Source organism: Variovorax sp. Varisp53, assembly GCF_059491555.1.
Genome location: NZ_CP168512.1, coordinates 2,197,176 through 2,308,806, shown reverse-complemented (window position 1 = coordinate 2,308,806; position 111,631 = coordinate 2,197,176). Strand labels below are relative to the sequence as shown.

Annotated in this window: 103 protein-coding genes and 3 pseudogenes (2 of these 106 only partly in view); 53 read left to right on the top strand and 53 right to left on the bottom strand. The window is 66.1% G+C overall.

Annotated features, from left to right (window positions below; genetic code table 11):
• From ACEOAB_RS10710 to ACEOAB_RS10665, 10 genes are all read right to left on the bottom strand, one after another.
• On the bottom strand, positions 1 to 1,415 hold the 5' portion of the coding sequence (locus tag ACEOAB_RS10710) for a flavin-containing monooxygenase (RefSeq protein ID WP_413751049.1). The gene continues 259 nt to the left of window position 1, outside the view; only the first 1,415 of its 1,674 coding nucleotides appear in the window; the start codon lies at positions 1,413 to 1,415; the stop codon falls past the left edge of the window.
• Positions 1,416 to 1,543: 128 nt separating this feature from the next.
• On the bottom strand, positions 1,544 to 2,299 hold the full coding sequence (locus tag ACEOAB_RS10705) for an IclR family transcriptional regulator (protein ID WP_056599714.1): 756 nt from the start codon (positions 2,297 to 2,299) through the stop codon (positions 1,544 to 1,546).
• Between the two features lie 72 nt (positions 2,300 to 2,371).
• Positions 2,372 to 3,580, bottom strand: a complete 1,209-nt coding sequence (locus tag ACEOAB_RS10700; RefSeq protein WP_413751050.1) for a porin — start codon at positions 3,578 to 3,580, stop codon at positions 2,372 to 2,374.
• A gap of 145 nt (positions 3,581 to 3,725) precedes the next feature.
• On the bottom strand, positions 3,726 to 4,289 hold the full coding sequence (locus tag ACEOAB_RS10695) for a nuclear transport factor 2 family protein (RefSeq protein ID WP_495653710.1): 564 nt from the start codon (positions 4,287 to 4,289) through the stop codon (positions 3,726 to 3,728).
• Positions 4,279 to 6,390, bottom strand: coding sequence for an acetate--CoA ligase family protein (locus tag ACEOAB_RS10690; protein WP_495653709.1), 2,112 nt, complete (start codon positions 6,388 to 6,390; stop codon positions 4,279 to 4,281). The genes ACEOAB_RS10695 and ACEOAB_RS10690 overlap by 11 nt, the downstream gene beginning before the upstream one ends.
• Before the next feature lie 10 nt (positions 6,391 to 6,400).
• Complete coding sequence (locus tag ACEOAB_RS10685) at positions 6,401 to 7,501, bottom strand: acyl-CoA dehydrogenase family protein (RefSeq protein WP_495653708.1); 1,101 nt, start codon at positions 7,499 to 7,501, stop codon at positions 6,401 to 6,403.
• A gap of 4 nt (positions 7,502 to 7,505) precedes the next feature.
• Positions 7,506 to 8,705, bottom strand: coding sequence for an acyl-CoA dehydrogenase family protein (locus ACEOAB_RS10680; RefSeq protein ID WP_056599731.1), 1,200 nt, complete (start codon positions 8,703 to 8,705; stop codon positions 7,506 to 7,508).
• 42 nt (positions 8,706 to 8,747) lie between these two features.
• On the bottom strand, positions 8,748 to 9,719 hold the full coding sequence (locus tag ACEOAB_RS10675; protein ID WP_495653707.1) for a Bug family tripartite tricarboxylate transporter substrate binding protein: 972 nt from the start codon (positions 9,717 to 9,719) through the stop codon (positions 8,748 to 8,750).
• A gap of 103 nt (positions 9,720 to 9,822) precedes the next feature.
• Positions 9,823 to 10,464, bottom strand: a complete 642-nt coding sequence (locus tag ACEOAB_RS10670; protein ID WP_413749045.1) for a TetR/AcrR family transcriptional regulator — start codon at positions 10,462 to 10,464, stop codon at positions 9,823 to 9,825.
• 136 nt (positions 10,465 to 10,600) lie between these two features.
• Positions 10,601 to 11,374 (bottom strand): enoyl-CoA hydratase/isomerase family protein, encoded by a 774-nt coding sequence (locus ACEOAB_RS10665; protein ID WP_056599925.1) that lies wholly within the window; start codon positions 11,372 to 11,374, stop codon positions 10,601 to 10,603.
• A 287-nt stretch (positions 11,375 to 11,661) separates the two neighbouring features.
• On the opposite strand from ACEOAB_RS10665, the gene ACEOAB_RS10660 reads away from it, so the two are divergent.
• Both ACEOAB_RS10660 and ACEOAB_RS10655 read left to right on the top strand, forming a co-directional pair.
• Entirely contained in the window at positions 11,662 to 11,886 is a 225-nt protein-coding gene (locus ACEOAB_RS10660; protein WP_413749046.1) for a hypothetical protein, read from the top strand.
• Positions 11,887 to 12,044: 158 nt separating this feature from the next.
• Entirely contained in the window at positions 12,045 to 12,389 is a 345-nt protein-coding gene (locus ACEOAB_RS10655) for a PRC-barrel domain-containing protein (RefSeq protein ID WP_413749047.1), read from the top strand.
• Here ACEOAB_RS10655 and ACEOAB_RS10650 read toward each other — a convergent pair.
• Positions 12,377 to 12,970 carry a cysteine hydrolase family protein gene (locus ACEOAB_RS10650; RefSeq protein ID WP_413749048.1) on the bottom strand — a complete coding sequence of 198 codons (594 nt, stop codon included), beginning with the start codon at positions 12,968 to 12,970 and terminating at the stop codon, positions 12,377 to 12,379. The two genes, ACEOAB_RS10655 and ACEOAB_RS10650, sit on opposite strands and share 13 nt — an antisense overlap.
• A gap of 258 nt (positions 12,971 to 13,228) precedes the next feature.
• Between ACEOAB_RS10650 and ACEOAB_RS10645 the strand changes: the two genes are divergently transcribed.
• Both ACEOAB_RS10645 and ACEOAB_RS10640 read left to right on the top strand, forming a co-directional pair.
• A complete protein-coding gene (locus ACEOAB_RS10645) occupies positions 13,229 to 13,849 on the top strand; it encodes a UdgX family uracil-DNA binding protein (protein ID WP_413749049.1) in 621 nt (206 codons plus the stop codon).
• Positions 13,850 to 13,934: 85 nt separating this feature from the next.
• Positions 13,935 to 14,231 carry a hypothetical protein gene (locus tag ACEOAB_RS10640; protein ID WP_413749050.1) on the top strand — a complete coding sequence of 99 codons (297 nt, stop codon included), beginning with the start codon at positions 13,935 to 13,937 and terminating at the stop codon, positions 14,229 to 14,231.
• A 37-nt stretch (positions 14,232 to 14,268) separates the two neighbouring features.
• On the opposite strand, the gene ACEOAB_RS10635 is transcribed toward ACEOAB_RS10640, so the two are convergent.
• Positions 14,269 to 14,694 (bottom strand): CBS domain-containing protein, encoded by a 426-nt coding sequence (locus tag ACEOAB_RS10635; RefSeq protein ID WP_413749051.1) that lies wholly within the window; start codon positions 14,692 to 14,694, stop codon positions 14,269 to 14,271.
• A gap of 267 nt (positions 14,695 to 14,961) precedes the next feature.
• Here ACEOAB_RS10635 and ACEOAB_RS10630 point away from each other — a divergent pair, with 267 nt between their 5' ends.
• A complete protein-coding gene (locus ACEOAB_RS10630) occupies positions 14,962 to 15,561 on the top strand; it encodes a DUF4142 domain-containing protein (protein WP_413749052.1) in 600 nt (199 codons plus the stop codon).
• 11 nt (positions 15,562 to 15,572) lie between these two features.
• On the opposite strand, the gene ACEOAB_RS10625 is transcribed toward ACEOAB_RS10630, so the two are convergent.
• The 3 genes from ACEOAB_RS10625 to ACEOAB_RS10615 all read right to left on the bottom strand — a co-directional run bounded on the left by ACEOAB_RS10625 (position 15,573) and on the right by ACEOAB_RS10615 (position 17,337).
• A complete protein-coding gene (locus ACEOAB_RS10625) occupies positions 15,573 to 15,989 on the bottom strand; it encodes a DUF6766 family protein (RefSeq protein WP_413749053.1) in 417 nt (138 codons plus the stop codon).
• A 94-nt stretch (positions 15,990 to 16,083) separates the two neighbouring features.
• Positions 16,084 to 16,968 (bottom strand): DUF72 domain-containing protein, encoded by an 885-nt coding sequence (locus tag ACEOAB_RS10620; protein WP_495653706.1) that lies wholly within the window; start codon positions 16,966 to 16,968, stop codon positions 16,084 to 16,086.
• A 30-nt stretch (positions 16,969 to 16,998) separates the two neighbouring features.
• A complete protein-coding gene (locus ACEOAB_RS10615; protein ID WP_413749055.1) occupies positions 16,999 to 17,337 on the bottom strand; it encodes a four-helix bundle copper-binding protein in 339 nt (112 codons plus the stop codon).
• A gap of 334 nt (positions 17,338 to 17,671) precedes the next feature.
• On the opposite strand from ACEOAB_RS10615, the gene ACEOAB_RS10610 reads away from it, so the two are divergent.
• Complete coding sequence (locus ACEOAB_RS10610) at positions 17,672 to 18,544, top strand: SDR family oxidoreductase (protein ID WP_413749056.1); 873 nt, start codon at positions 17,672 to 17,674, stop codon at positions 18,542 to 18,544.
• Between the two features lie 76 nt (positions 18,545 to 18,620).
• Here ACEOAB_RS10610 and ACEOAB_RS10605 read toward each other — a convergent pair whose 3' ends face one another.
• The 3 genes from ACEOAB_RS10605 to ACEOAB_RS10595 all read right to left on the bottom strand — a co-directional run bounded on the left by ACEOAB_RS10605 (position 18,621) and on the right by ACEOAB_RS10595 (position 20,754).
• Entirely contained in the window at positions 18,621 to 19,121 is a 501-nt protein-coding gene (locus ACEOAB_RS10605; protein ID WP_413749057.1) for a ferritin-like domain-containing protein, read from the bottom strand.
• Positions 19,122 to 19,300: 179 nt separating this feature from the next.
• Positions 19,301 to 20,428, bottom strand: a complete 1,128-nt coding sequence (locus ACEOAB_RS10600) for a CgeB family protein (RefSeq protein WP_495653705.1) — start codon at positions 20,426 to 20,428, stop codon at positions 19,301 to 19,303.
• Positions 20,429 to 20,502: 74 nt separating this feature from the next.
• A complete protein-coding gene (locus ACEOAB_RS10595) occupies positions 20,503 to 20,754 on the bottom strand; it encodes a hypothetical protein (protein ID WP_495653704.1) in 252 nt (83 codons plus the stop codon).
• A gap of 385 nt (positions 20,755 to 21,139) precedes the next feature.
• Between ACEOAB_RS10595 and ACEOAB_RS10590 the strand changes: the two genes are divergently transcribed.
• From ACEOAB_RS10590 to ACEOAB_RS10580, 3 genes are all read left to right on the top strand, one after another.
• The gene (locus ACEOAB_RS10590; protein ID WP_413749060.1) at positions 21,140 to 21,607 is read left to right on the top strand and encodes a low affinity iron permease family protein; all 468 of its coding nucleotides are present in this window, start codon (positions 21,140 to 21,142) and stop codon (positions 21,605 to 21,607) included.
• 111 nt (positions 21,608 to 21,718) lie between these two features.
• Positions 21,719 to 22,801, top strand: a complete 1,083-nt coding sequence (locus tag ACEOAB_RS10585) for a glycosyltransferase family 4 protein (protein WP_413749065.1) — start codon at positions 21,719 to 21,721, stop codon at positions 22,799 to 22,801.
• 3 nt (positions 22,802 to 22,804) lie between these two features.
• Positions 22,805 to 24,955, top strand: coding sequence for an amylo-alpha-1,6-glucosidase (locus ACEOAB_RS10580; protein WP_413749061.1), 2,151 nt, complete (start codon positions 22,805 to 22,807; stop codon positions 24,953 to 24,955).
• A gap of 16 nt (positions 24,956 to 24,971) precedes the next feature.
• Here the strand turns inward: ACEOAB_RS10580 and ACEOAB_RS10575 are convergent, their stop codons facing one another.
• From ACEOAB_RS10575 to ACEOAB_RS10550, 6 genes are all read right to left on the bottom strand, one after another.
• Positions 24,972 to 29,120, bottom strand: a complete 4,149-nt coding sequence (locus ACEOAB_RS10575; RefSeq protein WP_413749062.1) for a CheR family methyltransferase — start codon at positions 29,118 to 29,120, stop codon at positions 24,972 to 24,974.
• Between the two features lie 122 nt (positions 29,121 to 29,242).
• Positions 29,243 to 29,650 (bottom strand): Hsp20/alpha crystallin family protein, encoded by a 408-nt coding sequence (locus ACEOAB_RS10570; protein ID WP_056599792.1) that lies wholly within the window; start codon positions 29,648 to 29,650, stop codon positions 29,243 to 29,245.
• A gap of 45 nt (positions 29,651 to 29,695) precedes the next feature.
• Positions 29,696 to 30,133 (bottom strand): Hsp20/alpha crystallin family protein, encoded by a 438-nt coding sequence (locus tag ACEOAB_RS10565; RefSeq protein ID WP_007832946.1) that lies wholly within the window; start codon positions 30,131 to 30,133, stop codon positions 29,696 to 29,698.
• Between the two features lie 71 nt (positions 30,134 to 30,204).
• Entirely contained in the window at positions 30,205 to 30,540 is a 336-nt protein-coding gene (locus ACEOAB_RS10560; RefSeq protein ID WP_413749063.1) for a hypothetical protein, read from the bottom strand.
• 144 nt (positions 30,541 to 30,684) lie between these two features.
• Entirely contained in the window at positions 30,685 to 31,353 is a 669-nt protein-coding gene (locus tag ACEOAB_RS10555; RefSeq protein WP_495653703.1) for a phosphoribosyltransferase, read from the bottom strand.
• Between the two features lie 14 nt (positions 31,354 to 31,367).
• Positions 31,368 to 31,670, bottom strand: coding sequence for a hypothetical protein (locus tag ACEOAB_RS10550; RefSeq protein ID WP_495653702.1), 303 nt, complete (start codon positions 31,668 to 31,670; stop codon positions 31,368 to 31,370).
• Positions 31,671 to 31,913: 243 nt separating this feature from the next.
• Between ACEOAB_RS10550 and ACEOAB_RS10545 the strand changes: the two genes are divergently transcribed.
• A complete protein-coding gene (locus ACEOAB_RS10545; RefSeq protein WP_157610325.1) occupies positions 31,914 to 32,063 on the top strand; it encodes a hypothetical protein in 150 nt (49 codons plus the stop codon).
• 55 nt (positions 32,064 to 32,118) lie between these two features.
• Here ACEOAB_RS10545 and ACEOAB_RS10540 read toward each other — a convergent pair whose 3' ends face one another.
• Positions 32,119 to 34,032 (bottom strand): PAS domain-containing hybrid sensor histidine kinase/response regulator, encoded by a 1,914-nt coding sequence (locus ACEOAB_RS10540; protein ID WP_413750033.1) that lies wholly within the window; start codon positions 34,030 to 34,032, stop codon positions 32,119 to 32,121.
• A gap of 83 nt (positions 34,033 to 34,115) precedes the next feature.
• Positions 34,116 to 34,895 carry a metallophosphoesterase family protein gene (locus ACEOAB_RS10535; RefSeq protein WP_056599821.1) on the bottom strand — a complete coding sequence of 260 codons (780 nt, stop codon included), beginning with the start codon at positions 34,893 to 34,895 and terminating at the stop codon, positions 34,116 to 34,118.
• A gap of 153 nt (positions 34,896 to 35,048) precedes the next feature.
• Here ACEOAB_RS10535 and ACEOAB_RS10530 point away from each other — a divergent pair.
• Positions 35,049 to 35,561: pseudogene (locus tag ACEOAB_RS10530) on the top strand (nucleotidyltransferase); the annotation flags it as partial.
• Positions 35,562 to 35,920: 359 nt separating this feature from the next.
• Here the strand turns inward: ACEOAB_RS10530 and ACEOAB_RS10525 are convergent.
• The 8 genes and pseudogenes from ACEOAB_RS10525 to ACEOAB_RS10490 form a co-directional block, all read right to left on the bottom strand.
• Complete coding sequence (locus tag ACEOAB_RS10525) at positions 35,921 to 41,068, bottom strand: malto-oligosyltrehalose synthase (protein ID WP_495653701.1); 5,148 nt, start codon at positions 41,066 to 41,068, stop codon at positions 35,921 to 35,923.
• Positions 41,058 to 42,920: pseudogene (gene treZ, locus ACEOAB_RS10520) on the bottom strand (malto-oligosyltrehalose trehalohydrolase). The gene ACEOAB_RS10525 and the pseudogene treZ overlap by 11 nt, the downstream one beginning before the upstream one ends.
• Positions 42,921 to 42,936: 16 nt before the next feature.
• On the bottom strand, positions 42,937 to 45,099 hold the full coding sequence (gene glgX / locus ACEOAB_RS10515; protein ID WP_495653700.1) for a glycogen debranching protein GlgX: 2,163 nt from the start codon (positions 45,097 to 45,099) through the stop codon (positions 42,937 to 42,939).
• Complete coding sequence (locus tag ACEOAB_RS10510) at positions 45,100 to 45,849, bottom strand: mechanosensitive ion channel family protein (protein WP_413749144.1); 750 nt, start codon at positions 45,847 to 45,849, stop codon at positions 45,100 to 45,102.
• A gap of 34 nt (positions 45,850 to 45,883) precedes the next feature.
• Positions 45,884 to 49,186, bottom strand: a complete 3,303-nt coding sequence (treS, locus tag ACEOAB_RS10505; protein ID WP_413749145.1) for a maltose alpha-D-glucosyltransferase — start codon at positions 49,184 to 49,186, stop codon at positions 45,884 to 45,886.
• 15 nt (positions 49,187 to 49,201) lie between these two features.
• Entirely contained in the window at positions 49,202 to 51,244 is a 2,043-nt protein-coding gene (locus ACEOAB_RS10500) for an alpha-1,4-glucan--maltose-1-phosphate maltosyltransferase (protein ID WP_413749146.1), read from the bottom strand.
• On the bottom strand, positions 51,241 to 53,133 hold the full coding sequence (glgB, locus tag ACEOAB_RS10495; protein ID WP_495653699.1) for a 1,4-alpha-glucan branching protein GlgB: 1,893 nt from the start codon (positions 53,131 to 53,133) through the stop codon (positions 51,241 to 51,243). Before glgB ends, ACEOAB_RS10500 begins: the two co-directional genes overlap by 4 nt.
• Before the next feature lie 267 nt (positions 53,134 to 53,400).
• Positions 53,401 to 54,312, bottom strand: coding sequence for a formate dehydrogenase accessory sulfurtransferase FdhD (locus ACEOAB_RS10490; protein ID WP_413749148.1), 912 nt, complete (start codon positions 54,310 to 54,312; stop codon positions 53,401 to 53,403).
• 107 nt (positions 54,313 to 54,419) lie between these two features.
• Between ACEOAB_RS10490 and ACEOAB_RS10485 the strand changes: the two genes are divergently transcribed.
• From ACEOAB_RS10485 to ACEOAB_RS10420, 14 genes are all read left to right on the top strand, one after another.
• Complete coding sequence (locus tag ACEOAB_RS10485) at positions 54,420 to 55,004, top strand: DUF3305 domain-containing protein (protein ID WP_413749149.1); 585 nt, start codon at positions 54,420 to 54,422, stop codon at positions 55,002 to 55,004.
• Positions 54,997 to 55,620 carry a DUF3306 domain-containing protein gene (locus ACEOAB_RS10480; RefSeq protein ID WP_413749150.1) on the top strand — a complete coding sequence of 208 codons (624 nt, stop codon included), beginning with the start codon at positions 54,997 to 54,999 and terminating at the stop codon, positions 55,618 to 55,620. Before ACEOAB_RS10485 ends, ACEOAB_RS10480 begins: the two co-directional genes overlap by 8 nt.
• Positions 55,580 to 57,658 (top strand): 4Fe-4S binding protein, encoded by a 2,079-nt coding sequence (locus tag ACEOAB_RS10475; protein WP_495653835.1) that lies wholly within the window; start codon positions 55,580 to 55,582, stop codon positions 57,656 to 57,658. The genes ACEOAB_RS10480 and ACEOAB_RS10475 overlap by 41 nt, the downstream gene beginning before the upstream one ends.
• Positions 57,655 to 58,272 (top strand): TorD/DmsD family molecular chaperone, encoded by a 618-nt coding sequence (locus ACEOAB_RS10470; RefSeq protein WP_413749151.1) that lies wholly within the window; start codon positions 57,655 to 57,657, stop codon positions 58,270 to 58,272. The genes ACEOAB_RS10475 and ACEOAB_RS10470 overlap by 4 nt, the downstream gene beginning before the upstream one ends.
• Positions 58,273 to 58,385: 113 nt before the next feature.
• On the top strand, positions 58,386 to 58,607 hold the full coding sequence (locus ACEOAB_RS10465; protein WP_056599866.1) for a hypothetical protein: 222 nt from the start codon (positions 58,386 to 58,388) through the stop codon (positions 58,605 to 58,607).
• Between the two features lie 12 nt (positions 58,608 to 58,619).
• On the top strand, positions 58,620 to 61,607 hold the full coding sequence (locus ACEOAB_RS10460; RefSeq protein ID WP_413749152.1) for a formate dehydrogenase subunit alpha: 2,988 nt from the start codon (positions 58,620 to 58,622) through the stop codon (positions 61,605 to 61,607).
• A 9-nt stretch (positions 61,608 to 61,616) separates the two neighbouring features.
• On the top strand, positions 61,617 to 62,237 hold the full coding sequence (fdh3B, locus tag ACEOAB_RS10455; RefSeq protein ID WP_007832884.1) for a formate dehydrogenase FDH3 subunit beta: 621 nt from the start codon (positions 61,617 to 61,619) through the stop codon (positions 62,235 to 62,237).
• Positions 62,234 to 62,485: a hypothetical protein gene (locus ACEOAB_RS10450; RefSeq protein ID WP_413749153.1), complete on the top strand. Its 252-nt coding sequence runs from the start codon at positions 62,234 to 62,236 to the stop codon at positions 62,483 to 62,485. The genes fdh3B and ACEOAB_RS10450 overlap by 4 nt, the downstream gene beginning before the upstream one ends.
• 12 nt (positions 62,486 to 62,497) lie before the next feature.
• Positions 62,498 to 63,757, top strand: a complete 1,260-nt coding sequence (locus ACEOAB_RS10445; RefSeq protein WP_495653698.1) for a formate dehydrogenase subunit gamma — start codon at positions 62,498 to 62,500, stop codon at positions 63,755 to 63,757.
• On the top strand, positions 63,754 to 64,152 hold the full coding sequence (locus ACEOAB_RS10440) for a hypothetical protein (RefSeq protein ID WP_056599876.1): 399 nt from the start codon (positions 63,754 to 63,756) through the stop codon (positions 64,150 to 64,152). Before ACEOAB_RS10445 ends, ACEOAB_RS10440 begins: the two co-directional genes overlap by 4 nt.
• Before the next feature lie 39 nt (positions 64,153 to 64,191).
• Complete coding sequence (locus ACEOAB_RS10435) at positions 64,192 to 65,445, top strand: molybdopterin molybdotransferase MoeA (RefSeq protein WP_495653697.1); 1,254 nt, start codon at positions 64,192 to 64,194, stop codon at positions 65,443 to 65,445.
• Positions 65,442 to 67,361 (top strand): molybdopterin biosynthesis protein, encoded by a 1,920-nt coding sequence (locus tag ACEOAB_RS10430; RefSeq protein WP_413747501.1) that lies wholly within the window; start codon positions 65,442 to 65,444, stop codon positions 67,359 to 67,361. Before ACEOAB_RS10435 ends, ACEOAB_RS10430 begins: the two co-directional genes overlap by 4 nt.
• Positions 67,362 to 67,400: 39 nt before the next feature.
• Positions 67,401 to 68,237 (top strand): ABC transporter substrate-binding protein, encoded by an 837-nt coding sequence (locus ACEOAB_RS10425; RefSeq protein WP_082572477.1) that lies wholly within the window; start codon positions 67,401 to 67,403, stop codon positions 68,235 to 68,237.
• 71 nt (positions 68,238 to 68,308) lie between these two features.
• Positions 68,309 to 69,811, top strand: coding sequence for an ABC transporter permease (locus ACEOAB_RS10420; protein WP_413747500.1), 1,503 nt, complete (start codon positions 68,309 to 68,311; stop codon positions 69,809 to 69,811).
• An 18-nt stretch (positions 69,812 to 69,829) separates the two neighbouring features.
• On the opposite strand, the gene ACEOAB_RS10415 is transcribed toward ACEOAB_RS10420, so the two are convergent.
• Positions 69,830 to 70,093, bottom strand: coding sequence for an AMP-binding enzyme (locus ACEOAB_RS10415; protein WP_413747503.1), 264 nt, complete (start codon positions 70,091 to 70,093; stop codon positions 69,830 to 69,832).
• A 330-nt stretch (positions 70,094 to 70,423) separates the two neighbouring features.
• On the opposite strand from ACEOAB_RS10415, the gene ACEOAB_RS10410 reads away from it, so the two are divergent.
• The 3 genes from ACEOAB_RS10410 to ACEOAB_RS10400 all read left to right on the top strand — a co-directional run bounded on the left by ACEOAB_RS10410 (position 70,424) and on the right by ACEOAB_RS10400 (position 72,561).
• Positions 70,424 to 70,795, top strand: a complete 372-nt coding sequence (locus ACEOAB_RS10410) for a tautomerase family protein (RefSeq protein ID WP_056595949.1) — start codon at positions 70,424 to 70,426, stop codon at positions 70,793 to 70,795.
• 57 nt (positions 70,796 to 70,852) lie between these two features.
• On the top strand, positions 70,853 to 72,202 hold the full coding sequence (locus ACEOAB_RS10405; protein ID WP_413747499.1) for an MFS transporter: 1,350 nt from the start codon (positions 70,853 to 70,855) through the stop codon (positions 72,200 to 72,202).
• Between the two features lie 158 nt (positions 72,203 to 72,360).
• Positions 72,361 to 72,561: a hypothetical protein gene (locus ACEOAB_RS10400; protein WP_413747498.1), complete on the top strand. Its 201-nt coding sequence runs from the start codon at positions 72,361 to 72,363 to the stop codon at positions 72,559 to 72,561.
• A 120-nt stretch (positions 72,562 to 72,681) separates the two neighbouring features.
• Here ACEOAB_RS10400 and ACEOAB_RS10395 read toward each other — a convergent pair whose 3' ends face one another.
• Both ACEOAB_RS10395 and ACEOAB_RS10390 read right to left on the bottom strand, forming a co-directional pair.
• Positions 72,682 to 73,338 (bottom strand): flavin reductase family protein, encoded by a 657-nt coding sequence (locus ACEOAB_RS10395; protein WP_413747497.1) that lies wholly within the window; start codon positions 73,336 to 73,338, stop codon positions 72,682 to 72,684.
• A 25-nt stretch (positions 73,339 to 73,363) separates the two neighbouring features.
• Positions 73,364 to 74,356 carry a tripartite tricarboxylate transporter substrate binding protein gene (locus tag ACEOAB_RS10390; RefSeq protein ID WP_413747496.1) on the bottom strand — a complete coding sequence of 331 codons (993 nt, stop codon included), beginning with the start codon at positions 74,354 to 74,356 and terminating at the stop codon, positions 73,364 to 73,366.
• Positions 74,357 to 74,670: 314 nt separating this feature from the next.
• Here ACEOAB_RS10390 and ACEOAB_RS10385 point away from each other — a divergent pair, with 314 nt between their 5' ends.
• The 4 genes from ACEOAB_RS10385 (at position 74,671) to ACEOAB_RS10370 (ending at position 77,990) form a co-directional block, all read left to right on the top strand.
• Positions 74,671 to 75,042 carry a tautomerase family protein gene (locus ACEOAB_RS10385; protein ID WP_413747495.1) on the top strand — a complete coding sequence of 124 codons (372 nt, stop codon included), beginning with the start codon at positions 74,671 to 74,673 and terminating at the stop codon, positions 75,040 to 75,042.
• A gap of 88 nt (positions 75,043 to 75,130) precedes the next feature.
• Positions 75,131 to 75,883 carry an SDR family oxidoreductase gene (locus tag ACEOAB_RS10380; RefSeq protein WP_413747494.1) on the top strand — a complete coding sequence of 251 codons (753 nt, stop codon included), beginning with the start codon at positions 75,131 to 75,133 and terminating at the stop codon, positions 75,881 to 75,883.
• A 55-nt stretch (positions 75,884 to 75,938) separates the two neighbouring features.
• Positions 75,939 to 76,862, top strand: coding sequence for a 3,5-dioxohexanoate:acetyl-CoA acetone transferase (gene kce, locus ACEOAB_RS10375; RefSeq protein WP_413747493.1), 924 nt, complete (start codon positions 75,939 to 75,941; stop codon positions 76,860 to 76,862).
• Positions 76,863 to 77,120: 258 nt separating this feature from the next.
• On the top strand, positions 77,121 to 77,990 hold the full coding sequence (locus ACEOAB_RS10370) for an AraC family transcriptional regulator (RefSeq protein ID WP_056596546.1): 870 nt from the start codon (positions 77,121 to 77,123) through the stop codon (positions 77,988 to 77,990).
• Between the two features lie 115 nt (positions 77,991 to 78,105).
• Here ACEOAB_RS10370 and ACEOAB_RS10365 read toward each other — a convergent pair whose 3' ends face one another.
• Entirely contained in the window at positions 78,106 to 78,990 is an 885-nt protein-coding gene (locus ACEOAB_RS10365) for an SDR family oxidoreductase (protein WP_413747492.1), read from the bottom strand.
• 84 nt (positions 78,991 to 79,074) lie between these two features.
• Here ACEOAB_RS10365 and ACEOAB_RS10360 point away from each other — a divergent pair, with 84 nt between their 5' ends.
• Entirely contained in the window at positions 79,075 to 79,659 is a 585-nt protein-coding gene (locus ACEOAB_RS10360; RefSeq protein ID WP_413747491.1) for a TetR/AcrR family transcriptional regulator, read from the top strand.
• A gap of 21 nt (positions 79,660 to 79,680) precedes the next feature.
• Here the strand turns inward: ACEOAB_RS10360 and ACEOAB_RS10355 are convergent, their stop codons facing one another.
• The 4 genes from ACEOAB_RS10355 to ACEOAB_RS10340 all read right to left on the bottom strand — a co-directional run bounded on the left by ACEOAB_RS10355 (position 79,681) and on the right by ACEOAB_RS10340 (position 82,401).
• Entirely contained in the window at positions 79,681 to 80,571 is an 891-nt protein-coding gene (locus ACEOAB_RS10355; RefSeq protein ID WP_056595957.1) for a fumarylacetoacetate hydrolase family protein, read from the bottom strand.
• 52 nt (positions 80,572 to 80,623) lie between these two features.
• Positions 80,624 to 81,403: a hydratase gene (locus tag ACEOAB_RS10350; RefSeq protein WP_413747490.1), complete on the bottom strand. Its 780-nt coding sequence runs from the start codon at positions 81,401 to 81,403 to the stop codon at positions 80,624 to 80,626.
• Entirely contained in the window at positions 81,400 to 81,540 is a 141-nt protein-coding gene (locus ACEOAB_RS10345; RefSeq protein ID WP_157610183.1) for a hypothetical protein, read from the bottom strand. The genes ACEOAB_RS10350 and ACEOAB_RS10345 overlap by 4 nt, the downstream gene beginning before the upstream one ends.
• 75 nt (positions 81,541 to 81,615) lie before the next feature.
• Positions 81,616 to 82,401 carry an IclR family transcriptional regulator gene (locus tag ACEOAB_RS10340; RefSeq protein WP_056595963.1) on the bottom strand — a complete coding sequence of 262 codons (786 nt, stop codon included), beginning with the start codon at positions 82,399 to 82,401 and terminating at the stop codon, positions 81,616 to 81,618.
• Positions 82,402 to 82,629: 228 nt separating this feature from the next.
• Between ACEOAB_RS10340 and ACEOAB_RS10335 the strand changes: the two genes are divergently transcribed.
• The gene (locus ACEOAB_RS10335; RefSeq protein WP_495653696.1) at positions 82,630 to 83,802 is read left to right on the top strand and encodes a fumarylacetoacetate hydrolase family protein; all 1,173 of its coding nucleotides are present in this window, start codon (positions 82,630 to 82,632) and stop codon (positions 83,800 to 83,802) included.
• 27 nt (positions 83,803 to 83,829) lie between these two features.
• Positions 83,830 to 85,380 (top strand): UxaA family hydrolase, encoded by a 1,551-nt coding sequence (locus tag ACEOAB_RS10330; protein WP_413747488.1) that lies wholly within the window; start codon positions 83,830 to 83,832, stop codon positions 85,378 to 85,380.
• Between the two features lie 296 nt (positions 85,381 to 85,676).
• On the opposite strand, the gene ACEOAB_RS10325 is transcribed toward ACEOAB_RS10330, so the two are convergent.
• Complete coding sequence (locus ACEOAB_RS10325) at positions 85,677 to 86,252, bottom strand: winged helix-turn-helix transcriptional regulator (RefSeq protein WP_082572181.1); 576 nt, start codon at positions 86,250 to 86,252, stop codon at positions 85,677 to 85,679.
• A gap of 117 nt (positions 86,253 to 86,369) precedes the next feature.
• Here ACEOAB_RS10325 and ACEOAB_RS10320 point away from each other — a divergent pair, with 117 nt between their 5' ends.
• The 11 genes from ACEOAB_RS10320 to ACEOAB_RS10270 all read left to right on the top strand — a co-directional run bounded on the left by ACEOAB_RS10320 (position 86,370) and on the right by ACEOAB_RS10270 (position 95,199).
• On the top strand, positions 86,370 to 87,353 hold the full coding sequence (locus ACEOAB_RS10320) for an MBL fold metallo-hydrolase (protein ID WP_413747487.1): 984 nt from the start codon (positions 86,370 to 86,372) through the stop codon (positions 87,351 to 87,353).
• 8 nt (positions 87,354 to 87,361) lie between these two features.
• Positions 87,362 to 88,255: an alpha/beta hydrolase gene (locus ACEOAB_RS10315; protein ID WP_413747486.1), complete on the top strand. Its 894-nt coding sequence runs from the start codon at positions 87,362 to 87,364 to the stop codon at positions 88,253 to 88,255.
• A 61-nt stretch (positions 88,256 to 88,316) separates the two neighbouring features.
• Positions 88,317 to 88,727, top strand: coding sequence for a hypothetical protein (locus ACEOAB_RS10310; RefSeq protein ID WP_413747485.1), 411 nt, complete (start codon positions 88,317 to 88,319; stop codon positions 88,725 to 88,727).
• A 63-nt stretch (positions 88,728 to 88,790) separates the two neighbouring features.
• Positions 88,791 to 89,204 (top strand): tautomerase family protein, encoded by a 414-nt coding sequence (locus ACEOAB_RS10305; protein ID WP_056595979.1) that lies wholly within the window; start codon positions 88,791 to 88,793, stop codon positions 89,202 to 89,204.
• 231 nt (positions 89,205 to 89,435) lie between these two features.
• Positions 89,436 to 90,056 carry a flavin reductase family protein gene (locus ACEOAB_RS10300; RefSeq protein ID WP_413747484.1) on the top strand — a complete coding sequence of 207 codons (621 nt, stop codon included), beginning with the start codon at positions 89,436 to 89,438 and terminating at the stop codon, positions 90,054 to 90,056.
• On the top strand, positions 90,037 to 90,189 hold the full coding sequence (locus ACEOAB_RS10295) for a hypothetical protein (protein WP_413747483.1): 153 nt from the start codon (positions 90,037 to 90,039) through the stop codon (positions 90,187 to 90,189). Before ACEOAB_RS10300 ends, ACEOAB_RS10295 begins: the two co-directional genes overlap by 20 nt.
• A gap of 24 nt (positions 90,190 to 90,213) precedes the next feature.
• Complete coding sequence (locus tag ACEOAB_RS10290) at positions 90,214 to 91,110, top strand: alpha/beta hydrolase (protein ID WP_056595986.1); 897 nt, start codon at positions 90,214 to 90,216, stop codon at positions 91,108 to 91,110.
• A gap of 30 nt (positions 91,111 to 91,140) precedes the next feature.
• Entirely contained in the window at positions 91,141 to 91,929 is a 789-nt protein-coding gene (locus ACEOAB_RS10285) for an enoyl-CoA hydratase/isomerase family protein (protein WP_056595989.1), read from the top strand.
• A 167-nt stretch (positions 91,930 to 92,096) separates the two neighbouring features.
• Positions 92,097 to 92,861, top strand: a complete 765-nt coding sequence (locus ACEOAB_RS10280) for an SDR family NAD(P)-dependent oxidoreductase (RefSeq protein WP_082572183.1) — start codon at positions 92,097 to 92,099, stop codon at positions 92,859 to 92,861.
• Positions 92,862 to 92,997: 136 nt separating this feature from the next.
• Positions 92,998 to 93,765: an SDR family NAD(P)-dependent oxidoreductase gene (locus tag ACEOAB_RS10275; protein WP_056595992.1), complete on the top strand. Its 768-nt coding sequence runs from the start codon at positions 92,998 to 93,000 to the stop codon at positions 93,763 to 93,765.
• Between the two features lie 57 nt (positions 93,766 to 93,822).
• Complete coding sequence (locus ACEOAB_RS10270; RefSeq protein WP_056595995.1) at positions 93,823 to 95,199, top strand: MFS transporter; 1,377 nt, start codon at positions 93,823 to 93,825, stop codon at positions 95,197 to 95,199.
• Between the two features lie 381 nt (positions 95,200 to 95,580).
• Here the strand turns inward: ACEOAB_RS10270 and ACEOAB_RS10265 are convergent, their stop codons facing one another.
• From ACEOAB_RS10265 to ACEOAB_RS10250, 4 genes are all read right to left on the bottom strand, one after another.
• Positions 95,581 to 96,642 carry an ABC transporter ATP-binding protein gene (locus tag ACEOAB_RS10265; protein WP_413747482.1) on the bottom strand — a complete coding sequence of 354 codons (1,062 nt, stop codon included), beginning with the start codon at positions 96,640 to 96,642 and terminating at the stop codon, positions 95,581 to 95,583.
• 17 nt (positions 96,643 to 96,659) lie between these two features.
• Complete coding sequence (locus ACEOAB_RS10260) at positions 96,660 to 97,580, bottom strand: alpha/beta hydrolase (protein WP_413747481.1); 921 nt, start codon at positions 97,578 to 97,580, stop codon at positions 96,660 to 96,662.
• Positions 97,577 to 98,254, bottom strand: a complete 678-nt coding sequence (locus tag ACEOAB_RS10255) for a hypothetical protein (protein WP_056596006.1) — start codon at positions 98,252 to 98,254, stop codon at positions 97,577 to 97,579. The genes ACEOAB_RS10260 and ACEOAB_RS10255 overlap by 4 nt, the downstream gene beginning before the upstream one ends.
• A gap of 188 nt (positions 98,255 to 98,442) precedes the next feature.
• Positions 98,443 to 99,264, bottom strand: coding sequence for an IclR family transcriptional regulator (locus tag ACEOAB_RS10250; RefSeq protein WP_200955462.1), 822 nt, complete (start codon positions 99,262 to 99,264; stop codon positions 98,443 to 98,445).
• Between the two features lie 132 nt (positions 99,265 to 99,396).
• On the opposite strand from ACEOAB_RS10250, the gene ACEOAB_RS10245 reads away from it, so the two are divergent.
• The 6 genes from ACEOAB_RS10245 to ACEOAB_RS10220 all read left to right on the top strand — a co-directional run bounded on the left by ACEOAB_RS10245 (position 99,397) and on the right by ACEOAB_RS10220 (position 104,963).
• A complete protein-coding gene (locus ACEOAB_RS10245) occupies positions 99,397 to 100,308 on the top strand; it encodes a carbohydrate ABC transporter permease (protein WP_056596008.1) in 912 nt (303 codons plus the stop codon).
• Positions 100,309 to 100,313: 5 nt separating this feature from the next.
• The gene (locus ACEOAB_RS10240; RefSeq protein ID WP_082572186.1) at positions 100,314 to 101,147 is read left to right on the top strand and encodes a carbohydrate ABC transporter permease; all 834 of its coding nucleotides are present in this window, start codon (positions 100,314 to 100,316) and stop codon (positions 101,145 to 101,147) included.
• 57 nt (positions 101,148 to 101,204) lie between these two features.
• The gene (locus ACEOAB_RS10235; RefSeq protein WP_162248897.1) at positions 101,205 to 102,503 is read left to right on the top strand and encodes an extracellular solute-binding protein; all 1,299 of its coding nucleotides are present in this window, start codon (positions 101,205 to 101,207) and stop codon (positions 102,501 to 102,503) included.
• Positions 102,500 to 103,357, top strand: coding sequence for a shikimate dehydrogenase family protein (locus ACEOAB_RS10230; RefSeq protein WP_082572190.1), 858 nt, complete (start codon positions 102,500 to 102,502; stop codon positions 103,355 to 103,357). Before ACEOAB_RS10235 ends, ACEOAB_RS10230 begins: the two co-directional genes overlap by 4 nt.
• A 77-nt stretch (positions 103,358 to 103,434) precedes the next feature.
• On the top strand, positions 103,435 to 104,454 hold the full coding sequence (locus ACEOAB_RS10225; protein WP_056596023.1) for a Gfo/Idh/MocA family protein: 1,020 nt from the start codon (positions 103,435 to 103,437) through the stop codon (positions 104,452 to 104,454).
• Between the two features lie 80 nt (positions 104,455 to 104,534).
• Positions 104,535 to 104,963 (top strand): cupin domain-containing protein, encoded by a 429-nt coding sequence (locus tag ACEOAB_RS10220; protein WP_056596026.1) that lies wholly within the window; start codon positions 104,535 to 104,537, stop codon positions 104,961 to 104,963.
• Between the two features lie 45 nt (positions 104,964 to 105,008).
• Here ACEOAB_RS10220 and ACEOAB_RS10215 read toward each other — a convergent pair whose 3' ends face one another.
• Genes ACEOAB_RS10215 through ACEOAB_RS10195 form a run of 5 tightly spaced genes read right to left on the bottom strand, consistent with a single transcriptional unit; the run spans position 105,009 to position 109,647 of the window.
• Positions 105,009 to 105,920, bottom strand: coding sequence for a LysR family transcriptional regulator (locus tag ACEOAB_RS10215; protein WP_413747480.1), 912 nt, complete (start codon positions 105,918 to 105,920; stop codon positions 105,009 to 105,011).
• 59 nt (positions 105,921 to 105,979) lie between these two features.
• Positions 105,980 to 106,768 carry an enoyl-CoA hydratase/isomerase family protein gene (locus ACEOAB_RS10210; RefSeq protein ID WP_056596032.1) on the bottom strand — a complete coding sequence of 263 codons (789 nt, stop codon included), beginning with the start codon at positions 106,766 to 106,768 and terminating at the stop codon, positions 105,980 to 105,982.
• 37 nt (positions 106,769 to 106,805) lie between these two features.
• A complete protein-coding gene (locus ACEOAB_RS10205; protein ID WP_413747479.1) occupies positions 106,806 to 107,696 on the bottom strand; it encodes an alpha/beta hydrolase in 891 nt (296 codons plus the stop codon).
• 28 nt (positions 107,697 to 107,724) lie between these two features.
• A complete protein-coding gene (locus ACEOAB_RS10200; protein ID WP_413747478.1) occupies positions 107,725 to 108,912 on the bottom strand; it encodes an alpha/beta fold hydrolase in 1,188 nt (395 codons plus the stop codon).
• A 27-nt stretch (positions 108,913 to 108,939) separates the two neighbouring features.
• On the bottom strand, positions 108,940 to 109,647 hold the full coding sequence (locus ACEOAB_RS10195; RefSeq protein WP_056596038.1) for a flavin reductase family protein: 708 nt from the start codon (positions 109,645 to 109,647) through the stop codon (positions 108,940 to 108,942).
• A 210-nt stretch (positions 109,648 to 109,857) separates the two neighbouring features.
• Here ACEOAB_RS10195 and ACEOAB_RS10190 point away from each other — a divergent pair.
• Positions 109,858 to 110,073, top strand: a pseudogene (locus ACEOAB_RS10190) (MarR family transcriptional regulator); the annotation flags it as partial.
• A 47-nt stretch (positions 110,074 to 110,120) separates the two neighbouring features.
• Here ACEOAB_RS10190 and ACEOAB_RS10185 read toward each other — a convergent pair.
• A protein-coding gene (locus ACEOAB_RS10185) for a tannase/feruloyl esterase family alpha/beta hydrolase (protein ID WP_413747477.1) crosses the window boundary here: on the bottom strand, positions 110,121 to 111,631 show its 3' portion. The gene runs 19 nt beyond the window's last position; 1,511 of the gene's 1,530 nt are visible here — the last part of the coding sequence; its start codon lies beyond the right edge, outside the window; the stop codon is at positions 110,121 to 110,123.

Below are 111,631 nucleotides of genomic sequence, written 5' to 3'. Positions count from 1 at the left end.
TCCATGTGCGTCATGGCCGCGGCGATCCAGTCGACGTCGTGCTCGCTGATGCGGATGATGTTGGCGAGCGCGGCCGGGCCGTTCGGTCCGGTGGTCATGAAGAGATTGGGAAAGCCTTCCATCATCAGGCCCAGGTGGGAACGCGCGCCGTCCTTCCACTTCTCGTTCATCGTGCGCCCGTCGCGCCCGACGATGTCGAAGGCCAGCAGCGCGCCCGTGAGGCCGTCGTAGCCGGTGGCGAAGATGAGCATGTCGAGCTCGACCTCGCCGGCCTGCGTCTTCACGCCGCGCTCGGTGATCTCCACGATCGGGTCGGCAATGCAGTCCTTCAGGTGGACGTTGGGCCGGTTGAAGGTCTCGTAGTAGCTGCTGTCCAGGCAGGGGCGGCGCGCGAAGATGGGGTAGCCGCGCGGCTTCAGCTTCTCGGCCGTCACCGGGTCCTTCACGGTCTCGCCGATCTTGCCGCGCACGAATTCGGCCACGTGCTCGTTGGCTTCCGGGTTGGCCAGCAGGTCCGAAAAGGTGCCGAGCATCGCAAGCCCGCCGTTCTTCCAGGCGTCTTCGAGCAGCTGTTGGCGCTGCCTGGGCGTCACGCTGAAGAAGGCCCGCGTGGACTGCGGTCGCACGCCCCCCACAGCGCTGTTGCGGGCCGATTCGCGAATGCTGGCGTAGTTGCGCTTGACCTCGGCCACATAGTCGGACTCGAGCGCTTCGTTGCGCATCGGCATGGTGAAGCTGGGCGTGCGCTGGAACACGAAAAGCTCGCCGGCTTCCTTGCCCACTTCCTGCACGATCTGTATGCCCGTCGATCCGGTGCCGATGACGCCCACGCGCTTGCCGGCGAAACCGACGGGCTGGTGCGGCCACTTGGCGGCGCGCAGCAGCTGGCCCTTGAAGCGGTCGATGCCCGGAATCTCGGGGTCCTTGGGAATCGACAGCGGGCCGGTCGCCATGATGCAGTACGTGGCCTCGTAGGTGTCGCCGCGATCGGTCGTCACGGTCCACAGCTTGCGCGCCTCGTCCCACACCGCGCGGGTCACGCGCGTCTTGAACTGGATGTGCCGGCGCAGGTCGAGCCTGTCGGCCACGAAGTTGATGTACTTCAGCAGCTCGGGCTGGGCCGCGAACTGCTCCGACCACGTCCACTCCTGCTCGATCTCGGGAGAGAACGAAAAGCTGTAGTCGATGCTCGGCAGGTCGACGCGCGCACCGGGGTAGCGGTTCCAGTACCAGACACCGCCGACGTCGCCGCCCGCTTCGAAGCCCTGCACCCTGAAGCCCATCTCGCGGAAGCGGTACGTGGCGTACATGCCGCCGAAGCCGGCGCCGACAACGACCACGTCGACGCGCCTGGCGCCGGTATGCGGGTTCAATGGATGGTGAGATGAATGCAGGTTGATGGGTTCGGCGGTCATGTGTGTCTCCTTGTTGATTCCGGCCACGGCGGGCAGGTTTGCGTGCAAGGGAAATGATGCCCACCGTGGGGAAGCCCATCAAGAAAATCACACTGGCGCTGAACAACATTACATCCGTGATTTCCGCGCTATGCGGTCCCGTCTTCTTCCAGCTGCTGCACGAGCCTTCGCATGAGCGCGGTGTAGCGCGCACGATGCGGGCGCATGCGCTCGATGGTGCCACCCATGCCCAGCACCGCGATGCGCCCCTGCACCAGGCAAGGCAGCACCACGCCGACGGTGGCGCCACCGAGCAGCGGCATGTTCTCCATGTAGATCGACTTGCGCTCGCGCGCGTCGGCCACGTGCGCCGCAACGACTTCCAGTGGCACGCGGTCTTCCTTGCGCGGCGTGGCGATGTTGGCGCGGCGCACGAGCTTCTCGATCTCGGCATCGGAGCGGTCGGTCAGCAGCAGCCACCCCATCGCCGACAGCGTGAGCGGCCGCATGCTCCCCTCGTCGGTGTGAAAGCGCAGCTGGTGCGTCGACTGGATCACGCGGATGTACTGCAGGTAGATGTCGTTGAGCATGCAGATCGACACCGTCTCGCCCGTGGCGCTGTGCAGGTCGCGCATCACCTCGACGACGCGGCCTTGCCCGAACAGCGCCTGCGTGACCCAATCGCCCAGCGAGGCCACGCGCGGCGTGGGGAAGTACACGCGATCGGCGCGGTTGTAGTTGAGGTAGCCCAGCGCGATGAGGTTCTTCAGCAGCACCGTGGTGCTGGACTGCGGATACCCCAGCGCGTCGCTGATCTGCTTGAGGGCCAGGGGCGTGCGCACCTGCGCGAAATGCTCCAGCACCTGAAGCACCCGCGTGGCCGATTTGACTGTGCCGATGGGCATCGATGTCCTTCAGAAATCACGCATGCGATGGTAGTTGTCGCACATGCGTGCCTCCACCGGGTGAACCATAGGCTAGAACGCCACGCGCACCCCGACGTGGGTGGCGTGGCTGTTGCCGCCGCGGTCCAACCCGGCCTGGGAGGTGGCGCCCGTCACCGCATACGCCGCGCCGTTGTGGTTGCGGATGCGGCCGTAGTCGGCGTACAGGCTGGTCCGCTTCGACAGCGCGTAGATGTAGGCGATGCCGAACTGCGTGGCGTCACGATTCAACGGCCCCTTGTCATCGACACGCACCACCTGTGCGAGCACAGTGCTCACGCCAAAGGGCACGGCGATGCCGATCGACGCGCTGCGGTCGTCCTGTCCGCTGTAGTAGCCCACCAACGGGAAGCCCGCGAACATGAGGTTGTTGTCTGCGGCGGCATGCGTGGCCGGCGTGACCGCAGCGCCCGGATTGCGGAAGGTCGCGTACGAGCCGAACAGCTTGGCGGCACCGAAGTCGTAGGCCGCGGCGGAATGGAACCAATGCAGGGTGCTTGCATCTGCCAGTTGCCTGTAGGTGGAATAGCCGATGGCGGCGCTCAGCCCGCCCTTGAGGTAGAACACCGAGGCAGCGGTGCTCGTGCCAGACCTGGAGCTCGTCGCCGTTCCGCTGGTCACGGTGGTCTCTCCCGGCGAGTAGGACAGCTTGGCGATGAAGCCGCCGAAATTCGGCGACTGGTACCAGATGGTGTTGTTGACCCGCCCCGGCGCCGGCTGGATGCCCTGCAGGTTGCCGCCGCCGCCCAGGCCGAAGGCATCGCCCACTGCCTGCACCTCAGAGCCGATGGCCACCACGGTGCGCCCGAGCCGGATCTCGCCTATCGAGCCCGACAGGCCGACGATCGCTCCGCGGCCGAACGACTTGGCGCCCGCGCCCTGGTTCTGGCCCATCGTTCCCGCATCGGAGTTGAGGCCCATCTCCAGCAGGAAGTTGGCGCGCAGTCCGTCGCCCAGGTCTTCGCTGCCCTTGAACCCGAGGCGCGAGCCGTTCATGTGGCCGCTGTCCATCCGTCTCACACGTCCGCCGGCGTTGCTGGCCGATGCCAGGCTGGTGTCGATCAGGCCGTACATCGTGAGGCTGGACGGCGAGGCCGCCATGCCCCCCGCCGGCTGCACGATCTGGCGCAACTCTTCCTTCTGTGCCTGCTGGGCCAGCGCTGGCGATGCGCCGCAAAGGCCGGTGGCAAAAAGCGTCACAGCGAGCGGCATGCGACGCGGGGTGTTCAAGAAACTCGACAAGATTTGTCTCCTCGTATGGGATTTCTGGTTGCAGGCCCGCCTTGCAAAGGGCCTGGCCGCCGTCAACGCGTGGTTGTCGGCCGGCATGCAGAAGGCCGCCCTGCGGCAAGGCCGGGGGCGGTAGTCGAAGAGAACGGAGGTTTCGTCAGGTAGTTGCCGGGGGCAGCGACGCCAGGAGCGCGTACCAGGGGTCGTCGGGCGCGCGCCCGCCGATCGGCTGGCGCACGCCGAAGCGCTCGGCCTCGGTGCCGGCGGGCGCCGCCGACTCGCGGATCCAGTCGTAGGCCACGGTGCGCGCGGCCACCCGCCATTCGCCCGCGCCGCGCCGCTCGAAGCGGTCGATGTAGCGGCCGCAAAGGAAGGTCTCGCGCGGCTTGCCCTGCGCGTCGGTGTCGGTCTGGAAGGCCTGGAAGTAGCTTTCCACCGCGGCCTCGGCTCCGCGCAGTTCGATCGCGATGTTGCCGATCGTGTGGATCAAGCGGCCGCCCTCCTTGAGCTTTGCCAGCGCCCAATCGATGAAGCCGCTGGCGCCGCCGCTGTAGGGGCCGTGGCGATCGGTGGCGTCGGGCCAGTACGACGAGCGCAGCGCCGCCTCGTCGCAGCGGTCGATGCCGCGGCAATAGCGATAGAGGCATGCGCGAATCGCCTCGCGCGCGCTCAGCGCCTCGAGCCGGGCCTCCAGTGCGATCAGGCGTCCTTCAGTCTGCATGCGAATGCTCCTTCGTTTCAGTGCCGCGCAGCACGATCACCGCGTCGAGGCAGGCGGCGCCGTCGGTGCGAACCACTAGCGGATTGATGTCGACGCTTTCGAGCTCGTCGGCATGGGCGATGCCGAAGTCGGACAGGCGGCACAGGGCGTCGGCCAGCGCTGCCTCGTCGTAGCGCGGGCCGCCGCGCCAGCCGCGCAGCAGCTGCGTGGAGCGCACGCGCTCGATCAAGGCGGCGGCACGCACGGGCGTCAACGGCGCGGAGGCGAAGGCCACGTCCTTGAAGAGCTCCACGGCCGTGCCGCCGGAGCCGTACATCACCATCGGCCCGAAGGTCGGGTCGCGGTGGATGCCGAGGATCACCTCGACACCGCCCTGCAGCATCGGCGCGACCAGCACGCCTTCGAGCCGCGCCTCGGGCCGCGCCTTGCGGGCGCGCGCCATCAGCTCGTCGTACGCGGCCTCGACCGCCGCCGCGTCCTGCAGGCGCAGCATGACGCCGCCGACCTCGGTCTTGTGGGGAATGTCGGGCGAGACGATCTTCGCGACCACCGGAAAGCCCAGCGTTCGCGCGGCAGCCGCCGCATCGGCCGCGCTGCGGCACAGGCGCTCGGGCAGCACGGGCAGGCCCGCATGCGCCAGCGCGCGCTTGGCGCCGTCCTCGGTCGACACGTCGCCGCGCAGCGGCACGGCAGCCGCGCACTGCACGGGCTTGTAAAGCGTCTCGCGGCGTGCACAGATATGCGCGAGCGCGGCCAGCGCACGCACCGCGCGCGACGGGTCCTCGAACACCGGGATGCCCTGCTGTTCGAGCGTCTGGTTGACTTCGGGCTTGGATAGCATCACCAGCACCATGAGCCGGTCCGGATGCCGCTGGCGCTGCGCGATCAGTTCCGCCTGCGTCGAGGCAAAGCGCTCCGGCGACAGGCCCACGTGCGCGAGGTAGGCGAACACTGTGCCGTAGTCCGCGTGGTCCAGCATGACGCCCACTGTGCGCGACACGCCGCTGGGCACCGAGGTGACCTGCGCCGTCATGTCCAGCGGATTGCTCGCCACCGCGAACGGCAGCAGGTCGAGCGCGGCGCGGCGTGCGGCCTCGGGCAGCGGCGGCAGCGACATGCCGCGCCCACCGGCATCGTCGGCCATCAGCACGCCGATGCCGCCGGAGCCGGTGACGATGCCCATGCCGGCGTTGTGCGGCAGCGCCCGCGCGACCGAGAACGCATAGGCGATGTCGAGCATCTCCTCGATCGATTCGGGCCGCCACGCGCCGCACTCTGCGAAGACGGTGTCGTAGACCGTGTCGTTGCCGGCCAGCGAACCGGTGTGCGTGGAAGCCGCAGCGGCGCCGGCCTCGGTGCGGCCCACTTTCATGATGAGCACGGGCTTGCCGGCGGCCGCGGCCTTCAGCAGCGCGCGCCGCAGGCGCTCGCCGTCGCGGCACGACTCCAGCGCGGCGCAGATGACGCGCGTGTCGGCATCGTCCACAAGGTAGTCGATGCACTCGGCCACATCGACGTCGCCTTCGTTGCCGGTCGCGATGATCTTGCTGAAACCCAGGCCGCGCAGCGAGGCCATGCCGTAGGCCGCGGAGCCGAAGGCGCCGCTTTGCGTGGCCAGCGCGATGGGCCCGGGCACGGGCTTCAGGCCGTTCAGCGCGGTCGAGAAAGTCGAGAAGAAGCGCGTCGGCACGTTGAGCAGGCCGAGCGAGTTCGGCCCCACCATGCGCACGCCGGCATCGCGGCACATCTGCACCAGGCGGTCTTGCAGCGCACGGCCCGCGGCGTCGATCTCGGCGAAGCCGGCGGTCAGCACCTGGATCGCCTTCACGCCCTTGCCGATGCTGTCGCGCACGGCCGCCTCCACGCCGGCCACCGGCACCGCGATGACGGCCTGGTCGACCGGGTGCGGAATGTCGAGCACGCTGGCGAAGGCGGGCAGGCCCTGGATGGTGTCGCCGCTCTTGTTGACCGGATAGAGCGGCGCCTCGAAGCCGCCTTCGAGCATGAAGCGCAGCGGCCGTCCGCCGATGCGTTCAGGGTCGGACGAAGCGCCGATCAGCGCCACGGAAGAGGGATTGAAGAGCGAATCGAGTGAATGCACCACAAGCTCCTCAATGCAGCACGGCATCGGCGGCGAGCCGGTCGAGCTGGCTGAAACGATCACCCCACTGCTGGCTGCAGGCCAGCGCATGCATGGCGAGCCGCGCCGCCGGCAGCTCGCGCGACATGCCGATGCCGCCGTGCAGCTGGATGGCGGTTTCCGCGACCTGGCGGCCTGTGACGGCGAGGTACAGCTTCACCAGCGCCAGTTCGCGCCGCACCTCGCGCCCCGGCAACGCAGAGCCCATGCCGTCGAGCACCGTCACCTGCTGGCGCACCATGCCGCGCACATTCTCGTAGGCCACGTACATCTCGACCACCTTGTGGCGCAGCGCCTGGAAGGTGGCGAGCGCCACGCCGAACTGCTCGCGTGTGCCGAGGTACTCGATGGTCTGCTCGATCATCGCGCCGATGGCGCCGACCATCTGCGCGCACGACAGCAGCGCGCCGACCGCGTTGGCGTGGTCCACCAGCGGGCGGACCGCGGCGCCGCTCAGCAGCACGGCGGCCTCGGGCAGCGCGAGGCCCTCGACGTCGATGTCGGTGGTGTGGCGCGCATCGATGCCCGTGTAGCTGCGTGCGGCGCCGGCCAGCACGGCGCGCGGCAACAGCACCAGCGCGTCCTTGCCGTCCAGCGCGACGAGCGCCAGCAGGTGCGTCACGGGTTCGGTGAGGTCTGCGCCGCGCAGGCTGCCCTGCAGCACCACGCGTCCGCCTTGCAGGCGGGCGGCCGGCGTCACGTCGTCGACAGCGAGCACCGGGCAGACCGAGGCCTCGCCGCTCGCGATCTCGCCCAGCAGCGTTTCAGCGGCGGGGTTGCCGCCGATGTGCGACAGCAGCGTGGGCACCACGGCGCAGCGTTCGACCAGCGGCGCGGCCAGCGCGTGGCGTCCGGCCGCCTCGGCGATGGCGGCGATGTCGCCCAGCGAGGCGCCGGCACCGCCGCTGGCTTCGGCCACCAGCACGGCCTGCCAGCCCAGGCCCAGGAACTGGCGCCAGGTTGCGCTCGATGCATCGGCATCGGCATCGGCGGTAGTGGTGGCAGCGGCGGCAACGCGCAGCGTCGTGTCGTAGAGGTCGCCGGGGAACATCGGCTCTGCGTGGAATGGCATGGATTCAGGCTCCGAAAAGGTCGCGCGCGATGACGTTCTTCTGAACTTCGCTGGTGCCGCCGGCGATGGTGCGCGAGCGGTAGAAAAGATAGGTGTGCACGAGCTCGCGCTGCAGATCGACATCCTGCTGCGCGTCGACGCCGGTGGCGGCCACCAGCCGCGCCGCGTGCGCCGGGCCCGCGATGTCGAACGCGATGCCGATGATCTGCTGCGAGAGCTCCGAACAGTAGAGCTTGAGCGCTGACGACTTGGAGGCCGCGAGCGTGCCCTGCATTTCTTCCTGGATGGCGCTCAGCAGCATCTCGCGTGCGCCCTTCACGCCGGCCTGCGCGAGGTAGAGGCGCTCCAGCAGCACGTGGAAGCTGGGCGATGCAGCGGCTGCGGCATTGGCGTCGCGCCGTGCCACCAGCAGCTCCTCGACCTGCTCGGCGAGCCGCGCCAGCCGCGGCACGGTCGCGGGCGACAGGCGTTCGCGGTCGAGCAGGAACTTGGCGCACTTCCAGCCCTCGCCTTCGGCGCCGACCAGGTTCTCGCACGGCACGCGCACGTCGTTGAGGAACACCTCGTTGACGTGATGCCAGTGGTCGATGGTGGGAATCGGGCGCACCTCGATGCCGGGCGTGTTCATCGGCACCAGCAGCAGCGAGATGCCCGCCTGCTTGCGCCCCTCATTCGAAGTGCGCACCAGCGTGTACATCATGTCGGCCTCCTGCGCGTGCGAGGTCCAGATCTTCTGGCCGTTGAGCACGTAGTGGTCGCCGTCGCGGCGCGCGGAGGTCTTGAGCGAGGCCAGGTCGGAGCCGGCGCCGGGCTCCGAATAGCCCTGGCACCACCACTCGCTGCCGTCGAGGATGCGCGGCAGGAACCGTGCCTTCTGCGCCTCGGTGCCGAAGTGCAGGATCACCGGGCCGATGTGGCCCAGGCCGTGGTGGTACTGCGGCGGGCAATCGGCCTGCGCGGTGATCTCCTCGAACAGGTAGCGCTGCTGCAGGTCCCAGCCGGTGCCGCCATGGGCCACCGGCCAGTTGGGCGCGGCCCAGCCGCGGGCGAACAGCTTCTCTTGCCAGATGCGGTATTCGTTGCGCGTGATCTTCTGGTTGCTGCGCACGAAGCGCTTGAGTTCTTCCGGGCACTGCTCGGCGGCGAACTGGCGCAGCTCCTCGCGGAACGCGGCGTAGGGATCGGTCTGTGTTGGCGTTGTCATGTATCGGTGTGCTTGTTTTCGAAAGCGGTCATCGGGTCTTGTTCAGTCGAGCTGGATGCGGCGCTCGCGGATCACCGGCGCCCAGCGGTCGTGCTCGGCGCGCAGGTAGGCCGCGAACTCCGGTTGCGTCATGAGGCGCGGCTCCACGCCGGCGCGCTCGAGGGCCGCGCGCACTTCGGGTGTCTCGAGCACCGCGCGCAGGTCGGCGTAGATGCGTTGCTGCAGTTCTGCAGGCGTCTTGCTCGGAAGGAAGAACCCGAACCAGCCGCCCGCGGCGAAGCCCGCAAGCTGCGGCACGCCCGAGCGCGCGATGGGCACGACCTCGGGCATCCGCGCCACGGGCGCGTCGCTGGCAACGCCGAGCGCCTTGAGCCGGCCGGCGCGCACATAGGACATCGAGGCGGCCGAATCGAACATGGCCTGCACCTGGCCGCCCAGCAGGTCGTTCAGCGCAGGACCGTTGCCGCGGTAAGGCACGTGCACGATGTCGATGCCCGTCAGCGAGGCCAGCAGCTCGGCGGCGATGTGCGGGCTCGATCCGTTGCCGGAGGACGCGAACACGACCCCTTTTGGATTCGCCTTGGCATAGGCGATCAGCTCGGGCACTGTGTTCACGGGCAGCCTGGCCGACACGAACAGCACGCTCGGCGCGTCGGCCACGATGGTGACCGGCACCAGCGCGGCGGGGTCGTAGGGGAGGTTCTTCATCAGCAGCGGATTGCCGATGTAGCCGAAGGCGGTGAGCAGCAGCGTGTAGCCATCGCCCGGCGCACGCGCGGCCGCGGCGGTGCCGATGGAAGTCCCTCCCCCGTTGCGGTTGTCGATCACCACGGGCTGGCCCCAGCGCGCCGACAGCGCCGGGGCGACGATGCGCGCGAGGTTGTCGGTCAGCCCGCCGGCCGCGTACGGAACGATGAGTTGCACCGGCTTGTCGGGAAACGCCAGGGCCATGGCCGGCAGCGCGGCAAGCGCGCCGCAGCACATCGCGAGAAGGAATCGTTGAAGGACTTGCATCGCTGGATCTCGAAGGAAGTTTACTTAACGGCCGGTAAGTTACGAATCGGGTTTACCCTTCCAGGCGATGCGGCGCGCGTAGGCGCCGCAGCGTCGCCAAGCTTCAGCGCTTCGGTGTCGCGCGCAGGCCGCCGAAGGCCATGTCGAGGTACTGCTCGATCACTTCGCGGGTGCTCAGGCGGCCCTTGGGCGAATGCCAGCGGCAGATGTGGTTGAGCATCGACAGCAGCATGCGTCCGGCGATGGCGGGGTCGACCTTGCGCACCTCCCCCTTGGCGATGGCTTCGGCGATGCAGTCGCGCAAGAGGTGCTCGTATTCGTCGCGCAGGTAGACGGCCCCCGCGCGCGGATCGCCCTCGCTGCCGGACCAGAACGCGTTGGAGCCCGCGATCCAGGAATTGCGGCTGCGGTCCAGGAAGTCGGCAGACGACTCCATGAACAGGCGCACCTTGTCCAGCGGACTCTTGCCGCGGGACATGGCCTCGCGCACCGAGTCCACCAGCGCCTGCATCGACTCCAGCACGATGCGCTCGTACAGCGCTTCCTTGTTGGGGAAGTGGTAGTAGAGCGCGGCCTTGGTGATCTTGGCCTCGTCGGCGATGTCGCGCAGCGAGGTGCCTTCGTAGCCCTTCTTGGCGAAGAGCCGGCAGGCGATTTCGGTCAGCTGCTCCTGGCGCACGTCGGACTTGCGCCTGGAGCCCCGTTCCGGATCTGCCGCCTCGGCGACGTTGGACAGGGTTGCCATGGGCGAAGGTCCTCTTGAAATTCTTGGCGTGGGAGCTTGCGGGGGCAGCGGCTGAACAGCCATGCACTCGGTCCGCAATCGATCAAAAAATAATAGCACGCACCATGTAGCCGCAAGGCCCTGGTGCCGTGTGCCATCAGCGTCCGGTGTAGACGGGGGCGCGCTTCTCGAGGAAGGCGCGCTGCGCTTCCTTCGCGTCTTCCGTCTTCGACAGCGCCACCGTGTTGCCCTGCTCGTAGCGGTAGGCATCGCGCGACGGCATCACCTGCGTCATGCGGGCCGCTTCCTTGGCCAGGCGCAGCGCGATCGGGCTCTTGGAGGCGATCTCGGCGGCGATCTCCATCGCGTAGGGCATGAGCTCGTCGGCCGGCAGGCAGGCTTCGACGAGGCCGAGGCGGTACAGCTCCTGGCCGGTGACCTTCATGCCCGTGTAGAACATGCGCCGCGCGCGCGAGCGGCCGAATACCTCCTGCAGGAAGGTCACGCCGCCGGCCAGGCCGACGTTGATCTCGGGCATCGAGACGAAGGCGTCCTCCGACGCCACCCAGATGTCGGAGGCCATGACGAGGCCGAAGCCCGCGCCCATGGCCGGGCCGTTGATGGCCGCGATGACGGGCTTGGAGCACTCCACCACCGCGTAGTACGACTCGCGCACCAGGCGGTTGTGGCGGCCGTAGGCGCCGGGCGTGGCGCCGAGGTTGGGCCGCTCGCGGATGTCCGCGCCGGCCGAGAAGGTCTTGCCGCTGCCAGTGAGCACGATGACCGAGACGTCGTCGCGGTCGGAAAGCTCGTCGAACACCTGCGTCAGCTCGCTGCGCAGCTCGGCGTTCTGGGCATTGACCGGGGGGCGATTGAGCGTGAGCACCGCGATCCGGTCCTTGACCTCGAGCAGCAACGTATTGAAAGTCATCATGTCTCCTTGGGCGTCCTTGAACATATTACCTGTCGCACGGTAAGTTATTTTGAGGCACACGGCGCTCTTTTGGCAACTGCCGCGGCCCAGGACAGGTCGCGGTCGGGACAGCTGCACCGAAGCCATCTACGCCAGAGGGGCCGATGCGGGGCCGCATGTGCGTCGCGCAATCCAGGCGCTCATAATGCCGGCGACCCATGCCAGAGGTCACCTCGAACCCCGAGGCTCCGCGCCCTCCAGCCGGGCCGGCCGCTCTCCTCTCCTGGCATTTACGGGACGACATCATGAGCGCACTCCACATGTTTCTACCGGCGTGCGAGCCAGCGCGCAGCGAGATGCTCGCGCAGCTGGTGAAGACGCACCACGTACCCCGCCACCTCGTCAAAGGCATCGTGCCCAGGAGCCATGGCGCGCGCATCGAGACCACTTCGGCCGATGCGCCGCAAGGCCAGCAACAGGCGCAGCAAGCGTCGCCGCAGGACTCCGAGGCACCGGCCGCAGAGGAATAATTGCCGCGCAAACCTCCAGCCGTCGGGATGGGGGAATCTCCTACAGCGCGACAGTGCTGCAACCGATCCATGCGTCTCCCCCGCAGAGCGACACCCCCTCCCTGGGCTCTGCAAGCAAACGCCGGCGCTTTCCCAGAGGTGCCGTCAAGGAGATATTCATGGCAGCCACTTCCATTGCCACCGTGATCTCGTCGGATCGCGTCGAGGGGACAAGCGTCTACAACGCATCGGGCGACAAGCTCGGCTCGATCGACGACCTCATGATCGACAAGCTCACGGGCCAGGTCCGCTATGCGGTGCTGGAGTTCGGCGGCTTCCTCGGCATGGGCACCGACCGCTATCCCATTCCGTGGAGCATGCTCAAGTACGACACCTCTCAGGACGGCTACGTGGTGCCGCTGGACAAGGCCACGCTCGAGAAGGCGCCGCGCTACACCGACGACCAGGTGCCGGACTACGACGACCGGTACAGCGACACCATCAACAAGTACTACGGCTTCTGACGCGGCGATCGCGGGTCCGCCAGGCGGATCCGCGCGCCGGACGTGATCGGCAGCTTCAGGAACTCCTTCAGCTGGCGCAGCACGATGTCGTTGCGACTGGCCGACTGGGAGGCCACGCAGTCGCGCGGCACCACCACGGAGAGGTCGCGCATTCCGGCCTCGCTCGCCGTCACGAGAACGCACTGATCGCTCGCCACGCCCGTAAGGATGAGGCGATCGGCGTCCAGGTGCTGCAGCAGCAGTTCGAGCGGCGTGCCGAAGAACGCGGACTGCTTGGGTTTGAGCAGGAAGTAGTCGTCGGCGTCGGGAATCAACGCATTCGCGATCGCCGCACCGGCGCCGCCCTGTGCCAGCGCCTGGTCCACCAGCACGCGGAAATCGGAGCGCCAGCGGCCCCGGTTGTCGTTCGCGTAGATCACCGGCACGCCGGCCTTGCGGCACCGCGCCTTCAGCGCCGCGATGGGCCGCGCGATCCGCGCAGCGCGCACGAGCAGCTTTTCCGCATCGGGGAAATCCCAGCAACTGATCATGTCGATGATCAGCAGCGCGGTGTGGCCCGCGGCGCTTTCGTCGGCGAGCACTCCTGGGGATGCGGCAGATCGGGAAGGCATGCGGCCATTTTTTCATCTGCGGCATTCGTGTGCGCAGCGGCAGCGCCATTCGCGGCCTCGTCCGACATCGCATGGCGGCGCAGCGCGGCGGGCCCGCGCCTTCGCACGGAAGAACGTCGGTCTTTTCCGCCCTGCCCTCGACCACGAGCCCGGAGTCTTCCGATGAAAAGTACCGTCAGTGATTCGGTTGTCCAGCGTGGCGCCATCACCGCCTGAGGAGAAGCGGCCGTGTCCACGCGCCTTTCGATCGCACGCACGCGCGAGGCGCTGCTCGAGCTGAAGAAGGCGACCGACCGATGCCGCGAATGCCCCCTCGGGGCGCGCGCCACGCAGGCCGTGTGCGGCGAGGGCCGGGTTCGCTCGGCCATCATGGTGGTCGGCGAACAGCCCGGCGACAAGGAGGACGTGCAGGGCAGGCCTTTCGTCGGCCCGGCCGGCAAGCTCTTCGACCGGGCGCTGGACGAACTGGGCTGGACGCGCGAAGAGCTCTACGTGACCAATGCGGTCAAGCATTTCAAGTACGAGCTGCGCGGCAAGCGGCGCATGCACAAGACGCCGGCCCAGCGCGAGGCCGAAGCCTGCCATCACTGGCTGCAGGACGAGATCGATCTCGTGCGGCCCCCTGCCCTCGTCGCCCTGGGCGCCACGGCAGCGCGCGCACTTCTCGGACGGCAGGTGGCGGTGACGAAGGAGCGCGGCCGCTGGCACGACGACCCATCGGGACGGCCCGTGTTGGTCACCCTGCATCCCTCCGCATTGCTGCGCGGCGCCCCCCAGCAGCGCGACGAGGCCTGGCAGGCGTGGCTGAAGGACCTGGGGGTGGCGCTGCCGCGTAAGGCGAAGGACTGACACGAGCGGTGGGCCGTTTCTCACACGCACGGCCCGCGAATCCTGCAGATTGAAGACTGCCCAGTTTCGACCCCGAAGGACTTCCATGACTGCCAGCATTCCCCGCTCCCCGGGCACACCCGACTCGAGCGACGTCGTCGATCGGCTTCTCACCTTCGCATACCGCGGCTGGATCGTTTCCTGCGGCACCCAGCGCATCGATGGCGGCCTCTACAGGCCGGTCGTGTTTTGCCGTCCGGACGAGCCGGGAGAAAAGGACGCCAGGCTTCCTGCCGACACGGACAACGCGGCCTATGCAAGCGAGGCCGAGGCGCTGCGCCATGGAGAGCAGCAGGCCATGCGGTGGGTCCACGACCGCACCGGGGGACAGGGCGAGTTCTGAACGATTCGCCCCTCCGCGAGACCCGATGCGGGCGCGTTCAGGCGTGCACCGGCTCGGAGATCCCGCACAGCGCCTCGGCGGCGGGCTCGACCCTGCGCTCCTTCACCGCCACGTCGGCGAGGGCCACGATTCCCACGAGCCGCTTCTCGCGATTCACGATCGGCAGGCGCCGAATCTGGTGCTGGGCCATGAGCTGCGCCGCGCGTTCGACGGGCTCGTCGTCATAGGCCCATTGCACACCCGTCGACATGACGTCGCGGACCTTGACCTTGCCGTCCAGGCCTTCCGCCACGCCCCTGATGGCGATGTCGCGATCGGAGATCGTTCCGATCATGCGATCGTCCTCGCCCACCGGCATCATCCCGAAGTCGCCGTCGCGCATGGACTGCGCGGCCTCGATGAGCGTCGCGTCGGGGTGAACGACCTTCACGTCCTTGCTCATGACGTCCTTGATCTTGTGCATTTGAAACTCCTGTGAAAAGAAACAGAAACGGCGCGCACGCGCGAGCCGCACATCACGTGGAGTTGCAGCGCATTCCACGCATCCGTTCAACTTAGGCCCATCCCGCATGCGGTCTGTAGGACGGCGGCGAACAACCCGGCGGCCGGACCTTCCCAGCCGCGGCGTCCATTGGCGGCGACTGCCTACACCCGCATGGGGGTGTGGCGTCGTGCGCTCGCGCGAGAGGATCCCTACGATGGCCTCGTCCAAGTGTTGCAGGAGGCTCGCATGCAAATACGGCGACATCGAATCCTCATCCACCACCGCCGCCCGTTCCACCTTCATGTTCTCGGCACGTTGGCGATATTGGCAGTGCTGCTGACCTCGTCGATGGCAACGCATTCGCAACGCCACCAGATCCTGGTCGCCGCCGACGCGCCGGCCATCGAGGCGCAGGCCGCCACCGGGCAGCTCGATCCGGCCGACAGCGCCCTGCTGCGCGACATTGCCGAGGCCAATCTGGCGGAGATCGAATCGGGCCAGCTCGCCCTCGAGAGAGCGCAGAGCGACCAGATCCGGCAGTTCGCGCGGACCATGGTCGACAACCACACGCAGGCCATGAAAGAGACCGAACTCTTCGCAAGGGAAAAGAACATCCGGCTGCCTTCGGTTCCGGGCGCACGATACGCCGTCGCCCTTGCCGAACTCAAGGTGCTCAAGGGCGCCGCTTTCGACCGGCAGTACATGTCGCAGTCCGGCTTCGGCCAGCACAAGGCGACCGTCGAGCTGCTGCAGAAGACCCAGTCGACGGCAAAGGATCCGGAGCTGAAGGCCCTGGCCGTGAAGCTGCTCCCGATCGTCCAGAAGCAGCTGCAGTACGCCACTTGAGACGTGGCGGCCTACTGCGCACGCTCGCGCGCAGCCGCCCAGCGCGGATCGGTGTCGCGCCCTTCGTACTCGCGATCGATTTCGTCGATCAGCTTTTCGGCGTTCTTCGGATCGACCGCCGCGAGGATGGCGTCGATCTTCGCCTCCACCCGGTCATTGCCCTCCTTCGATTGAGGAGAGCCGACGTACAGAAGAAAGGCCAATCCGCCGATCTGCCACAGCAGCTGCAGGAACTCCGACTGCCAGTTCTCCAGCGTGTCGCGGCCCATCTGCATCGCATAGCCTGCGAACTCGACGGGGTGGCCGAACTGCTTCTGTTCGTCCACGTAGGCAAACCAGCCGAACACCCAATGCCCGAGCAGCGAGACCAGGAAGAAGCCCAGAGTGACCCAGCCATATCCGTAGAGTTTCCAGATGGATTTCTTCACGCTTCTTCCTTCCGGTTGTTGTGTGCCGGGATTTATCGGACCGTGGGAAGACGGGCCGTGAAGGCTGCCGCCTGAAGCGCGTGATCGGTCCGTCCTACGCCTCGGGCACGCCGGCTCCCAAGCGCTGCGCGAGCCGGGCGGCGTCGTGCGGGGCATGCACCTTGATGTCGTTGTCGAAATAGCAGGACACGTCGCGCATGCCGCGCCGCGCCGGACGCGGCGAGGCCAGCCTCGCTCCTGCCAGCTGCCGGCCATGGCGCCATGCGTCGATGCGCGCGGCCCACTTCGCGAGCGCTTCGTCGCTGTAGCCGCTCGCATAGAGTTCCTTGTCGCCGTGCAGCCGAAGGTAGACGAAGTCGGCGGTGATGTCCTCGATCAGCGGCCAGCGCCCGGCCGTGTCGGCGACCACGAGCGCGACCTCGTGGTGGCGCAGCATCGCCACGAAGTCGGGCGTGGCGATGCTCGGATGCCGCACTTCGATCGCATGCCTGATGCGAAGCCCGCGCGGCGCTTGCAGGAAGCTGCGCCCGTCGACGCGCTCGTCGTGCAATTGCGCAAGCCCCAGTGCCGAGCGAGCGTCGCGCGGCAGTACCGACAGGAAGGCGTCGATGCGCTCGGCGTCGTAGGCCAGGCGCGGCGGCAACTGCCACAGCACCGGCCCCAGCTTGGCGCCCAGCGCGAGCACGCCCGAAGCGAAGAAGTTCGCCAGGGCGATCTCCGCGTTCTCCAGACGCATCATGTGCGTGATGTAGCGCGAACCCTTGACCGCGAAGAGAAAGTCCTCCGGCGTCTGCTCTCGCCACGCCTCGTACGACTCGGGCCTCTGCAAGGAATAGAAGGAGCCGTTGATCTCGATGGTCGACACCTTCCTCGATGCGAATTCGAGTTCGCGGCGCTGCGCAAGCCCCCGCGGATAGAACTTGCCGCGCCATGGCGCGTACTTCCATCCGGAGATCCCGATGCGTGTTTCGCCCGGCATGGCGCTTCCATACGCCCCGCCGCGACGTCCTCAGGGTGCGCTCGCCGCCATGTTGCGGCATTCCTGCGCGCAGCTCCTGCAGGCCGTCGCGCATGCCTGGCAGTGATCGTGGTCATGGCTGGCGCATTCGTCGCCACAGGCACTGCAGACCTCGGCGCACAGCCCGCAGGCGGCCCTGGCGTGCACGCTGCCGCGGGCCATCAGCGATGCGCAGAGCCTGCACATGGCCTCGCAGTCGGTGTCCAGCGCGATGCACGCGGCCAATGATTTCACGTCCGGTTCGCGCAGGCATGCCGCCGCGCAGCGGCCGCATGCAGCGGCACAGGCATTGCACGCGGCAATGCATCGATCGAAGAGTTCCTGGGTCATCGAAGTCCTTCCTTGCGTTGCGGCAAGAGATCCGTTGCGGCGCGCAACGGGCGGGGCCCGGGCTCCCGGGGTGCATCGGTCGGCGCGCTTCCTGGTGCACTTCCGGAAATCGGCCATCGCGAGCGCCGGTCGTCCGGGCCAAGCCAAGGTTCGGCGCGCGCCGCGCGCGCCATGTCGGACAGATGCGGACGCAGCGGTCGGCTGCCGTCGAAAAACGGGCTCGCGCAGTTGCCGGTTGCCGGCTCCTTCGCCTGCATCGAAAAAGCGCAGCGCTCCTACATTCTTGCGACACGGGCGGATGAAGAACACCCCTTTCACCTCGAAAGGAACGCACATGACCGACCCACGCAAGGCGGCGCCGCGCCCGCCGTTTTCCACCCCCGAACAGCAGCCGCCCGGACTCCAGTCCCGCATGGACCCGCCGCCAGACTCCGGCGAGAACTCGTACGTGGGAAGCGGCAAGCTGCAGGGCAAGGCCGCGCTGATCACGGGCGGCGACAGCGGCATCGGGCGCGCCGTCGCGCTCGCCTTTGCGCGCGAGGGCGCCGACGTGCTCATCTCCTACTTGGCCGAAGAAGAGGAAGATGCGCGCGTCACTGCCCAATGGGTCGAGCGCGCGGGGCGCAGCTGCGTCTGCGTGGCGGGCGACATCCGCGAGGAAGCGCACTGCCGGCGGCTCGTGGACACGGCCATCGAACGCTTCGGCAAGCTCGACGTGCTCGTGAACAACGCGGCATTCCAGATGAGCCACAAGTCGCTGGACGAGATCTCCGAGGAAGAGTTCGACCGGACCTTCCGCACCAACGTCTACGCCACCTTCTTCCTCAGCAAGGCAGCGGCCGCGCACATGAAGCCGGGCAGCTCGATCATCAGCACGGCCTCGGTCAACGCCGACAAGCCCAACGCGACCCTCGTGGCCTACGCGGCCACGAAGGGCGCGATCCAGAACATGTCCGGGGGCATGGCGCAACTGCTCGCCGAAAAAGGCATCCGGGTGAACTGCGTGGCGCCCGGTCCATTCTGGACGCCGCTCATTCCTTCCACGATGCCGCCCGACAAGGTCAGGGAATTCGGCAGCCAGACGCCGCTGAAGCGACCCGGCCAGCCGGCCGAGCTGCAGGCCGTGTACGTGCTTCTCGCCTCGGACCAGGCAAGCTACATCTCAGGCGCCACCATTCCGGTGACGGGCGGGGTGCCCTTCATCTGAGGCGCGGCGCGAAGGCCGCCTGCCGGTCTGCCGCATGCGCGCAGCAGGCCGGGGCGGCTCTTCGCATGACTGCAGCTCAGGCCTTGGCACTGCGCATCTGGTCGCGCAGGGACTTGATCTGGTCGTGGTTGCGCTTGGCGCCGTCGGCCTGGCGCTGCACCACGGCACGCACGTCCGCCGGGAGTTCCTGCTTGAGTGCCTTGCGATAGCGCGCGACCGCCGCGTCCTCGCCGCGTTCGCATTCCTCCAGCATGGACAGCGGGCTGTCCGCGCCGACCTTGCCCTTCACGTGCACCCAGCCGCGGTGCATGGCGCCGGCGACCGTGCCGCCGTCATCGACTTCGCCTCCGTACTGCCGGATGAGCCCCGCCAGTTCCGATGCAGCGCTGGCGCACTGGGCGGCGCGCTCACGGAACACCTGCTTCAGTTGCGCCGAGTCGACCTCTTCCGCGCAGGCGCGGAAGCCGTACTCGCCGTCGCGCGTGTTTTCCAGGAGATCGTCGAGCACGTCCACGACCTGGTCGTTGGGAATGACGCTGGTGGTGGTGCCGTTGGTTGTGTGGGTGTAGCTGGTCATGAAATCGCTCCATGCAAATGCCGGGCAGCCGTACCCCGGCGGGGTTGAAGAAAAGGAAAAGGAAGAACTGCAATGAAGCTTCATCGTGTGCCGCTCGCGTGCGGCTCGTGTCGTCTACACCCGATGGCGGCTGTAAGCCTTCTCCGAGGCGCAGCATCCCGCGCGCGGAAACCGCCGCTTCATGCAACCAGCCTCCCCGCGGAAATGGAGAAGTCGCCCGGATCGAGTTGCGCGAGGATGGCGAACAGCTCGTCCACGCGGTGCGCGCAGGTGTGGCGGGCGAGCACCGTGGCAAGGCCGTGCTGCGCCAGCGAATCGGCGAATTCGCGGTCCCCGAGCACGTCGCGCAGATGGTGGCGCATTGCGGTGCCGTCGTTCGCGACGAGGAAATCGCGGCCCGGCGTGAACAGCGCCTCGGTGTCGTGCCAGGGCGCGCTCACCAGTGGAATGCCGCACGCCAGCGCCTCGAACATGCGGATGGTGGGAACGCCGCGCAGCGCTTCCACGTGGGGCCGGTGCGGCAAGTGCACCGTCATCCGGTGGCGCGCGAACACGAGCGGCACCTTGTAGTTGGCGATCCATCCACCGTACTCGATGCCGGCCCCGCTCAGGCGGTCGATCGCGGGATCGGGGTAGCGCACGCCATACACCAGGGCCTTCAGCCCGAGGTCGCGCACCGGTCCGAGCAGGAATTCGTCGAGCTCGGCCACGCGCGCGTCGTCGCCCCAGTTGCCGACCCACACCAGGTCGCCGGTGCGCGCCACCTCGGGGCGTGGATGAAAACGCCGCACGTCCGCGGCCTCGTGCCACGTCCACGCATCGCGTGCCCAGCCCTTGCTGCGGTACAGGTCGCGAGTCACGTCGCCGCAGGCCAGCGCGCCGTCGTAGTGGGTGAGGTCGTAGGCGGCCATGGATTTTTCGTCCGTCACCGCGCGGTGATGCGTGTCGTGGAACAGCAGGCGATAACGGCCGCCGTCGCGCCGGTGCAGGCCGATGCGGCGCACCAGCGCAGGCTCGTTCCATTCGTGCACGAGCACGACGTCCGCACCGTCGAGCACGGCATCGAGGTCGAGCGTCGCGCGGTCGTACGGCGTGCTTTGCAGTTCCGGGTAGGCGCGCGCGAAGCCTTCCACAGGCCTGCGGCCGTGTGCGGCCTCGAGGTTGGCCCGGCTCCAGCCGCGGCGCGGTTCGTACACGGCCACTTCGTGGCCTCGTGCGACAAGCTCGCTGCAGATGCCGCGCAAGAAGTGAGCATTGCCATGGTTCCAATCGGAAACGAGTGAATGGCAGAACATCACGAAGCGCATGAAATCTCCCTGTTTTGCTGTTTGCTGTTGGACGGCAAGGTGGAAGCAACGGGATCGACGGACCCCGGCCTCCCTCAGTGCCTGCGCCGCGCCGCGAGATAGCCCGCCGCGGCGGCCAGTGCCAGGGCGCCTCCCGCCACGACGATGCCCGCTGCCAGCCCCGGAATCTCCGGGCGGGGCGGCGTGCGTTGCGCGGTGGCGCGCGCCGGTGCGGGCGCCGCGGACACCGGCATCGACTTCGACACGCTCACCGACACCGGATCGCTCGCCGGGAACGACTCTTCGATGCCGTGGTCGATCGCGTCCTCGTGTGGCATCTCGGTCACGGCCCGGGCAGGCGACGTCCCGTCGCTGTGCGCGGGTGGAGCGGAGTGATCCTCCGACGTGGGGAAGCGGAAGGCGCGGTCCTCGTCCGGGGTGCTGCTGGTAGTGGGGGTGCTCATGGAAGGACTCCTGGATATGGTTCGGCTTCGGATCAGACTGCCGGTCTATCCAAGCACCGCAGGGCCGTGTGTGGGAGCCCGGGGGCAGCGCCTGTAGGAGCGGCGGACTAGGGCCGGCCGCACGGGCGCGACGGGAAAAAAAGCCCTGCCGGTATGGGTGCGCTCCGACGCAAAGACGGGATTCCGGGACGCGGTGGCCGTCGCTTCCGGACGACGCCTCCACGGGGCCGGCGCAACCAGCATCAGGGCCCCCAGGAGGAATACGCCCATGGACCGACTTTTCGCTTCGTTCGCCAACCAGGTCGCGCGCATCGCGGGAAGCCCGACGACCTTCCTGCTCTGCGTTGCGGTGGTGGTGGTGTGGGCCGCCACGGGGCCCATGTTCGGCTTCTCGGAGACCTGGCAGCTGATCATCAATACCGGTACGACGATCGTGACGTTCCTGATGGTGTTCCTGATCCAGAACACCCAGAACCGCGACGGCCTGGCGCTGCAGACCAAGCTCGACGAACTCATCCGCTCGTCCGACGCGCAGGACGAATTCATGGGCATCGAGAAGCTCACCGACAAGGAACTCGTCGTGCTGCACCAGAAGTGCGAGGCGGCTGCGAGACAGAGCCAGGCCACGCTGGATCGCGCGCTCGCCGAACGCCGCAGGCGCGGCCACGTGGGCGTGCCCAAAGGCGAGCGCCAGGAGCAGCCCGAAGGCCGGCATCGCGGCATGGGCGGACCTTGAATTCGAGCGGCCGAGACCGAATAATGGGCCGCAGGCCCTGCCCCTGCAGCCCGCATTCGTATCCGCCGCGCTCCTTGTTCATTCATCCCTTTCGAGGAGATCGTCTTGACAATGAAGATCGCGCAGATTGCGCCACTGTACGAAGCCGTTCCGCCCAGGTTTTATGGCGGCACCGAAAGAGTCGTCGCGCACCTTGCCAATGCGCTGGCGGACCTCGGCCACGAGGTCACGCTGTTCGCCTGCGCCGATGCGCGCAGCCGCGCGAAGGTGGTGCCAATGCGCGCCCGGGCACTGCGGCTGGACCCCGCGCCGCTGAAGTCGGACCTGGCCAGCCACCTGACCATGCTCCACGAGGTTCGGCGCCGCGCCGGCGAGTTCGACGTGCTTCATTTCCACGTCGACCTGGTGCACTTCCCCTTCTTCGAGGACATGGCCGAGCGCACGCTGACCACGCTGCACGGGCGGCTCGACATCGCCGACCTGCCCGAGGCCTACATGCGCTGGAACAGGTATCCGCTGGCATCGATCTCGCGCCACCAGCGCCGCCCCCTGCCCTTCGCCAACTGGCTCGCGAACGTGCCGCACGGGATCGATGAATCGGCCTACGCATTCGGACAGGGCACGGGCGGCTACCTGGCGTTCCTCGGCCGCATCTCGCCCGAGAAACGGCCGGACCGCGCCATCTCGATCGCCAGGAAGGCGGGCCTGCCGCTGCGCATCGCCGCCAAGGTGGACCCCGCCGACCGGCACTATTTCGAGCAGGAGATCCGCCACCTGCTCGGAGACCCGCTGGTCGAGTTCATCGGCGAGATCGGCGACGAGGACAAGGCCGCCTTCCTCGGCGGCGCGCGGGCGCTGCTGTTTCCCATCGACTGGCCGGAGCCCTTCGGGCTGGTAATGATCGAAGCCATGGCCTGCGGCACGCCGGTGATCGGCTGGCGCTGCGGATCGGTGCCCGAGATCGTCGAGGACGGCGTGAGCGGCGTGATCGTCGAGAGCGAGGCGCAGGCCGTCGCGGCGGTGCACGAGATCGACCGGCTTGACCGCCGCCTCGTGCGGCAGGCCTTCGACAGCCGCTTCTCCGCGCGCGCCATGGCAACTGCCTACCTGGAACTCTATGCGCGCCTCGCGGGCGGCGGCAGCCCCATGCCGGAGAAGCAGCCGCCGCTGCCGGTTCTCCAGAAAGCAGCCTGAGACATGAGCACCGATGCAGAAGCCACTGCCGCCGACCAGGCCGAGCCGGCCACCGAGCGCGCCGTGCAGCAGGCCTTCGTCCTGAAGGAAGGCGACACCTATTTCGTGATGGACGCGCTAGGCGACGTGGGCGGAGGCGTCGACGGCCTGTTCCACAACGACACGCGCATGCTCTCGACCTTCACGCTGAGCCTCGACGCGCAGCGGCCATCGCTGCTTTCCAGCGGTGTGAGCCAGGACAACGTGTTCTTCGTCGCGAACCTCACGAACCATCCGCTGCCCGTGCTCGGCTCGACGTCGATGCCGCAGGGCGTGATCCACCTGGAGCGCAAGCGCTTCCTGTGGAACGCCCGCCTCTTCGAACGCATCCGGCTCGTGAACTACGGCGAGCAGGCGGCCCAGGTGCCGCTGGGCCTGCGCTTCGGTGCCGACTTCCGCGACATGTTCGAGGTGCGCGGGCAGCGCCGTGCCCGGCGCGGCGACTTCGACGCCCCCGAAGTGCGCCCCGACGGCGCGACGCTTCGCTATCGCGGGCTCGACACCCTCCTGCGCAGCGCCTGCGTCGACTTCTCCATGATCCCGCGCAGCATGGACGCCGGCAGCGCCGAATTCGATGTGCGGCTCGCCGCGCATGGCGAATGGACCTTGCATGTCGAAGTGGGGGAGCAGCCCGCGCGGCCGACGCCGCAGCGCTTTCGCGAAGCCTGCACGCTCGCACGGTGGCGCATGCGCGCGCGGCAGCGCAGGGGCGCCCGCCTGCAGAGTTCGGGGCGCCTGTTCCAGGCATGGCTGGAGCGCTCGCGCGCCGACCTGGCGCTGCTGACCACCGACCTGCCCACCGGGCCCTATCCGTACGCCGGCATCCCCTGGTTCTCCACGCCTTTCGGTCGCGACGCGATCGTGACCTCGTTCCAGACGCTGTGGATCGATCCGCGGCTGGCCGAGGGCGTGCTCACCTTCCTGGCGGCGAGACAGGCGCGCCAGACCTCCACCTTCCGCGACTCCGAGCCGGGGAAGATCATGCACGAGACCCGCAAGGGCGAAATGGCCGCCGTGGACGAGCTGCCCTTCGGCGAGTACTACGGCGGGGTCGACACCACGCCGCTGTTCGTGGCGCTCGCGGGCGCCTATGCGCGCCGCACCGGCGACCACGCCGCCATCGGGCGCATCTGGCCCTCGCTGTGCGCCGCCTGCGACTGGATGGAGCGCAACATGGCGCGCCACCCCGAGGGGCTGCTGGCCTACCAGCGCGGCGAGGCCAGCGGCCTCGTCAACCAGGGCTGGAAGGACAGCCACGATTCAATCTTCCACGCCGACGGGCGCACGCCCATGGGGCCCATCGCGCTGGTCGAGGTGCAGGGCTACGCGTACGACGCGTTCCTTGCGATGTCGACGATGGCCGAATGGCGCGGCGACGCGGCCGCGGTGCGCTGGCGCCGGCGCGCCGAGGCGGTGCTCGAGGCGGTCGAGAGATGCTTCTGGCTCGAGGACCAGCAGTTCTATGCACTGGCCGTCGACGGCCTGGGGATGCCCTGCCGCGTGCGCGCCTCCAACGCCGGCCATCTGCTGTTCTTCGGCCTACCGGACCAGGACCGTGCCGCGGCGGTGGGGCGGCAGCTGATGTCGTCCTCGTTCACCTCCGGATGGGGCGTTCGCACGCTGTCCACGGAGGCCGTGCGCTTCAATCCCATGTCGTACCACAACGGCTCGGTGTGGCCGCACGACACCGCCCTGTGCGCGGCCGGCCTGGCGCGGTACGGCGAACGCGAGGGCGTGATGCGCATCCTCGACGAGCTCTTCGAGTCCGCCGCGCATTTCGGCATGCGCCTGCCGGAACTCTTCTGCGGCTTCGACCGCCAGCCCGGCCAGGCCCCCGTGGCCTACCCGGTCGCATGCCTGCCGCAGGCGTGGGCGGCGGGTTCGGCGTTCATGCTGGTCCAGGCCTGCCTGGGCGTGGAGATCGACGGCATCCGCAACAAGGTGCGCATCGTGCAGCCGCGCCTGCCGGCGAACATCGAGCAGTTGCGCGTGGAGCGGCTGAAGGTCGGCCAGGGCCTTGTGGACCTGAGGTTCCAGCGCATCGGCAACCGCATCGTGGTTTCGGCGGAATCGCCGCCGCGCGGCCCGCACGTGGAGGTGGAGCTTTGCCTCTGACGCCCGCGACGGGTGTCTAGAGCCCGCCGACGATGGTTTTCAGCTCGTCGATCGACGCCGGTTTCGGCAGGTGCGCATTGAAGCCCGCCTCGAGCGCGCGGCGCACATCCGCGCGCCGGCCCAGGCCCGACATCGCGATCGAGCGCAGCTCGCGCGTTGCGGGCCGGCGGCGCACCTCCGCGATGAGCTGGAAGCCATCCATCTGCGGCATCCCGAGGTCGGACACCAGCAGGTCGTAGGTGTTCTTCTCGAGCAGGTCCAGCGCTTCCCTGGCGCTCTCCGCGACGTCGACGGTTGCGCCTTCCAGCCGCAACACCTCCGCGAACGGAATCAGCGCGTCGGCGTAGTCGTCCACCGCCAGCACGCGCCAACCTTTGAAATCGACCCCGGCCTGCGCCTGTGCCTGCGTTGCCGCTTGCTCGGCGCCCTTGCCTTCGAGCGGAAGCCATACACTGAACTCGCACCCTTTCCCGATGCCGGCCGAGAACGCCTTGACCCGCCCCTGGTGGGCATGCGCGAGTTCCTGCACCAGGGCCAGGCCGATGCCCATCCCGGCGTTGGACGGCGCCGCCTCGTCGACGGCCTGGTTGAACATGCCGAACACATGCGGCAGGAACTCGCCGGAGATGCCGCAGCCGCTGTCCGTCACGGTGAGCCTCGCGAATTCGCCCTCGGCCTCCACGCGGGCACAGATGCGCCCGCCCGCGGGCGTGAACTTGACGGCGTTGCTCAGCAGGTTCCAGGCGATCTGCTCCACGCGCACCCGGTCGCCATGGCACTCGATGCCCGGCTCGCAGTGCGTCTCCAGCACCAGCTTCTTCTCGGGCGCGGCTGCAACGGCGGCATTCGCGGCAGCCTGCACGATCTCGCCCAGGTCGACGCGCACCCGGTTCAGCCGCAACTTGCCGGTGCGGATGCGCGAGAGGTCCAGCAGGTCGTTGATGATGCGGGTCTGGCTGCCGACGGCGCGCTTGATGGTCTCGCTCACCCGCCGGACCTTGGCGCTTTCCGTGGCCACCGGCAGGTGCAGCAGCAGTTCCGCGTTCATCTGGATCAGGTTGAGCGGCTGCTTCAGCTCGTGCGACATCACCGCGAGGAACCTGTCCTTCAGCTCGTTGGCCATCTGTGCGTTCAGGCTCGCCTTTTTTTCCTTGACCAGCAGATGGTCCAGCGCAAGCTCATGCCGCTTGGTGCCGGTCATGTCCCGCGCGATCTTGGCGAAGCCGCCTCCCGCCCTGTCGTCCAGCAGCGTCATCACGCCGCTGCAGAAGAAGCGCGTGCCGTCCTTGCGCTGGTGCCAGCGCTCGTCTTCGGCGCGGCCGGACTGCGCCGCGTTGCGCATTTCCGCTTCGGGTACGCCGTGCGCGCGGTCCTCGGGTGTGAAGATGGTCGCGATCGGGCTGCCGATCATCTCTGCCTCGCCGTAGCCGAAGATGCGCTCGGCGCCGAGATTCCAGCTGGTGACGATGCCCTGCGGGTCGGCGGTGATGATGGCGAAGTCGCTCGTCGTCGCGGCCGCCCGTCGCAGCCGCTCCTCGCCCGCACGCACGCGCTCTTCCGCGGTCCGCAATTCGGTGATGTCGAAGAAGTTGAGGATGGCCCCCTCGATCCGGTCCTCGGCCGTCCGGTATGGAAGGATGCGCGCGAGGAAATGCCGCCCGTCGGCGCTCTTCACGTGGCGCTCGCTCGCGCGCAATTCCCTGAAGGCCAACGCCGTGTCCTCCGCCAGCTCGGGGTAGTCGAGCCGGGTCGTGATGTCGAACAGCGAGCGCCCCAGGTCCGAGGGAATCAGGTTGAAGAGGTTGCTCGCATGCGGCGTGTAGCGCTTGATGTGCATGCTCCGGTCGACGAACACGGTGGCGATCTCGGCCGAGGCGATCAGGTTCTGCAGGTCGTCGTTGATGTGCTCCCATTCCTCGACCTTGACCTTGAGTTCGAAGTTGACGGTCACCAGCTCCTCGTTCATCGACTGGAGCTCTTCCTTGCTCGTCTCCAGTTCTTCGCTGGCCGAACGCAGTTCCTCGTTGATGGCCTGCAGCTCCTCGTTCGAGGCCTTCAGTTCCTCGGTCGAGGTCTCGGAGCTCTCGATGGTGTCCTGCAGGTGGAGTTTGAGCTGCCTGATTTCCTCCTCGAGCTGGGCGATCAACTGTTCGCGCGCGGCATCGGGCGGTGCGCCATCGTCCGGCCGCGTGCTCTCCTCGGTCTCGTCGAAGACCACGAGGATCAGCTGCCTGCTCCCCGGCTCCTGCTGCACCGGTCGCACGGTGATGTTCAGGAACACCTGCCGGCCGTCTTCCTGGCGCAAAACGAGCCGCGCCTCGACGCTGCGCGACGACTGCGCCGACTTGAACAGCGCAGTGCGCAGTTCGAGCCGGATGTCCGGGCGCACGTTGTTCAGCAGGTTGTCCGAGGGCTCGCCGCTCGCGCGCTCGAGGAAGCGCCCGGCGCCGTTGGACAGATGAAGCACGTTGTGGTCGCCGTCGATCAGCACGCTGGGCGGCGAGAACTGCTCCAGCGCGCGCTGGTGCAGCTCGGCGAGGCTGGGCCGTTCGCCGCCGTTGCGCCTGGATGCGCGCAGTGCCTGCATGACGGGGCCGGTCGGCAGCGCGGGCGGTGCCTCGCTGATCACCGGCACGTGCCGTGCGGGCAGAAGCTCGGGGTTGACCTGGAAGATGCGGTGGCGCTTGTCGACGGCGGTGAACAGGTTCGCGGCCGCGTCGGTCGACTCGGAGGTGCCGAGGAACAGGAAGCCGCCCGGCTTGAGCGCGATGCGGAACATCCCGAGCACGCGGGCCTGGGCGTCGCGATCGAGATAGATCAGCAGGTTGCGGCAGCAGATCATGTCGAGCCGGGAGAACGGCGGATCGCTCAGCAGGTTGTGCTGCGCGAAGAGCACCGGCTCGCGCACCGAGGCCGACACGCGGAACTGGTCGCGGTCCTTCAGGAAGTACTGCCGCAGCCGGCCAGGCACGATGTCTGCCGCGATGCCTTGCGCATACACGCCCTTGCGGGCCGTGGCGATGGCGCGCTCGTCGACGTCGGTTGCGAAGACCTGGATGTCCAGCGGCTTCGACAACCGGTCGGCGTGCTCGCGCAGCAGCATGCTGATGGAGTACGCCTCCTCCCCGGTCGCGCATCCCGCCACCCAGACCCGCAGCTGCTCGCCCGGTTGCTTGCGCTCCACCAGCGGCCCGATGACCTCCCCGGACAATGCCTCGAAGGCGTCGCGGTCCCGGAAGAAGTTGGTCACGCTGATCAGCATGTCCTGCAACAGCGGCGCGGCCTCCTCCGGATGCTCCCGGAGGAAGTCGCGGTAGGCCGGCAGGTCGGCCAGCCGGTTCACCTGCAGCCGGCGCTCGATGCGGCGCAGCACCGTGGCGCGCTTGTAGTGGAGGAAGTCGTGCCGCGTGTAGGTCTTCAGCAGCGCCATGACCTCCTGCAGCGCCTTCTCGGCGAACAGCGACGAGGCAGGGCCTTCCGGCTCCTCCACCAAAGCGCCCACCTCGGACGCGTGCGGAAGTTGGATGTGGCGCGCGTTGCGCCATACATCGACCAGCCGCTCGCCCATCTGGTCGGCCGGAAGCACGAAGTCGACCATGCCGGTGGCGATGGCGGCCAGCGGCATTCCACCGTAGGTCGCGTCCTCCGGCGACTGGGCCATGGTCAGGCCCGCGTGCTCCTTGATTCGGGTGAGCCCGACCGCGCCGTCGCTGCCGGTGCCCGACAGGACGATGCTGACCGCGCGCTCGCGGTGCACCTGCGCCAGCGTGCGGAAGAAGACGTCCGCCGCGGTTGCGCGTCCATAGGGCCGCTCGCTCTGCGTGACCTGCAGGTTGCCGCCGTTCATCGTCAGTTCGACGCCGGGCGGAATCACGTAGATGTGATCGACCTCGATCGGCATCGTGCCGGCCGCCTGGGCCACAGGCAGGGCCGTCGTGCGCTGCAGGATCGCGGGGGCGCTGCTTTCATGGTCCGGCGACAGGTGCAGGATCACCACGAAGGCCATGCCCGGCCGCTCCGGCATGTGCTCGAAGAAGCGCATCAGCGCCTCCATTCCGCCGGCCGACCCGGCAAGGCCGACGACAGGGAAGCTCAGCGAACTTGGCGCCAGCGTCGCGGGCTCGGAGGAAGGCGCAGGGGCACCGGAGGTCTGGGAATCGGGCATTCGGGCTCGCAGAGAAAGTGCGGCATTCGGGAGCAACGATTTTGCGCCCAAGTCCGGCAACCCCGGTACGAACATTCCCTGCGCGGCGCCCGCCGTGGGGAGCGGGGGCGCCGTGCAAGCTCTCAGGCGGCCTGGATCTCGATGCGCCGCGCCTTCGCGTGCGCAGCCTTCGGAATCCGCAGCCGCAGCACGCCCTGCGCCAGTTCGGCGGTGACGTTCTGGGTGTCAAGCTCCTTGCTCAGCGTGAACACCCGCCTGAACCTCGCGAGGCCCACCTCCGTGTGGCTGGAGTTGAGCCCCTCGGGCGTTGTCAGGCTGGACTCGGCTTCGATGGTCAGCGTCGCGGCTTCCACGTGGAGGTTCAGCTTGTCGCGGGTCACGCCGGGCAGGTCGGCATAGAGCGTGATGCCGCCGCTGTCCTCGATCACGTCGACGGCTGGCGTCAGCGCGGCCTCGGCATGGCGAGACGAATCCCTCCGTGCGAGTTCGCCCTGTTCGGCGGCCGACGAGGTCTGGAGATCGCGTTTCATGATGTAGCTCCTTTCGTTCGGTTCGTTCGGGGTTCCTCCGGCTCGCTACTGGATGGCGATCCGGCGCGGCTGCGCGGACGCGCGCCGCTGGACGGTGATGTGCAGCACGCCATCGCTCATGCGGGCATTCACGGCGTCGGGGTCGGCGTCTTCCGGCAGCGTCATGACGCGGCGGAATGCGCCCTCGAAGCGCTCGTTGATGTGCACCGCGGCCTTGTCGCCTTCCTCGGGGAGCGCGCTCTTGCGCTCCCCGGAGATGGTCAGCAGGCCGCGCTCGAGGTTGACCTCGAGCGTAGAGGGGTCCACGCCCGGCGCGAACGCATAGATCTCCAGCGTCTGCGGGGTGCTGCCCACGTTCAGCGCGGGGAAGCCGTTCCAGGCAATGCCGCGGATGGAGGGAGACAGGTCGAAAGCCTGCTGCACGTCGCGCTGCAGGCGGTCCATCTCCGCAAAGATGTCGCGAGGAAACAAGGATCGATACATGGCGAAACCTCCGTAAGAAGTTGAATGCAGAACAACGAAAAACCGGCGGCGTGCGCCCCACGCTCCAGGCGCTACTGGAGCCTGCTCGATTCGCGGTGGGGCGGGGGCGGCGCCGTCGGACCGGCGCGCGCGAGCGTCTTGATTCGCGGCATCCGCAAGCGCCAGCGCGGCGGGCGGGACACCGGATAGTCGAACTTCGCCAGTTCTTCCCGCCCCTTGCTGGTGATGGCGAGCACCTGCGCCGCGGACGGTGTGCCCGCAAGCGCGATGGGGTCGAAAGGCGACGGCACCAGGGCCACCACGAGGCCCGCGGCCCGAAGCAGCCGGACGCTGTCGATGTCCTCCGTCCGGTAGAAGGACACGGGCAGACGGGAGGTGGCGATTTGCCTCAGCAGGTTCATGGTCATTTGAGTGCCTCCTTTTCGGTTTGACCAGGTTCCAACGGAAGTCAACATAGTTTCGCTCGCCAGGATTTCAAGAGGGGAAATCGACAGCCGATCTTCAGTGTCAGTGCGCCGCGTTTTCGCTGTCTCCTTCCTCATGAAGGTCGCTCATGGACGGCCCCACGAAGCCAGGGTGTCGCGCACCTCGTCGTCACTGGGCGGATCGAAGACGCCGTACCACGCGCCCACGGCATGGAAGGGGTCGGGCATGCGCATGCAGACCACCTCGTCCGCACGCGAGCCCATGCGCTCGAGGTCGCTGCGGCCGGCGAACTCGTTCGCCTTCGCGGGCTGCGCCAGCGCCTGGCACGCCATGGCTTCGCCGACCGGCACCGCGGCAACGACTTTCGCCGCGCCGAGCGACCGCGCCGCGATGATCGCGGCGCGCATCGACAGGCCGGTGGCGAGGCCGTCGTCGATCAGGATGACGGTCTTGCCGCCCAGGTCGCAAGGCGCCCGGCCGGCGCGGTAGACGTGTTCGCGGCGCGCCAGTTCCTGCTGCTCGCGTTCGAAGACGAGCGCCAGGTCGGCCCAGGGCTCGCCGGTCACGCGCACGCCGCCCCCGGCGATCGCCCCGGCCGCATATTCCTCGTGGCCGGGAAACCCCAGCTTGCGCACCACCATGATGTCGAGCGGGAGATTCAGTGCCCGCGCGACTTCCGCACCGACAGGCACGCCGCCGCGCGGCAGCGCCAGCACGAGCGCATCCGGCGCATCGCGGTACTGGCCGAGCAGCGCCGCGAGCTGGCGGCCTGCATCGACGCGGTCCCGGAACATGGTCGGCCTCCCGCCTATGAGCGGCCTCGCCGCAAGGCCGGGTCGCTGGGCGAATTGGTCGGTGAAAGCTGTTCGGCCGGCGGCCCGAGCAGGCCGCTGTCGCCGCCCTTGGCGTGCGTGGTGCCGCCGCTGCGCACCTTGTCGCGGCCCGAATAGATCTCGTCGTCGTCGAAGTTCAGCGGTGCGGTGTCGGGGGTGCCGCCGCTTTGCACCGCGCCGCGCGCCGGCGGGTTGTCGTCGTGGGGGCCGATGGCGTCCTGCACAGGGGCGCCGGCCTCGCGGCTTTTCGTGGCTTGGGGCTTGTGCCTCGTTTTCATGATTCGCTCCTTTGCGCAATGGAGACCGGAAACTGGCCTCGAGAGTTCGGGTTTCGACCTTGCGGCGCAGGTCCGCTGTGGGAGCGGCCAGGCAGCGAATGTAGGAGCGTAGGAGCGGCAACCCTGGTCGCGTGCCGCCGCAACTCGCGCTCCCTCAGGGCGAAGTGAACCCGTCCGACAGACGGCCGGCGCCGGCGGCGCAGATTGAATGAGGTCCAGCCAGGTGAAGAAAAGGAGTGCGCAATGATCCGGAAACTCGCTTCGGGCGAATACCGCCTGTATTCCCGCAAGATCGATCCCAAGACCGGCAAGCGCCGCAACCTGGGCACCTTCGCTTCGCAGGAGCAGGCCCGGCAGCACGAGCGCGAAGTCCAGTACTTCAAACGCCACTGAAGAACCTGCGTGTCGCGCAGGGAAACGGCCGGCCAGCCGACGGACTTCGGCCGGTTCAGGTCTTGGCGGCGTAGATCTGGTCGAGCATCGAACCCAGCCGATCGATGTCCACCGGCTTCGTCAGGTGGGCGAAGAAGCCGGCTTCGAAGCTGGTGTCGCGGTCGCTGGGCTGGCCGTAGCCGGTGATGGCGATCAGCGCGGGCGGATCGATCAGGTCGGCGCGCAGGCGCTTGGCAACCTCGTGGCCGGTCATGCCGGGCAGCCCGATGTCCAGCAGCACCACGTCGGGCCGTTTCGCCTTGACGGCCTCGATCGCGGCAAAGCCGTCGTGCGCCACCGAGCACGAGTAGCCCAGCGCTTCCAGCAGCAGTGCCAGGGTTTCCGCCGCATCGCGGTTGTCGTCCACGACCAGCACCAGCTTTTCGCCCTCGCCGCGTTCGGGCGGCCCCGGCATGTCGGGCGTGGGCGCCGTCGGCAGGCGCACCACGAATTCGCTGCCCTCTCCCGTGCGCCCGGTGCTGAACACGCTGACGTAGCCGCCATGAAGCTGCGTCAGCTGCTGCACCAGGCTCAAGCCCAGCCCGAGCCCGCCGCGCGTGCGCGCCAGTTCGTTTTCGCCCTGCACGAAGAGCTCGAAGATCCTCTCGAGATCCTTGCGCGGAATCCCCGGGCCGTTGTCCTTGACGCTGATCTCCGCTTCCGCGGCGTCGGCGGCGTTGGCGCCGAGGCGGATCGCGATGCGCCCGCCGTCGGGAGTGAACTTGGACGCGTTGTGAACCAGATTGCCGATGACCTGGATCAGCCGCGCCCTGTCGCCCGTGACCCAGGGATCGGCCCCGTCGACCTGCAGCTCCAGGAGCTGCGACTTCTGCGCCATGCCAGGGCGCATGGCCTCCACCCCTTCGACGACCACTTCGCGAAGCCGCACCGGCTTGGCTTCCAGGTGGATGCGCCCGCTCGTGATCCGGCCCACGTCCAGCAGGTCGTCGATGAGCCGCGTCATCTGCCTGAGCTGGCGATCGATGATGCCGCGCGTCCTGTTCAGCACCAGCGAGCCCGTCTCCTCGCGCTTGAGAAGCTCCAGCGCGTTGGAGATGGGCGCGAGCGGATTGCGCAGCTCATGGCCCAGCATTGCAAGGAAGGTGGTCATGCGCCTTCCCTCGTCCTCGAGCGTGATGATCCGGCGGCGCTCGGTGAGGTCGCGGGTGACCTTGGCGAATCCCTTGTGCTGCCCTGCGGCGTCGTAGATGGCCGTGATCACCACGCTGGCCCAGAAGCGGGTTCCATCCTTGCGCACGCGCCAGCCTTCGTCCTCGAAGCGGCCCTCGCGCAGCGCGTTGGCCAGTTCCTCGGCGGGCCATCCGCGCGCGGCGACATCGGGCGGATAGAACTTCGAGAAGTGCTGGCCGATGATCTCGTGTGCCTTGTAGCCCTTGTTCTTCTCCGCGCCGAGATTCCAGCTGACCACGTGGCCGCCGGGGTCGAGCATGAAGATCGCGTAGTCCTTCACGCCCTCGACGAGCAGGCGGAACCGTTCCTCGCTGGCGCGCAGCGCATCTTCGTGCTTTCGCCGGTCGCTGTGATCGCGAATGATCTTGGAATACCCGCGCGTGGCGCCGTTGGCGCCTGGCAGGCGGGTGATGACGATGTTGGCCCAGAAGCGCGTGCCGTCCTTGCGCAGGCGCCAGCCCTCGTCCACGAAGCGCCCCCGCTTGCCGGCCTGCGCCAGCTCCTCGTCGGGCAAGCCGCGGGAGAGCATCTCCTGCGGATACAGGACGGAGAAATGGCGCCCCAGGATGTCGGCGTCGTCGTAGCCGCTGAGCTGGCGTGCCCCGGCGTTCCAGCTCACGATGTTGCCGTCCGGGTCCAGCAGGATGATGGCGTGGTCGATGAGGCCGCCGACCATCTGGCGATAGTCGGCATCGGTCAGGGAGGCGACGGACAACCTGGGCTGTTCGCTGTCTTTCATCGGTTCAGCAGGCATGTCTGGCCCCGGCTCGTGGAGTCTTGCAAGTGTGGTCCATTGCACTTGAACAACCCGTGGGAAGATTCCTACTCCGGAGCGGAAGCCGGGGCTTCTTCAGCCGCTTCGCGCGGCAATTCGTACAGGAAGAATGGCGGCACGCCGGGCCGGCTGCGCTGCAGCAGGGGCTTGGCAACGTTGTAGACCGGCACGCCGTTGATGGTGCGCGCCTCGAGCGTGCCCCGGTGCGCGTGGCCGTGGAACACCGCATCCATCGGGTAGCGCAGCAGCGGCTCCTCCAGCCGGCTGCTGCCCAGGAAGGGAAAGATTTCCACCGGCTCGCCCTGCACCGTGCCGGCGATGGGCGCGTAGTGCAGCAGCGCGATGCGGCGCCGCGTGCGCAACTTGGCCAGCGCCGACTCCAGCTTCATCGCCTCGTTCAGCGCCTCCTGCACGAACAGCTTGATCGCCGGCTCGCCCCAGGCGCCCAGCGAGCCGCGCCCGAAGCCGCCGGCAAAGCCCTTCACGCCGGCGATGCCCACGCCCTCGATCTCGCAGGCCGAGCCATCGAGCACGCGGACGCCGGCATGCATCAGCGCGCCGGTCACCGCCTCGGGCGTGCCAGACTCGTAGTCGTGGTTGCCGAGCACGGCGACGATGGGGATGTGGATCGCACCCAGCTCCTCGACGAGAACCCGGGCCTCCTCGGCCGTGCCGTAGTCGGTGAGGTCGCCGCACAGCAGCAGCGCATCGGCTTCGTCGGCGGCCTGGGCGAAGAGGCTGCGCAGCGTGCCGGCGGAGTCCTTCTGGACATGGATGTCGCCGACGGCGGCGAACCGGATGTGGGAGGACGATTTTGGATTGGGCATGACGACGCGGCTCGATGAGGGCGAGCGCCAGAATGGGCCCCGCCGCGGTTCGCCGTCATCGGCCCCATCCCGTAGCGGCTGTAGGCGCTTGCCGACGTTCGATGGGGCCCTTTGCTCCGGGCAGCCGCCTGTGGCCAGTCCTACCTTGCAAGGATGTCGCCCTTCACCGCGCTCGCGCCTTCGCTGGAAGAAGAAGTCGACCCCCGCGTGGCCGATTTCTATCGGCAGACCTTGCGCGCCTTGAACGGTGCGGGCATTCCCTTCCTGGTGGGCGGAACCTTCTCGCACGCGTGCTACACGGGCATCCGCCGCTCGACCAAGGACCTCGACCTGTTCATCCACCGCGAGGATTACGAGCGCATCGCGCAGCTTATGCAGCGGCACGGCTGGCGCACCGAGCTGACCCATCCGCACTGGCTGGCCAAGGTGTACGACGGCCCCGAGTTCATCGACCTGATCTTCAATTCGGGCAACGGCGTGACGCCGGTGGACAAGCGCTGGTTCCGCGGCAACTGCCGCGCCGAGATCCTGGGCGTGCCGGTGCTCATCGCCAACGCGGAGGACAGCCTGCTGTCCAAGGCCTTCATCATGGAGCGCGAGCGCTACGACGGCGGCGACATCGCCCACCTGCTGGAGGCCAATGCGCAGCGGCTTGACTGGGTCAGCCTGCTCGAGCGCTTCGGCCCGCACTGGCGGGTGCTGCTGGCCCACCTCACGCTGTTCGGCTACATCTACCCTGGTCAGCGCCATCACGTTCCGGACTGGGTCATGTCCCGGCTGATGGAGCGCCTGGCCAATGAAATGCACGAGGCGCCGGCCACGCACGAGAACGTATGCGCCGGCACCCTGCTGTCGCGCGAGCAATACCTCCACGACGTGGAGCGGCTGGGCTACGTGGACGGACGCCTCACCGGCGCGAGCAGCATGACGGCCGAGGACGTGGCGTTGTGGACCGCGGACATCCACGCCAGGAAGCCGCATTGCACCGCGGGCGGGCCGTTGCGCCTGCGCACTTGTATCGAGGTTCAGGCGGTACGGGCAGCCACCAGCGCCGCCCACGGCATGCGGCGGAAAACCACGTCGAGGCTCACGGTGCCGCCAGCGGCCGCCACGGGCTCGCCGGTCAGCACGTTCTTCAGCACGCCCCCGTCGTGGCCTGCGGGAAGCCGCACCGCCGTGCCGCGCCACCTCGCCGCATCGGGCAGGGCCGGGGCATGGCCCATCGCTTCCCGATGCGGAAGCCCCACGAACAGCCGACTCGCCACGATCACGAGCATGCGGTCGCCATGCAGCCGCCCGAAGGCCACGACGTGCCTCGACAACGGCCCCTCGACCTCCAGCGGTTCATAGCTGCCCTGCTGGAACAGCAGCGGCTGCTGCCGCCGCAGCGACAGCAGCCGCCAGATGAACCAGAGCTTCGCGCGGCCGTCGTGCGGGGCCGCCGCCAGCGCGCCGACCCGCTCGGCAAGGCCATCGCCCTCGGCCACGGCATGCAGCTCGTCGAGGCGCTGCTGGCGCAGCGCGTAGTCGACCGGGCGCCGGTTGTCCGGATCGACGAGGCTCAGCTCGATGAGTTCGCTGCCCTGGTAGAGATCGGGCACGCCGGGGGAGCCGTACTTGAGCAAGGTCAGGGTCAGGCTGTTCCACGCGCCGAACCACGCCAGCCTGTCCGCCATGCGCTGGATGTCGGACAGGCAGGCGCCTTCGCTCGGGTCGCCCAGGATCTCGCGCACGAAGGTCTCGAGCACCGCCTCGTAGTCGGCATCGGGCTGGGACCATCGCGTGCGCAGCTTCGATTCGCGCGCGGCCTTCTGCATGTAGTGCCAGATGCGGTTGCTGTAGCCCGCAACCGCATCTGCGGCCAGCCCGCCCACCGGCAGGGTGCCGAGCAGCGTCTGGTAGAGCAGGTATTCGTCCGCGCGCGAGGGAGCCTCGCCGCCGGGCAGCTTCCTGTGCGCGCCGCGGCACTGGGCGTGCCATCGCGCCAGCGCGTGCATCCATTCATCGGGCATCTCGGACAGCACGTCGATCCGGTTGCGCACGTCCTCCGAGCGCTTGTTGTCGTGCGTCGAGGTGGCCAGCATCGTGTGCGGCCAGCGCAGCGCGCGGTCGGCGCTGAGCGCGTGGAATTCCTCGACCTCGATGCCGAAGCGGTCGGGCTCGCCGCCCACTTCGTTGAGCGAGCAGAGCGGAAAGTAGCGGTAGAACGCGGTGTCTTCCACGCCCTTGGCCGCCACCGGCGCGCTGAACTGCTGGAAGCGCCGCGCGAAGTGGCGCGCCCGTTCGCCCAGTGCCGGCGCGGCATGAACGGCCTCTCCCCGCAGTGCGCTGCGCACGAAGAGGAAGATCGAGCGGTCGGCATCGCCGCTGCTGCGGGCGGCCGCGTCGACGGCCTCGTCGATGACCCGCTCGTCCTGTGCCGAGAGGCCATCGACGATGTAGGTGCGATACACCGGCATGCACGAAGCCACGCCCGCGAGGGCCCGGCGCAGCGCGTTGAGCGTGTAGTCGCGCGTGCTGCGGTCGGCGCGGGCGATGCGCAGCAGCTCGGTGGCCAGCACGTTGAGCTCCGACGCCAACGCGTTGCGCATCACCTCCCGCCGACCCGACCGCGCCACCGCGGCGAAGTCCTGAGTGTCGCCGGTGAAGCGCTGCCAGGCGTGGAGAACATCCGACTCGGCTGCCGTGTCGACCAGCACGCCGTTGGCAACGTTGGCGAAGCGATAGCCCGTGGTCCCGTGCACGTGCCAGGTCTCGGGCACTTCCTCGTTCGCGCCCGCGATCTTCTCGGCCACCACGTACAGCGGCCGCGCGGGCCGTCCTTGCGCATCGGCGGCCGGCAGCACGAGGCCGGCACGGCGCGCATAGCCCTCCTGCAGCTTGTGGAAGTAGCCGGCGGGGTCGTAGAGCCCGTCGGGGTGGTCGATGCGCAGGCCGTCCACCGCCCCGGCCGCAGCCAGCTCGAGCACGAACGACTGCGTGGCCTCGAACACCTCGTCGCGCTCGATGCGGATGGCGGCCAGGTCGTTGATGTCGAAGAAGCGCCGGTAGTTGATCTCGTCGGCTGCCATCCGCCAGTGCGCGAGCCGGTAGGCCTGCGCGTCGATCAGCCGGTGCAGTGCATCGCGCGCTTCCGGCAGGGCGAGGTTCAGCTCCGCCACCGACGCCTGGATCGCCTGCGCCACCGCGGGGCGCCGCCGCACGAGCAGCGCAAGCCGCGCCTTGAGCAGCTCCTTGTCGCGCACACGCTCCGCGCGTTCTTCCGGCGACGCCGCATTGCGCCCGGGCAGGTGGCCGAACGCGGTGACAAGGCTTGCGAGATGCCCGGATGCGGTCGCGTCGCCGAGCCGCGCGAGCGCCCGGTGCAGCACCGCCGGATAGCTCTCCGGCGCGAGCGGAAAGCGGTGATCGAAGTAGCGGATCGCCAGGCTGCCGGCCGCATCCTCGAAGCGAAGAACCAGTTCGCCGTTTTCCAGCACCTCGCCATAGTGCCCACCGAGCACGGGCAGCAGCACCCTGCCGGCAAGCTCCACGTTGAGCGGCTGCCAGTCGATGTCGAAGTGCTGCGCGAACAGAGAGGCGGGGCCGTTTTCCAGCACGTCCATCCACCATGCGTTGTCGGCGCCGAACACGCCCATGTGGTTGGGCACCATGTCCAGCAGCTGGCCGAGGCCGTTGGCCTTCAGCGCGGCGACGAAGCGCGCGAAGCCTTCGGCGCCACCCAGCTCGGGGTTGATCTCCGCGTGCGCCACCACGTCGTAGCCATGCATGCTGCCGGCGCGCGCCCGCTGGATCGGCGAGCAGTACACGTGGCTCACGCCGAGCCTTGCGAGATACGGCAGCACGCGGATCGCCTCGTCGAAGCCGAAGTCCTTGTGGAGCTGAAGCCGGTAGGTGGCGCGCGGCACGCGGGTCTGCAGGCCCGGCGATGCCGCGGGTTCGACAAGGCGCGGCCTCTGGGCACGCAGCAACCGGCCGAGGCCGCGCATGCGTTCGCCGCCGGCCAGCGCCGTGCTCGAGACGGGCAGCTTGCGCCGCCAGTTCGGATGCGTATCGACCGTGCCCGGCATGTTGGCCTGGGCGACCACCTCCGCCACGTCTTCGAGCTGGACCAGCATCAGCGCCGACGGCGAGGCCGCCAGGAACGCATGCGCCGCTTCCACGATGCGGCCGGTCGGCATCGCAAGGCCGGCGGCCTGCGCCATGTCTTCGCGCGACAGCAGGCCGGCCCGCAGCATCGCGTGCATCAGCTGCATGCGCTCGTGCGCCCGGTCGGTCAGCTGCTTGTCGAAGATCGCCGGATCGGGGAACAGGCCGAGCGCGAGGCGTTCACTAAGGTCTTGCGCCGTCCACCAGCCCGCGAAGGTCGCGAGGTCGTGCGTGCTGACCGCGGCCAGCGCGGCGGGCGGATAGGCGGCGGGCGGCTTGAATCCGCCGCCCTGCGGCTCCTTCTCGAAATAGAGCAGGCGATAGGACAACACGTCGGCACGCAAGAGCGCGTCGCGCAACGCGTCCTCGACCGTGCCCAGGTCTTCGCCCACCACCATGCAGCGATGCCGGTGACTCTCTATCGCCACCACGGCCAGCATCTCGTCCAGCGCGTAGTGGACGTAGGCGCCCTCTTTCGCATCGCGCCCGGGCGGAATCCAGAACAGGCGCATCAGGCCCATCACGTGGTCGATGCGCAATGCACCCGCGCCGCGCATGCCGGCACGCAGCGTGTCGATGAAGTAGCGATAGCCCTCCGCACGCAAACGGTCGGGGCGCAATGGCGGCAGGCCCCAGCCCTGTCCGGCAGGATTGAACTCGTCAGGCGGTGCACCGATGCTGGCACCTCCGGCAAGGCCCTGCTGCAGGGCCCAGGCGTCGGAACCGGCGCGGTCGACCGACACCGCCAGGTCCACGTACAGGCCAACGCCCATGCCGAGCGCGCTGCAGCGAGCGGCGGCCGCGGCCAGCTGGCTGGCGGCCAGCCACTGGAGGTACTGGTGGAACTGCACGCGCTGCGCATACACCACCGCGAATGCACTCACCTCGGCGGAATCCGGGTCCTGGTAGGCAGTCGGCCACGCGTGCCAGTCCCACGCGCCTCCTTCGTGCGTGAGGAAGTGGGCCTGCAACGCTTCGAAAAGCGCGTGCCGGCGCAGCGCCTCGCCACGCTCCGCGACGAAGGCCATGAACGCCTGGCCCGTTTCGTCGGGCGGCCCTTCGGACGGCAGATGGCGCTCGCAGAAATGGCTGAACAGCAAGGCGAGCACTTCGAACTTCGCGGCGGCCACGCCCGGGTAGTCCACCAGGGGCGCCGCGCGCAAGGCGGCAAGGTGCGACTGGAAATCGGGCGAATGCACCCGCTCGCGGGCCGGCGCGCAATCTGCGAAGTCCGGCACTGCCTCCACGTCGATGTAGAGCGCGTTGAGCTGCAGGCGGGACGAAGGGCTGTAGGGGCTCACGTGTTGCGGGGTGCTGGCGAACAAGGCGTGCAGCGGGTTGAGGCCGATGATGTCGGCGCCCTGCGCCGCCATCTGCACGGCCAGTTCTTCAAGATCGCTGAAGTCGCCGATGCCCCAGTTGCGCGGCGAGCGCAGGCTGTAGAGCTGCACCGACACGCCCCACACGCGGCCGCCGTCGCGCACCGCGGGAGGCCGGTAGCAACGGCCCGGCGAGACCAGCACCAGCGTCTCGCCACGCAGGCCTTCGCCTTCGATGCGCAGCCGGCAGTAGCCCGCTTCGAGGCTCGACGGGAGGTGCAGGACACGCTCGCACACATGCCCGCCGCTTTCGATGCGGCCGGTTTCGGGCAGCGCCCCGGCATCCGCTTCGCCCTGCCGCGTACGGCCTTGTTCGTCGATGAGTTCCCATCGAAGCCGGCCCGTCGAAACCGGCAGCCGCAGCGGCACCTGCCACTCGCGGCTCGACGCCTGCACGGCCACGGCCGGCGGCAGCATCTCGGAGCTGCGCGCGCGGTGTGCCGCCTCGAGGGCGTGGGCCGTATCGGCCGTATCGTCCGCATCGCCGATGTGCACGCCGAACTCTGCGAGCAGAGCAATCAGGCTCTGCGCGGAAACCTCGCGACGCACGCCGAATGCGTCGAAATAGCCGGTGTCGATGCCGAAGTGCTCGCACAGCCGCCCGAGTTCGCCAGTGATGCCGTGGTGGTGCGGCTCATGCGCCATGCAGATCCTCCAGCGTCACATGCACCGCGCCGCGCGCGCAGCGCAGGCTGCCCTGGCGATCGGCCACGCCGTCGCTATGGACCACGGCGCCCGGCGACGGCTCGACGCCATCGGCCGGCTGCGAACCGAAATGCGCGAGCAGGTACAACCGTGCCCCCGGCCGGCCTTGTTGCAAGGGCCCCAGGCTCCACTGCACCTGGAGCAGGCCGTTCTCGCAGCGGTAGCTGCCCGCGCCCGAGGTACCGGCGAGCCGCGGCACCACGAAGCGCTGGCGCAGGCGCAGCAGCTGCGTCACCTCGCTGAGCCTCGCGAAATGCGCGCGCGCGCCGCGCTCGCGCCAGTGCAGCTTCGACGCGAGAAAGGTCGATTCGGCGTTGGGGTCCGGAATGCGCGCGCGGGCTGCCTCGTCGGCAAACGCCGCGAAACCGCCGAACTCCGAACGCCGCCCATCGGACACCGCCGCCGCCAGCTCGGGGCCGAAGTCGCAGAAATATTGGAACGGCGTGGAGGCGGCGAACTCGTCGCCCATGAAGAGCATCGGCACATGCGGGCACAGCAGCAGGCAGGCCATCGCCGCGCGCGGCAGTACCGGATCGCCGAGCGCGTGGATGCGTTCGCCGAATGCGCGGTTGCCGACCTGGTCGTGAGTCTGGAGAAACGACACGAACGCCTGCGGCGGCAGTTGCGTGCTCGGCTCGCCACGCCGCTCGCCCTGGCGGAAGGACGAGGGCTGCCCCTGGTAGATGAAGCCCTCGGCCAGCGCCTGCGCGAAACGGCATGCCGGGTCGTCGGCATAGTCCGCGTAGTAGCCGTCGCGCTCGCCGGTGGCCAGCACGTGCACCGCGTGGTGCAGGTCGTCGTTCCACTACGCCGTTGCCGCAACCGGCAGGCCGTGGTCGTCGCGTACGAGCATCGAGGCCTGGTTGGCATCGTTCTCCAACACCAGGTGGACGTGGCGCTCGCGGGCGGGGCCGGCGTCCAGCGCCTCGCGGATCTCGCGCACGATGTGCGGCCGCGTCTCGTCGTGGATCGCGTGGACGGCGTCCATGCGCAGGCCGTCGAAGCGGAACTCCTCGATCCAGTAGAGCGCGTTGTGCAGGAAGAAGTCGCGCACGGTGCGCGAGCCCGGTCCGTCGAAATTGATCGCGGCGCCCCACGGCGTCCGGTGCCCGGGGTTGAAGAACTCGGGACAGTAGGCATGCAGGTGGTTGCCCTCCGGGCCGAAGTGGTTGTAGACCACGTCCAGCAGCACCATCAGCCCGAGCGAATGCGCAGCGTCGACCAGCGCCTTGAGATCGTCCGGCGTGCCGTAGGCGGCGTCCGGCGCGAACGGCAGCACGCCGTCGTACCCCCAGTTGCGCCGGCCCGGAAAGTCGGCCAGCGGCATGAGCTCGATGGCGGTAATGCCGAGCTCGGCGAGCTCGCCGAGCCGCTCCCGCGCCGCATCGAAGGTGCCCTCCTGCGTGAAGGCGCCGACGTGCAGTTCGTAGACCACCGCCTCCTCCCACGGGCGGCCGCGCCAGGCGTCGTCGGTCCACCCGAAGCGGTGCGGGTCCATCACGGCGCTCGGGCCGTGCACGTCGTCGGGATTGAATCGCGAGGCCGGATCGGGCACGCGCGAGCCGTTGGCCAGCAGGTAGCTGTAGCGGTCGCCGTGCCCTGCCTGCGGCACCAGCAGCCGATGCCAGCCGCGGTGGTCGCGCTCCATCGGCCTGGAGACCGCCTCGCCCCCGGCGGCGCGGTGTTCGAGCACGACGGACGGCTCCGAAGGCGCCCAGAGGGCGAACTCCACCCCGCCACCCCCCGCCTGCACGGTGGCGCCGAACGGCATGTGGTGCGAACGGGTGCTCATGGGGTGCCTCCGGGGTTCATGGCCTCATGCCGGGCCGGTTCAACACAGCGAGCGAGCGGCATTGCAGGGGATAGGCCGGCTGTGTCCACGCCGGGGCCGGCGTGGCGGCGTCCACGGTGGCGAGCGGCGGCGCGCTGCCGGCGGTGTCGACCAGCAGCCGCCAGGCCCCATGCGGGGTCGCCGGCAGCGTGAAGGGAATCTCGTCGTGGTGGGCGTTGAACAGCACCAGGAAATCGTCGTCGTGCTGCGCCTCGCCGCGCGGCCCGCGGTCGACGATGCCGCCGCCGGGGATGTACATCGCGATGCAGCGCGCGTTCGCGTCGTTCCAGTTCTCGGGCTGCATCTCCGTGCCGTCGGGCTTGAGCCAGTGCACGTCGGTCACGCTCTCGCCTTCCGCCGGCTGGCCTGCGAAGAACGAACGGCGCCGGAATGATGGATGCGCGCGCCGCAGCGAGATCATGCGTTCGACGAAGCTCGTGAGCGCCGAACTCTCCGGCGAGGGCGTCCAGTCGAGCCAGCCGACCTCGTTGTCCTGGCAGTAGACATTGTTGTTGCCCTGCTGCGTGTGGCCGCGCTCGTCGCCCGCCAGCAGCATCGGCACACCCTGCGAGAGCAGCAACGTGGCCAGCAGGTTGCGCTTCTGCCGCTCGCGCAGCGTGAGCACTTCGGGGTCGTCGGTGGGGCCCTCGACACCGCAGTTCCACGAGACGTTGTGGCTGTTGCCGTCGCGGTTGTCCTCGCCGTTGGGCTCGTTGTGCTTGTCGTTGTACGAGACGAGGTCATGCAGCGTGAAGCCGTCGTGCGCGGTCACGAAGTTGATGCTGGCAGTGGGCTTCTTGCCGGACCAGCCGTACAGGTCCTCGGAGCCGGTGACGCGCCTGGCCATCTCGCCGAGCAGCCCGCCGTCGCCCTTCCAGAAGCCGCGCATGCCGTCGCGGTACTGGTCGTTCCATTCGGCCCAGCCGAGCGGGAAGTTGCCCACCTGGTAGCCGCCGTGGCCCAGGTCCCAGGGCTCGGCGATGAGCTTCACGCGGTTGAGCGTCGGGTCCTGGCGGATGGCGTCGAAGAAGCCGCCGAGGTTCTCGACCTTGCCCGACTCGCGCGCCAGCGCCGAGGCCAGGTCGAAGCGGAAGCCGTCGACGTGCATCTCCTCGGCCCAGTAGCGCAGCGAGTCCATCACCAGCTGCAGCGCGTGCGGATGCTCCAGGTTCACGGTGTTGCCGCAGCCGGTGAAGTCGTCGTAGTAGCGTCGGTTGTCGGCGTTGGCGATGTAGTAGGAGGCGTTGTCCACGCCGCGCATCGACAGTGTGGGCCCGAGCTGGTTGCCCTCGCAGGTGTGGTTGTAGACCACGTCGAGGATCACCTCGATGCCTGCCGAATGCAGCGTCTTCACCATGGTCTTGAACTCCTTCACCTTGCCCGAGGCGCTGTAGCGCGTCTCGGGCGCGAAGAAGGCCAGCGTGTTGTAGCCCCAGTAGTTCTGCAGGCCGCGCTCGGCAAGGTGCCGGTCGTTGAGGAAGCTGTGCACCGGCAGCAGCTCCACCGTGGTCACGCCCAGGCGCTTGAGGTAGTCGACCACCGGCGCGCAGCCCAGGCCGGCGTAGGTGCCGCGCGGCGCGGGCGGCACGTCGGGGTGCGTCATGGTGAAGCCGCGCACGTGCATCTCGTAGATCACCATGTCCTGCCACGGCACGAGGGGGCGGCGGTCGTCTCCCCAGGTGAAGGCGGTCTCGAGCACTCGGCCCTTGGGCATCAGCGGCGCGCTGTCGCGGCGGTCGAAGGAAAGGTCCTCGCGCTTGCTGCCCACGGTGTAGCCGTAGAGCGCGTCGCCCCATCGCAGCTCGCCAGCCAGGTCCTTCGCATACGGGTCGACCAGCAGCTTGTTGGCGTTGAAGCGATGTCCCTCCTCCGGCTTGTAGGGGCCGTGCACGCGGTAGCCGTAGGCCTGGCCGGGGCGCGCCTCGGGCAGGTAGCAATGCCATACGCCGTCGGTGCGTTCGCGCATCGGGATGCGCTGCAGCTCATGGCGCCCGCGCTCGTCGAACAGGCACAGCTCGACGCCGCTCGAATGCTGCGAGAACAGGGCGAAATTGACGCCCGCTCCGTCCCAGGTGGCGCCGCGCGGATACGGTCGGCCGGGCCAGACGGCCGTGATCGACGGATTGGGTTTTCGTGTCATTCAGTGCGGCAGGCGATCGTTGCCGGGACGCGGAGTGGAACTGTCGACGGTGGTCACGTTCGGCGGCGGCGGCTTGCCGCCCCTGATCTGCCGCGGCCACCAGTGTTCGATCTGCGCCTTCGCCCAGTCCTTGCCCGCCAGCCCGAAGGCCAGGGCAAGCGCAAAGACCACGCCGGCGAGGATCACGAGGAAGCTCTCGCGCACGATGTCGCCGCCGACCTTGATCTGGTCGAGCGCGATCAGGATCACGAACGCCATCACCGCGTACTGCGCCACCTTGCCGAAGAGGGCCGCGTCCTGCATCTGGATGCCGCGGAAGTAACTCGACACCGCATCGCCCACGAAGCGCGCGAAATAGGAGCCGAAAGCCAGCACCAGCAGCGCCACGAACACGTTCGGCACGAACCAGACGATGCGCCCGAGCAGGTCGGCGATGTAGCTCAGCCCCATGCCGTTGAAGGCGATGAGCAGCGAGGCGAAGATCACCAGCCAGTAGGCGAGGATGCCGAACAGGGTGCTGGTGTCCCCCGCGAGCCCGCCCTGGCGCAGGAAGTTGTCGAGCCCCGCGCGCTCGGTCAGCACGTTGAAGTTGACGGCGCGCAGCGCCTTGGTCACCGCGAAGCGCACCGCCTTGGCGACCAGCCAGCCGGCGATGACCACGACCACCGCGATCAGCAGGCGCGGCACGAAGGCGCCGACCTGGTAGAGGATGGCGCGCAGCGGCTCCAGGTGAATGCCGAAGTTTTCCATGGTGTGAGCTCCCTTGGGGGTTGCGTCGACAACGTCAGGCGCGGGACGGTTGGAGGAGCGCGAGCACGCCATTCAGCGGCACCTGCGCCCAATCGACACGGTTGTCGAGTTCGTAGCGCAACTCGTAGAGGGCTTTCTCGAGTTCGAACAGCGCGAGCAGTTCGCCGTCGAGCGCCCCGCCGTAGCCCGCCAGGAAAGCTTCGCGGGTCGCCTGCTCCCACGCAACGGCCGGGGCGGCCAGCCGCTCGGCTTCGTCGGGGTTCTGCGCCACCCGGCGCAGCGCCGACCAGCGCGCGTAGTTGAACGAGCGCAGCATGCCGGCCACGTCGCGCAGCGGCGAGCTCTTGGTGCGGCGTTCCTCGAAGCTGCGCGCGGGCTCGCCCTCGAAATCGATGATGACGAAGTCGTTGTCCTTCACCAGCACCTGGCCGAGGTGGTAGTCGCCGTGGTAGCGGCTCTTGATGCCGGAGCCTTCCACCGGCCGTCTCGCCTCGATGCCGGCCTGCAGCGTGCTCGCTGCCGCGAGCAGCGTGCGTGCGTCGGCCTGCACCGTGGGCGGCAGCAGGTCGAGCCGTTCGCGCAGCAGCGCGAGCGTTGCCTCCGCGTCGCTCGCGGCATGGGCCTTGAACCCTGTGAAGTCGGCAGACGCCAGCGGCTCGGGGTCGAATGCGGCGGCGCCCGTGCGCACGGCGAGCGCCTGGTGCAGCTCGGCCGTGCGGCGGCCCAGCGTGGCCATCAGCGCGAGGAAGCCGCCGTGCACCTCGGACACGGTGGGCGCGCTGCCGTCGGTGGTGGCCACGTCGCGCAGGAAGCGCTCGAGGTAGCCGAGCGTGTAGTCCCAGCCGTCGCCCTGGTTGGACACGTAGCTCTGCACCATGGCAAGCGTGATCGTGCGCCCGTCGTTCGCCATGTATTCGAGCGCGCCGAGCACCGGCACGCAGTGCGGGTAGCGCGCCACCTCGGTCAGGAAGCGGCCCATCTCCAGCTCGGGGTTGATGCCTTCGCGCACGTGCCGATAGCCCTTGAGGAACAGGGTCTCGTCCAGCGTGACCACGGTGTTGCTGCTCACGCCGCTCGGGCGGCCCACAGGCAGCGCGTCGATGTCGGCGCCGACCTGCGCGAAGGCCGCGGTCGGCTTGAAGACCAGCCTGCCGTTCGCCGTCGCGAGCTCGGTCCCCTTGCCGATGGCACGCACCAGCTCGCGGCAGAAGGCCTCGTCGTAGAAGGCGTCGCCCATCAGCCCGACCTGCGCCTGCTGCCGCACCTTCGCGATCGCGGCCTGCGCCACGCCGGCCATGCGCTCCTCGTCGCGCTCTTCCCACGCCAGCGCGAGCGGCATGAAGTAGGTGGCGCCGCCGGACGGTCCGTCGAGATCCAGCAGCGGCAGCATCCAGCTCAGGCCGCCGACCTCCCACACGGCATGGTCCACCAGCCGTGCGCGCCCGATGACCGTGCCCTTGGAGGCATACCAGCGCTGGATCTCGATGTGGCGCGGCAGGATCTCCAGCTCGAACTGGTTGCGCATGCGCTCGGCCATGTTGATGCGCCAGGGCATCACGCGGTCGCGGAAGAAGCTGGTCCAGCCGTCGAACAGCACCAGCGTGGGCCACTCCTGCAGCGCCACGCCTTCCTGGTGCCAGCTCGGCGCATCGGCCTCGGCGGTGAGCTTGAACCAGTAGAAGCCGTACGAAGCCAGCGTCAGCAGGTACGGCAGCTCGCCGATAGGTGGGAACGGTGCGCGCCCCAGCATCTCGATGGGCACGAAGCCCTTGAATTCCGACAGGTCGAGCTCCACCGGCTGGGCCGCGCGCGACAGGTTGAACACCGTCAGCACCACGTCGCTGTCGTACTCGCTCAGGTAGGCCAGGATCTTGCGGTTGCCGGGCTTCAGGAAGCGGCGCCTGCCGCGCCCGAAGGCGTGGCTGGTCTTGCGCACGGCGAGCATGCGCCGGGTCCAGTTGAGCAGCGAGCTGCTGTCGCGCGCCTGCGCCTCGACGTTGAGCGCCTCGTAGCCGAACATCGCGTCCATGATCGGCTGCAGGTAAAGGCGCTGCGGGTCGGCACGCGAGAAGCCGGCGTTGCGGTCGGGGCTCCACTGCATCGGGGTGCGCACGCCGTTGCGGTCGCCCACGAACACGTTGTCGCCCATGCCGATCTCGTCGCCGTAGTAGATGATGGGCGAGCCCGGCATCGACAGCAGCATGCCGTTCATGAGCTTCACGCGATCGGGGTCGTTCTCCATCAGCGGCGCGAGCCGGCGGCGGATGCCCAGGTTGATGCGTGCGCGCATGTCGGCGGCGTACATGGTGTACATGTAGTCGCGCTCCTTGCTGGTCACCATCTCGAGCGTCAGCTCGTCGTGATTGCGCAGGAAGATGGCCCACTGGCAGCCCTCGGGGATGTCGGGCGTCTGCGCCATGATCTCGACGATGGGGTGCCGGTCTTCCTGCGCGATGGCCATGTACATGCGCGGCATCAGCGGGAAGTGGTAGGCCATGTGGCACTCGTCCCCGTCGCCGAAGTACTCGCGTACGTCCTCGGGCCACATGTTGGCCTCGGCCAGCAGGAAGCGGTTGCGGTACTGCGCATCGATGGCCGCGCGAAGCCGCTTGATCACCGCGTGCGTCTCGGGCAGGTTCTCGTTGCTGGTGCCGTCGCGCTCCACGAGGTAGGGAATGGCGTCGAGCCGGAAGCCGTCCACGCCCATGTCGAGCCAGAAGCGCATCGTCTTGAAGATGGCCTCCATCACCGCCGGGTTGTCGAAGTTCAGGTCGGGCTGGTGGCTGAAGAAGCGGTGCCAGAAGTACTGCTTGGCCACCGGGTCCCAGGTCCAGTTCGACGTCTCGGTGTCGGTGAAGATGATGCGCGTGCCCTGGTAGATCTGGTCGGTGTCGCTCCACACGTAGAAGTTGCGCTCGGGCGAACCGGGCGGTGCGAGCCGCGCGGCCTTGAACCACGGGTGTTCGCTGGAGGTGTGGTTGATGACCAGCTCGGTGATCACGCGCAAGCCCCGCTTGTGCGCCTCGGCCAGCATCTCGCGGAAGTCGTCGAGCGTGCCGTACTGCGGGTGCACGTCTTCGTACTCGGAGATGTCGTAGCCGTCGTCGCGCAGCGGCGAGGGGTAGAAGGGCATCAGCCAGATGGTGTTGACGCCCAGCTCCTTCACGTAGTCGAGCTTGGCGGTCACGCCCTTGAAGTCGCCCATGCCGTCGTTGTTGGAGTCGAAGAAGGCCTTGACGTTGAGCTGGTAGATCACGGCGTCGCGGTACCACAGCGGATCGTCGCTGTTGTCGATCTCGACGGTTTCGAGCGCGATGTGCGAGACGGGTGCATTCATGGGCCGGCGACCTCCTCACAGGAAATAATCGAAGTCGCGCTCGTCGCCATGGCGCCGGCGGACCACGAAGATGTGTGCGGGCACGCTGCGCGGATCGAGCCTCACGTAGTGCCAGTCGCCCTGCCAGGTGAAGCGCTGTCCGCTCAGCAGGTCGTGCATCTGGAAGGCCCGCGAGGAAGGAACGCCGACGCTGCCGGGTTCCAGCCCGAGCCAGCCCGACTGCGGCTCGTGCGGATCGAGGTTGACGACGGTGACGATCACATTGAGGCCGTCCGGCGATTCCTTGGCATAGGCCAGCAGCCGGTCGTTGTCGATGTGCAGGAAGCGCAGGCTCCGGTCCCACTGCAGCGCCGGGTTCTCGCGGCGGATGCGGTTCACCCGCGCGATGAAGGGGGCGAGGCTCGCGGGATCGTCGTGGTTCCAGTGGCGCAGCTGGTACTTCTCGGAGTCGAGGTATTCCTCGCTGCCGGGTCCGCGCGGCAGGTGCTCGCGCAACTCGTAGGCCGGTCCGTAGATGCCGTAGTTGGCCGCCAGGGTGGCCGCCAGCACGAGCCTGGCCATGAACACCGCGGGCTCGCCGGTCTGCAGCTGCTCGTGCAGGATGTCGGGCGTGTTGGGCCAGGCATTCGGGCGGAAGTAGTCGATGCCGGGGGCGCTCGAAAGCTCGGTGAAGTACTCCTGCAGTTCCTGCTTGGTGTTGCGCCAGGTGAAGTAGGTGTACGACTGCGAGAAGCCCAGCTTCGCGAGCCGGTGCATCACCTTGGGCCGCGTGAAGGCCTCGGCAAGGAAGATGACATCGGGGTGTTCGCGCTTCACCTCGCCGATCGCCCACTCCCAGAACGGGAAGGCCTTGGTGTGCGGATTGTCCACCCGGAAGATGCGCACACCCTCCCCGATCCAGTGGTCGATCACGCTCTTGAGCTCGGCCCACAGTTCGCGCCATTCCTTGCACTCGAAGTTGAACGGATAGATGTCCTGGTACTTCTTGGGCGGGTTCTCGGCGTACTGCACGCTGCCGTCGGGGCGCCAGCGGAACCAGTCGGGATGCTCCTTCACGTAGGGATGGTCGGGCGCGCACTGGAAGGCGATGTCGAGCGCGATCTCGAGGCCGTGTTCCGCGGCGCGTGCAAGCAGCCGCCGGAAGTCTTCGGGCGTGCCGAGCGCCGGAAGGATCGACTTGTGCCCGCCTTCTACCGCCCCGATGGCCCATGGGCTTCCCACGTCTTCGGGACCGCTGGCGAGCGCGTTGTTGGGACCCTTGCGCTGCACGCGGCCGATCGGATGGATCGGCGGGAAGTACAGCACGTCGAACCCCATCGCGGCGATGGCCGGCAGGCGTGCTTCCACATCCTTGAAGGTGCCGTGCATGCCCGGTTGGGGACTTGTCGAGCGCGGGAACAACTCATACCAGGTGCTGAAGCGCGCGCGCTCCCTGTCGACGGCCAGCGGCAGCTCGATGGGGTAGCGCACCTCATGCCGCCTGTCGGGGTGGCGGCGCACGAGCGCGGCATATTCCTCGTCGAGCGCCAAGGCCTTGAGCGAACCGATGTCGCAGCCGAGGTCGGCCGCCATGGCATCGAGCTCGGTCGCCCAGCGCTGGAGCTCGATGCGGTCGGCACCCTCCGCCCGCGCGGCGGCGGCGGCGATTTCGAGCGCACCGATCTGGGCCGCGATGCGTACGTCGGCGGGATCGACGCGCCGCGTGAGTTCGTGGTGCCACGAGTCGAAGGAATCCACCCACGCGACGCAGGTGTAGACGTAGCGACCGAGGGACGGCGGCGAGAACGCGGCTTCCCACACGTCGTTGCCGAGCGGCTTCATCGGTACTTCGCGAAAGTCGGCCTGCTCGTGCGCGCGCCAGCACAGCTGCACCCGCAGCACGTCGTGCCCATCGGTGAAGCAATGCGCGCGAACCCGGACCCGCTCGCCGACCACGCACTTGATGGGAAACCGCCCGTTGTCCACGCATGGCAGGACGGCATCGATCACGGCGCGGACGGCGCCCTTCTCGATGTCTGCCGCCGCGGGTACGGGACGCGTCGCAAAGATGTTCTTCATGAGGCGCTGTGCTCCAGGATCAGCGTGGACAACGGCGGCAGCGTCAGGCACACCGATTGCCTTCGGCGGTGCGAACGCACGGGGGCCGCTTCGACGCCCCCGAAATTGCCCCAGCCGGAGCCGCCGAATTCGGTGGCGTCGGTGTTGATGACCTCGCGCCAATGGCCGCCGAGCGGCACGCCCAGCAGGTAGTTGGTGCGCGGCACCGGGGTCATGTTGCTCACGACGAGCAGCGGCGGACTGCCGTCGCTCGCCTTGCGCAGGAACGCGAACACGCTGGCGTCGGCATCGTCGGCAGCAATCCACTCGAATCCCGGCGACGAAAAATCCAGCTGATGGAGCGCGGGCGCGCCACGGTAGACGTGGTTGAGCCGGGCCACCAGGCGCTGCAGCCCGCCGTGCCCCTCGAGCTCGCACACCCACCACTCGAGCTCGCCGTCGTGCGTCCATTCACGGCGCTGGCCGAATTCACCGCCCATGAAGAGCAGCTTCTTGCCCGGATGCGCCCACATGAAACCGAACAGCGCGCGCAGGTTGGCGAACTGCTGCCATTCGTCGCCCGGCATCTTGTTGAGCAGCGACCCCTTGCCATGCACCACCTCGTCATGCGAGAGCGGCAGCACGAAGTTCTCGTGAAAGGCATACACCAGCGAGAAGGTCAGCTTGTGGTGGTGGTACTTTCGATGGACCGGCTCTTCCTTCATGTACGCCAGCGCGTCGTGCATCCAGCCCATGTTCCATTTCTCGCCGAAGCCGAGGCCGTCCATGTCGGTGGGCCGCGACACGCGCGGCCACGCGGTCGATTCCTCCGCCACCGTGATGGCGTCGGGATGCTCGCGGTAGACCGCCCGGTTCAGCGTCTGGATGAAATCGATCGCCTCCAGGTTCTCCCGGCCGCCGTGGCGGTTGGGAATCCATTCGCCATGCCCGCGCGCGTAGTCGAGATAGAGCATCGAGGCGACGGCATCCACGCGCAGGCCATCGACGTGGTACAGGTCGAGCCAGAACAGGCCGGACGACACCAGGAAGCTGCGCACCTCCGGCCGGCCGTAGTTGAAGATGCTCGAATTCCATTCCGGATGGAAACCCTGGCGCGGATCGGCATGTTCGTAGAGGTGCGTACCGTCGAAATACGCAAGGCCGTGCTCGTCCGTCGGGAAGTGCGAAGGCACCCAGTCGAGCAGCACGCCGATGCCCTGCTGGTGCAGGTGGTCGACCAGGTACATGAAGTCCTGCGGCGAGCCGAAGCGCGACGTGGGCGCGAAGTAGCCGGTGGTCTGGTAGCCCCACGAGCCGTAGAACGGATGCTCGGTCACGGGCATGAGCTCCACGTGCGTGAAGCCCATCTCGTTCACATAGGCGGCGAGCTGGCGGGCGAGCTCCCGGTAGTCCAGGAATCGCCCGTCGCGGCGGCGCCATGAGCCAAGATGCACCTCGTAGACCGACATCGGGGCGTCGAGCGCATTGCGCGAGCCGCGCGTGGACATCCACTGCGCGTCTGCCCATTCGTACGAAAGCTCGCAGATGCGCGACGCGGTCGCGGGTGGCGGCTCGGCACTGAAGGCAACCGGGTCGGCCTTGTCCACCGAGTAGCCGCCGTAGCGGGATCGAATGCGGTATTTGTAGGCCTGGCCGATGGCGGCATTGGGTGCATGGCCTTGCCATATGCCGGTGCCATCGGCGCTGGGCCTCAGCGGATCGGCATCGCCGGACCAGTAGTTCCAGTCTCCCACCACCGACACCGACTCTGCATTCGGCGCCCACACGGCGAAATGGGCGCCGCCCTCTTTGGAGGGATGACAACCCAGCACGTCATACAGGCGGGAGTGGGTCCCCTCGCGGAAAAGATGGACGTCTTGCTCGTTCTGGAGTGAATGATTCAACGGCACCGGCAACCCTCGGATTGAAGCCGGCGGAACGATGGTCAAGGAACGACGTCGGTTCCCGCAGGGCTTGGCGCCAATCTGCAGCGAGCCGAGGCAGCGCAGGTACGGCCTGCGCCGCCTCGTCTTGTCGGAGAGTTGCCTGTTCGCCGGGGTTCCGGCTTCGCGCGGCGTGGAGGACATTTGGCATAACGCCTGCTGCCCGGGGCGACGCCGCGCACTGGAAAGGGGCGCTCAGCGTGCAATCGGAATGAGGGGCGGAGGCCTAATGACTTACTGCGCAGTCTTGTCCTGCGGCTGTTCGTGCGGCAGCGGCTCGGCATCGAAGCGCTCGAACCCGCAGTAGCAGAGAAAGTGGCGATTGGCGGCTCGACCGAACAGCGTCATGCCGAGCTTGCCTGCCAGCTCGTGCCCCATCGCGGTGACGCCATTGCGCGAGACGATGATCGGCACACCCATGTGGGCCGACTTCATGACCATCTCGCTCGTCAGACGCCCCGTCGTATAGAAGACCTTGTCGCCACCGTCGATGCCATGGACCGCCATCCACCCTGCGATGGTGTCAATGGCGTTGTGCCTCCCGACGTCTTCCACGAACACCAGCATGTCGGTCCCTTGGAACAGCGCACAGCCGTGCACCGACCCTGCGTGTCGATGCACGCTGTTGCGCGATCTCATCAGTTCGAGAATCCGCAGCAGCGTGCCTTGGGCGATGCGTGCCGATTGCGCCGCCGGCAGGCGGACGGAGCCGATCTGGGCCATCGCATCGCCGAAAACGGTGCCTTGTCCGCAACCTGTCGTCACGACCCGGCGCGCGGTCTTCTCACTGAGTCTGGCGACGCCGCGATGCGACTTCACGGCGGCCGCGTCCACGCTCCAGTCGACATCGATGCTCTCGATATCGCTTGCGCGCTGGATCAGGTCCTGATTCAGCAGATAGCCCAACACCAGCAACTCCGGCGAGGCGCCCAGGGTCATCAGCGTGACGAGCTCGCGCTTGTCCACGAAAACGGTCAACGGCCGCTCCGCCGGAATATCGATGTCGCGCCGTTCTCCGTGCTGGTCGACGATCTCGATGCGGCGCAACAGCGGGCTGCGCGCCTGATTCAGGCGAGGCGTCCCGGCACGCGTGGATAGCTGTACCGCATCAAAGGCCTGCGGCGCTTCGTCTTCAGGTGGGGCCATGCAGGAATCCTACGCCACCGCACTGCCGCGACATGCCGGATCCGCGGGCCTCCCGTCGAAGGGGATACTTCTCGCAGGCTTTCGTGCCATCGGCTATCGTTCGTTCGATGCCTTCCTCGGACACTCCTGCCGCCAACGGCCGCCCGGCGCTCGACGTCGCGGTGGTCATGCGTCGCGAGCGCCTGCATGGCCCCTCGAGCCACTGGCAGCCCTGGCGCTGGACGCTCGACAGCGTGCTGCCCGACGAGCCCAGCTTTGGCACCGAGCCGCGCCTGCTGCGCAATGACGGCGGCGAGCAGCACTGGCTGCACCCCGGCTTCAAGGTCGAGCTGTTCCGCGACGAGGCCGAGGGCTACCACCTCAACGCGATCACGCCAACGCCGTGCTGGTTCGTGCTGTGGCGCATGGACGAGGAGGCAACGCTCGCGTCCGAGCCCATCCCGCGACCGGTCGTGGTGACGCTGAGCTACTACGAGGCCGGACGCTGGCTCGATGCGCAGGAAACCGTGGAACAGGTTCCGGCACCTGCAGAGGTGGTCGAATGGGTGCGCACCTTCGTGGACGAGCACTACGTGATCGAACCCAAACGCCGCCGGCGGCCCGAGAGCTTCCGGTCGCTGGTCGACCGTTTCGGCAACGCCGCGAGCGTGACGACCGAGAAGAAGCGCGGGCGGGGCGCTGGCGATGTCTGAGGGTTTTCTCGGACGGTGGTCGCGCCGCAAGCAGGAGGTGCGGGCGGCCGAGACCGCCGTGGAAGAAAAGGCCCCGCCGGCAGCGCAACCTGTTCCGGCGCCAGCGGCTGCGCCCGCCCCCGTCGCGGAGGCTGCCGCCCTGCCCCCGGAGGGTGAACAGGAAGCTCCGCCGCCACTGACGCTCGCCGACGTGGACGCGCTGGGCATCGAGTCGGACTACAAGCCCTTCCTGGCCAGGGAGGTCGCGCCCGAGGTCAAGAACGCGGCCTTGCGCAAGCTCTTTTCCGATCCGCATTTCAACGTGATGGACGGCCTCGACACCTACGTCGACGACTATTCCCGATCCACCCCCGTGCCCGAGAGCGTGCTGCGCCAGATGGCGAGCGCCAAGTTCCTCAAGCTCTTCGACGAGGCACCCGAAGACACTCCCCCGGAAACCCCCGACACCGCCGAGACGGCGAAAGTGGCACAGTCCAAGGAATGTGAAACGCTTCCCAGCCCGCCGGTTGCCCAGATGCAGCCCGCCAGCCAAGAAACCGATGACCACCACGCTGATTTGCGACTGCAACCAGACGATGCCGCTGGAGCCGAAGACCCTCGGCGCGGCACTGGCTGAAACGCTTCCGCTGCATTCGTCGCTGTGCCGCCGCGAGGCGACTTCCTTCCAGCGCGCCATCCAGTCCGGCGACGAGATCGTCGTCGCCTGCACCCAGGAAAAACGGCTCTTCGGCGAACTCGCCACGCAGACGCCCGACGCGACCTCGCCGATCCGCTTCATCAACATCCGCGAGACGGGCGGCTGGAGTCGCGACGCCAAGAGCGCGATGCCGAAAATCGCCGCGCTGCTGGCCGCCGCCAGCCTGCCTGAGCCCGAGCCCGTCTCGACCGTGAGCTACACCAGCCAGGGCCGGCTGCTGATCATCGGCCCGCTCGACGAAGCCGAGCGCGCCGCGGCGCTGGTCGGCGACACGCTCGACGTGACCTTGCTCGAGCAGGGTCCCGGTGCAAGCGGCGGCGCAAAGGCGCGCCGCTGGCCGGTGATTGCCGGGCACATCGACTCGCTCACCGGCTGGCTCGGCGCCTTCACGCTGCACTGGACGCACGACAACGCGATCGACCTCGACCTGTGCACCCGCTGCAACGCCTGCGTCGTCGCCTGCCCCGAGCAGGCCATCGGGCTGGACTACCAGATCGACAACGCGCGCTGCACCTCGCACCGCGATTGCGAGCGCGCCTGCAGCGTGGCGGGCGCCATCGATTTCAGCCGCGAGCCCCAGGCGCTCGATGCGGCGTTCGACCTCGTGCTCGACCTTGGCACCGCGCCGCTGATCGACTGGCACGCGCCGCCGCAGGGCTATTTCCACCTGTCCGGCGGCGTCGCGCATGCCGAGGGCCTGCAGACGCTGCTGCGCGTGCGCGAACTGGTCGGGGAATTCGAAAAGCCCAAGTTCTTCGACTACAAGCAGAAGCTCTGCGCGCACAGCCGCAACGAGGTGGTCGGCTGCAATGCCTGCATCGACGTGTGCTCGGCCCATGCCGTGAGCAGCGACAAGGATCGCCAGCGCATCGTGGTCAACCCGAACCTGTGCGTGGGCTGCGGCGCCTGCACCACGGTATGCCCGACGGGCGCCCTGGGCTATACCTACCCCCGCGCGCCCGACCAGGGGCTCAAGCTGCGCAAGCTGCTCGCCACCTATGCATCGGCGGGCGGCCGCGACGCCGCGCTGCTGCTGCACAGCCAGGAAGGCGGCCAGGCGCTGCTCGAGCAGCTCGGCCGACAGGCGCAGCTCGGCAAGGCGCACGGCGTGCCGGCGCAGGTGATCCCCGTGGACCTCTTTCATGCGGCCAGCACCGGCATCGACCTGTGGCTGAGCGCGATCGCCTTTGGCGCCTCGCAGGTGGCGGTGCTTTGCACCGGAGAGGAAGCGCCGCAGTACCTCGCGGCACTCAGGAAGCAGATGGACATCGCGCAGGCGCTGTTGCGGGGCCTGGGCTACACCGGTACGCACTTCCGCGTGATCGAAGCCGACTCGCCCGCCGTTCTGGATGCCGCGCTGGCCAGCCTGCGCACGACCACGCAGCGCGTGCCGGCCACCCCCGCCCGCTTCGCCGTTGGTGCCGACAAGCGCGACCGGCTCGAGATGGCGCTCGACCACCTGATGGGCACGGCGCCCGCCCTGCAGACGCCGGCCGATGCACCGCTGGCTTTCGGGTTGCCGGCAGGATCGCCCCTGGGTGCCATCGCGGTCGACAAGGACAAGTGCACGCTGTGCCTGGCCTGCGTCGGCGCCTGCCCGTCCGGCGCGCTGCTGGACAGCCAGAGCGCACCGCAGCTGCGCTTCATCGAGAAGAACTGCGTTCAATGCGGCTTGTGCGAGACCACCTGCCCCGAAGACGCCGTATCGCTCTTGCCGCGCCTGCTGGCTGCGCCCGAGCGCAAGCAGCAGGTGCTGCTGAACGAGGCCAAACCCTGGGTCTGCATCCGCTGCAGCAAGCCCTTCGGCACGCAAAAGGCGATCGAGGCCATGCTCGGCAAGCTGGCCGGACATGCGATGTTCCAGGGCGAAGCGCTGGAGCGCCTCAAGATGTGCAGCGACTGCCGCGTCATCGACCTCTACAGTGCCACCAACGAAGTGAAGATCGCCCCGCTATGAGCCAGACCTTTCCCGCCTCTTCCGCACTCGACGAGGAGGTGGCCCGGGCGGAGCTCTACGGCCTGCTGGCGCGGCTTTGGTACGCCGCACCCGATGCCGGGCTGCTGGAGGCCTTCCAGGTGGCGCCCACCGAGGCGCCGGCCGCTGGCGCCTTTCTCGAGGAACCGTGGCGCCAGCTGGTCGGCATCGCGCGCGACACGAGCGCGGCCACCGCGCACGACGAATACGACGCGCTCTTCGGTGGCATCGGCAAGCCCGAGGTCTTCCTCTTCGGCTCGCACTACCTGAGCGGCTTCCTCAACGACAAGCCGCTCGTGCAGTTGCGCAACGACCTCGACCGGCTGGGCCTGGCGCGCACCGAGGCCACCTACGAGACCGAGGACCACATCGCCTGCCTGTTCGAGGTCATGCGCTACCTGATCGCCGGCGAAGACGCAGCGGTCGCCAACCTCACGCAGCAGCAGGCCATCTTCTCGAAGCACATCCAGCCCTGGCTGCCAGCCCTGTGCGAGGCCGTTTCGCAGCATCCGAAGGCCCGGTTCTACGCGGCGCTCGCCGTCTTCACGCGCGCGTTCGGCGACGTCGAGACGCAGGCGTTCGACATGCTGGCCTGAGGCCACGGAACGCAAGGGCTATCCAGGTTGCTCACCGGTTGCTGCTGGTCTAGTATTTGTAAGGGCGGACGGGTTTTCTTCTCTCGTCGGGCCTAGCCACTCCGGGAGTCAGCATGCAGGACAGCCAAAATACCGGCCTCAAGCCGGCATCCCGTCGGGGATTCTTCCTCGGTGCCGCAACGGCCGGCGTCGCCGCAGTGGCCGTCACGGCGCTTCCGAAGGTGGTCGAGACGCCCGTCGCCGCCCCCTCCCCCCTGCCACCCGCGCCTGAAAACGGCGGCGGCTATTCCCTGAGCGAGCACGTCAAGCGCTACTACGCGACCGCTTCAGCCTGAGGAGTACCTGTTGTGCTTCTGACCAGAAAATCCCCAGGCACCGCGAGTCAACCTGCCTCCGGCGCGTCCACTCACGCGTCGCCCTTCGTCCACAGCCTTCGGCGCGGCCTCGCGAACGCGCTGCCGACGATGGACCGGCGCGCCTTCCTGCGGCGCTCCGGCCTCGGCGTCGGTGTGGGCCTGGCCGCCAGCCAGCTCACGCTGATCCAGAAGGCCAAGGCCGCTGACGGCAAGCCCGCGGCCATCGGCGCCGGCAAGATCGAGGTGAAGCGCACCGTGTGCTCGCACTGCTCGGTCGGCTGCGCGTCCGACGCCGTGGTCGAGAACGGCGTGTGGGTCCGGCAGGAACCCGTGTTCGACTCGCCCATCAACCTCGGCGCCCACTGCGCCAAGGGCGCCGCGCTGCGCGAACACGGCCATGGCGAATACCGCCTGCGCTACCCAATGAAGCTCGTCAACGGCAAGTACGAGCGCATCAGCTGGGACACCGCGCTCGACGAAATCACGGCCAAGCTCAAGGAACTCACCAAGGCCAGCGGACCCGACGCGATCTACTGGATCGGTTCGAGCAAGCACAGCAACGAGCAGTCGTACCTGCTGCGCAAGTTCGTGAGCTTCTTCGGCAGCAACAACTGCGACCACCAGGCGCGCATCTGCCACTCGACCACGGTCGCGGGCGTGGCGAATACATGGGGCTACGGCGCCATGACCAATTCGTACAACGACATGCGCAACGCGAAGGTCGCGATGTACATCGGCTCCAATGCGGCCGAGGCGCACCCCGTGAGCATGCTGCACATGCTGCACGCCAAGGAACACGGCTGCAAGATGATCGTGGTCGATCCACGCTTCACCCGCACCGCGGCCAAGGCCCACGAATACGTGCGCATCCGCTCGGGCTCGGACATCGCGTTCCTGTTTGGCATCCTGCACCACATCTTCAAGAACGGCTGGGAAGACAAGCGCTACATCAACGATCGCGTCTACGGCATGGACGAGGTGCGCGCGGACGTCATGAGCAAGTGGACGCCCGACAAGGTCGAAGAGGCCTGCGGCGTCGGCGAAGCCCAGGTATTGAAGATCGCGACCATGCTGCACGAGAACCGCCCCGGCACCGTGGTGTGGTGCATGGGCCAGACGCAGCACACCATCGGCAACGCCATCGTGCGGGCTTCGTGCATCCTGCAGCTGGCGCTCGGCAACGTCGGCACGTCGGGCGGCGGCACCAACATCTTCCGCGGGCATGACAACGTGCAGGGCGCGACCGACGTCGGCCCGAACCCCGATTCGCTGCCGGGCTACTACGGCCTGGTCGAAGGGTCGTGGAAGCACTTCGCCGCCACCTGGGGCGTGGACTTCGAATGGATCAAAGGCCGCTTCGCATCGCCCGCGATGATGAGCAAGCCCGGCATCACGGTGTCGCGCTGGATCGACGGCGTGCTCGAGAAGAACGAGCTGATCGACCAGGACTCAAACCTGCGCGGTGTCTTCTACTGGGGCCATGCGCCCAACTCGCAGACCCGCGGCCTCGAGATGAAGCGGGCGATGGACAAACTGGACCTGCTGGTGGTGGTCGACCCCTATCCGTCGGCCACGGCCGCGATGGCCGCCATGCCGGGCAGGCCCGAAGACGCCAATGCGAACCGCGCGGTCTACCTGCTGCCCGCGTGCACGCAGTTCGAAACCAGCGGATCGGTGACGGCGTCGAACCGGTCGGTCCAATGGCGCGAGAAGGTGATCGAGCCGCTGTGGGAAAGCCGCAGCGACCACATGATCATGCAGCAGTTCGCCGACCGGCTGGGCTTCGGCAAGGAGCTCAGCAAGAACTACAAGATGCAGAAGGTCAAGGGCATGGACGAGCCCGTGCCGGACGACATCCTGCGCGAGATCAACAAGTCCTGCTGGGCCGTCGGCTATTCGGGCCAGAGCCCGGAGCGGCTGCAGGCGCACATGCGCAACATGGCCGCCTTCGACGTGCGCACGCTCAAGGCCAAGGGCTCCGTCAAGGACAAGGTCAACGGCTACGACATCTCGGGGGACTACTTCGGACTGCCCTGGCCCTGCTACGGCACGCCCGAGCTGAAGCATCCCGGCTCGCCCAACCTCTACGACACGTCCAAGCACGTGATGGATGGGGGCGGCAACTTCCGCGCGAACTTCGGTGTCGAGCGCAATGGCAAGAACCTTCTGGCCGAAGACGGCTCGTACTCGCTCGGCGCCGACATCACCACCGGCTACCCCGAACTCGACCACCTGCTGCTCAAGAAACTCGGCTGGTGGGACGAACTCACCGAGGCCGAGAAGCCCAAGGCCGAAGGCAAGAACTGGAAGACCGACAGCTCGGGCGGCATGATCCGCGTGTTCATGAAGAACCACGGCTGCCACCCCTTCGGCAATGCCAAGGCGCGGGCCGTCGTGTGGAATTTTCCGGATGGCATTCCGCAACACCGCGAGCCGCTCTACGGCACGCGCCCCGACCTGGCCGCGAAGTACCCGACCCACGACGACAAGATGGCCTTCTGGCGCCTGCCCACGCTCTACAAGACCGTGCAGCAGAAGAACATCGCCGACAAGATCGCCGAGAAATTCCCGTACATCATGACCTCGGGCCGGCTCGTGGAGTACGAGGGCGGCGGCGAGGAAACGCGCTCCAACCCCTGGCTGGCCGAGCTGCAGCAGGAGATGTTCATCGAGATCAATCCGAAGGTGGCGGCCGAGAAGAACATCCGCAACGGCGAGCGCGCCTGGGTGCACACGCCCACCGGCGCCAAGCTCAACGTGCAGGCGCTGGTGACCGAGCGCGTCGGGCCCGACACGGTGTTCATGCCCTTCCACTTCTCGGGCCGCTGGCAGGGCCAGGACCTGCTCGCCTACTACCCGAAGGGCGCGGCGCCCATCGTGCGCGGCGAGGCCATCAACACCGGCACGACCTACGGCTACGACAGCGTCACCATGATGCAAGAGACCAAGACCACGGTCTGCAACATCGAGAAAGCATGAGGAATCACCATGGCAAGAATGAAATTCGTCTGCGATTCCGAGCGCTGCATCGAGTGCAACGGCTGTGTCACGGCCTGCAAGAACGAGAACGAGGTGCCCTGGGGCGTGAATCGCCGCCGCGTGGTCACGCTCAATGACGGCCTGCCGGGCGAGAAATCGATCTCGGTGGCCTGCATGCATTGCTCCGACGCACCCTGCATGGCGGTGTGCCCCGTGCAATGCTTCTACCGCACCGAGGAAGGCGTGGTGCTGCACGACAAGGACGTGTGCATCGGCTGCGGCTACTGCTCGTACGCCTGCCCGTTCGGCGCGCCGCAGTTCCCGTCGCAAGGCACCTTCGGCGCACGCGGCAAGATGGACAAGTGCACCTTCTGCGCCGGCGGCCCCGAAGCCAACGGCTCCGAAGCCGAGTTCGAGAAGTACGGCCGCAACCGCCTGGCCGAAGGCAAGCTGCCGGCCTGTGCCGAGATGTGCTCGACCAAGGCGCTGCTGGCCGGCGACGGCGACGTGGTGGCCGACATCTTCCGCACCCGCGTCGTGCAACGCGGCACGGGCGCCGAAGTCTGGGGCTGGGGCACGGCCTATGGCTCGCAGCAGGCCGGCACGCCGACCACCGGAGGCACCAAGTGAGGCGCGCGGTCGCGACCCTCGTCGTGCTCGCTTCGGGCGCGATGCTGCTTGCGGCCTGCACCGAGAAGCCGCAGACGAATGCGGAGGGCGTCAAGCACGATGCAGTGCCCTGGAGCGGCACCGGCACGCAGGCCAACACCGGCACGGCCTTCACCGCGCCCGGCTGGAAGGTGGGCGACAAGACGGCGTGGGAGCAGCAGATCAAGGCTCGCTCCAACGGGCAGAACGAGTACATCCGAGAAAACTGAACCGGAGGCCGCATGAGCGTCACCATTCGCACCAGGCGGGCGTTCCACGCGCTGTTGGCGACCGCGCTCCTGGGCTGTGCGGCGGTGGCGCTGGCCCAGGACGCCAACCCGGCCGCGAGCGGCGCCGTCGCGGCTTCGCCCGCCCCTGCTTCGCCTGCTTCCGCTTCCACCGCCGCTGCCGCACCGAAGGCCGAGGGCGGCATCCGCAGCCAGAACATCTTCGAGGTCAAGCCCGAGGCCAGCGCCGACCCGAACTACCTCAACCAGACCAACGGCGAGCGCAACAAGGTGCAGCCCGGCAACAACGCGCCGATGTGGCGCCAGGTGAGCGGCGGCGTCACCGGCTACAGCAGCCTGCCCGTGAGCGAAGCGCCCGAGGCCGGCAACCTGATCCAGCGCTTCGTGCAGTACCCGGGCTCGCGCTTCACCAACGCGGGCGAGGCCTGGCGGCAGGTGCGCAACAACTGGATCATTCCGTACGGCGCGGCGCTGCTCTTCGTCGTGCTGCTGGCGCTGGCCATCTTCCATTTCACGCGCGGGCCGATCCGGCTGCACGGCGCCGAGACCGGACGCAAGATCGAGCGCTTCACGCCGTTCGAGCGCGCCACGCACTGGTCGAACGCGCTGGCCTTCGTCACGCTCGCGCTGTCGGGCATCGTGATGGCCTTCGGCAAGTTCTTCCTGTTGCCGGTGCTCGGCAGCGCGCTGTTCGGCTGGCTCACCTACATGCTCAAGACCGTGCACAACTTCGTCGGGCCGCTGTTCGTCGTGACCACGCTGTTCATGATCTTCACTTTCATCCGCAGCAACTGGCCGCGGGCGGAAGACCTCGCCTGGCTGCGGCACGGCGGTGGCCTGTTCGGCGGCAAGGAGCCCGCGTCGCACCGCTTCAACGCCGGCGAGAAGGCCGTGTTCTGGGGCGGCGTGCTCTTTCTGGGCAGCATCGTCATCGGCTCGGGGTTGTTCCTCGACAAGCTGTTGCCCGGCTTCGTCTACACGCGCGGCGAGATGCAGATCGCGCACATGGTGCATGCGGTGGCCACGCTGCTCATGATGGCGATGATCCTGGGCCACATCTACATCGGCACGCTGGGCATGACCGGCGCCTACAAGGCGATGCGCGAAGGCTATGTCGACGAGACCTGGGCGCGCGAGCACCATCGCCTCTGGTATGACGACATCGAGGCCGGCAAGATCCCGGCGCAGCGCTCGGCGCCCCCCGACGCATCGGACCCGGCACGGCCGGCGACCGCGCAAGGAACCTCTGCATGAAGCACACGCTGACTCTTCTCTGCGCGCTGGCGCTACCGCTGGCTGCATCGTCCGTTTTCGCCAAGCTTCCAGCGCCCACGCCAGAAGCGCAGGCGAAGGCCGCCGAGACTGCGGCCCGCACCGCATGGAGCGCCAAGACCGACGCCTACCTGCTGTGCAAGGCACAGGACCAGGTCGCAGCCAAGTACCGCGCCAGCGCCCAGTCCGCAGGCAAGCCGGTACCGGCCGCGGCGACCACGCCGCCCTGCGTGGATCCGGGCCCTTACGCCGCGGCGCCCGCGGGCGAAACCAAGCCCATCGAAGCCTCGGGTGCACATTCCCCGGCCACCACGGCTGCATCGCCGCCCAGTACGAACCAGCCCTCGGCGCAGACGCATCCCGCACCCAAGAATTAAGTCAGCCGCCCCGCGCACGCGCGGGCGATACTGAAACTGATGCCCCCACCCGAACGAACTGCCTCGACCGATGTACGCATGCGCGGCTTCACCCAGCGCGCAGAGGTTCCCGACGCGCTCGTCTGGATCGACGCCCACACGCCGCTGCTGCCGGGCGAATCCGTGGCGGTTGAAGAGGCCGCGGGACGGGTGCTGCTGCAGGAGGTGATCGCACCCATCGCAGTGCCCGAATTCGACCGCTCGGCCATGGACGGCTATGCGCTGCGCGGCGGCGAGACCACGGGGGCCGGCGAATACAACCCGTTGGAGTTTCCGATCGCGGGCCATGCCTGGCCCGGCCGGCCTTTCGATGGCGCCGTGCCCGCGGGCGCGGCCATCCGCATCATGACCGGCGCTCCGGTCCCGCTGGAACTCGATGCCGTGGTGCCCGCCGAGTACGCGAGCGAGCAGGACGGGCGCCTGGCCATCACGCGGGCTATTGCACCAGGCCAGCATGTGGGCCACGTCGGCGAGGACATCGCGCGCGGCAGCACGGCACTGGCCGCGGGACGCCGGCTGCGACCGCAGGACGCCGGGCTGGCGGCTTCGCTGGGCCTGGCGCAGTTGCAGGTGGTGCGCCGGCCCCGCGTGCGGCTGCTCGTGACCGGCAATGAAGTGCGGGCGCCCGGCACGCCCAAGGGGCCCTTCGACATCTACGACGCCAACTCCGTGACCTTGCGCGGCCTCGTGGTGCGCGACGGCGGCCTGCTCGAATCGCACCAGCGCCTGGGCGACGACCCGCAGGTCATCGCTCAGGCACTGGCGGCGCCCGGTGCCGATGTGGTGCTCGTCTCCGGCGGCTCCAGCGTGGGCGCCGAGGACCATGCGCCGCGCCTGCTGGCCGAACTCGGCGAGCTGGCCATCCACGGCATCGCGATGCGGCCTTCCAGTCCGGCCGGCATGGGCCGCATCGGCGATACGCTGGTCTTCCTGCTGCCGGGCAACCCGGTCTCCTGCCTGTGCGCCTATGACTTCTTCGCCGGGCGTGCCATCCGCCGGCTCGGCGGCCGGTCCGCCGACTGGCCCTACCCCCGCACACGTGCGACCGTGGCGCGCAAGATCGTCTCCCAAGTCGGACGTGTCGACTACGTGCGCGTGAAGATCGGCGAAGAAGGCGTGGAGCCGATCGCGCTGTCGAGCGCGTCCATGCTGAGCTCGACCACGCGGGCCGACGGCTTCGTGGTCGCGCCCGCGGAAAGCGAAGGCTTCGGGGCCGGCACCGAAGTCACTGTTCATCTTTACGAGTGCCTGTGAAACCCCAATCGCAATTTCTCGATGTCGTCACGCGCGACGAGGCCGAGCGCCGGTTCCGTGAACACCTCAAGCTCGCGCCGCTGGGGCGCGAGACCGTTCCCCTGCACGAAGCGCTGGGCCGTGTGCTGGCCGAAGACGTGATCGCCGCGATCGACGTGCCTGGCTTCGACCGCTCCAACGTCGATGGCTTTGCCGTGCAGGCCGCCGACACCTGGGGCGCAATGGAGGAACAGGCCCGCCTGCTGACGCTCGCCGACGAGACGCTGGCGCCCGGCATCGTGCCGCAGCGCGAAGTGACAAGTGGGCATGCGACGGCGATCGCCACCGGCGGCATGCTGCCGCGCGGCGCCGATGCGGTGGTGATGGTGGAGCACACCGATGCCGAGGACGGCCGGGTGCAGATCCGCCGCGCGGCCACCGAAGGCGAGAACGTCAGCTACGCCGGCACCGACATCGCACGCGGAGAAACCGTGCTGCGCGCCGGCCAGCCCCTGAGCTCGCGGGAGATCGGCGTGATCGCGGCACTCGGCCTGGCCGAGGTGAGCGTGTACCGCAAGCCGCGCGTGGCCATCTTTTCCACCGGCAACGAGATCGTCGCGCCCGGCGCGCCACTGCCCACGGGTGCGGTGTACGACTCCAACGCCGCCATCATCGGCGCCGCCGTCGAGGAGCTGGGCGGCCAGCCCGTGCGGCTGGGCGTGATTCCCGATAACGAGGCCGCGCTGTCGGCCGCGCTCGCGCAGGGGCTGGCCTGCGATGTTGTGGTCTTCTCGGGCGGCACGTCCAAGGGCGAAGGCGACCTCTCCTACCGCGTGGTCGCCGCGCTCGGCGATCCGGGCGTGGTGGCGCACGGCGTGGCGCTCAAGCCCGGCAAGCCGGTGTGCCTGGCGGTCACGGGTGGCAAGCCGGTCGTGATCCTGCCGGGCTTTCCGACCTCGGCGGTCTTCACCTTCCACGAGTTCCTGGCACCCGTGATCCGCGCCTTCGCCGGCCGGCCGCCGGAGCAGCGCGAGCATGTGGACGCCAAACTGCCGATGCGCGTGAACTCCGAGCGCGGCCGCACCGAGTACCTGCTGGTGGGCCTGGTGCCCACCGACCAAGGCCTGGCGGCCTACCCGATGGGCAAGGGCTCGGGCTCGGTCACCACGTTCAGCAGCGCGGACGGGTTCATCACCATCGGCCAGCACACCGAGATCGTCGATGCCGGCGCGCCCGTGCAGGTACAGCTGCTGGGCCAGGGGCTGGACGCCGCGGACCTGATCTTCATCGGCAGCCATTGCGTGGGCCTGGACTGGCTGGTCGGGGAGCTGGTGCGCCAGGGCATCCGTGTCAAGGCCATGAACGTGGGCAGCACGGGCGGGCTGATGGCCGCCCGGCGCGGCGAATGCGACGTGGCGGGCATCCACCTGATGGACCCGGCCACCGGCGTCTACAACCGGCCACTGCTCACGCAGGAGCTGGACCTGATTCCGGGCTATGGCCGCATGCAGGGCATCGTCTATCGCCCGTCGGACGTGCGCTTCGAAGGGCGCGATGCCGCCGCGGCCATCGCCGCCGCGATCGCCGGGCCCGGCTGCACCATGGTCAACCGCAATGCCGGCAGCGGCACGCGCATCCTCATCGACCGCCTGCTCGGCAGCGCCAAGCCGCCTGGCTACGGCGTGCAGACCAAGTCGCACAACGCGGTGGCCGTGGCCGTGGCGCAGCAGCGCGCCGACTGGGGCTTGGCCATCGACACGGTTGCACGGCAGTACGGCCTGGGCTTCATCCCGGTGCAGGAAGAGCGCTACGACTTCGCGGTGCCCAAGGCACGCCGCGAGCGCGCGCCCGTGCAGGCGTTCATTGCCTTGCTTCAATCGGCCGCCGCACGCGAGGCGCTGAGCCGACTGGGCTTTCGCGTCGATCCCGCTGCCTGACCCGCAGGACGGCATCCTCAGCTTCCAAGGACCCACACTATGACGATGGCCTCGCGCAGACGCCTCAACTTCCTCGCCCTCGCCGCTGCCCTCGTCGGCACGCTGCTCGCGCCGATCGCCCAGGCGCAAGAAAAGTTCATCGTGCTGGCTTCCACCACCTCGACCGAGCAGTCCGGCCTGTTCAAGCACCTGCTGCCGCAGTTCACGAAAGCCACGGGCACCGAGGTGCGCGTGGTGGCCGTGGGCACGGGCCAGGCGCTGGACATGGCGCGCCGCGGCGATGCCGATGCGCTGTTCGTGCATGACCAGCCCGCCGAGGAGAAGTTTGTCGCGGAGGGCTTCGGGCTCCCGCGCCGCGCGGTCATGTACAACGACTTCGTGCTGATCGGCCCGAAAACCGACCCGGCCGGCGTGCGCGGCAAAGACATCGCGGCCGCGCTCAAGCGGCTGGGCGCCACGGGCGGTGCGTTCGTTTCGCGCGGCGACAAGAGCGGCACCCACGCGGCCGAGCTGCGCCAGTGGAAACTGGCGGGCATCGACCTCGCGGCCGCCAAGCCCGCCGGCTACAAGGAGTGCGGCTGCGGCATGGGCCAGGCGCTCAACATCGCCGCTTCCACCAATGCCTATGTGCTGTCCGACCGTGGCACCTGGCTCAACTTCAAGAACCGCGGCGACCTGGGCATCGTGGTCGAGGGCGACCGGCAGCTGTTCAACCAGTACGGCGTGATCGTCGTGAACCCGGCCAGGCATCCGCACGTCAAGAAAGACCTGGCGCAGGCGTTTTCCGACTGGGTGGTGTCGAGCGACGGGCAAGCCGCGATCGCCTCGTACAAGATCGGCGGCGAGCAGCTCTTCTTCCCGAACGCGAGCCAGTGAACGGTGGCCCAGTCGATGGATGGGCCGCGTGATGAGCATGGCCTCGCGCTTGCATTGAGAGCCGTCCTTCGATGAACACCATGACCGAAGGCTGGGCGCTGGCCTGGCAACTCATCACAGACGCCGACCCCGAACTCGTACGCATCACGGCGCTCTCGCTGCAGGTCAGCGCCACGGCCTGCGCAATTGGCGCGCTGTTCGGCCTGCTGCTGGGCGCCTGGCTGGCGGTGGCGCGGTTCCCGGGGCACGCGCTGGCCGTGTGGTTGGTGAACACGTTGCTCGCCCTGCCCGCCGTGGTGGTGGGCCTGCTGGTGTACCTGCTGCTCTCGCGCTCGGGACCGCTGGGCGAACTGGGAATCCTGTTCACGCCTTCAGCGATGGTGGTGGCGCAGAGCGTGCTGGTCACACCGCTGATCGCCGCCCTGTCACGCCGGCTCGTGATGGCGGCCCTGGCCGATGGCGGCGACCAGTTGCGCTCCCTGGGCGCCGGGCCGCTCACCACCTCGCTGCTGATGCTGGTGCACGACCGGATGGGCGTGGCCACCGTCCTGCTCACGGCCTTCGCGCGGGCCATTGCCGAGGTCGGGGCCGTGATGATCGTCGGCGGCAACATCGCCGGCGTCACGCGCGTGATGACCACCACCATCGCACTTGAGACCAGCAAGGGGAATCTTGCGCTGGCCTTGGCGCTGGGCATCGTGCTGCTGGCGGTGGTCGGCGCGGTCAACGGCGCCATCGGCCTGTTGCATTGGCTTGCCACGCGCCCGCTGAGCGCCGCCTCTCAGGTGACGCCGCATGCGGCGCCCCGGACGCCCACTCCTCGCGCCCCTCGCACGCCGGTTGCCACCGAGGCGGCGCCGTTGATCCGGGCCGACCGGGTCACGGTGCGCTTCCGCTCGTTGATGGCGCTGAACGACGCATCGCTGACCGTGCGCCGAGGCGACCGGCTCATCCTCATCGGAGCCAACGGCTCGGGCAAGACCACGCTGCTGCGGCTGCTGCATGGCCTTTTGCCCTGCGAAGGTCGCTGCGAATCCTTGCCGCTGCAACCCGAAGGCCGCCTTCCGCGAGCTGCCATGCTGTTCCAGCGCCCTTTCCTGTTGAGCCTTTCGGTATGGCGCAATGTCTGGGTGGGCCTCTGGCTTTCCGGGGTGCCGGCCTCCGAGCGCAGCGAGCGCTGCCGCCAAAGCCTGGCAAACGTGGGCCTGCTTGAACACGCCACGCGATCTGCCCGTTCGCTTTCGGGCGGACAGCAGCAGCGCCTTGGCCTCGCACGCGCCTGGGCGCTGCAGCCGGACATCCTGTTCCTGGACGAGCCGACCGCCAGCCTGGACCCCGGCGCCAAGAATGAAATCGAGGCCCTCATCGAGGAGGTCGCCAACAGCGGCGTGACGATCGTGATGAGCACCCACAACCTCGGGCAGGCCAAGCGCCTCGCCACGCGCGTGGCCTATCTGCATGCTGGACGGATCGTCGTCGAGCGCCCCGTGGCGTGCTTCTTCGACGCAGAGGATCTGCCCCCCGAGGCCGCCCAGTTCCTCCAGGGCGAACTCGGCTGGCGCCTGCGGCCGTAGCGTTACTCCACGCGCAGGTCAATCGCCGGCGTTCCTCAGGGCACGACGGTCGAGCTTGCCAGTGAGCCCAGTGGGCAAAGCGTCGAGGATATGAATGGCTTTGGGAACCTTGTAGCCGCTCATCTGGCAGTGCTCCTTCAGATGCACCTTGAGATCGTCCGGAGTCACTCCGGCGGCCTTCAAGACGACATACGCGACGATCCGCTGCCCGAAATGCTCATCGGGGTGCCCGACGACCGCGCAGGCGGAAACTCCCGGATGAGTCAAGACTTGAGCTTCAATCTCTTCGGCGTGACCGAACGGCTACTTCAGAAGTTTGACGAGGCGTTTCTCGCCGATCGACCCCGGGTGTTTTCGCGGTTGCCTGAGTGTGGCTGGGCAGCGAGGTCGAGCCGCGCGCGCCAGGGATCGGCCGGTGCCCGCAACCGCTCTTCCAAGCACTACCTACGTCTTCCTGTGAGGCGCCGGCCGAATGGCGGGTTTGGTCTGGGCCGGTGACACAGCGGACGTTGTGGCACTTCCAAGCAAGTGATGGCGCCGCGCTGCAATCGGCAACGGCTTTGTTCCGAGAGACTGGGGGCCTCAATAGCCCACCTTCCACGGAGACACAAAATGCCCGTCATTGTTTGCGAATGCAAGGCCGGAATCACAGCTGGCGTCAAGGCCAAGATGGCCGCCGAGTTCACGAGCGCGATCAGGGAAATCATCCTCTCGCCGCTCGACCTGATCAGCGTCGTCTTCCATGAAGCCACTCCCGAGAACACCTACCGTTCGGGAGAGGCCACTTCCGAAACGCTGATCTTCTGCCACATACGTGATGGGCGCAGCGATGGCGCCGTGCTGTCGCTGGCCAAAAGGGTGAGCTCGATCTGGAGCACCTGCACCGGGGCTTCAGAGGACGAAGTCGAGGTCCTCGTCGCACTTTATCCCGCCAAATACGTCGTGCGTGGCGGTGAACGACTGCCCGAAGCCCCTCGCGTTTGAGGGTGGGGCAGCCTGCGCTGCATCCTGAACCTCGTACTAAAAAAAGGAGACAAGTCAATGAACCCAACCCGCCCCATAGATGTTCACAAGCTGGCCGACGAGGCCAAGTTCAACAGCTTTCACTGGCCCGTGCTGCTCTGGTGTTTCGTGGTCCTGGTGCTCGACGGCTACGACCTGGCGGTCGCTGGCATCGCGCTTCCGTCGATCATGAAGGCGATGAATATCGAAGCCGCGACCGCGGGGTTCATGGCCAGTTCGGCGCTATTCGGCATGATGTTCGGTGCGATCGTTCTCGGCGCGCTGGCCGACAGGATCGGCCGCCGCCGGGCGATCTCGATCTGCGTATTCATGTTCAGCGTCTTCACCGCGGCGGCCGGGTTCACCAACGATCCGATGACCTTCAGCGCGATGCGCTTTCTCGCCGGGCTCGGCATTGGCGGCGCGATCCCGACCGCGGCCGCACAGATGACCGAATACTCACCCAAAAAGGTGCGCAGCTTGATGGTCACGCTGATGTGCTGCGGCTACGCGGCCGGCAGTATCCTCGCCGCGCTGCTCGGCAAGCAGTTCATCGAGACCTACGGCTGGCAATCGGTGTTCATTGCCGCGGGCACCCCAGTGGTGCTAATCCCGTTCATCCTGAAGTACATGCCCGAGTCGCTGCCGTTCCTGGTCAAGCAGCACGACGACACGCGTCTGCGCGAAGTGATCCGGAAGATGCGACCCGACATGCGGCTTGAGCCGCACGAGGAGTTTCTCGTCCCGGCTGAGGACAAGGCCGAAGGTCCGACCGTAGGAAGGCTGTTTCTCGACGGCCGCGGCTTCAGCTCGGTGATGTTCTGGGTCGCCTTCATGACCTGCCTGTTCATGCTCTATGCGCTCAGTTCGTGGCTGGTCAAGCTGATGGGCATGGCCGGATACAGCCTCGGTTCCGCGCTGAACTTCCTGCTCGCCTACAACGCCGGTGCAGTCGTGGGCGCCGTCGGTGGTGGATGGCTCGCCGACAAACTCAACATCAAGTGGGTGACAAGCGGTTTTTTCGCGGTCGCTGCCATCTCGCTGACGCTGCTCGGCTACGGCACTCAGCCGCTGTTCCTGATCATTGCCATCGTCGGCGCGTCGACGCTGGGCACCCAGATCCTGCTGTACGCGTATGCCGGGCAGTTTTACCCGACGTCGATCCGCTCGACGGGACTCGGCTTTGCTTCGGGGGTCGGGCGCATCGGCGCAATCGCGGCGCCGATCATGATTGGACTGCTGGTCTCGATGAAGCTGCCGCTGGTGCAGAACTTCCTCGCCATTGCAATTGCCGCGGTCATCGGCGGTGTCGCGGTAGCTCTGATCAAGCAAAGGCCGTCGATCTCTTCACACAGCCACGACACGAGCGCCATAGGCCAGCGGCCCTGATGCTCGACCTGTTGAGGGCGGGCAATTTGATGGGCGAACTCTACTCAATGGCCTCCCCTCTGAGAAGCAGCGCGGCGACGGACTGGCGCCGATGACTTACGTCCGCTGTCGCACTTCGGCAGCGACTACGAAATGGACAGTCACTCTGAGGCCGCCGCGTGCGCGCCAAGCCGGGCAAGTGCCGGCAGCCCGGCGCGTCGGTCTCGGCCGTGGCCTTCACGCACGGCCTCAACACCAACGTCGTGCGCAAGTGGCTCGCGGGTCGCAGCCTCAAGCGCATGGGCGATGCGGTGCCTGCGACCAAGGGCACCACACCTGCCCTGCAGTTCCGGCCCTGTCGGCGCTTGGAGCGGACATAGCGTGTCGTACTGCCGGGCCTTGATACGAGGCCAATGAGCCGCGGGAATGGGGCCGCGCGGCCCAAAGCAGGCGCAACACACGCTGCGCTTGCTTCTAACCCTGATATCTGGCGGATGTTGCTATCCCTTGCCATGCGACGACGGACTGCTGGCGCCCGCGAGCCGCGCGATCTGGAAAACATTCTCCGGCGAAACCTGAACATAGTCATTCAGCCCCCCGGAACGCATGATCGGATACGCCTCTGCCGTCTGATAAACGCCGTCTTTCAGAAGTGCCATGTCTATGTACACGCCCACCACTTCGCCCAGCACCAGCCAGCCACCTACCTTTTCGCCTGCGGTGTTTCGGAATTGCACGATATCGATCACCTTGCATTCCATGGCTGCGCGGCTTTCGCCCACCCGCGGGACGTTGACCATGCGGCCCGCCACCGCTGTGAGGCCGGCGAATGGGAATTCGTCCTCTCCATGCGGAAGCGGTGCCGAGGTCTGGTTCATCTGATCGCCGAGTTCCCGCGTGACCAGGTTCCAGGTGAACTCGCCCGTTTCCGATGCGTTCTGAACGCTGTCTTTCCAGGCGATCGAAGAAAATCCGATGATCGGTGGATCGTAGTTGAACGCGTTGAAGAAACTGTAGGGTGCGAGATTGACCCGCCCCTGGGCGTCGCGTGACGAGATCCAGCCGATGGGCCGCGGCGCCACCAGCGCATTGAGCGGGTTGTGACTCAGCCCGTGACCCTTGGCGGGCTCGTAGTAGTGAAATTCTCGAACGGTCATCTAAGGTGCCTTTTCTGTGACGGCGTTATTGCGCCACCAGATGAAGAGTCTTGGCGATGTTGATGAACTTTTCGTTCTCTGCACGCAAGAAGGTCGCTGCCTGCAGGGGTGTCATTGAGTCCAGTTTGCGCAAACCCTGCGCGGTGGCGAGCGCCAGGAATTCCGGACTGTCATTCCATTCTCGAAAAGCCGTGCTCAGGCGTGCGGCGATGGAGTCGGGTGTGCGTGCGGGCGCGAACAGGCCGGTCCAGATGCCGAACTCGAAGTTCTTGAACCGAGCGTCCTCGCTCAGCGTCGCCAGGTTCGGCAGGAGCGGATGCCGCTTGGGGCTCGCGATGGCGATGGCCTTGATTCGCCCGGTCTGAATCATTCCCAGAATTGGCCCCGCGAGAGGGACAAAGGCAAGGTCCACCTCGCCGCCACCGACGGCCGTGGCGATTGGAGCGATGCCTTTGTACGGCACCTCCAGCAACTTGGCGCCGACACGTCCCTGAAATTCAGCGGCCGCGAGATGAGCGAGCGTGCCTTGACCCCAATGCGCAACGGAAAGCTCCTTCGCGCCTGCCTTTTGCAACTGGTCGACGAGTGCGTTGAGGGTGTTGAAAGGTCGGTCGGGATGGCTGACAAGGACCATGTCCGCAATCCCGAACGAACCAATGAGCTTGAAGCTTTCGAACGTGTACTTGGCCGAAGCGATCGTGAGCGGCGCCACCACGAAGTCCGGACCGGCGGTTGCGAGCAAGGTGTATCCGTCGGGCGACGCGTTCAGCACATTCATCGCCGCGATGGAGCCGTTTGCGCCAGGCATGTTGTCAACCAGAAGAGACTGTCCAAGGGCACGCTGCAGCACGGGTACGGATGGCCGCACCGAGGCGTCAACGCCGAACCCGGCAGGATAGGCAACCTTGATCAGGATGGGCTTGTTTGGATAGGACTGCGCGTTGGCGGTGCCTGCGGCACCACAAAGCGCGACCGCAACAAGGGCGGAATCAAAGAGTCTGCGAATCAGTGTTTTCATGTTTGTCTCCGTGCGTCAGTCGAAAAGGCCGGCAAGTGTTGTGATCAGTCATGTCATGGATGCCGAAACATAACGATCGTTTACTGAACGAAGGCTATGTCATCACCCGGTTTGCGTCAACAAGGATTTCCTCCATGGGATCGATGGAGCGCTGGGCGCATGCGCGGGGTACTGCATCGGCGCGCACACCCGTGTCGGTCAGGAACCTGATTCGTGGCATTTCCAAGCAAGTGATGGCGCCGCGCTGCAATCGGCAACGGCTTTGTTCCGAGAGACTGGGGGCCTCAATAGCCCACCTTCCACGGAGACACAAAATGCCCGTCATTGTTTGCGAATGCAAGGCCGGAATCACAGCTGGCGTCAAGGCCAAGATGGCCGCCGAGTTCACGAGCGCGATCAGGGAAATCATCCTCTCGCCGCTCGACCTGATCAGCGTCGTCTTCCATGAAGCCACTCCCGAGAACACCTACCGTTCGGGAGACGCCACTTCCGAAACGCTGATCTTCTGCCACATACGTGATGGGCGCAGCGATGGCGCCGTGCTGTCGCTGGCCAAAAGGGTGAGCTCGATCTGGAGCACCTGCACCGGGGCTTCAGAGGACGAAGTCGAGGTCCTCGTCGCACTTTATCCCGCCAAATACGTCGTGCGTGGCGGTGAACGACTGCCCGAAGCCCCTCGCGTTTGAGGGTGGGGCAGCCTGCGCGCTTCAGCACGCAGCCGATCTTCACAGCCTCCAAGCCAACTCCGACTCACAAGCAATCAAGGAAACTTTCATGTCACGCAAACTCGACGGCAAGATCGCAGTCGTTACCGGTGGATCCACGGGAATCGGGCTTGCCACCGCCAAGCGGTTCGCCAGCGAAGGAGCGCATGTCATCGTCACCGGCCGTCGGCAGGCCGAGCTCGACGCCGCGACGTCCGAGATCGGTAACGCTACCGGCATCCGGATCGACTCATCGAACATGGCCGAGTTAGACGCGCTCTTTGATCGGGTGAAATCGGAAAAGGGCCGGATCGACGTATTGTTCGTCAACGCGGGCGGCGGCTCGCTGCTGCCGCTCGGGAATATCACCGAGGAACAGTATGACGACACCTTTGGCCGTAACGTCAAAGGCGTACTGTTTACAGTACAGAAGGCGCTGCCGTTGCTGGCGGATGGCGCATCAGTCATCTTGACTGGCTCTACCGCTGCCAGCGGTGGCGCCAAGGCATTCAGTGTCTATGCCGCCTCAAAGGCCGCCGTCCGCTCATTCGCCCGAAATTGGATTCTGGATCTCGAGGGCCGCGGCATCCGGATCAACACGCTCAGCCCCGGCCCCACCAAGACGCCAGGCTTGTTTAATCTAGCCGGCCCCGATGCGGAACGGCAGCAAGGAGTACTGGACGCCCTCGCCTCGCGGATCCCAATGGGCCGCGTCGGCGATCCGGACGAAGTCGCCAAGGCGGCGGTCTTCCTTGCTTCCGATGATTCAAGCTTCGTCAACGGTATCGAACTGTTCGTCGACGGTGGCAAGGCCCAGATCTGAAGATGGCGACGGTAGGACGAACCCGGCCATCCAACGCGGGTTTCCCTTTCGCAATATGAGCAAAGTCATCATCACATGTGCTGTCACCGGCGCGATCCACACACCCTCAATGTCACGGTATCTACCGGTTACGCCGGAAGAGATCATCGAAGCCTCGGTCGGCGCGGCCCAAGCTGGCGCCGCAATCATTCACTTGCATGCGCGTGATCCTGTCACGGGCAAGCCGGATCAAAGCCCCGATGCATTCGCCCAATTCTTGCCGCAGATCAAGGCACGCACCGATGCAGTGTTGAATGTCACCAGCGGTGGCTCGCCCTACATGACGATCGAGGAGCGCATCCAGCCGTCAATGCGCTTCGCGCCCGAGGTGGCCTCACTCAACATGGGTTCCATGAACTTCGCACTGTTCCCGATGCTGGCGCGTTTCAAGGAGTTCAAACATGCCTGGGAGCGCGAGGCGCTCGAGGCCAGTCGTGACCTGATCTTCCGCAACACCTTCAGGGATATCGAATACGCCCTGGCGCAATGTGCTTCCAACGACACGCGCTTCGAATTCGAGTGCTACGACGTGAGCCATCTTTACAACCTGGCGCACTTCGTCGAGCGTGGTCTGGTCAAGGCGCCATTCTTTGTTCAGACTGTATTCGGGATCTTGGGCGGTATCGGATCGCATCCTGAAGACGTGTTGCACATGAAGCGGACGGCCGATCGCCTGTTCGGCAATGACTATCGCTGGTCGGTGCTGGGGACAGGCAAGGATCAGCTTCGCCTTGCAGCAATGTCTGCCAGCATGGGCGGCAATGTGCGCGTCGGATTGGAAGACAGCCTATGGCTTGGACGCGGCACGCTGGCCCAGAGCAATGCGGCGCAGGTGCTGCAGGCTCGCCAGATTATCGAAGGGCTTGGTCTCGAAATCGCCAGCCCAGACGAAGCTCGGGAAATCCTCCAATTGAAGGGAATCGGGAAAGTCAAGTTCTGAGAGGGAACAGGGCTGACATGTTTGCCAAAGCAAACGGCGGGGCATTGCCCTCGGCTCATCGCATCGCCGTTGCTATAGAGCCGCACAAGGAGCCAAGGTGTAGGATAGAGACGCAAGCGATACGGTTGATTTGACGTCTGTCTATCTGTCGGCGGCTCTCCCTTCAAGGGGAACTCACCAGCAACTGATTCGCTTGCGAGGTCAAGGGAGAGGACGCGCCGCACAATGACGGACGCAAGGCCGAAGCGGAGGCAAGCAATGCATGGCCACCTAGACGCACAAACTGAATATCGCGAGGTTGGGGGCGAATTCGTATCCGGCACCATTGTTGATTCGCGCAGCACGCACCTTGAAGTCCTCGCACGTCGAGCGACCGGCCCGATTTCCTGGCGCTTTCGCCAACCGCGGCTCGCGCTTTTCTGGTTTCGCAACGGCCTCAAAGAGTTGAATCTGGAGCTCGACGGCCGCCGCATCCACTCCGGAATAAAACAAGGGACAAGCCTTGCGCTGTTCCCGGCCTCGACTTCGGTCGAAGGCGAGTTCGACGTCGCCCCGCACTTCGACTACACGGTGGTCTTCCTCGACCCGACCGTTGCGTCCGGCGCCGGCTGCCACTTCGATAGACCGCTGATTGCCTTCGGCAACGAAGATCTGCAACGTGGCCTTTCGGTTCTATGCCGTGAGGCGCGCAATGCAGACAGCCTTTACGGGCTGTTCGCCGAGGGTTGGGCAATGCAGGCACTAGCCCTGCTCGGGCGCGTCAACGGCCGCCCGGCAGCCACCGTTCGCCCGTCCGGGGGCCTCGCACCAGGCAGTTTGCGGCGCGTCATCGACTACATCGAGGCCGACTTGTCGAGACCGTTCACGATCGATGGCCTGGCGGAGATCGCCGGCGTCAGTCCCCGGCATTTCATGCGGTCATTTCGGGAAAGTTCCGGGCAAACGCCATTGCGCTTTGTGTACGGCCTGCGTCTCCAGCGGGCCAAGGAATTCCTTTTGGATCCCCGCCGCACCGCAACTGAAGTCGCGCTGGAATGCGGCTTCAGCCATGCTCAGCACTTCAGCACTGCTTTCAAGAAGGCGACTGGCGTGACGCCGTCCGATTTCCGCAGGGCCGCAATCCGCTGATGCGTCGCACGGACCGACCCAGGGCCGTTTCGGGAAACCACGCCAGTTGGCCAGCTCGGGAGCCGGCGCGCCCGCGAACGATGCTTCGATTCTTGGCGGCGGAGGAGCGGTGAGCTCAGGCTCGAAATTCGCTGAGGTTGTCGGTCAACCACTCGGTCAACGAGCGAGGAGCCTTTCCGGTCAGCTCCTCGACGGTCGACGTTGTTTCGGCGATCGTTGACTCGCGGAACATCTGGTCGAGGCCGACCAGAAGATCGGCTACCAATGGAGAAAGTCCGGCGCCGAGCAGCGCCTCTCGCTGCTTCGCAGGCGAGCGGTCGACATAGGTAACCGAATGCCCGAGCAAGCGGGCCAACTCCTCTGCCACCTGCTTCATGGTCCATGCGCGTGGACCAGATAGGTGGTACGCACGTTGCGACGTTGGCTCGATCTCCTCAAGCAATGCGATACGGGCCACCTCGGCAACATCGCGGGTATCGATGAAATTCACCCGGCCGTTCCCCGCTGCGCCAGCCCAGGAACCGGTGGCGATGTGTGGCCCCGCGCGCTTGAGCACATCGGTGAACGTCGTCGGCCGCAAGACCGTAGATGCGATCGGCTGCTGTGCCAGATGCGCCTCGATCTGCATATGCCAAGCGAGGGGAAGAAGTCGGGTCGCAGGACCGAGGGCAGACAGCTTGACGATGTGCCGAACGCCTGCTGCGACTGCTGCATCGATCAAAGCGATTTCGTTGGCGACCTGTTCGAGGGAGGTGCCATGCGCGATGAAGAGCCGGTCGACGCCGCGCAGGGCCCTATCGAGCGTCTCCGCGCGTTTGAAGTCAACCTTGAACGTGGCCACCCCTTCAGGCAGTTGCGTCGGGCTGGATTGGCGCGTTAGTACGACGAGATCGATCGGGTCGTCGGCGAGCAACGCCGTCAATCTGACGCCAACGCGTCCTGTTGCACCCGCAATGGCAATCCGGGGTCTTTTGGGGTTGGAGTTCGAGTGGTCGAGCATGTCTGCGCCTGCTAGAAGTATCATGGAACGAACGATCCACATATCCTGGAACGATTATTCCAACTTGTCAAAGATTTTTTTCACATGAGCGGAAAGCCACAGTACGACGAAGGTGCAGTCATCGATGCCGCCGTGGATGCCTTCTGGCGTCACGGATACGCGGCTACGACGATCAATGTGCTGACGGAGGCGACCGGACTGTCGCGTTCAAGCCTTTACCAGCGTTTTCAGGACAAGGATGGCCTGTTCCAGATCGCACTTGCAACCTATACGGATCGGGTGCTGCGCAGGATGAAGTCATACGAGAGCGGCAGTGCGCGTGCACGGCTCGAGGCACTGCTGCACGGGCTACTGCCCATGGGGTCCCGCCGACCGCCGGGTTGCCTGCTCGCAAGAAGTTGTGCCGAGCTGGTCGATCTGCCACCGGAAGGACGGAAAGCAGCAATCTCGGGGATGAGCCAGCAGCGCAATCTGCTCGAAGGTCTGCTTCGGGAAGCAATTGCAGTTGGGGAACTGCCCCGTGGGGCAGATGTCGCCGCGCTGGCTTGGTATTTTCTCGGGGTGATGCAAGCGATCTTGGATTTACCGCAGGCGGGTGCTACCAGGAGCGAATTGGACCGGATGATCGCTGTTGCAATGTTGGCGTGGCCGGCGGCTACGCACTCGTAGAACTCGCCTTTTGCCGTCGCCTTAAAGCTCAGGCAACTGACCAGCGCGCCAGGCGGCGCCCATGGCATCGCTGTAGGCAACGGTTTGCTGGCGCTGCGTGCCGAGCAGGTCACTGCCCAAGGTCATTACATCACCGTCCTTCAGGAACACAGGCGGTTTCTGGCCGAGACCGACACCCGGCGGCGTACCGGTTGGAATCACGTCGCCGGGCTGAAGCGCCATAAAGCGGCTGAGATAAGACACGATGGTTGCAACGCCGAAAATCTGCGTGCGGGTGTTGCCGGTCTGCCGGCGAGTTCCGTTCACGTCGAGCCAGAGGTCGATATTCTGCGGGTCCGGCACTTCGTCGGCCGTCAGCAGCCAGGGGCCTATCGGCGCATAGCCGAGGTAGCTTTTGCCTTTGGTCCACTGGCCTTCCATTTCGATCTGCCAGGCACGCTCTGACACGTCGTTGCAAAGGCAGTAGCCGGCCACATATTGCAGCGCTTCTGCTTCGCTGACATGCCAGGCCGGACGACCGATCACGATGGCGAGTTCGACCTCCCAATCAAGCTTGCCTGAGCCGGGTGCGACGACGACTGGATCGTTGGGCCCAGCCAGCGCGCTTGTGTGCTTGTTGAAGACAATCGGCTGTGTGGGAATCGGCGTGTTGGTTTCCGCCGCATGGTCGGAATAGTTGAGGCCGATGCAAACCACATTCGGAACCTGGCCCACGCAGGGGCCGAGCCGTGTATCGGCGGGCATCGCGGGCAAGCTCGACGTATCGAGGGCGCGCAGCCTCGCAAGGCTCTCGGGCGAAAGTGTTGGCCCGTGAATGTCGCTCACGACGGAAGACAAATCGCGCAAGGTGCCTTGTGCATCAATGAGGCCGGGTTTTTCAGAGCCACGGGGGCCGAATCGAACGAGACGCATGGGGAATCCTTTTGGGTTTCAAGAATATGTATTCAGGTTTGAGGCCGCGTTGTCAAAGCTGCTCGAGCGTCAGCGCAAGCTCACCGAAGTTGCCATAGCGAAGCACGGCGGGACGCTTGAACGGTAGGTCAATCGCCCCCGCAAATGAGCCGGTGATAACTGCCTGCCCGACCTCTAGACCCGTGCCCTGGCTGCGCAGAAACTCGGCAAGCCAGTAAAGAGGCAAGCGCGGGTCGCCGTTGGGATGGCTCGCGGCAAATGTGGTGTCGTCATGGCCTTGTACCGAGAGCGCAATCTCGAAGGGACCAGGAAATGGCTCCTGCGCAGAGTCCACAGCGATGGTCGGCCCCAGCACCACGCTTTGGTGCCACAGGCTGTCGGCCATCAGTTCAGGGCCACTGGCGTCTGCAGCATCGTCATAGCGACAACCGAGCACCTCGACCGCCAACCGCACGCTGCCGATGGCGGCGTTGACATCGGCGCGGGTGTAGGGGCTGGCCCTTGGCGGCAGGCTTTGCTTGAGATCGAATGCCAGTTCGGGTTCGATGCGCGCTGTGCCTGTCGGTCCGGCAGGTGCGGCAGCCATGCCGCCCGATGGCTTTGCATCGTGCAGCGCGGCGGCGACCCAGCGATCGCCCGGGGGCAACCCGCATTTCCAGCCGATGACGGGGCTGCCGCGCAGTTCGCTGATCCGCCGCTGGATGCGCCAACCGTCTTCCGGCGTGGCAGGGCGCAAGCCGGCTCCCAGCCTCGCACCGAAGCGACCCGACGACTGAAGTGCGTGCAGGTAGCGCGCGGCGGCCTCGATGGCGCTCGGCTCCATGTTGGTCATGCGGCCAGCCTCACGGGCGCTGCCCCTTTGTCAGAGCGGCGCAGCACACCTTGGCTGAAAAAAATTTCGTTGATCTTGTCGCAAGTCGAATAAGAGCCGGTCGCGCTTTTGACGCTCTCGATCTGGATACCGTTCATCTGTCTGTTTCCTTGTGTCGACTGAAATTGCCTGTCGGGTCTGCAAGCCTCATTCGGCGTTTTTCCGCCGCGCTGTCATCCCTGGGGCCAGACCAAGCCCAGCGTTCCGCTGGCCTGCTGCAGCAGGGCGTGAAACTCCGCGTCGCGCTCGGTGCCCATGCGCAGCAGCGGGCCGGCGATGCTGATCGTGCCCAGCACGCGCTGACTTTCGGGCTCGCGCACTGCTGCCGCAATCGCTTTCACGCCGGGCTCCGCCTCTTCAACTGCCAGTCCGTAACCGCGGGCGCGGGTCGCGTCCAGTTCGCGCAGCAGCTCATCAATGGTTTGCATCGCACGGGGACCGGCGAGTTTGCCGGGAGCGGCCGGCTGGCCCAAGCCGTTTTGCAATGCCAGCCGAGTCGCCGCTTCGTTGCTCATCGTGGCCAGCCACGCCTTGCCATTGGCGGTGGTGTGCAGCACTGGCCGGCCATTGAGTGCCGGCTGGTACATCAGGCCGGGCGGCGCGCCTTGGGCCGATGCGAACCAGTGCAGCGCGTCGCCCTGCACAACGGTCAGCCGCACCAGCTCGCCGCAGCGCCTGGCCGCCTCATCGAGCACGGGCTGCACGATGCCAGGCAAGCCAGTGCCGCGCAGATATTGCTGGCCCAGCAAGGCGAGCTTCAGCGTCAGGCGATAGCGGTCGGTTTCGGCATCCTGCTCAATCCATCCGAGCGTGGCCATTTCCGCCAGCAGCCGATGCGCCGGGCCTTTTTGCAGGTCCAGTGCAGTCGCAATGTCAGACAGGCGGCGCCATTGACCTTCTACCGCCAGCAGTTCGATGACTTCGAGACACCTCTCCAATAAACCCTTGACAAGCCGCATTTGAAGAAACAGAATTCTTGTTGGAACAAAGTTACTTTAACGACACGCAAGACAAGTGTCAATCCTTTCGCAAAAGACATCGGCCTGAAAACCGAAGTCCATTCATCGAAGGAAACAACACGCGTGCCGATCACCCGTGCATTGCTTTTCGCGGCGCATTGAAGGTGCGATGTACCTGGTGCATGTCGGGCAGCCGCAACTCACGAAACAATAAGGCAGAGAGTTTCCATGTCCCTCGATCTTTCCTGCACCCTGCCGGACGACGCCACCGATGCGCTGCTGATTGGCAGGCTCTGGCAGCCCGGCATCGGCCCGACGGTGATCGCTTGCCATGACGGCATGCTGCTCGATTTGTCGGGGCTGGGAGCCACCGTCAGTCAATTGCTGGAATTGCCCGATGTGGTGAGTGCCGTGCGCGCCGCCCTGCCGACGGCAACCCCGCTGGCGCCGCTCGCCGGGGTGCTGGCCAACTCCGACGAGGCCCTGCGGGACGAGTCGCATCCGTGGCTGCGGGCCCCGTGCGATCTGCAAGTCGTCAAGGCCAGCGGCGTGACCTTTGTCGCCAGCCTGCTGGAGCGCGTGATCGAAGAGCAGGCGCGCGGCGATGCTTCGCGTGCTCAGGCGATCCGCACGGCGCTGTCGGGCATCCTGGGCGACAACCTGGCCGGCATCGTGCCCGGCTCGCATGAGGCTGCGCGTGTCAAACAGATCTTGATTGAGCAGGGGGTCTGGTCGCAATACCTCGAAGTCGGCATTGGCCCGGATGCCGAAATCTTCACCAAGGCGCCGGTGCTGTCGGCGGTGGGCACCGGCGCGCAGGTCGGCATTCATGCGGAGTCGAAGTGGAACAACCCCGAGCCCGAGGTGGTGCTTGCAATCAACAGCAGCGGCGCGGCCGTCGGCGCAGCACTTGGCAACGATGTGAACCTGCGCGATTTTGAAGGGCGCAGCGCGCTGCTGCTCGGCAAGGCCAAGGACAACAACGCCTCGTGCGCGATCGGCCCCTTCATTCGGTTGTTCGATGCGGGGTTCACGATCGACGATGTACGCCGCGCCGATCTCGCGATGCGGATCGACGGCCCGGAAGGCTTCACCATGCACGGCGCCAGTTCGCTGGCCCAGATCAGTCGCGATCCGCTCGACATCGTGGCGCAGGTGATCGGCCCGAACCACCAGTACCCCGACGGCTTCATGCTGTTTCTGGGCACGATGTTTGCGCCGACGCAAGACCGCCACGGGCCCGGCCTTGGCTTTACCCATGAAGTGGGCGATGTGGTGCGCGTGGCCACGCCCCGGCTCGGCACGCTGGTCAACCGCGTCAACCACTGCAGCAGCATCGCGCCCTGGAGCTTCGGCATCACTGCGCTGATGGGCAATCTGGCGCAGCGCGGGCTGCTCTGATCAACACCAAGGCGATACCAAGGTTCCATGAATCAATCAACTGTTGTATCCAAAGCTGCGAATGATGTGGCACCGCTGATCAGGCTGGCCGCGCAAGACGACGTCGGTATTGCCCGGCGCGACCTGGCCGCTGGTGAATCGCTCGACCCGCTTGGGCCAGCATGTGCCGGCCCCGTTCCCGCCGGCCACAAGGTTGCCCTGCATGACATCGCGAAAGGTGCGGCTGTGCGCCGTTATGGCCAGGTCATCGGCATGGCGACGCAGCCCATCAGCGCCGGCGAGCATGTGCATGTGCACAACCTCGGCATGGGTGAGTTCACGCGCAGCTCCAGTGTGGGCGAGGCCTATCGGCCAACCAGTTTCATCAATCCCGCCGCAACCTTCATGGGCATAGTCCGTGCCGACGGCCGCATCGCAACGCGCAACTACATCGGAATTCTGTCAACTGTCAATTGCTCCGCCAATGTGTCGCACGCGATTGCCGAGCGCTTCAAGGGTGCGGCCCTCTCCGCCTATCCGAATGTCGATGGCGTAGTACCGCTCACACACGGCAGCGGCTGTGCGATGGACCCCGATGGCGAAGGACTGGCCTTGCTGCGCCGCACGCTGGCAGGCTATGCGCGGCACGCCAACTTTGCTGGAGTGCTGATCGTTGGATTGGGCTGCGAGTCCAACCAGCTTGATGCTTTGAAAGTGGCCGGTGAACTTTCTGAAGGCCCGATGCTGCGCACCCTGGGCATTCAGTCCAGCGGTGGCACGCGCGCGGCGATCGATGCCGGAGTGGCGGCCATCGAGTCGATGTTGCCTGAGGCGAACAAAGTACTGCGACAGCCGGTGGCTGCCAAACACCTGGTTGTCGGCCTGCAATGCGGCGGCTCTGACGGCTATTCGGGCATCTCGGCCAATCCGGTGCTGGGCGCCGCGGTGGACTTGCTCGTGTGTCATGGCGGAACCGCGATCCTGTCGGAAACACCAGAGATCTATGGCGCAGAGCATTTGCTGACGGCCCGCGCCGTCCTGCCGGCAGTGGCCGAAAAGCTTGAAGAGCGCCTGCGCTGGTGGGAGGACTACACCTCGCGCAACCACGGCGAGATGAACAACAACCCATCGCCGGGCAACAAGGCGGGCGGCTTGACGACCATTCTTGAAAAGTCTCTCGGTGCGGTGGCCAAGGGCGGCAGCAGCGGCTTGATGGCGGTTGTCGAATATGCCAGGCCTGTTCAAGCCCATGGGCTGGTGTTCATGGACACGCCCGGCTATGACCCGGTCTCTGCAACCGGCCAGGTTGCCGGCGGCGCCACCCTGCTCTGCTTTACCACCGGACGAGGCTCGGTCTATGGCTGCAAGCCTTCGCCTTCGCTGAAGATCGCCACCAATTCAGGCCTCTACCGGCGCATGAATGAAGACATGGATTTCAACGCTGGCGAAGTGCTCGACGGTACGGCCAGCGTTGAGGATGCCGGTGCGCGGCTGTTCGCGCTGATGCTGGAGACGGCCTCCGGCGGCAAGACCAAAAGCGAAGCACTCGGCATAGGCACCGATGAATTCGTGCCGTGGCAACTTGGTGCGGTGATGTAGTCTTTGCCTTGGCCGCGCATTGCCTCAAGTGCGCCGCCGCTGCGATGCCGTTGATAGCTGCATCGCGTTTTTCGCGGGCACCGCGCCAGGCAGCGTGGCTGCATTGAATGAGGGGGCCTCGTCGTGCATCATGCGATAGAAAGCACCGTCAGCATCGGCGTCGCATCGCCTTGGTGTGACGATGTCGCATGCAGGCTGACATGGCTTCGCGCAATTGCTCAAGGTTCTGGCAACGCTCTTGGCTTTCCGGTGCACGAGTTGCAACCCGCTTTTTCAGCACCCGACCCAGTAGCTGGTCAGGCTGGCTTAGTCCTTCGGCTAGGTAGCGATGCGGCCGGCATCGATTCCGCATCGACCAACGCCTGTGCGTTGGGCTTGGTGCGCGGGCCCGCGCATTGCGGCCCTCGCCCTTGTTCAACTCTCGTGTCGGCCCGGAACTCGGCCAATACTGAGCGCGCCGGACGCGGTGCACCGAGGTGCAAATAACGTAGTTCATCCATCAAGGCATTCCAAAGTGAAGGGCCGCCCTTTTCCAGCAGTTCCGAGCGCAAAGACGCCTCCGGATGCGTATGCCGAAGGCCCCAGGCAGCCATATATGCGAGCAGAGGTACAAGCTGTATGGCCGCTTCCGTGAGGCTGTAGATGCCTTTCTGCTGATGATTCGGATCCGGAGATCGTGTCAGCAGGCCAGACGCGGTCAAGTGCTTCAGCCGGCTTGCAAGGATGTTCGAGGCGATGCCTTCCTTGTTTTGCTCCAGCAGAGCGCCATAGCTGCGCCTGTTCTCGAACATGACATCGCGGATAACGATCAGGCTCCAGCGGTCGCCGATCTGCTCAAGCGTTAGGTTGATCGGGCAGCCCGATCGTCTCATTTGCGACAAAGTCCTCTCCTAAATTTCTACTTGCATTATGCAAGTTGCAGGCATATCATTCAACCACTTGCACAATGCAAGTGCCGTAGAGATCTTGGCAGATCGTTAGGAAACACTATGAAATTCTCCACCATCACTTCGCGTGCCGTGCTCGCGGTATCGCTGGCATTCGCTGGCACCTTCGTTGCGGTAGCACCGGCCCAAGCTGCAGCGCCGATGCAGCACAAGCAGGTTCCGGGCTTCTATCGCGCGCTGATTGGCGACTATGAAGTCACCGCGCTCCATGACGGCAGCGCCGGCATCGACTCCAGCCTCCTGCATGGCGATCCGGCGCTTATCCAGTCTCTCCTGGCGCGCTCCTTCCAAAACGATCCCAAAAATGTCTCGGCCACCGTCCAAGGCTTCCTCGTCAACACCGGCTCCAAGCTCGTTCTCATCGATACGGGTGCAGGCGGCCACTGGGGCCCACCCGAGCTGGGCAAGCTCGTGCAGAACTTGAAAGCCTCCGGCTACAAGCCGGAGCAGGTTGACCTGGTGCTGCTGACCCATCTTCACGCCGACCATGCTGGCGGAATCTACAAAAACGGGAAACGCGTCTTCCCGAATGCGACCGTAATGATGAAGAAGGCCGACGCCGACTTCTGGCTGTCGAAGGAAATCATGGCCAAGGCCCCGGAAGACGCAAAGATCTTCTTCAAGGTGGCACAGGATGCCGCCGCGCCTTACATCGCTGCCGGCAAGTGGAAGCCGTACGAAGGCATGGACGAAGTCGTCCCCGGCATCGCACCGTATGCCATTCCCGGCCATACGCCCGGTCACACCGGCTACATGATTTCCTCAAAGGGTCAGTCGCTGCTGGTCTGGGGTGACACCGCTCACGTCCTCGCCGTCCAGATGCCGCACCCGGAAATCGGCATCGCCTTCGACTCAGACGGCCCGACGGCCATCAAAACGCGTGAAGACCTTCTGGTGAAACTCGCCGCGGACAAGACGATGATTGCCGCCGCCCACATGCCGTTCCCTGGCCTGGGCCGTGTTCGCAAGGCCGACACCGGCGCTGGCTACGACTGGGTCCCGGCGACCTTCCTCGGCCTGAAGTGAGCTGAACCATGACCTACGATTCATCTTCCATTCGGAAGCTCCGGGATGCGATGTTCGCCTTCGCCGTTGCGACTCCCGTAGGCACCATCGAAGCGCTCCGCGCTGGCATGGAGGCAATTTCACAAGCAAACCCGCCGGCGGCTGACCTAGCCGTCGAGCCGATCGAACTCGATGGCGTAGCCGCGGTGGCGATTACGGCCCCCGGAGCATCCAAAGACCGAGTCATCTACCATTTCCACGGTGGTGGCTGGGTGGCTGGCTCTCCTGCCTCGCATCTGGGCATGCTCGGAGAGTTGTCTCGAGCGGCAAGGTCCCAGGTCATCGTCCTGGACCACTCCAAGGCACCTGAGCACCCATTTCCGGCGTCCTACGACGAGTCCATCCGCGGCTACGAAGCAGTGCGTGCGCTTGGCAAGCCGTTCGCCGTGGCAGGAGACTCCAGTGGCGGCGGCATGGTTCTCAACGTTCTTGCCTATGCATCCTCGAAGGGCCACAAGGACGCGCGAGCAGCGCTACTGATCAGCCCATGGGCAGACTTAACGCTGACGCTGCCCTCGTTGACGCAGTTGGCCGACCGCGACCCAATGGTCAACGCGAGTGCGATGCGGGAGATGGTCCAGGCTTACGCTGGCAACCACGATTTGAAGGATCCACGCATCTCACCCGTGTTCGCCGACATGCACGGTTTTCCCCCACTGCTCATCCATGTCGGAAGCGACGAAGTACTTCTAGACGACGCCATTGAAATTGACCGAAAGGTGCGCGCGGCCGGCTGCGAGTCACACCTTGAGGTCTGGCCGGAGATGCTGCACGTTTGGCACATTCAGACAGGCTCTTTGCCTCAGGCCCACGACGCGCTGCAGAGAGCCGGCGAGTTTCTCGTTGGGCACCTCGACAAATAGAAGTCGTAGACATGCGATGGGAATATCGCAACGACTACCGAGATCAACCTAGGAGATTGCAATGACTACTGACACCAACGCGCCGGGAACGGCATGGATGCAAATCGTCAAGAAGAAAGGAACGAGCGACTTCGCGGCGTCGTTCACCGCTGACGCCAGCCTTCAGACCTCAGCCCTCAGCAAGGCCGTGGTCGGCCCGGCACTCATCGGGGCGTTCTTTACCGCGACGAGCACGATGTACGAAGACTTCGTGTTCACTGCGGAGACGGTCGACGGTGCGAAGACTTACCTTGAGTGGGATGCCACCCACGGTGGTAAGCCGGTCGCCGGCACCACCATCATCACCCGGAATGAGTCTGGCCTCATCAACAACATCAAGCTCTTTCAGAGCCCGTTTCCCGTCGTTCGTGAATTCTCATCTGGCCTCCAGGAGCGGCTCGCAGGAACACTCGGTCAGGACTTCTTTAGCTAAGCCGGGAAAACATCCAACTTCATCGCCTCATTTAACCTGAACAACACAACCGAGAAAACACTCGTGCCAACATTTCACGCCCACATTCCGGCTCAAAAGTTCTCCAGCGAAGAGAAGCGGGCCCTGGCGGATGCCTTGAATCTCGCTCTTCATGAAGCCATGGATACGCCTATGGATGACCGTTTCGTCATCATCAGTGAGCACAAGGACGACGAATTCTTCATCCATCCGACCTTTCCTGCCATGGAGAGATCCGACAAGCGCATGGTCGTAACGGTGACGTTCGGTACGAGCAGGACGGTGGAGCAGAAACGCAAGCTCGCGGAGTTGGTTACCCGATACGCAGTAGAAAAGGTTGGCGTCAGCAAAGACGATATCAGCCTGACGATGTATGCCATTCCGTTGGAGAACATGAGCTTCGGCGGTGGAAAGCTGGTCTCTGACATCGACCTCTCTATGCCTTGGGTAAACAAGTAAGAAGGACGAAGCTGCCCTGTTCCTTGGAAACGGGACAGCGAAATTGACTTGAAACGGATGTCTCGTTCGTTTCTCAGGCGTGGGCCTTATCTGGCTTTGATCCGACACCATTCTCTGGACGGGTATCGAAATGAATACAGCCACCACCCCGGCCCTGGTGCCGCGGACGCGCACCGAGCCGGAAGCGTTGGAGGCTGCATTCCTTGCTCCCGCCCCAAAAGAAGTGAAGCTATGACCGACTGGCATTTCTACGAACCGGCACAAGGGCATTCCCTGCGTCACGATCCGCTCAACGCCATCGTCGCTCCGCGACCGATTGGCTGGATCAGCACAGTCTCTAACGACGGCGTGCGCAACCTTGCGCCCTACAGCTTCTTCAACCTGTTCAGCTACAAGCCGCCGATCGTCGGCTTTTGCTCGCTTGGTGCGAAGGACTCGCTCGCCAACGCGCGTGACACCGGCGAGTTCGTATGGAATCTGGCGACGCGAGAGCTCGCCGAGGCGATGAACGCCTCCGCGGCAATGGCGCCCGCGCACGTCGATGAGTTCGAGTTGGCCAAGCTGGAGACGCTGCCCTCCGCCAAGGTGCGGCCAGCGCGCGTTGCGGCTAGCCCGGTGCAGTTCGAGTGCGTGGTCACCCAGATCGTGCAGCTTGAGGCGCAGGGCGGCGCGGCGCTCCCGGCGTGGCTGGTGTTAGGCGAAGCAGTAGCGATCCACATTGACCGGCAGCTGATCACGAACGGCGTTTACCAGACTGCGCAGGCGCGCCCGATCCTGCGCGGCGGTGGGCCGGCCGACTACTTCGAAATCGGCGCGGGACAGATCTTCACGCTTGAGCGACCGGGTGATTGACTTGGCGTCGAGCGAGATCGTGCACGCAGCGATTCATCGCCGGCCGCTTGATGGCGACCGGAAATTTTCCGCGGAACTCGGTCGCCGCCTGCAAGGCAAGGTCGATGCGAGTCACTTTTACGGCGTCGCCTGACATCTTTCTACAAGGAGAACTCCCATGTTTCAACGTACCGATATCGCATTCGAAGCCGAGGGCGGCGTCACGCTGCGCGGCTGGCTCTATGTGCCCACCGGCGGCACCGGGCCCCATCCCGCCATCACCATGGCGCATGGCTACGCAGGCGTGAAGGAGCACGGCTTGGAGCGATTCGCCGAGAAATTCGCCTCCAACGGCTTTGTCGTCCTCCTGCACGATCACCGCAACTTCGGCGCCAGCGACGGCACGCCGCGCCAGGATATCGACCCATGGCGTCAGATCGCCGATTGGCGGCGCGCGATCAGCTTCCTCGAACACCAGGACGTCGTCGATGCGAAGCGCATCGGCTTGTGGGGCACGAGCTATTCCGGCGGCCACGCACTCGTGCTTGGCGCAACCGAACGCCGCTTGCGCGCGGTCGTCACGCAGGTGCCGACGATCAGCGGCTTCGAGCAAGGACTGCGCCGCATTCCGCCCGATGCCGTCGCCGCCATCGAGGAGGCCTTCTCGGCGGACGAACGCGCGCAGGCGCGCGGCGAGCCGCCGCGCCGGCAGACGATCGTCAGCGCCGATCCGGCCGTCCCTGCTTCGTACCGCGCCAAGGACGCCATCGAGTTCTATCTGCAGCCCGTGCCCGACGGCGCCTGGGAGAACAGCGTCACGGTGCGCTCGACGCGTGCCGCGCGCATGTACGAACCGGGCGCGTGGATTGCACGCGTGTCTCCCACGCCGTTGCTGATGGTCGTCGCGCTGCAGGACACGATCACGCTGACCGATCTCGAGCTGGCCGCCTACGAGCGCGCCCTTGAGCCGAAGCGCCTCGTGACGATCCCCGGCGGCCACTTCGATCCGTACATCACCAGATTTGATCAATCCAGTGCTGCCGCGCTGGACTGGTTCAAGGAACACCTCGCGTAACCCCAACTTGCGACAACGCAGGAGCCCGACATGTCTCATCTCACCCATACCATCGAGCACGGCATTGCCACGATCATTCTCGATCGCTCACCGCAAAATCGCATCGGCGACCAGATGGTTGACGAACTGGCCGCGGCGATCAACGCGATTGAACGCAGTGACGCGCGCGTCGTGCTGGTGCGCGCCGAAGGCGAGAACTTCAGCTTTGGCGGCGACATCTTGCCGTGGCCCGACGCCCCTCCCCGCCAGTTGCGTGCGCGCTTCGAGGGTTACATGGACGTCTTCAATCGCTTCGAACGCCTGCCCTTGCCTGTCATCGCGGTGGTGCACGGCTTGTGCGCCGGAGGTGGTTTCGAGCTGGCGTTGCGCGCCGATGTCATCTTTGCCGCCGAAAGCGCAACGTTCTGCCATCCGGAACAGTCGCTTGCTTTGGTGACCCTGCTGGGCGGCATCTACCGCGTCGCCGAACGCGCAGGACGCGCACGTGCCATGGAATGGGCACTGACTTCCGAGCGCGTCCCCGCCGCAACGATGGAGCGCTTCGGCGTGATCAACCGCGCCGTCGCCGATGCCGGGCTGCTTGCAGAGGCGCACGCGTTCGCCGCGAAGTTCGTGCACGGCCCTACACGCGCCCACGCCGTCCACAAGGCCTTGCTGCGCGCCTGGGCCAACGGCGGTGTCCAGGCGGCCGACGATGTGATGTTCAACGTTGCCATGCCCTTGTTCGAGACAGAAGACGTGAAGGACGGGCTTGCTTCGGCCATCAAGGCCCTGAAGGCCGGCACACCGCGCCCGCCGCTCGAATTCAAGGGCAGTTGATACGCCACGCAAGCCCTGCAAGGAGCGGCACATGCACGAGTTGCTGGAGCGGGTGGTCGAGGCGCACGGGGGATTGGCGCGCTAGAAGCGGGATGAAGCGCTCAGCGCCACGATCGTGACGGGTTGACCTGCCCCAGTACCTCACTTGATTAACAGAAGGAATTCACATGCCTCATCCATTCCCCGATTTTCGCCTTACTGGCCAAGTCACCGTCGTTACCGGTGGCGGTAGCGGTATTGGCAGGGCCCTGGCACACACGTTTGCTGGCGCGGGTGCCCGGGTCGTTGTACTAGATACAAACGGCGCGGCGGCAGAACAGGTGGCCAACGAGATAGGCTCGATGGCACAACATGCGGTTGCGGACGTGTCCAATGAAGACGCGATCGAAAGCGTCATGGAGGACGTCGCGCGCCAACACGGTCGAATCGACGTGCTATTCAACAACGCAGGTATCAATCGGCGCAACACCTCGTTTGATTTGACGATCGCGGATTGGAATGCGGTTGTAGCAGTAAACATGACCGGCATGTTTCTTTGCGCCAGGGCCGCCGCGCGGCACATGCGCGATGGCGGCGGCGGGCGAATCGTAAACACCGCATCGATACTTGGTATTTCCGGCGGTTGGTATCCGAATATTGTCTACCAGGCTACTAAAGGCGCGGTGGTCAATATGACCCGTTCGTGGGCTGTCGAATGGGCGCCTTATAACGTCCGCGTCAACGCTGTAGCGCCGAGCATTATTCGCACTCCAATGACCGAAGCGCTCACAAGTCAACCGGATGTGGTTGCGAAATTCGAAGCGCTGACACCGCTAGGACGACTGTGCGAACCTGCGGACATGACCGGGCCAGTATTGTTTCTTGCTACTGCCGCATCGAGCATGGTTACCGGCCATATCCTTCCCGTCGATGGCGGCGTGTTGGCGCAATAACAGTTGAACCCAACCGGTCCCAACAGATCGTCGATCCAGATTTGAGCCACGGGTTTCCTGTTCAGTACGCCACAAAAATTTGCCGGCTCCGCCCTGCAATTTCTTAATTAATTAACTGAGACACGGAGAAAACACTATGAATTACAAGGGGTTTGACCTTGCCGGAAGAGTCGCAATAGTAACCGGCTCAACTTCCGGAATTGGGCTGGCCGTTGCTCGTGGCTTCGCCCAATGCGGTGCGCAAGTCATCGTATCAAGCCACCTCCAGTCGGACACCGATGCGGCAGCGTCGTTATTGGCAAGCGAGGGTTTCGACGTCAAAGGTATCCGCTGCGACATCACCGATCTTGACGATGTCAAAAGCTTTGCCGAAGAATCCAAACGCGCTTTCGGCCGCGTCGATATTGTCGTTTGCCACGCGGCCGGCCCGGTCCCGGTCGGGCCGATTGCCGACACCGACGTTGATTTGCTGGACGCTTTGCTCCTCACAACAGTGCGAAATAACCTGGTGTTGGTCCGTCAATTCTTGGCGGAGATGGCCGAACGCCGCTACGGGAGCATTCTTATGACGTCCAGTATCGCATCGGAACGCGCCAGTCCGGCTCTCGGCGCCTATGGTGCCGCCAAGGCTGCGCTGAACGGCGTGGTACGCAGCATCGCGGCCGAATGGGGGCAATGGAACATTCGCGCCAACGCCTTAGCCCCGTCGATGGTGCGCACGGCGTTCTCGCAAATCATGTTGAGCACCCCAGACGCTGTAAAAGCGATGGCCGCAAGATCGCCCTCTAATCGCATCGCCGAACCAGACGATATCGTCGGCGCCGCGATTTTGCTGGCGTCGCCAGCCGGATCGTACATTTCCGGCCAAACCCTGCTCATCGACGGCGGTCGTTCAATCATTTAACCCGTACTACGGCGCGATTCGCGCTGCACTCACACAAACAAAATACCGAGACAAACCATGTCGGAGAATCAAAAAATTAATGTCCGTTCGTTCATCGATGAGCGGCCGGTCGGACGCTATCAAATCTTTATTATTATCTTGGTTTTTCTGGTCGTTGCATTTGATGGCATGGATGTCGCGATCATGGGTTTCGCTGCGCCGGAAATCATTCGGACCTGGGGCATTACAAAGTCGCAAATGGGCTCGATCTTGGGGGCAGTTTTCTTCGGCGTAGCAGCCGGCGCCCTCATTGCAGGCCCCATCGGCGACCGCTACGGTCGCAAGCTCATTCTGACCGCGAGCGTGTTCTGGTTCGGCGTGCTGACCTTGGTTTCCTCTCAGGCGGCAGATGTCAATACCTTGATCACGCTGCGGATCTTGACAGGCCTCGGCCTCGGCGCGGCATTGCCAAACGCTGTTACTCTGATTTCCGAGTATGCGCCAATGAGAAAACGATCTCTGATCGTCACGATCGTCTACAGCGGCTTTACTGGCGGGGCTGCCGTTGCCGGCCTGATTGCGGCATGGCTACTTCCGGCATTTGGATGGCGAGTCATGGTCGCAAGCGGGGGGCTGCTCCCGATCGCATTGGCCCTCGTCCTAGCCATGTGGCTGCCTGAATCGGTCGCGTTTCTCACGCTGAAAGGAAAACGCCTTGCGGTCATCCCTAAAATTCTCCGCAAAATCGACAAAGGCTTCAGCATTCTCTCGGATGCCACGTTTTGGATTCCGACGCCCGTTGATCAATCAAAGGGATCTGTCGCCATCTTGTTCACAAAAGCCTATGCCATGGGGACTTTTTTGTTGTGCCTAGCGTATTTCATGGGCGTGTGCGCCACGTACGTCATGGTCAACTGGCTGCCAGTCATTGCCAAGGACGCCGGTTTCACCCTCGGGCAGGGCGTGGTCATTACGTCCCTGATCACGCTCGGCGGTCCGATCGGATCGATCTGTATCGGTGCGATCATGGATCGCGTACGTCCGCACTGGGTACTGGTACCGACGTTTCTGATCGCTGGCGCATTCCTCGCCTCCCTCAGCGTCGCACCAAGAAATTTTGCTGCCTTGTGCGTATTGATGTTTGCCTTGGGGTGCTTCTTCCACGGATCAATGACTGGCTTGCAGGCGCTCTCGGCCATGTCATTCCCAACTGCGGCTCGCTCGACAGGAATCAGCTGGATGCATGGCTTCGGCCGCTTGGGCGCTATTGCCAGCGGCTTTATCGGCGCAACCATGATGGGCTGGGGATGGGGACTCGGACAGATTTTCCTGGCGCTGGCGGTGCCGATGGTCGTCGCAGCCTGCGCCGTCGCCCTTTTGGGCATGCGCAATGAGCGTACGCGTATTGAGCATAGTGAAATAGGTAGCTCACAGGCACTCAGTTTGCGAACCTGACCCTCGAATGGTCCTTCTGGTCGTTCGGTATGGTTGGGGAGTCTTATTACGACCAGCGGCCCGTGCAGCATGGCGATGCGGCCGTACGGGCCGTACGACATCAGCATCGGATGACGGCCTGCGCCGGCTGGTCGAAAAACATCGGCTTTGACGCGTTGAGGTCGACAGGGGAAGCGTTGCCAGTCGACGTAGCACGGCCGCGCGGGCCGAGGGGCGGTGTCGCCTTCGCGACCATTCCGTCGTCCGTGGGGTTCCTCGACATCCCAATCGTGGCTGCATTGATCTCGCGCACGCTCCCTTGAACGCCGGTCATCCGAAGTTTCTCGCTGCCGCGAGCACTGAATCGGACGAGCGACATTCCTCTTGCGATCCTTGCAGGGATCAGTGCAACGACTCGAGCCGTTCGCCGGAGTCCGAGCGGAAAAGATGAACATGCGCGCTGTCCGCACCCAGGCGCACCTGGTCGCCGGGGCGCACACTGACCCGTTCGCGCAGCACGCAGGTGAGCTTGGTGCCGCCCGCATCGACGATGAGGTGCGTCTCCGAGCCGGTGGACTCCACCACCAGCACCCGCGCCTCCACGCCCTCGGCGTCCAGCCGCAGGTGCTCGGGCCGCACGCCCAGCGTGAGGGCCTGCCCGCTTGTGGCCGGCACGCCAGGCACGGTCCAGTGGTTGCCCGCGTTGTCCACAACGCCCTTGCCGTTCACCTTGACGGGCAGCAGGTTCATCGACGGCGAGCCGATGAAGGCCGCGACGAAGACGTTTCGCGGCCGGTCGAACAGGTCGAGCGGCGTGCCTACCTGTTCCACGACGCCATCGTGCATGGCCACGATCTTGTCTGCCATCGTCATGGCCTCGATCTGGTCGTGCGTGACATAGACGGTGGTGGCCTTCAGGCGCTGGTGCAGCTCGCGAATCTCGGCGCGCATTGCCACACGCAGCTTGGCGTCCAGGTTGGACAGCGGCTCGTCGAACAGGAAGACCTGCGGGTCGCGCACGATGGCTCGGCCCATTGCGACGCGCTGGCGCTGGCCGCCGGAGAGCTGCTTGGGCAGCCGCGTGAGCAGTGGCTCCAGCCCCAGGATCTTGGCGGCCCGGGCCACGCGCTCTTCGGTCTCCTGCTGCGGCGCATGGCGCAGCTTCAGCGAGAACGCGAGGTTGTCCGCCACCGTGAGATGTGGGTACAGCGCATAGTTCTGAAACACCATGGCGATGTCGCGATCCTTGGGCAGCAGGCCGTTCACGCGGCGCCCGCCGATGCGGATCTCGCCGCCGTCGATGCCTTCCAGGCCTGCGACCATGCGCAATAGCGTGGACTTGCCGCAGCCCGACGGGCCGACCAGCACGACGAATTCACCGTCGCGGATGTCGATGCTCACGCCGCGGATGATCTGCGTGCTGCCGAAGGACTTGGCTACGTCCTGAATCTCAACTGTTGCCATGATAAGAAACTCCTCGTTCAAAAGGGATGGTGTCGTCGCGCGAAGTCGGCCGCCCGCTGCAATGCCGTCGCAGCTGCACGCACACGGCTTTGCATCTTCATGAAGCCATGCGGCACGCCCGGCACCTCTAGGTATTCGCTGGGCACGCGCGCATCGGCCAGACGCTCCGCCAGAGCGCGGCTGTCGTCGCGCAGGCAGTCGAGTGCCGCGCCCAGAACGAAGGTGGGCGGCAGCCCCCGCAGGTCCGCCCGCAATGGGCAGACCTGCGGATCGTTGCGCGATGCTCCAGGCGCGTAAGCGTCCCAGTAACCGCGCATCTCCTCAGTGGTGAGGCCCCAGCTGCCGTCGCCGTTCTCCCGGTGCGAAGCGGTAGCCAAGCTTGCATCGAATGCGCCGTAGAACAGCAACAGGAGTTCTGGCTGGGCCACCGCCTGGCCGCGGAGGCTCAACGCCGCTGCCAGCGCCAGGGTGGCGCCGGCCGAGTCGCCCGCAAGCCACAGCGGCCCGGGGAAAGCGAGGCTCTTGCAGGCGGCAACGATCTCGTTCAGTGCGCGCGGAAAGGGATGCTCCGGCGCAAGAGCGTAGTCGATGGTCAGCACTTCTCGCTTGCAGGCCAACGCCAGCGCCCCTGCAAGGCCTTCATTGGTCTCGTGATCGCCGATGCACCATCCGCCGCCGTGGCAATACAGCACGGTGCCGGGCTGCGCGGCGGCGGGCACAAAACGCCGCATGCTCACCATGCGCCCGAGCAGCTGCTTCGATTGCAGTTCGCTCGGGACGCCGTGCGTGCCGGGCTGGCTCCAGAAACGGTTTTCGGCCGCGAAGTGCTCGCGCAGCTGCGCAAGGTTCAGGCGGCTGCGCTCTGGCAGGCCCAGTCGAGCGAGCTCGGACCAAGCCGCACGCACCTCTGGGTCCAAAGGGGAGTTGAGCTCGCTCATCCCGCTTGCCAAGCGGTCTTCAGCCGCGTGTGTTCATGCAGGTAGCGGCCCACTGACGCGTCTCCCAGTTCGGTCGACTGTTGCAACAGCGCAAGGGCCGCGTCAAAGGCGCCGGGATCACAGGCTTCCAGCAACAGCACCCAGCGAGCCGGGGCCTGCAAATCCTTGCGGTCCTTGCTTTCGGCGGTGCGCTGGCCCGACATGCCGACGTCCGAGCCCAGCAGGTGCGCACCGCTGATGCGCGGCAGCCGCGCAATGGCTTCCAGCGCCGAGCTCAGACGCGGCACAACGTCGCGCACCGTGTCGTCCGCGATGTCGAAGCGCATGGTCAGCATCGCGCCACCCGAGCCCACGCCGTGGCTGGCCACCACGCGCGTGAGTGATCGCGTGGTCGTCTGGAAATGTGCGGTGGTCGCACGCGTCCACTCCGTAGGCTCGTTCAAGCGCGACAGATAGTCGCTGCCCTGGATGACCTGGAAGCTCGCGGTTTCATACAGGGTGAAGAACTCCGGCTGCGTCGCTGCATCGGCAGCGCGATAGCGGCGCCCCCGCACAAAGCCGGGAATGCCCACGCGCTCGGGCATGTGCTCATGCAGATGCCAAGCGTAAAACTCTGCGCGCCCGGCCTCGGCGATGTCGTTCCAGATAGCCACTGCGCCTTCACCTGCCAGCATGGTTTTGCTCCTTGAATGTGGTGGGCAAGGCCTCGCGCAGATTGAGTGCGACTTGGCCGACCCTTCGAAAACACAGCGCAGCCGCTCGCCGGGCCGCGCACGATGGACGCATATAAATGAGAACGACACCTTGAACGGCGCGCGCGCAGGACACCTCTGCTCCGGCGAGCTTCCGATGGAGAAGGCCTTTATCCATTGGAGACTTTCAGCGGCGTAATCCCCATCATGGCTTCCATCACCTTGCGGCTGGGCCACAGGTCGGCGATCTCCGCCGCGGTGGCCTGCACGTCGGGCGCGATGGCTGCGATGCGCTCCGGTGGGAGTCGCGCCACGGGACCGGCCACACTGACTGTGCCGATGGCGCGGCGGCTTTGCGGATCCACGATGGCGCAGCCCACCGCGCACGTGCCTGGCTCCCCCTCCTCGATGGACGTGCCATAGCCGCGCTCGCGCGTCAGCGCAAGTTCGGCAAGCAGGCTGGCCTCGTCGCGCACGACTGGCCGGCCAAACCGGGAAGGCACGACGAAGCCGCGCGCCTTCACCAGGGCCACGGCCTGCGCGTCGTCCAGGGTTGCGAGCCACGCCTTGCCGGTCGACGTGGCGTGCAGCACCACGGGTTGGCCCATATCGGGGTCGTAACGCAGGCCGGAGAGCGAGCCCTGGGCCTTGGCGATCCAGATCAGCGCATCGTCTTCCACCAACGCGAGGCGCACCAGTTCGCCGGTGCGCGCGGCCAGTCGGTCCAGGGAAGGCTGGCAAATGTCCGTGATTCCGGAGGCCGCGAGAAAGCGAAAGCCGATGGCTGCCAGTTTCACCGTCATGCGATAGCGCTGGCTGTACTCATCCTGCACCGCCAGCCCCCGCCTCACCAAGATGGAAAGCAACCGGTGCACGGCGCTCTTTGGCAGTTCCAGTCGCCGTGCGACCTCGCTGATCGGCAGCCCTTGGGGGTAGTCGGCCAGCAGCGTGAGGATGTCCAGCACGCGCTCGATCATGTCGCCAGTGGCCACGAAAATCTCCATGTATTTAGAACAGGGTTCCAATTTAGCACCGGCATCCGACCCATTATCGAGGGATATCCCGCATGACGAGGCATATTCAAGCAACTACATTGGAACAATGTTCTATGAGAGGTAGTTTTTATGAATGCCGTTCCCTACGCGGAGGCCGCGACTGTGGCGCAGGCGGATCCCCGACCGCCGGGCTTCTGGGCGCGTTTCACCTGGTTTGCGCCAGCTGTCGCCGTGCTGCTCGCCGTCACGCTCTATCCCACGGCCGTGGTGCTGTGGCTGAGCGTCCACCGCACGCGCCTCTATGAAGTGGTGGAAGGCGTGGGCTTGGCGAACTATGTCTCGGTGATCACTTCTCCGGCCTTCCTCGAACTCAGCCTCAACTCCCTGCTGTACGTGTTCGGCGCGCTGGCAGTGGTGCTGCCTCTGGGGCTGGCCAGCGCCCTTGCACTGCAGAACATTGCGCGCGGCGCTGCGTATGTGCGCACCCTGCTATTGCTGCCCTGGACGCTGTCCATGGGCGTGGTGGGCTGCTTCTGGCTGTGGCTGCTCAATCCCTCGTACGGGCCCATGAGCTATCTGATGCGGTCCCTGGGCATGGAGCCCGGCCTGATGCTGGGCGATCCTTCGCTGGCGCTCGTTCTCGTCATCCTGGTCACCGCGTGGTGGTCTTTCCCCTACGTGATGGTGATGATGAGCGCCTCGCTGCAAAGCATCCCGGCAGAGTTGTATGAGGCGATCGACATCGACGGAGGTGGCTTGCGCGCGCGCCTGCGCCACGCGGTGTGGCCGCACATCGCGCCCACGCTGGGCAGCACCGCGCTGGCGCTGGGCATCCTCTACCTCACGCTCATCACGCTGATCCTGGTGCTCACCGGCGGCGGGCCGCTGGGCTCGACCGCCACCTGGAGCTTCGAGGTGTTCTCCAGCGCTTTCCGCTCCGTGGACCTGTCGCCCTCGTCGGTCATCTCCGTCGTGGTGCTCGTGGTCAATCTCTTCCTTGGGTACCTTTACACACGGCTCACCGGCCGCGTCTCGGGCTGAACATCATGCACATCCGTCGTTCCGAAAAAATGCTGTCCTGGGCCGTGCTGACGGCCTTGGTACTGGTCGTTCTGATCCCGCTGTCCTGGGCGGTGCTCACCTCGCTCAAGAGCGAGGCCAACGTCATGGCCTACCCGCCTACCTTCTTCCCTACCGAGCCGAGCCTCTCGGCGTACAAGGCGGTGTTCCGCAACGAGACCTTCGGCACCGACCTATTCAACTCGGTGCTGTATGCGGTCGGTGCGGTCGCGCTCGCAGTACTGCTGTCCGCGCCCGCCGGCTACGCGGCTTCACGCTTCGAGTTCCGCGGCAAGCGCACCGTGATGCTGCTGATCCTGTCCACGTCCATGATCCCCGGCGTTGCGTTGCTGGTGCCAACCTACTTTCTGCTGGACGCGCTGGGGCTCTTGAACAATGCCGCAGTCATCATCGTGGTGCAGGCCGCGCGCCTGGTGCCACAGACGGTCTGGTTCATGCAGAACTTCGTGGACGCCGTACCGCGCGAGCTGGACGAGGCCACCCAGGTGGACGGCGCCAATCACTGGCAAACCTTCACCAAGGTCATCCTGCCGCTGGTGCGGCCCGGCATCGCCGCAAGCGCCGTCATCGGCATGGTCACGACCTGGAACGACTACATCACCGTGGCCGCGTTCGCGCCCGAGGTCGCGCACCGCACGCTGCAAGTGGCCCTGGTCAACCAGGTGTTCGACAGCATCGGCATCACCTGGTCGTACGTCATGGCCTACGCCGTGGTGTCCTCGCTTCCCATCGTCGCCATCTTCGTGCTCGCGCAGCGATGGTTCATCAGCGGCCTGACCGCCGGCGCCGTCAAAGGCTAGTCCACAACATGCGCACTTAACCAGGAGACAAACATGAACGAGCAAAAACCAGCAAGCATGAATGAACAGAAATCGGCGCCGCGTACGAGCCGGCGCATCTTCCTGGGTGGCATGGCTGCCATGCTGGGCGCACCCGCGGGCCGGGCCTTGGCGCAGACCACCGAGACCATCGCCTACAACACTTTTCTCGACCCGGCCAACACCAAAGACCCGCGCGCGGTGGCGCAGACGCAGATGATTGCGGCTTTCGAGGCCAGCCAGGCGCGGGTGAAGGTACGTGTGGTGGTGGACCCCGCCGGGCAAAACGGCGTACGCGCGGCACGCGCCAAGTCGGACAGCCCTGACGTCATCCGCGTGTCCACTCTCCAGATGCCCGAGTTCGTGTCCACCGGCTCGGTGCTGGCCATCGACGAACTGATCGCGCGAGACAAGGTGGACACCACGGACTGGCTGATCGGCCTGGACCAGACCCGCGTCGCCGGCAAGATCTGGGGGTTGCAGCAGGACTATCGCATCCCGATTTACGTCTACCGCAAGAGCAAGTTCGACGAGGGGAAAATTGCCACGCCGCCGCGCACGTACGCAGAAGTGAGCGCGCTCGGCCCGCTGCTGACCAGGCAGAACCAGATGGCCTACGGCGTGCCCATCGGCCTGAGCGGCGGGATCGGCGGCGCGCAGGCCTTCGTGGAGTTCATCGTGAGCTCCATCGTTGCGGGCAACAGCGACCCTTTCTTCGCGCCCAACGGCCGAGAGATCGGCTTCAGCGACAAGCGGCTGCTGCTGGCAGCCAGCATCGTCAAGGACCTGTTCCAGAAGAAGGCTGCGACTCCCGTCAGCCTGCAGTTCGCCTATAACGAATTGCAGGATGGAATGCGTGCCGGCACCGTCGCATCCGCCACCTTCGGGCTGTACCGCTACCGTGGCTTGAAGGCCGCCGTGGCCGACGACCTGGCCTGGGCGCCGGCCCCTTCGGTGGAGCCCGGCGACAAGCACGCGGTGTACGGCTTCCAGATGTGCATCAACCGCAATTCGCCACGCCAGGGCGGCGCGTGGGAGTTCGTCAAGTTCATGGCCAGCCCGGCCGCTCAGGCGATCGCTGCGCGAGGCGGCGAAGTGGTGGCGCGGGCCAGCGCCTACAAGGACGCCTACTTCAAGACGCCGGAAGCCGAGGACCAGCTGGGCTGGAAGGCGCTGGTGGAAAAACGCGGCCGCATGGTGAACTACTCGATCATCCAGTCGACCTTCAACCAGATCTGCGGCGAAGCCTTCCAGCGCATGATCCTCAAGGACCTGGCGCCTGCCGCCGTGGCGCTCGAGGTGCGCACCCGCTACACCGAAGCGCTGGCCAAAGCATGATGCCGCGTGTCACAGGAACAACCCGGCTCTACGGGTTGGTGGGCAACCCGCTGACGACAGCCAAGTCGCCCGAACTATTGAACCGGCTCTTTTTCGAACAGCGCGCAGACGCGGTATGCATCCCGTTTGTGGTCAAAGACGATGACCTCCCTGCCTTCGTCACCGGCGCACGAGCGCTGGGGAATCTCTCCGGCGTGCTGGTCACGATGCCTCATAAGCAACGGATGCTGGCCTTTGTCGACGAACTGGATCCGACGGCCCGGCAGGTCGGCGCACTCAACGTCATCCGTTGCGATAAGGATGGGCGCTGGGTCGGTGCCATATTCGACGGGCTCGGTTGTGTGCTTGGCATGCAGTGGGAGGGTAACCATCCGGCGAACAAGTCCGTTCTTCTGGTCGGCGCCGGAGGTGCGGGAAGAGCCATTGCATTTGCAGTCGCTTCCGCGGGCGCCCGGACGTTGACCATCTTCGATGTCGACGAGCGCCGCGCCGACGACCTCGCCGCCTCCGTCGCCGCCGCAACCGGTTGCACCACAAACTCCGGCTCAGCCGATCCACGCGGATTCGAGATCGTCATCAATGCCACGCCGCTGGGTATGCATGCGAACGATCCCATGCCGGTGGATCCCGAGCGGCTGGATCCCGGCAGTATCGTTGTAGACATCATCAATGCATCCGAGCCCACGCCGCTTTGCCGCGCCGCCGATGCACGCGGTTGTCGCACCCAAGGCGGACGCCCGATGCATGAAGGGCAGGCACTGCATGCCCTTCGTTTTCTTGGATTCGATTACCGGCCTGACGGCAAGTCACTACCGGACGGACCCGAAACCACGCAGTTGTCGCCATCTGAATGAAAGGAAGATGTCATGAATGGGATTTCCAGGGTTGCCGCAGCATTCCGTGCGGCTGACTGCGCGAGGGGAGAACACGCATGAAAGTTGCATTGCTGGAGGCCAGCCATTGGCATGTCCCGCTCTATCTTGATGCACTCGAGGTGCCCGGGATTCAGGTGGTCGCCGTCTCGGATGCGGAGCATGTCAAAGGAGAGGCTATTGCCGCGCGATTCGGCAGTACGCTGTATTCGTCGGCCTATGAACTGCTCGAGCGCGAGGAAGTCGATTTCGCATTTGTGTTCGGTAGGCATTCCGAAATGCCGAAGCTCGCAGAAGCGGTGGTCGCGCGGCGAATTCCATTTGCGCTGGAGAAGCCCTGCGGTGTCAACATGTCGCAGGTTACCCGGCTGCGGAGACTGACCGAGGAAGCCGATCTTTATTGCGCGGTACCGCTCATTTTTCGCATGAGCGACCTGCTCAGCGCAGTCCACAGTGCCGAGGGCCGTGTCCCGTCGGACTTCAACTTCATGTCCTTTCGTTTCATCGTAGGTCCGCCCGGCCGTTATGAAGCCGCGGGCGCAGGCTGGGCGCTCGATCCCGCGTTTTCAGGTGGCGGGTCCACGATCAACGTCGCAACGCACTTCATTGACCTCTTCAGATTGCTGACCGGCAAGGAAGTCGCGCGCGTCTCAGCGACCATGAACTCCCGGACGCACCGGGGCGCGGTTGAGGACTACTCGTTGCTGACGATGCAAACCGAGGATGGCGTGATCGGACTCGTGGAGACCGGATACAGCTTCCCCAGCACTTCAGACGAACAGCGCGAATTCTCGTTCACCCTTTCGTCCGATGGCATGTACGCGAGGTCGGGCCCCGATCGGATCGAGTTCCGCGACCGAACCAATCTTGCCGCCGGCACTCGGAGCTTACGTCTCGAGCTGGAAACCGACGCCTACTATCCGCTGTTCGTCAAGCGGGTGCTTTCTGAATGCCGCACGGGTGCAAAACCGATCGCGTCATTGCGCGATGCCGAGGCAATGATGCAAATCATGGACGCGGCCTACGCTTCGGCTCGGCAAGGGGGTGCGCTCCAGACTCTTGCGCCGATTGCCGGGTGATCCGGCCAACCACCCATCGCCACCGTCAGCGCCGCGCATCTCGACAGCACTCGCTGACCAATCAACTGAAAGGGAATCCGATGAGCAAGACTGCGCGATACCAAGGTCCATTGCCGCTTGACCAGGCGAAATCCAAATTTGTTCTCACCCCTCTCGAGGACAACCGCTTCCATCGGGATGGTCCCCGCGCCAATGTTGAGTACCGGGATCTCGGAATGGCGGATGCTTCGGGGGGGCGCATCAGCGCCAAGCACATCCGCGCTGTCCAGCCGTTCGGCAAGGAGACCGGTTGGCATTGGCACGACATGACGGCGCACTTCGTGTACGTGCTGAAAGGCTGGGTCGAATTCAGGTTTGACGGCATGCCGGAACCGGTGACTGTCGTTGCCGGCTCCTGCCTCAGTCAGCCCGCCGGAGTGGCGCACAACGTCATTCGCCAGTCCGACGACCTCGAGCTGATAGAGATCAACACGCCCGCGGACTATGTGACGGTCGAATGTTCTCCCTGAGCAGCCGCGGCGCACCCTCGCCTCCACTCTCGGAGTTCGGAAAGATCAGCCGCGTCGCAAGTCTTCGTGGCGCTCGAAGAGCGTCACTGCCCAGTCGATGAAGACACGCACCTTCGCACTGAGGTAGCGGTTTGGCGCATAGATCACTTGGACGGGGATCGTGGGCGTGCGCCAATCTTTCAGCAGCGCGACGAGTCTCCCCGCCGAAATAGCCTCATGCGCCGCGTACGAGGGCGCCTGGATGACTCCCAGACCCGCTAAGCCTGCTGCCAGGTACGAGGTGGTGTCGCTCACGACCAGCCGATGGCTCAGCGCGAGTTCGGTCTCCGTAGAACCGTCGGAGAACTGGAATGGCAGCGCACGGGCGGAGCGCCCGTAGATCATGCCGATGCTGGGTCTTGTGCTCAGATCGGCAGGGGTCCTCGGCGTTCCGTGGCGCTGGAGAAAGTCAGGCGTTGCACAGGTGACGAAGTGGAACTCGCCGATCCGCCGCGTGACCATCATCCGCTCGCTCACTTCACCGGGGCGAATGGCGCAGTCAATGCCGTCGCTCACCAGGTCGGTGTACTTGCTGGCGACGCCGAGTTCGACCTCGACGTCGGGATAGCTCTGATAGAACTCCGGGAGCGCGGGGACGATGACCCCTGCAGCGATCGCCGCCGCCGTCTCCACCCGCACCTTTCCCGAGGGCTTGGCCAGGGATTGCGTGGCCGACGATTCGATGTCCGCAAGATCGGCGAGCAGCCGCACCACACGCTCGTAGTAGATCGCCCCTTCTGGCGTGACGGTGACCGACCGGGTGGTGCGATGCAGCAGGCGCACTCTCAGTTCCTGCTCCAACTGCTGAATGAGCCGGGTTATCGTCGCGTTGGGCACATCGAGTGTGTCCGCCGCTTTCGTGAATGTTCCGGCTTCGACCACCCGGACAAAGGCGTTCATTGCAGTGATGCGGTCCATGATGCCTGCTCCAATTGACGTGCAGGCGATCATTACACTGCCTCCGGCCGCGCTTGCTTTTATCGGCCCTTGAAGTCGAGGGTCGGGCGGGGCCGGCCGGCCGTCAATGCGTCCACAGCCGACTTCAGGCCGCGCTGAACGTCCTCGGTCTCGAACAGCGGCATCGCGATGTCGAACATGACATCGTCGGCGGACGACACACCGCCTACGGCCCAGGCCCGCAGCAGCGCCTTGTGAGCGGCGTAGGCCCGGGTCGGGCCCTGGGCGACTTTCTGCGCGAAGGCACGAGCTTCGTTCAGCAGGTCGGCGTCAGCGACGACGCGGTTGACAACGCCGAAGCGCTCCATCGTGGCCGCCGGTACTTTCTCGGAGGTCATGGCCCACTCGGAAGCGCGTGAACGGCCGGCCCGCTCGGCGACCCGGTACGCACCACCCAGGACCGTGACGATGCCCAAGCTCTGTTCGGGATGCCCGAACGCGGCCGACTCGCCGGCAAAGATCATGTCGGCACGCAGGGCGAGCTCGAAGCCTCCGCCGAAGCACAGACCCTGCACCGCAGCGATAACCGGCATCGGGATGCGCTCGAAGCGGTTGAACACCGACATGTAGTGCTCGAAGCGCGCGCGCAATTCCTGGGTGACCGCGCCCGGCCAGCTCATGATGTCGCCGCCGAAGGAGAAGTTTTCTCCCGTGCCGCACACGAGCACGGCGCGCGCGTCACTGTCCGCGATGGTTGTGATTGCCGCAGCCAGCTCGTCGACCATCTGGTCGTCGATGCGATTTTGCGGCGGGCGGTCGAGGGTGAGCGTGGCAACGCCCTCGTCGAAGCTGATGGTCAGATGAGGCATGGAACAGTCCTGTGGTGGTGTCGTTGAATGGGAGCCGTCAGCCCAGGTGCAGCTTGAACCACTCGACGGCGGCCGTGCTGGACTCTTTGAACTGCGACAAGTAAGGATCGAAGTGGCCGCCTTCGATGGTCACCAGGCGCTTGGGCTGCAGCGCACGTTCGAACGCCGCGAACTCGAGGTCGGTCAGGGTGACGGTGTCTCGCGTGGCCACCACCATCAGCAGGGGCGTAGGTGAAACGCGAGTGATCCATTGCCCGGGCTCGTACATGCGTGCGGCGCGCGTGGATCGGACCGTCACGTTGTTCTCCCAGGCACCGGCGGGCACCGGCTGCAGGTAGAAATCGATGGCGTCCCGGGCGCGATAGGAGGCGGGAACGCCGGGATCGGCGCTGACGATGGCTTGGCGGCGCGGCGGCTCCCCACGAAGCTGCGCGCGGTCATCCTCTGCGAGCGCCTCTTCGAACGCGGCGACGCTTTCAGGCGGGATGCGACGCAGGCCCTGCTCGTAGCCGCTGATGGTCGGAACCTGCGCGACGACGCAGCGCAGTCGACGGTCGGTCGCGCCGAGCACCAGCGCATGGCCACCGGCGTAGCTCGTCCCCCACAGGCCAATGCGCTTCGGGTCGACGACGTCCAAGCTCTCGAGGTAGCTGATGGCGCGTCGCCAGTCGGCGATCTGGCGCCACGGGTCGACGTCGTAGCGCGGCATGCCATCGCTTGCGCCGAAGCCGCGGTGGTCATGGAGCAATACGACGAAACCGGCGTCGGCGAAGGCCTTCGCGAACCGCTCGATGCCATGCTCCTTGACGCCGGCGTAGCCATGCGCCATCGTGATGGCGGGCCGGCGCCCCTCGCCGGCCGGCACGAAGAGCCAGCCGCGAAGCTTGACGCCGCCATCGACTTCGAATTCGACATCGGTGCGATTCATCTTCTCGATCTCCTGTGACGGCGGTGTATCAGTCCACGCTGAAGAAGTGCGCCGCGGCGACCTTGCCCTCGACGCGACGGCCCAGTTCGGCCGAAAACTTCAACGCACCGCCCAGCGGACGGTGGTGGATGGCCGCGTGTACGACCTCTCCTTGTTCGTTCTTCGAGAGGATCGTGACGCCGAACAGCTTGTCGCCACCGAAGGCCTGGGCCTCCCACTCAAGGTACGTGCGCAGCCCGCTCTTCGCCTCGCGGGTGAAGGCGAGCGCTTCGTAGATCGTGCTGGCTGCCGCCATCACCGCTGTGACCTGCTCGGCACCGATCACTGGCTTTGCGAGCGCACTGGCCTCGAGAACGATGTCTGCCGCGAATGCGTCAGCAAATGCGGTCGCCGACTTCTGTTCGAACGCGCGAGTCCAATCTTGCCGGCCCACCGCGGTGCTTCGGGCACGGTCCACGGTCGCCAGGAACTCGCTGAGGACCCTGACAAAGGCATCGGGCTGCTCGACGTGCGGCCAATGGCCCGCATTGCCCACCGACGCGACGACAGGCTCGTCGAAGCGCGGTGCAACGGCGCTCGAGATGACCTCGGCGGTGACGAAGGGATCGGCCTCGCCGCGCACGATGAGAGCGGGCCCTTTGTATCGGCTGTGCTGTGCGCCGAGCGCATGGCCCCGGTTCCACATGTCGGCGAAGACGCCGACTGCGGCGGCCTCGACGCCGTCGCCGAGCTGGCTGAGCGTTTCCAGCTGCTCGTCGTCGAGGCTGGTCGAAAAATTGCGACGCAGTTCGCGTTGCGCGCTGGGGTTGCCACCCAGTGCATGAAAGGTCTTCATCACTTCGTCGGGCAGTTCGGTGCCGGCCAACGGCACGGGGGTCAGCAGCACCAGGGCTCGGACCTGTTCATTGAGCCGACCCGCAACCAGCTCCGCAATCTGCGCGCCCATGCTCTGGCCCACGAGAATGATGGGGCGAGCCAAAGCACGAACCTGCGCGGCGACATCTTCGGCGAAGTGGTCGAGGCTGTGCGGTCCGGGCTCGCCGGCGCGCTTGCCCATTCCTGGAAGATCGACGCGCAGCGCATCCGCGGCGCGGTCACCAAGACCAGCCACGACCGCGTCCCAGGCGGCGGAGCCGTCGAGGAAGCCGTGGATGAAGACGAAGGTGGACGGCGCGTGCGCGCTTTCGTGTGCAGTGGACGGGTTGTGCGAAGTCATTGGAGTCTCCTGTAGGTGGATCGAGATTCAGCGGGTCGAGCCGGAGGCGGACCATTCCTTGGTGTCGATCGGCGAGTAGCCGTCGGGTTTGCCATCCAGCCGCCCGGCTCGTTGGCCGTCCAGCGCGGCAAGGAGCTCTTCGGCCAGCGGCGTCGTGAAGGTGTTGTGCACGAGGGTGTACTCGGCGGCCAGGCGGCCGACGGCTTGCAGCGCACCCGTGTCGATGCGGCCGCCCTCCAGGTAGACGTCGTCGCGGATGTTGAAGCAGACCACCCGGCCGAATACCACGTTCTCACCCACGGCCATGGGGATGATCCGATCGAGCTTGCATTCGAGCGAGATGGGGACGCCCTTGATGCGCGGAGGACGGACTGCTGCCGAAGCTTCCTTCTCCACCCCGACAGCGGTGAACTCATCGACGTCGGAGGCGAACTCGAAGGCCGTACGGTGCAGTGCGTGTGCCAGAGGCAGCGTGGCCAGGTTGACGACGAACTCTTCGGTGTCGCGAATGTTCACGAAGGTGTCCTTCAGGGTCACGCCGTCGGCGCGCGGCTGCAGCGAGAGCGACACCATTGGCGGCTTGCGCCCGACGGCCGTGAAGAACGAGATCGGTGCGAGGTTCGCCACCCCGTTGCCGGATTGCGTGCTGACCCAGCCGATCGGGCGGGGAAGGATGGAGCCGATCAGCAGCTTGTAGGCCGAGGTGGAGTCGAGTGTCGAGGAGTCGATGATCATGATGCGATCTTTTTTGCAATGGGATGCGGTGAACGTTCAGCGGCGCGACGCGCCACCCTCGGCCATGCGGTGAGCCCGGCGAACTCGTGGGACTTATTCGTCTTGCGGACCGTGGGACTACTCTACGAGGCACCTGTCCTGCGAGTAAGACGACGGGGGCGAAAGCACTATTTCAATTCGGTCAAAGATCGGGGCACGCGACCGATTGCAGGCGGCCGGGCCGTCGAAGCCGAAGGACTGACAACGCAGCAATGGGCGGTGCTCGGTGCCCTGTCGCACGACGAGGCCATAGGGGGAATGAGCGTGGGCGACCTCGCGCGCTACCTGAAGGTCAGCCGCATGGAGCGCGACGGGCACGTAAAGACCGCGCCCGACAGTCGCGATCGGCGCTCACGGCTGGTCACGATGACCAAGTCGGGGCAACACGAGTGCTCACACACTCAGCGCAAGGTTGCTCCAACCATGCCGGACGACTATGGAGCCGTGCACGTGAAACTTGATTCGGCGTCCGGATCGCCGCTTCCGTTGTACTTTGCGTACTGCGGGTACTTGCAAAGCGGGCGTTGCATCGCCTTTGTCCCGGGGGCCGCCAAGCTATTGGTCGCCACGATTTTCTTGCTCGAAGGCTTCACGTCCTTTTCGATCCAGTCGAACATGGGCCCGACCAGGTCGACCTTGTCAGCGCCTTGTCCGACACCGAGCCCGTTGGCGCAGTGATCCACGCCAGGCGCCTGGTAGTACTCGACAAACTGGTCCGCTGTGGCTTGGCTGCCCGCTGACGCAATCACCTTGTTGTAGTAGTCCGTGGTGTTATGCGGCGTGATCAACCAATCCGTCAGGCCATGCCAAAGCAGGAGCTTGCCCCCGTGCGCCCTGAACTGCGAGAGGTCCGGATTCACCGCATCGATCAAGCCGACAAGATAGTCGAGACGCGATGTGTACTGCGCCGGGTCGATCTGCAGGGGATCCGCGGTCGCGCTCTGCGCAACGAAGTACTTCATGAAGTCGCCGCCAAGCAGCGTCGGACCGAGGCCACCCCAGGCTTGCAGAAGCGCCGGGTCGGCCGTTTCTCCACCAAAGGGAAATCCCGGCCATGTGTAGCGGCCTCCTGCCACGCTGGTGGGCTCGTACATCGTCCTGGCCGATTCCAGCTGGGTATCCGTCAGGCACGAATCCGACTCGGCGCCAGTGCACTTGAGCGCGGACAGGTTGAACGTGCAAAGGTCGGGCCGACCGATGACATTGTCTTTGAGCCCATCGAGTCCGTCGCACTGGCCCATCACGGCATTGGCAATGGTCTGGACCTTCGCCTTGCTCAGGGCTGCGCCGGGTTTGGCCAACTGCTTCATCTGCTTTTGGTAGTAGAGGAACTGCGGCGTGTAGGCATTCGCAGGTGCGCGCGAAATGACGCCGTCGAATGCGTCCGGATATCGCTGCGCCTGGATCAGGCCTTGGCGTCCACCGCCGGAGCAACCTTCGTACACCATCTTCGCGCTGGCGACTTCTGCGCTGCCCAGCCGGGCCTTCATGATCGCCTTTGCCGGAGGAAGCACCCGTGCCACCGCCAGGTACGCGTAGTCGTTGAGCATGTCGGCATCCAGGGCGAAACTTCCCCCAAGGCTCGACCCGGTGTGCCCGTGGTTCGTCGCGATCGTGGCGTAACCCCCTTCGGCCACGCCCGGGCTCAACGCGCTGGCGGTGATCACGCCATCGAATCCGCCGCCCCCCATGAAGACGGTTCGATGGTTCCACACCGTTGGCATCCTGACTTCGAAGGCCAGATCCTTGGGCATCTCGCCGCGTACGAGGCAGTTCTCGGGAACTGCTCCCGCGGTCGGAAAAAATTGCGCCTTGGCAACGACAGCACCTTCGAAAGTCTGGCCCTGCAATTCCATGCATGCAGCTTCGGCCGACTTGGCCGCCACTGGCGCCGCGAGCACCGCGGGCACTGCTCCCGAAGAACCGCCGCCGCAACCAACCAACA

Excerpts from the sequence above, each read along its gene's own strand:
- ACEOAB_RS10705 (WP_056599714.1), bottom strand. The coding sequence starts at position 2,299 with ATGCCCATCGGCACAGTCAAATCGGCCACGCGGGTGCTTCAGGTGCTG.
- ACEOAB_RS10695 (WP_495653710.1), bottom strand. The coding sequence starts at position 4,289 with ATGCAGACTGAAGGACGCCTGATCGCACTGGAGGCCCGGCTCGAGGCG.
- ACEOAB_RS10685 (WP_495653708.1), bottom strand. The coding sequence starts at position 7,501 with ATGCCATTCCACGCAGAGCCGATGTTCCCCGGCGACCTCTACGACACG.
- ACEOAB_RS10680 (WP_056599731.1), bottom strand. The coding sequence starts at position 8,705 with ATGACAACGCCAACACAGACCGATCCCTACGCCGCGTTCCGCGAGGAG.
- ACEOAB_RS10675 (WP_495653707.1), bottom strand. The coding sequence starts at position 9,719 with ATGCAAGTCCTTCAACGATTCCTTCTCGCGATGTGCTGCGGCGCGCTT.
- ACEOAB_RS10670 (WP_413749045.1), bottom strand. The coding sequence starts at position 10,464 with ATGGCAACCCTGTCCAACGTCGCCGAGGCGGCAGATCCGGAACGGGGC.
- ACEOAB_RS10665 (WP_056599925.1), bottom strand. The coding sequence starts at position 11,374 with ATGACTTTCAATACGTTGCTGCTCGAGGTCAAGGACCGGATCGCGGTG.
- ACEOAB_RS10660 (WP_413749046.1), top strand. The coding sequence starts at position 11,662 with ATGAGCGCACTCCACATGTTTCTACCGGCGTGCGAGCCAGCGCGCAGC.
- ACEOAB_RS10655 (WP_413749047.1), top strand. The coding sequence starts at position 12,045 with ATGGCAGCCACTTCCATTGCCACCGTGATCTCGTCGGATCGCGTCGAG.
- ACEOAB_RS10640 (WP_413749050.1), top strand. The coding sequence starts at position 13,935 with ATGACTGCCAGCATTCCCCGCTCCCCGGGCACACCCGACTCGAGCGAC.
- ACEOAB_RS10635 (WP_413749051.1), bottom strand. The coding sequence starts at position 14,694 with ATGCACAAGATCAAGGACGTCATGAGCAAGGACGTGAAGGTCGTTCAC.
- ACEOAB_RS10630 (WP_413749052.1), top strand. The coding sequence starts at position 14,962 with ATGCAAATACGGCGACATCGAATCCTCATCCACCACCGCCGCCCGTTC.
- ACEOAB_RS10620 (WP_495653706.1), bottom strand. The coding sequence starts at position 16,968 with ATGCCGGGCGAAACACGCATCGGGATCTCCGGATGGAAGTACGCGCCA.
- ACEOAB_RS10615 (WP_413749055.1), bottom strand. The coding sequence starts at position 17,337 with ATGACCCAGGAACTCTTCGATCGATGCATTGCCGCGTGCAATGCCTGT.
- ACEOAB_RS10610 (WP_413749056.1), top strand. The coding sequence starts at position 17,672 with ATGACCGACCCACGCAAGGCGGCGCCGCGCCCGCCGTTTTCCACCCCC.
- ACEOAB_RS10605 (WP_413749057.1), bottom strand. The coding sequence starts at position 19,121 with ATGACCAGCTACACCCACACAACCAACGGCACCACCACCAGCGTCATT.
- ACEOAB_RS10600 (WP_495653705.1), bottom strand. The coding sequence starts at position 20,428 with ATGCGCTTCGTGATGTTCTGCCATTCACTCGTTTCCGATTGGAACCAT.
- ACEOAB_RS10590 (WP_413749060.1), top strand. The coding sequence starts at position 21,140 with ATGGACCGACTTTTCGCTTCGTTCGCCAACCAGGTCGCGCGCATCGCG.
- ACEOAB_RS10585 (WP_413749065.1), top strand. The coding sequence starts at position 21,719 with ATGAAGATCGCGCAGATTGCGCCACTGTACGAAGCCGTTCCGCCCAGG.
- ACEOAB_RS10580 (WP_413749061.1), top strand. The coding sequence starts at position 22,805 with ATGAGCACCGATGCAGAAGCCACTGCCGCCGACCAGGCCGAGCCGGCC.
- ACEOAB_RS10575 (WP_413749062.1), bottom strand. The coding sequence starts at position 29,120 with ATGCCCGATTCCCAGACCTCCGGTGCCCCTGCGCCTTCCTCCGAGCCC.
- ACEOAB_RS10570 (WP_056599792.1), bottom strand. The coding sequence starts at position 29,650 with ATGAAACGCGATCTCCAGACCTCGTCGGCCGCCGAACAGGGCGAACTC.
- ACEOAB_RS10565 (WP_007832946.1), bottom strand. The coding sequence starts at position 30,133 with ATGTATCGATCCTTGTTTCCTCGCGACATCTTTGCGGAGATGGACCGC.
- ACEOAB_RS10560 (WP_413749063.1), bottom strand. The coding sequence starts at position 30,540 with ATGACCATGAACCTGCTGAGGCAAATCGCCACCTCCCGTCTGCCCGTG.
- ACEOAB_RS10555 (WP_495653703.1), bottom strand. The coding sequence starts at position 31,353 with ATGTTCCGGGACCGCGTCGATGCAGGCCGCCAGCTCGCGGCGCTGCTC.
- ACEOAB_RS10550 (WP_495653702.1), bottom strand. The coding sequence starts at position 31,670 with ATGAAAACGAGGCACAAGCCCCAAGCCACGAAAAGCCGCGAGGCCGGC.
- ACEOAB_RS10545 (WP_157610325.1), top strand. The coding sequence starts at position 31,914 with ATGATCCGGAAACTCGCTTCGGGCGAATACCGCCTGTATTCCCGCAAG.
- ACEOAB_RS10540 (WP_413750033.1), bottom strand. The coding sequence starts at position 34,032 with ATGAAAGACAGCGAACAGCCCAGGTTGTCCGTCGCCTCCCTGACCGAT.
- ACEOAB_RS10535 (WP_056599821.1), bottom strand. The coding sequence starts at position 34,895 with ATGCCCAATCCAAAATCGTCCTCCCACATCCGGTTCGCCGCCGTCGGC.
- ACEOAB_RS10525 (WP_495653701.1), bottom strand. The coding sequence starts at position 41,068 with ATGGCGCATGAGCCGCACCACCACGGCATCACTGGCGAACTCGGGCGG.
- glgX (WP_495653700.1), bottom strand. The coding sequence starts at position 45,099 with ATGACACGAAAACCCAATCCGTCGATCACGGCCGTCTGGCCCGGCCGA.
- ACEOAB_RS10510 (WP_413749144.1), bottom strand. The coding sequence starts at position 45,849 with ATGGAAAACTTCGGCATTCACCTGGAGCCGCTGCGCGCCATCCTCTAC.
- treS (WP_413749145.1), bottom strand. The coding sequence starts at position 49,186 with ATGAATGCACCCGTCTCGCACATCGCGCTCGAAACCGTCGAGATCGAC.
- ACEOAB_RS10500 (WP_413749146.1), bottom strand. The coding sequence starts at position 51,244 with ATGAAGAACATCTTTGCGACGCGTCCCGTACCCGCGGCGGCAGACATC.
- ACEOAB_RS10490 (WP_413749148.1), bottom strand. The coding sequence starts at position 54,312 with ATGGCCCCACCTGAAGACGAAGCGCCGCAGGCCTTTGATGCGGTACAG.
- ACEOAB_RS10485 (WP_413749149.1), top strand. The coding sequence starts at position 54,420 with ATGCCTTCCTCGGACACTCCTGCCGCCAACGGCCGCCCGGCGCTCGAC.
- ACEOAB_RS10480 (WP_413749150.1), top strand. The coding sequence starts at position 54,997 with ATGTCTGAGGGTTTTCTCGGACGGTGGTCGCGCCGCAAGCAGGAGGTG.
- ACEOAB_RS10475 (WP_495653835.1), top strand. The coding sequence starts at position 55,580 with ATGCCGCTGGAGCCGAAGACCCTCGGCGCGGCACTGGCTGAAACGCTT.
- ACEOAB_RS10470 (WP_413749151.1), top strand. The coding sequence starts at position 57,655 with ATGAGCCAGACCTTTCCCGCCTCTTCCGCACTCGACGAGGAGGTGGCC.
- ACEOAB_RS10465 (WP_056599866.1), top strand. The coding sequence starts at position 58,386 with ATGCAGGACAGCCAAAATACCGGCCTCAAGCCGGCATCCCGTCGGGGA.
- fdh3B (WP_007832884.1), top strand. The coding sequence starts at position 61,617 with ATGGCAAGAATGAAATTCGTCTGCGATTCCGAGCGCTGCATCGAGTGC.
- ACEOAB_RS10445 (WP_495653698.1), top strand. The coding sequence starts at position 62,498 with ATGAGCGTCACCATTCGCACCAGGCGGGCGTTCCACGCGCTGTTGGCG.
- ACEOAB_RS10440 (WP_056599876.1), top strand. The coding sequence starts at position 63,754 with ATGAAGCACACGCTGACTCTTCTCTGCGCGCTGGCGCTACCGCTGGCT.
- ACEOAB_RS10435 (WP_495653697.1), top strand. The coding sequence starts at position 64,192 with ATGCCCCCACCCGAACGAACTGCCTCGACCGATGTACGCATGCGCGGC.
- ACEOAB_RS10425 (WP_082572477.1), top strand. The coding sequence starts at position 67,401 with ATGACGATGGCCTCGCGCAGACGCCTCAACTTCCTCGCCCTCGCCGCT.
- ACEOAB_RS10420 (WP_413747500.1), top strand. The coding sequence starts at position 68,309 with ATGAACACCATGACCGAAGGCTGGGCGCTGGCCTGGCAACTCATCACA.
- ACEOAB_RS10410 (WP_056595949.1), top strand. The coding sequence starts at position 70,424 with ATGCCCGTCATTGTTTGCGAATGCAAGGCCGGAATCACAGCTGGCGTC.
- ACEOAB_RS10405 (WP_413747499.1), top strand. The coding sequence starts at position 70,853 with ATGAACCCAACCCGCCCCATAGATGTTCACAAGCTGGCCGACGAGGCC.
- ACEOAB_RS10395 (WP_413747497.1), bottom strand. The coding sequence starts at position 73,338 with ATGACCGTTCGAGAATTTCACTACTACGAGCCCGCCAAGGGTCACGGG.
- ACEOAB_RS10390 (WP_413747496.1), bottom strand. The coding sequence starts at position 74,356 with ATGAAAACACTGATTCGCAGACTCTTTGATTCCGCCCTTGTTGCGGTC.
- ACEOAB_RS10385 (WP_413747495.1), top strand. The coding sequence starts at position 74,671 with ATGCCCGTCATTGTTTGCGAATGCAAGGCCGGAATCACAGCTGGCGTC.
- ACEOAB_RS10380 (WP_413747494.1), top strand. The coding sequence starts at position 75,131 with ATGTCACGCAAACTCGACGGCAAGATCGCAGTCGTTACCGGTGGATCC.
- kce (WP_413747493.1), top strand. The coding sequence starts at position 75,939 with ATGAGCAAAGTCATCATCACATGTGCTGTCACCGGCGCGATCCACACA.
- ACEOAB_RS10370 (WP_056596546.1), top strand. The coding sequence starts at position 77,121 with ATGCATGGCCACCTAGACGCACAAACTGAATATCGCGAGGTTGGGGGC.
- ACEOAB_RS10365 (WP_413747492.1), bottom strand. The coding sequence starts at position 78,990 with ATGCTCGACCACTCGAACTCCAACCCCAAAAGACCCCGGATTGCCATT.
- ACEOAB_RS10360 (WP_413747491.1), top strand. The coding sequence starts at position 79,075 with ATGAGCGGAAAGCCACAGTACGACGAAGGTGCAGTCATCGATGCCGCC.
- ACEOAB_RS10355 (WP_056595957.1), bottom strand. The coding sequence starts at position 80,571 with ATGCGTCTCGTTCGATTCGGCCCCCGTGGCTCTGAAAAACCCGGCCTC.
- ACEOAB_RS10350 (WP_413747490.1), bottom strand. The coding sequence starts at position 81,403 with ATGACCAACATGGAGCCGAGCGCCATCGAGGCCGCCGCGCGCTACCTG.
- ACEOAB_RS10345 (WP_157610183.1), bottom strand. The coding sequence starts at position 81,540 with ATGAACGGTATCCAGATCGAGAGCGTCAAAAGCGCGACCGGCTCTTAT.
- ACEOAB_RS10340 (WP_056595963.1), bottom strand. The coding sequence starts at position 82,401 with ATGCGGCTTGTCAAGGGTTTATTGGAGAGGTGTCTCGAAGTCATCGAA.
- ACEOAB_RS10335 (WP_495653696.1), top strand. The coding sequence starts at position 82,630 with ATGTCCCTCGATCTTTCCTGCACCCTGCCGGACGACGCCACCGATGCG.
- ACEOAB_RS10330 (WP_413747488.1), top strand. The coding sequence starts at position 83,830 with ATGAATCAATCAACTGTTGTATCCAAAGCTGCGAATGATGTGGCACCG.
- ACEOAB_RS10325 (WP_082572181.1), bottom strand. The coding sequence starts at position 86,252 with ATGAGACGATCGGGCTGCCCGATCAACCTAACGCTTGAGCAGATCGGC.
- ACEOAB_RS10320 (WP_413747487.1), top strand. The coding sequence starts at position 86,370 with ATGAAATTCTCCACCATCACTTCGCGTGCCGTGCTCGCGGTATCGCTG.
- ACEOAB_RS10315 (WP_413747486.1), top strand. The coding sequence starts at position 87,362 with ATGACCTACGATTCATCTTCCATTCGGAAGCTCCGGGATGCGATGTTC.
- ACEOAB_RS10310 (WP_413747485.1), top strand. The coding sequence starts at position 88,317 with ATGACTACTGACACCAACGCGCCGGGAACGGCATGGATGCAAATCGTC.
- ACEOAB_RS10300 (WP_413747484.1), top strand. The coding sequence starts at position 89,436 with ATGACCGACTGGCATTTCTACGAACCGGCACAAGGGCATTCCCTGCGT.
- ACEOAB_RS10290 (WP_056595986.1), top strand. The coding sequence starts at position 90,214 with ATGTTTCAACGTACCGATATCGCATTCGAAGCCGAGGGCGGCGTCACG.
- ACEOAB_RS10285 (WP_056595989.1), top strand. The coding sequence starts at position 91,141 with ATGTCTCATCTCACCCATACCATCGAGCACGGCATTGCCACGATCATT.
- ACEOAB_RS10280 (WP_082572183.1), top strand. The coding sequence starts at position 92,097 with ATGCCTCATCCATTCCCCGATTTTCGCCTTACTGGCCAAGTCACCGTC.
- ACEOAB_RS10275 (WP_056595992.1), top strand. The coding sequence starts at position 92,998 with ATGAATTACAAGGGGTTTGACCTTGCCGGAAGAGTCGCAATAGTAACC.
- ACEOAB_RS10270 (WP_056595995.1), top strand. The coding sequence starts at position 93,823 with ATGTCGGAGAATCAAAAAATTAATGTCCGTTCGTTCATCGATGAGCGG.
- ACEOAB_RS10265 (WP_413747482.1), bottom strand. The coding sequence starts at position 96,642 with ATGGCAACAGTTGAGATTCAGGACGTAGCCAAGTCCTTCGGCAGCACG.
- ACEOAB_RS10260 (WP_413747481.1), bottom strand. The coding sequence starts at position 97,580 with ATGAGCGAGCTCAACTCCCCTTTGGACCCAGAGGTGCGTGCGGCTTGG.
- ACEOAB_RS10255 (WP_056596006.1), bottom strand. The coding sequence starts at position 98,254 with ATGCTGGCAGGTGAAGGCGCAGTGGCTATCTGGAACGACATCGCCGAG.
- ACEOAB_RS10245 (WP_056596008.1), top strand. The coding sequence starts at position 99,397 with ATGAATGCCGTTCCCTACGCGGAGGCCGCGACTGTGGCGCAGGCGGAT.
- ACEOAB_RS10240 (WP_082572186.1), top strand. The coding sequence starts at position 100,314 with ATGCACATCCGTCGTTCCGAAAAAATGCTGTCCTGGGCCGTGCTGACG.
- ACEOAB_RS10235 (WP_162248897.1), top strand. The coding sequence starts at position 101,205 with ATGAATGAACAGAAATCGGCGCCGCGTACGAGCCGGCGCATCTTCCTG.
- ACEOAB_RS10230 (WP_082572190.1), top strand. The coding sequence starts at position 102,500 with ATGATGCCGCGTGTCACAGGAACAACCCGGCTCTACGGGTTGGTGGGC.
- ACEOAB_RS10225 (WP_056596023.1), top strand. The coding sequence starts at position 103,435 with ATGAAAGTTGCATTGCTGGAGGCCAGCCATTGGCATGTCCCGCTCTAT.
- ACEOAB_RS10220 (WP_056596026.1), top strand. The coding sequence starts at position 104,535 with ATGAGCAAGACTGCGCGATACCAAGGTCCATTGCCGCTTGACCAGGCG.
- ACEOAB_RS10215 (WP_413747480.1), bottom strand. The coding sequence starts at position 105,920 with ATGGACCGCATCACTGCAATGAACGCCTTTGTCCGGGTGGTCGAAGCC.
- ACEOAB_RS10210 (WP_056596032.1), bottom strand. The coding sequence starts at position 106,768 with ATGCCTCATCTGACCATCAGCTTCGACGAGGGCGTTGCCACGCTCACC.
- ACEOAB_RS10205 (WP_413747479.1), bottom strand. The coding sequence starts at position 107,696 with ATGAATCGCACCGATGTCGAATTCGAAGTCGATGGCGGCGTCAAGCTT.
- ACEOAB_RS10200 (WP_413747478.1), bottom strand. The coding sequence starts at position 108,912 with ATGACTTCGCACAACCCGTCCACTGCACACGAAAGCGCGCACGCGCCG.
- ACEOAB_RS10195 (WP_056596038.1), bottom strand. The coding sequence starts at position 109,647 with ATGATCATCGACTCCTCGACACTCGACTCCACCTCGGCCTACAAGCTG.